Genomic DNA, 98,214 nt, shown 5'->3' on the forward strand with positions numbered 1-98,214 from the left:
GCCATGATCTGGCGCACCTGGTCCAGCACGTCCGGGGTCTGCTCGCCGGACAGGTTCATCAGCAGCGGCGAGCGTTCGTCGGCGAGGGCCGCGACGCGCACCCAGTCGCGCGCATCGGCCGCCGACTGCATGGCACGGGTCAGGTCGAAGGCGCGGGACAGCGTGTCGTTCGTCATGGTTCTGCTCCGAAGGGGGGCGGCCAACGCTTACTTGTTGTTGGCCATCGCGCCGGCGCTGTTCTGGCCGCCGAACAGCTGGGTCAGGTAGCGGGTGTTGTTCGCCATCGTCGCCATCAGCGTGTTCAGCGCGGTGAACTGCGCATTGTATTGCTTGGTCAACTGGTCCGAGTAGCTCTGTAGCTGCGTCGCCTGACCCTGCACACTCTTCAGGTCGGCGTTGATCGCGTTGGTGCGCTGGTCGATCAGGCCGGACGTCTGCGTGTACGAGTTGATGTTCGCATTGAGCGCCTGGGCGATGCCGTTCGTCTGGTTGAAGATCGCCGTCACCGCGGAACTGTTCGACTTGAGCGCGGTGGTCAGCGCGGCGGTGTCGACCGACATCGCGCCGGTCGAGTCCACGTTGATGCCGATGCTGCCGAGCGCATAGGTCGTGCCGCCCGTCGTGACGCCGCTGCTGAGCGTCGTCGCGAGTGTGTTCCTGATCGTGTTCAGCATCGCGTCGCCGAGCAACGGGCCGGCGGTCTTCGCGGTCGAGTCGTAGCTCGACAGCGATTTCGCGGTATTCACGAAGTTGGTATACGCGGTCGCGAAATTGTTGATCGCGGTCGTCGCCGCGGCCGTGTCTTGCGACAGCGTGATGGTTTGCGTCGTGCCGACCGCGGCCTGCGACAGCGCCAGCGTGACACCCGTCAGCGCGCCCGACACGTTGTTCGACGCGCTCGACACCGGCGTGCCGTCGATCGTCAGCTTCGCATCGGCGGCCGGCGTGACGGTCGTGTACCCCGACGTCAGTTTCGAGTTGACGCCTGTGCCCGTGATCGAGATCGTGCTGGCTGCACCGGTGAGGTTCGACTGCATCACGAGATGCTGGCCGTCCGAACCGGTGATGACCGACGCGGTGACGCCGGCATTGCCGGACGCGGAGTTGATCGACGACGCGATGTCGGACAGCGACGCGCCGGCCGCCACGTTGACGTTGAACGCGGGGTTGCTGCCGAAGGTGATGCTCAGCGAGCCGGCCGAGATCGTGTCCGCCGACGTCACGCCGGCCGACGACAGCTTGTTGGCGGTCGCGAGCTGCGTGACATTGACCGAATACGAACCGGCCACCGCGCCGCTGCCGCTCTTGATCGTCGTCGCGATGCCCGTGCCGCTCGCCGTCGCGGCCAGGCTGCCGAGCGCGGTGCCGTCCGAGAGGCCGGTGAGCGCGGTCTGCAGCGCGGACAGCGCGCCCTTCAGCTGGCCGATCGCGGACAGCTGCGTATTGTCGTTCGTCTGCCGGGTCTGCAGGGCCTGCAATTGCCCGGCCGTCTTCGCGTTCACCAGCGTCGTGACGAGCGTATTGACGTCGAGCGTCGAATTGGTCGCGCCGCTGATGATCGATTGACCTGCATTCGCCAGGATGGTGCTGATGTCCGTGCTGCTGACGGGGGTCGTGGTGGCCATGCCGTTGCTCCGGTCGTCCGCGCAATCAACGTGCGCGATGCGGCGGGGCGCCGCGGTTCAATGCAAAGAGGGAGGCGTGCCTCCCTGAAGAATTCCGGCCCGGGCGGTTTCGGCGGCGTCGCGATGCGTCGCATGGCGACGCCGCCGTGCCCGGAGGCGGGCGGGCACGTGGCCCGCCGCGGGTGCTGCTCGATTAGCCGAGGAGCTTCAGGACTTGCTGCGGCAGCGAGTTCGCTTGCGCCAGAACCGAGATACCAGCTTGTTGCAGCACTTGCGCCTTGCTCAGGTTCGCCGTTTCCGTCGCGAAGTCCGCGTCGGTGATCTGCGAGCGAGCGGCGGTCATGTTGGTTGCCTGGGTTTGCGTCGTCGAGATCGCAGCCTGGAACGTGTTCTGTGCTGCGCCCAGCGTTGCCTGGAACGTGTTGACTTGCTTCAGTGCCGCGTCGATCGCCGTGATCGCCGATTGTGCGCCCGACTGGGTGGCGACGCTCAGGCTGTTCACGCTCATGCCCGTGCTGTTCCAGTTCGCCGTGCCGAAGTCGACGGTAACGACCTGGTTTGCTGCTGCGCCGATCTGGAACGTGACGCTGCCGGCGCCGCCCAGGATGGTCTGGCTGTTGAACGTCGTTTGCGATGCGACACGGTCGATTTCGCTGAGACGCGTCGTCACTTCAGCTTGCAGGTTCGCGCGGGCGCTCGAATCCAGCGAGCCGTCGCCCGCTTGTTGTGCCAGCGTACGGATACGCTGCAGGTTGTCGACCGTCGATTGCAGCGCGCCGTTGGCGGTCTGGATCATCGAGATGCCGTTGTTCGCGTTTGCAACACCTTGCGTCAGCGCATTGATTGCCGCCGTTTGCGACGTCGAGATCGCCAGGCCTGCTGCATCGTCAGCAGCGGTGTTGATGCGCTTGCCCGACGACAGGCGGTTGATTGCTTGCGACAGTGCGCTTTGCGAGCCCGACAGATTCGTCTGCGTCGTCAGCGAAAGGATGTTGGTGTTGATGTTCAGCATTTGCTTCCTCGTTTTGGAAAATGCCTGAGATACAGACAGGTTCTGATTTCGGCGTGGCGCTTTTTTGCGTCTGGCGCTGCCCGCCTTTCCTGGTTGACGGCGGCACCCGGCGAAAACTTTAGAGGGATGTTCGAGGAAATTCGGGACGGAAGGACCGGTTTCGCCGGGAAGGCGCACGGGGCATGGCGGGCGGCGTGGCGGCCGTGGCGCGAGAATCGCGCGGTTGGGCGGAACGTTCGCCCGCGATCGACAAAAGGGTGGTTTTGTCTGTGATTCCCTGCTATGATGGCGGGCTGAATTGAGATTTTCTGTCACGCCTTTGCCGGTTTCGGCATGTCTGCTGGCAGTCAAACGCGGCGCTGCACGCGGTTGTGAAGCGTACTCGCGGTGCTTTCCGCCTCTCTTTTCCGGCCTCCGAGGCCGTATTTCCGCTCGTTTCGCCTGTTGTGGGGACGCTCGGATGGCCGGTGCGTGGCGCTTGGCCGCTACGTTTTTGACCGTTTAAGCAATTTAGGAACGACATGACGACGATTCTTCTGAAAGAAAACGAGCCGTTCGAAGTGGCGATTCGCCGCTTTCGTCGCGCTATCGAAAAAAATGGCCTGATCGCTGAACTGCGTGAGCGCCAGTCTTACGAAAAGCCGACCGCAGTCCGCAAGCGCAAGAAGGCAGCAGCCGTCAAGCGCCTGCACAAGCGTCTGCGCAGCCAGATGCTGCCGAAGAAGCTCCACTAAGCGCGTCTGACGGTTCGCCGCGAAACGGCGGAGTGTGCCTCGACAGAGGCCGCTCCGCCGTTTTGCTTTTGCGGGCCGGGAAAGCCCCGATGTCGCGACGGCCGAGGGGCCGCGCGATGGTTTCGGCCCACGTCCGGCGGTTTTCGACCGCCGCACGCGGCGTTCAGAAGTCGATCTTCGCGCTCAGGCTCACCGTGCGCGGGTCGCCCGGCTTCACGTAGTCCGCGTACTGGTATTCCCAGTAACGGCGGTTCAGCACGTTGTCGATCGACGCGCGCAGCGTCACGTCGTGGCGGCCGACCCGCGTCAGGTAGCGCGCGCCTGCGTTGACGACGAGAAAGCCCGGTGCGTCGAGGCCGCCGGCGGCGCGCAGCGGCGTCGCGCCGGTGAATTTCGCGTCGACGCCGAGCGTCAGCCCCGGCACGCCCGGCACCGCATAGCCGACGTCGCCGGCGAGCACGAAGCGCGGCGCGCCGGCAACACGGTTGCCGTTGTTGCCGATCCCGTTCGCGTACCACGCGTCGAGCAGCATCGCGTCGACGCCCGCGCTCCAGCGCGCGCCGAATTTCGCGCGCGCGCCCACCTCGATCCCCTGAATGACCGATTCGCCGTCCTGCACGTAGACGTTCGCGGCATTCGCATATTCGGCGCTGCGCTCGATGCGAAACAGCGCGGCCGTCGCGCTCCAGCGCGCGTGCTCGCTCTTGATCCCGAGCTCGTACTGCCTGCTGCGCAGCGGCTTGAGCACCTGGCCCGCGTTCGCGTAGACGTCGTTCACGCGGCTGCCGGGCTCGAGCGATTCGGCATAGCTCGCGTACGCGGTGGTCGTCGGCGCGAGCTTGAACATCACCGCGAAGGTCGGCGTCACCACGCCGTTCTGACGATAGCCGGGATCCGCGGCGCCGCTCGCCTGGAACGCGCGCTGCGCGTAGTTCATGTAGCGCACGCCGGCCAGCACCGACCAGCGCTCGGTCAACTGCACGGTGTCGCTCGCGAACAGCGATTTCTGCACGATCTCGCTCGTGCGGTACTGGATGAAGCCGTGTGGACTCTCGTAGCGGTACGGATTCGGCGCATAGAGGTTGCCGGCGCCGAGCGGCACGAATACGCTGTTCGCCGAATAGTCGTTCGCCTGCTTCTGCCACGACGCGCCGAGCACGATCTGGTGGCCGAACGGGCCCGTGCGCACCTTGCCCTCGACCATCGCGCGCCACTGGCTGAAGCGGTGATCCTCCATGCCGACGTAGCGGCTGTCGGTGTAGTTGCCGGCCGCGTCCTGCAGGTATAGCGTGCTTTCGTTGCGGCGGCGCGTCGCCTTGCTGTAGCTGTACGCGACGTCGAGCTGCCAGTCGGGGGCGAGCTGGTATTGCAGCCCGGCCGTATAGAGCTGCAGGTTCGTGTTCAGGTACTGGTCCTTGCCGCCCAGGTTCGTCGACCCGCCGCTGATCGTGGCGGGCAGTGCGCCGCCCGGATAGCTGCCGGTGAAGATCGACGGCGTCTGGCCGGTCGTGCGGCGATCCTGGTACAGCGCGCCGAACGACACCGAGAGGTCGCGCGTCAGGTTCGCCTGCAGCGCGACCGACACGCTGTCGCGGCGGATGTTGCCGTCGTTGTACGTCTTGCCTTCCTCGTGCGTCGCGTTCAGCCGCGCGCCGAACATGTTGTCCGGCCCGAAGCGCTGGCCGAGATCGACATGCTCGGTCCACACGCCGGTGCTGCGGTAGCCGATGTCGACGCCGCGTACCGGTTCGGCGCCCGGCTGCTTCGTCACGTAGTTGACGACGCCGCCCGGCGTCACGAAGCCGTACAGGAAGCCGCCGAGCCCCTTCAGCAGCTCGACGCGTTCCAGTTGCTCGTACGGCATCGTGATGCCGTACGTGACGAACGGCAGTCCGTCGATCTTGTAGCCGTTCTGCCAGTCGAGCTGCATGCCGCGCACGGTCATGTAGCTGGCCCACGCGCTGTACGCGCCGCTGTTGTCGGACACCGACGCGTCGTTCGCGAACACGTCGCCGAGCTTGTACGGCTGGCGCGCCTCGAGCTCTTCCGACGTGACGATCGTCGTCGAGAACGGCGTGTCGAGCTGACGGCGTGTGCCGAGCGCACCCGTCGAGATCGTGTCGGTCAAGTGTTGCGGCGAATCGTGCGCGGCCGTGATGTCGAGGGCGGGTAGCACCGCGGCGTCGCCGGGCGAATCGTCCGCATGCGCGAGCGACGCGGCAACGCAGGCGAGGGCGGCGGCCACGCGGCGTGGACGGACAGGAGGGCGGGCGAGGCTGACGGTCATGGCGAGCGAGCAAAAATGCGAGTAAGAATCATTCGCATTGAGTTAAAATGTCGCGCATCGTATCAAAACCTGCTGATCGCGCAACAATTCCACGCCGCGTACAAGGGCATCCGGCCTCGCCTGATCGGGCCGGACGACCGCCGCGCGGCGCCCGGACATCCAATGAACTGCATCCCGTCGAATCGGGGCCGCCGCTCGTGCCGGCCCGCTTTCCGTTCGCTGCGCACGCGATGAATGCGTTCGTGCGACCGTTTCTCGTGCGCCTGCACCGTTGGTTCGGGCTCGCCATCGCGCTGTTCCTGTTCGTCGCGGGGCTCACCGGCGCGCTGATCGCGTGGGACCACGAGCTCGACGCGGCGCTGAACCCGGATTTCTATACCGCGCGCAGCGGCGCGACGCCGCTTGCGCCGCTCGAACTCGCGGCGCGCATCGAGGCCGCCGATCCGCGCGTGCAGGTGACCTATCTGCCGCTCGCGGTCGAACCGGGGCACACGCTGCAGGCGGGCGTGATGCCGCGTCTCGATCCGGCGACCGGCCAGCCGTACGCACTCGGTTTCAGCCAGATCGCCATCGATCCCGCGACCGGCGCGGTGCAGGGCCGCCGCGAATGGGGGGCGCCGTCGCTCGCGCGGCTCGACCTGATGCCGTTCATCTACCGGCTGCACTACTCGCTGTTCCTGCCCGTGTATGGCGGGATCAATTTCGGGTTCTGGGTGATGGGCGTCGTCGGCATCGTGTGGGCGATCGACAGCCTGATCGCGCTCGTGCTTGCGTTTCCGAACCTGAAAAGCTGGCGCAAGTCGTTCGTGTTTCGCGTGCGGCGCGGCGGCTATCCGCTCGTGTTCGACCTGCACCGCTCGGGCGGCGTGTGGGTGTGGGGGCTGCTGCTCGTCGTCGCGGTCACGTCGATCTCGATGAACCTCGCCGTTCCGGTCGTGCGCCCCCTGGTGTCGCTGGTTTCGCCGCTCGCCGAAACGCCGTATACGAATCCCGAACATTTCCCGCCGGCCCGGCCGGGCAGCCAGGTGCTGCCGCGCGAACGGATCGTCGAGATCGCGCGCTCGGCCGGCCGCGACGCGGGGATCGTCGCGCCGCCGGGCGCGCTGCTGTTCGCGCCGGCGATGAACGCCTATGCGGTCGGGTTCTTCACGCCGGGCAACGACCATGGCGACGTCGGGCTCGGCAATGCGTGGCTGTACTGGAATGCGGTGACCGGCAAGCCCGTCGCGGCACAGGTGCCGGGCCGCGGTTCGGCCGGCGACCTGTTCATGCAGGCGCAATTCCCGCTGCACTCGGGGCGCATCGCCGGGGTCGCCGGACGGGTCGCCGTCAGCATGCTCGGCATCGTGATCGCGATGCTGAGCGTGACGGGCGTCTGCATCTGGGTGAAGAAGCGCAGCGCACGCGTGCGGGCCGCGCGGAGCGCGCGGCCGGTCGTGCCGGCGGCGTCGTCGTCGCGCGCCGCGCGGTAAAGGTCAGGCGGCAAGCGGCAAGCGGACGGTGCCACCGCCGCGGGGCAGCGGCGCGGCGCCGATGCCACGTTTGGGCCGGCGCCGTCAGCCCGCCTTGCGCCGGCGTGCCGGCTGCTTGCCGCCGAGCGCCGCGCACTGCGTGTGGCACGGGCAGCCGGCTTCGTGATCGTTGACCATGCCGGTCGCCTGCATCAGCGCATAGCAGATCGTCGAGCCGACGAACTTGCAACCGTACGCTTTCAGCGCCTTGCTGAGCGCGTCGGACTGCTCGGTCGATGCGGGCGCGTCGCGGTACGACTGCCACGCATTCTGGATCGGCGTGTCGCCGACGAACGACCACAGGAACGCGGCGAGCGACCCATGCTCCTCGCGAATGCGCTGCACCGCGCGCGCGTTGGTCACCGCCGATTCGACCTTCGCGCGGTTGCGTACGATGCCCGGGTTCTCCAGCAATTTCTCGATGCGCTTGGGCGTGAAGCGCGCGACGGCATCGACGTCGAAATCGGCGAACGCTTCGCGATAGCCCGCGCGCTTGTTCAGGATCGTCGACCACGACAGCCCGGCCTGCGCGCCTTCCAGGATCAGCATTTCGAACAGGTGGCGATCGTCGTGCGACGGCACGCCCCACTCGGTATCGTGGTAGTGAGCGTCCGCTTCCGTCTTCACCCAGTTGCACCGCTGCGACATCGTCTGCCTCGTTTTCAGTATCGATTCGATCGCGCCAGCATAGCGGAAGCCCTTTTGGCGGAATAGTCGGCCGAACGGCAGATGGGCGCGCGGCGCCGATCCGGTTAAGCTTGGCGCCTGTTCGAATCAGCGGGATGAAGGCATGGCGGCATTACTTTTTGCGATCGGCATCGACGGCGGCGGCACGGGCACGCGCGCGGTGCTGGCTGATCGGCACGGGCGCGAGCTCGCGCAGGGGCGCGGCGGCCCGTCCGGGCTCGGTCTCGGCATCGAGCGCGCATGGGCGTCGATCGGGGCGGCGTGCGCGGACGCGTTCATGCACGCCGGCCTCGCGTTCGACTGGTCGCAGTGCGCGCTCGGCTGCGGGCTCGCGGGCGTCAACAACGCGGCATGGCTCGCCGCATTCCGCGCGCAGGCGCCGCTCGGCGCGCTCGCGATCGAGAGCGACGCGTATACGACCGTCGTCGGCGCGCATGGCGGCGCGCCGGGGCTCATCGTCGCGCTCGGCACCGGCAGCATCGCGGCGGCGCTCGATGCGGACGGCGCGTGCCGGATCGCGGGCGGTTTCGGCTTTCCGTCCGGCGACGAGGCGAGCGGCGCGTGGCTCGGCGTGCGCGCGCTCGCCTATGCGCAACAGGCGCTCGACGGCCGCGTGCCGCGCGACGCGTTCGCCACGGCCCTGCTCGCGGAAACGGGCGCGCAGGATCGCGACGCGCTCGTCCAGTGGTCGTGCGACGCGAACCAGACGATCTACGCGCGTCTCGCGCCGATCGTGTTCGCGCACCGCACGCATCCGGTCGCGAGCGCGCTGATCGCGCAGGCCGGCGACGAGATCGGCAAGATGATCGACGCGCTCGATCCTCAGCAGGCGCTGCCGGTCGCGCTGTGCGGCGGGCTGGCGGACGCGCTTGCGCCCGCCGTGCCGGCGCGGCACGCCGCCCGGCTGCGCGCGCCGCTCGACGATTCGGCACATGGTGCGCTGCGGCTCGCGCTGCGTGCGCTGCGGGCGACGGAGGGTGGCTGAGCTGAGCGCGAGCGGGATGGATGCCGCGCCGCAGCAGCACCTCGGGCTGCGTGTGGCCGGCAACCGTCCGGCGCGCGGCGGGGCACGACGTTAAAATGACGCTTCCTCCGTGCCGCGAGCGCCGCTCTCCCGTCCCATGTACAAAGTCATCGCCACCGATCTCGACGGTACGCTGCTGAACAGCGACCACCAGCTCGACCCGTACACGATCGACACCGTTCGCCGGCTCGACCGCGACGGCGTGCAGTTCGTGATCGCCACGGGGCGCCACTATGCGGACGTCGCCGGCATTCGCGACGTGCTGGGCATCCGGCCGTACCTGATCACGTCGAACGGCGCACGCGTGCATGCGCCGGACGACACGACGATCCATTCGCAGGACGTCGACGCAGCGATCGTTCGCCGCCTCGTGCAGCCGGAAGTCGTCGGCGCGCACGGCCGCGTGATTGTCAACCTGTTCACCAACGACGGCTGGCTGATCGACCGCGAAGCGCCGCACCTGCTCGAATTCCACCAGGATTCGGGCTTCCGGTACGACGTGATCGACATGGCCGCGCACGACGGCGCGAATATCGCGAAGGTGCTGTATATCGGCGAACCGGCCGATCTGGCGGTCGTCGCCGAGCAGATGCGCGTGCGGTTCGGCGATACGCTGTACGTCACGTACTCGCTGCCCGACTGCCTCGAAGTGATGACCGCGAACGTGTCAAAGGGGCGCGCGCTGCGCACCGTGCTCGCGCGGCTCGGCGTCGATACCGGCCACTGCATCGCGTTCGGCGACAACATGAACGACATCGACCTGCTCGAAACCGCCGGTCATGCATTCATGATGAACAACGCGAACCCCGACCTGGTGGCGCGGCTGCCGCACGTCCCGCGGATCGGCAACAACTTCGACGCGGGCGTCGCCCGCCACCTGCGCACGCTGTTCTCGCTCGAAGACGACGTCGTCGCGTCCTGAGCGCCCGCCCCGGCGCTGTTTCCGTGCGCGGAAATGAAAAACGGGCGCCGCAGGGGCGCCCGTCGAAATGACTTGCCTCGTGTTCTTCGACAGCGTGAGGCTCGCTGCTCTGCTCGCTTGACCCCGTAGTGTTTTATTCGCTTGTGCGAGCGGATGCGGGCAGCAGGTCGACGGCGTCGTCACGTCCGGCGACCAGCGGGTAGATGATTCCGGCGAGTACCGCGCCGATCAGCGGCGCGACCCAGAACAGCCAGAGCTGGCCGATCGCGTCGCCGCCGACGAACAGCGCCGGGCCGGTCGAGCGCGCCGGGTTCACCGACGTGTTGGTGACCGGGATCGAGATCAGGTGAATCAGCGTCAGGCACAGCCCGATCGCGATCGGCGCGAAGCCGGCCGGCACGCCGCGCTTGTCGGTCGCGCCGAGGATCACGAACAGGAAGAAGCCCGTCATCACGACCTCGCAGATGAACGATGCGGCGAGCGAGTAGTGGCCGGGCGAGCGATCGCCGAAGCCGTTCGTCGCAAAGCCGCTGCCGACCACGTCGAAACCCGGCTTGCCGGTTGCGATCAGGTACAGCACGAATGCGCCGAGCGTGGCGCCGACGACCTGCGCGACGATGTACGGCGCGAGATCGCGTGCCGGGAAGCGGCCGGCGACCGTCAGGCCGACGCTGACCGCCGGATTCAGGTGGCAACCCGAGATGTGGCCGATTGCGAATGCCATCGTCAGCACGGTCAGGCCGAAGGCGAGTGCGACGCCGGCAAAGCCGATGCCGAGGCCCGGAAAGGCGGCGGCCAGCACGGCGCTTCCGCACCCGCCGAGCACCAGCCAGAACGTGCCGAATACCTCTGCAGCGAGACGCTGAGAAAGATTCATGTAAGGACCTCGTCCAAGTGGATTGAAGACCCGGGGCGACGCACCGAATTTATTGCGCTACCGGGAATTGGTCTGGATTATAGGAAATGAATCGGGCGCGGGAGGGTAAACGATTGTTAAATTTGAATGGCTGACGAATGCCTTTTATTAGAATAAGTCCGCATTCTCGATATAGGCGATTCGGTTAAAGATGGCAGCATTAATTTCGAAGGGCAGGGCGGCAGTGCGGATGACGTAACGGATGTTGGTGTCCCGGCCGGATTCGCCGGGGCCGCATCATCGAAAAGGGGAGTCGAAAAATGTCTCAATACGCGAAACTCAAGGCGCAGATCGCCGATCTGCAAGCGCAGGCGGACGATGTGCGGCGCCAGGAAGTGGCGGCGGTGATCGCCGATGTCCAGCGAATGATTGCCGAATATGGCCTGACGGCCCAGGATCTGGGCTTCGCGGAACGAGCGCGGCGCGGGCGTCCGCCGAAGAAGGCGCCGCTGCCGCCGAAATACCGCGATCCGAAGTCGGGTGCAACCTGGAGCGGGCGCGGCAAGCCGCCGAATTGGATCGTCGGCAAAAACCGCGATCGTTTCCTGATCGAGTGACGGAAAGCCAAATGGAAAGAGCCGCATCGACGATGCGGCTCTTTTGTTTTGCGCGTCGATTTCCGCGCGGATTTACCACCGATTTCCGCGCGGATTTCCGTGTCAGGCGCCCGCGACCCGGCGCAATGCCGGTTGCTTGGTTGCCGCGCAAAGCGATTCGTAGGTCTCGACGTAGCGCTGCGCCATTGCCTTCGAGCTGAACCGCGTGTCGAAACGCGCGCGGATCGCGGGGCGCGACAGGCTGTCGATCCGGTGCAGCGCGCCGACCGCGCCCTGCACGTCCTCGACGATGAAGCCGGTCACGCCGTCCTCGATCACTTCCGGCACCGAGCCGCGGTTGAACGCGACGACCGGCGTGCCGCAGGCCATCGCCTCGATCATCACCAGGCCGAACGGCTCCGGCCAGTCGATCGGGAACAGGAGCGCCTTCGCGCCGGACAGGAACGCGGGCTTTTGCGCTTCGTTGATCTCGCCGATGAATTCGACATGCGCCTGGCCGAGCAGCGGCTCGATCACTTCCTTGAAGTAGTCGGCGTCGGCCTTGTCGACCTTCGCGGCGATCTTCAGCGGCAGCCCGCTTTGCGCGGCGATCCGGATCGCGGTGTCGACACGCTTTTCGGGACAGATCCGGCCGAGGAACGCGAGGTATTCGGGCTTCATGTCCGGCTGCGGCGTGAGCAGGGTGTCGGGCAGCCCGTGGTACACGGTGCCGGCCCACGCGGCCTGCGGGAGCGGTTTGCGCTGGTTGTTCGAGATCGACACGACCGGCGAATCCGGGAACGCGTCGAACACCGGCTGCAGCTCCGGCAGGTCCAGACGGCCGTGCAGCGTCGTCACGTACGGCGTGTCGAGGCGCGACATCAGCGGGAACGGCAGGTAGTCGAGGTGGAAGTGCAGCACGTCGAATTCGTGCGCGACCCGGGCGACCTGCTCGAGCAGCCGCATATGGGGCGCCATCGAATCGCGGACCGACGGGTCGAGCCGCAGTGCGCGCGGCCACGCCGCCTCGAGACGGGCCGACGTGACGGAGTCGCCGCTGGCGAACAGCGTCACGTCATGGCCGAGTTCGACGAGCGCCTCGGTGAGGTAGGACACGACTCGCTCGGTCCCGCCGTAGAGTTTCGGCGGAACGGCTTCGTAAAGCGGCGCGATCTGGGCAATTCGCATGGGTTTCTCCTGTGTCGATCCGAGCGCGCGACGGCGCCGATGCGGATCCCGTACAAGGTTGCGGAACTTGCCGACGCACGCGGTTCGCGCTACGTGGCCGGGCCCTGGGCGGGGTGCGCGGAGCGCCGGACGGCAAGCTGCGGGGCGGGCCGGCACGGCTCGCGCCGCCGCCCATTGGAGTCCATTATCGATATCGCCCTGAGGGGTTCGAGTGTTTTTTCAAACACTTAAGGCTTGTTACACGATGAAATACGCAAAAACCCCGAGAAAAAGGGCACGGAATCGTGAATCGCGACAGCCATAACTATTGTTGCGCTATCGTGAAAAACCACTATAATTTTTACCGATCCGATTGCCGGCGCCTTGCCGGCAAGCCTTCCGCCACCGGCGCGGCGGCGATCGGGCTCCCCTCGCAACCGAATCCGCGTTGCACCCCGTTTTTCCGATGCCCCCTTTCAATTCGCCTTGTCGGAAAAATTCCTACACGGTTTACAGACAAATCCTGCATGGCATACGCCACTTCGCTGATACCGACATAAATCCCGTTTGGCCAAAATTCGCCCTGTAAGACTATAAACGAGCCGACTGAGCGCCCGGTGCGCGCTGATCGAGCAAACGTTTTCATAACATGAATGGCCAAAGCACAGCTTTTTAACGGGGGAATCATGAGCGCTACCAGTGAAATGCTCAGTGAGATCAAAGAGGTCAACCTGTCGTACCTCCTCCTCGCGCAGCGACTGCTGCGGGAAGACAAGGCGATGGGCATGTTTCGCATGGGCATTTCCCAGGAACTCGCCGACGTGCTCGCCAACCTCACGCTCGCGCAGACCGTGAAGCTGGCCGCGTCGAACCAGATGCTGTGCCGCTTCCGCTTCGACGATCACGCGCTGCTCTCGTCGCTCGCCGACAAGGGCCGCAGCGATGTCGTCGCGCACGCCCACTCGGCCATCCTGATGGCCGGGCAGCAGGTCGAAGGCGTCCGCTGATCCATCCCGCCTTGCGTGTGTCCCGGCGTGCCGCGCCGGCCGGCAGCGTATTGGCCATTCATTCGCATAACGTCAAGCGGACGGTTATCACCATGGCAAGCAAAAGCGTCGTGATCGAGGTGAAGGAAATCACCCTCGCCATCGAACTCATCGAACTGGGCGCCCGGCTGCAGCTGCTGGAGGCGGAGACGAGCCTGTCGCGGGACCGTCTGATCAAGCTGTACAAGGAACTGAAGGGCGTGTCGCCGCCGAAGGGGATGCTGCCGTTCTCGACCGACTGGTTCATGACGTGGCAGCCGAACATTCACTCGTCGCTGTTCTACAACATGTACCGGTTCATGCAGGACCACGGCCGCTGCGAGCCGATCCAGTCGATCGTGAAGGCGTACCGGCTGTATCTGGAGCACGTGAACCTGTCCGGCGACGAGGCCGCGCTGAGCCTCACGCGGGCGTGGACGCTGGTGCGCTTCTTCGATTCGGGGATGCTGCAGATGACGCCGTGCACGCGCTGCGGCGGCCACTTCGTCGCCCACGCGCATGATCCGCATCAAGGTTTCGTGTGCGGCCTGTGCCAGCCGCCGTCGCGCGCCGGCAAGACCCGCAAGGCCGCCGCCGCGCGCGCCGAACTGGCCGCCGCCGTGGCCTGAGCGCCGGCCCGGGCAGGGTCGGACGGGCCGCGAGCGGCGCGCGAGCGACGTCCGCGGGCCGCGCGAATCATCCGCGCATTGCTGGTAAACACCGTCGGGCCGCCGCCGGGCGGCCGCGAAAGTTTTCCTGCCGACTGCCGTAAACCTGTTTAACGGCGGTCTTCCCGCCGGTCTTTCGTGAGGGACAGGCAGTGCTGATTATCGTGGGAACACTCGTGACGCTGTTGTCCGTCTTCGGCGGTTATGCGCTGGCAGGCGGGCATCTGGGCGCCCTGATCCAGCCCATCGAGATCCTGATGATCGTGGGTGCCGGCGTCGGCGCGTTCATCCTCGGCAACGGCGGCAAGACCATCAAGGCCACGCTGCGCGTGCTGCCGACGCTCTTCAAGGGCTCGAAATACACGAAGGACGTCTATATGGAGCTGATGGCGCTTCTTTACGTGCTGCTCGCGAAGGCACGCAAGGAAGGCACGCTGACGCTCGAGGCCGACATCGACGATCCGGAAAAGAGCCCGATCTTCACGCAATACCCGAAGATCCTCGCCGATCACCATATCGTCGAATTCCTGACCGACTACCTGCGCCTGATGGTGGGCGGCAACATGAACGCGTTCGAGATCGAAAGCCTGATGGACGAGGAGATCGAGACGCACCACACGGAAGGCGAAGGCCCGGCGCACGCGCTGATGCGCGTCGGCGACGCGATGCCGGCGTTCGGGATCGTCGCGGCCGTGATGGGCGTCGTGCACACGATGGCCTCGGCCGACAAGCCGCCCGCGGTGCTCGGCGCGATGATCGCGCAGGCGCTGGTCGGCACGTTCCTCGGGATCCTGCTGTCGTACGGGCTGATCGGGCCGCTCGCGAGCCTCGCGGAGCAGCGCGTGGCCGAGTCGACCAAGATGTTCCAGTGCATCAAGGTGACGATCCTCGCGACGCTGAACGGCTATGCGCCGGCGATCGCGGTCGAGTTCGGCCGCAAGGTGCTGTTCTCGACCGAGCGTCCGTCGTTCTCCGAGCTCGAAGAGCACGTGCGCCGCGTGAAGGCGAAGTGATGCGGAGCCACCGATGAGCAAGAGCAAGGATCGCGCGATCGTCGTCAAGCGGGTGGCCCCGGCGAAGAAGGGCCACCACGGCGGCGCATGGAAGCTTGCGTACGCGGACTTCATGACCGCGATGATGGCGTTCTTCCTGCTGATGTGGCTGCTGAGCTCGGTCACGCCGGTGCAGCTGAAGGGGATCGCCGAATACTTCAACATGCCGCTGAAGGCCGCGATTCTCGGCAGCGGCGACCGCAGCTCGCAGGATTCCAGCATCATCAACGGCGGCGGCCGCGACCTGTCGAGCACGGATGCCGGCACGCTGCGCCGCACCGACGGCACGACGTCGCTCGCCGAGCGCCTCGCGAAGGCGGGCGACGAGCATTCGCGGTCGCAGGCACAGGGCGCGCAGGACCGGCTCGAGCAGACGCGCCTGCACGACCTGCAGATCAAGCTGATGGCCGCGATCGAGGCCAATCCGACGCTGCGCCAGTTCAAGCAGCAGATCCGCATCGATTCGACGCTGATGGGGCTGCGCATCGAGATCGTCGATTCGCAGAAGCGACCGATGTTCGCGATGTCGAGCGACCACGTCGAGCCGTACATGCGCGACATCCTGCGCGAGATCGGCAAGACGCTGAACGACGTGCCGAACCGGATCATCGTCCAGGGCCACACCGACGCCGTGCCGTACGCGGGCGGCGAGGGCGGCTACAGCAACTGGGAGCTGTCGGCCGATCGCGCGAACGCATCGCGCCGCGAACTGATCTCCGGCGGCATGGACGAGGCGAAAGTGCTGCGCGTGCTGGGCCTCGCGTCGACGCAGAACCTGAACAAGGCCGATCCGCTCGATCCGGAAAACCGCCGGATCAGCGTGATCGTGCTGAATCGCAAATCCGAAGAAGCGCTGATGCGCGACGACGCGACGACGACGACGCTGTCCGCCGACGCGGCCGGTTCGAAGCTGCTCGCGCAGCAGCTCGGCGGCCCGACGCCGGCGGCGCGTCCGGTCGTGGCGAGCGCCGTCGCCGTGGCGCCGAAACCCTGACGTTTCCGAGACAGACATGATCCGAACCATTCTCGCCATCGACGACTCCGCGACCATGCGTGCGCTGCTGCAGGCCACGCTCGCGCAGGCCGGCTACGACGTGACGGTGGCGCCGGACGGCGAAGCCGGCTTCGACATGGCGGCCACGACGCCGTACGACCTGGTCCTGACCGACCAGAACATGCCGCGCAAGAGCGGGCTCGAGGTGATCGCCGCGCTGCGCAAGCTGACCGCGTACGCGGACACGCCGATCCTCATCCTGACGACCGAAGGCAGCGACGCGTTCAAGGACGCCGCACGCGACGCGGGCGCGACCGGCTGGATCGAAAAGCCGATCGACCCGGGCGTGCTGGTCGACCTGGTCGCCACGCTGTCCGAGCCGGCTGCCTCCTGACATGAACGCGACGATTTCAACCGGTGACCGGGCATGACTCTCGACATCACTCAGTTCTACCAGACCTTTTTCGACGAAGCGGACGAGCTGCTCGCGCAGATGGAGCAGCTGCTGCTGAACCTCGACGTCGATTCGCCCGATCCCGAGGATCTGGCGGCGATCTTCCGCGCCGCGCATTCGATCAAGGGCGGCGCGGCGACGTTCGGCTTTTCCGCGCTGACCGATACGACGCACATCCTCGAATCGCTGCTCGACCGTGCGCGCAACCATGAGCTGACGCTGACCAAGGAGATGGTCGACGCGTTCCTGGAAACCAAGGACGTGCTGTCCGACCAGCTCGTCGACTACCGCGCGAGCGCCGAGCCGGACGCGGCCGCCGCCGCGGCGATCTGCGCGAAGCTCGAACGGCTGAAGGCCGAAAGCGGCGCAGGCGCGCCTGCCGCCGCCGCGCCTGCGCCGGCCGCGCCTACGCCGGCCGCGCCGGTTGCCGCCGCCGTCGCGCCGGCTGCCGCGCCCGCCGTCGGCGGCGACCGTGCGCCCGACCATGTGGTCGAGCAGGCCGTCGCGGCCGCGCATCCGGCGGCCGACGCCGATGCCGATGCCGACGGCCCGCATCTGAAGATCACGCTGGTCGGCATCGACGCGAAGGACCAGGCGCTGCTCACCGAAGAACTCGGCAACCTCGGCCGGATCGTCGGCCGCGAGGAAGTGGGCGCGGACCTGACGCTGTGGGTCGAATCGGACGTGCCTTCCGACGACATCGTCGCGGTGTGCTGCTTCGTGATCGACGAAAGCCAGATCCGCGTCGCGCGCGGCACGGCGCCGGCTGCCCAGGCGGCGCCGGCCGTCGCGCCGGCCGCCGCAGCCGTGGCGGCCGAAGCTCCTGAACCGGCCGCCGCCCCGCAGCCCGCGCGCGTCGAGGTATTCGCGCCGCAGGCAGCCGCGCCGCAACCGGCTGCCGCGGCGCCCGCCCCGGCGCCGGCCGCCGCAGCGCAGCCGCAGCCGCAACCACCCGCTCAGCCGCAGCCGCAGCCGGCCGAACACGCGGCGCCGGCCGCCGCCGCGCATCACGACGACAAGCGCGCGCGCCCGGCCGCCGCGGCGGCAGGCGGCGCCGAAGGCAGCTCGATCCGCGTCGGCGTCGAGAAGGTCGACCAGCTGATCAACCTCGTCGGCGAACTGGTGATCACGCAGGCGATGCTGGCCGAGACGGCCAGCGCGTTCGATCCGGCGCTGCACGACCGCCTGTTCAACGGGATGGCGCAGCTCGAGCGCAATGCGCGCGACCTGCAGGAAGCGGTGATGTCGATCCGCATGATGCCGATGGACTACGTGTTCAGCCGCTTCCCGCGGCTCGTGCGCGACCTCGCCGGCAAGCTCGGCAAGCAGGTCGAGCTCGTGACGTTCGGCCAGGCGACCGAGCTCGACAAGAGCCTGATCGAACGGATCATCGATCCGCTCACGCACCTGGTGCGCAACAGCCTCGACCACGGGATCGAAACCGTCGACAAGCGCGTCGCCGCCGGCAAGGACGCGGTCGGCCAGCTCGTGCTGTCGGCCGCGCATCACGGCGGCAACATCGTGATCGAGGTGAGCGACGACGGCGCGGGCCTGAACCGCGAGCGGATTCTCGCGAAGGCCGCGAAGCAGGGCATGCAGATCTCCGAGAACATCAGCGACGACGAAGTGTGGCAACTGATCTTCGCGCCGGGCTTCTCGACCGCCGAGACGGTGACCGACGTGTCGGGCCGCGGCGTCGGGATGGACGTCGTGAAGCGCAACATCCAGTCGATGGGCGGCCACGTCGAGATCTCGTCGCAGGCCGGCCGCGGCACGACCACGCGGATCGTGCTGCCGCTCACGCTCGCGATCCTCGACGGGATGTCGGTCAAGGTCGGCAGCGAGATCTTCATCCTGCCGCTGAACTTCGTGATGGAGTCGCTGCAGCCGTCGAACGACGACATCTACACGGTCGGCAACGGCGAGCGCGTGGTGCGCGTGCGCGGCGAATACCTGCCGCTCGTCGCGCTGCACGAGGTGTTCTCGGTCGACGACGCGCGCACCGACCCGACCCAGGGGATCGTCACGATCATGGAAACCGAGGGGCGCCGCTTCGCGATGCTGATCGACGAGCTGGTCGGCCAGCAGCAGGTGGTCGTGAAGAACCTCGAAACCAACTACCGCAAGGTGCACGGCATCTCGGCGGCGACCATCCTGGGCGACGGCAGCGTCGCGCTGATCGTCGACGTCGCGGCGCTGAACCGCGAAACCCGTGCGACGCACGGCGCCCGTGCGGGCGCCGAGCTCGCCGTCTTCTGACTCTCGCCATTCAACCGATTGGGGGCAAACGTGTCTGCTGAAGTCCAAATGATCAATACGGCCGCGGCGAACGCGGCGGCGACCAGCCGCCGTGACGCCGAACACGGCGATGCGACGGGCCAGGAATTTCTCGTCTTCACGCTTGGCGACGAGGAATACGGAATCGACATCCTGAAAGTGCAGGAAATCCGCGGCTACGACAGCGTCACGCGGATCGCGAACGCGCCCGAGTTCATCAAGGGCGTGATCAACCTGCGCGGGATCATCGTGCCGATCGTCGACATGCGGATCAAGTTCCACCTCGGCCGCGTCGAATACGACCACCAGACGGTCGTGATCATCCTGAACGTGTCGAACCGCGTGGTCGGGATGGTGGTCGACGGCGTGTCGGACGTGCTGACGCTGCAGACCGACCAGATCATGCCGGCGCCGGAATTCGGCGCGACGCTGACGACCGAGTACCTGACGGGCCTCGGCACGGTCGATGGCCGGATGCTGATCCTGATGGACATCGAGAAGCTGATGTCGAGCCGTGAAATGGCGCTGATCGAGACGCTCGGCGGGTAAGCGCGCCGCGCGCGCAGCAATTTCGGGAGAATCTGCAATGTTGCATAACTGGTCGATCCGCACGACGCTCACGGCGGTCGGACTCATCCTCGTGTGCCTGACCGCCGCGGTCGGCGGGCTCGGCCTCTACGCGCTCGATCACGCGAGCCGCTCGCTCGACGAGATCGCGCACGTCGACCTGCCGGCGATCCACACGCTCGACGACACGGCCGCGCAGCTGCTGCGCTCGCGCGTCGCGCTCGATCGCTTTCGCACGCTGACCGAAGGCGGCAATGCGGCCGACGCGACGAAGGTGCTCGACCGCGCGCAGGAGCTGTATGCGAAGTCGAACCAGAACTGGCAGGCGTTCCAGTCGACGCCGAAGCTCGGTGTCGATCAGGCGCTGCTCGACGAACTCGCCGCACGGTACACGACGATCGTGAAGGAAGGCGTCGAGCCCGAGTTCGCCGCGGCGCGCGCGGGCGACATGGCCGCGTACCACGCGGTCGCGGACACGAAGATCAGCCCGATGTTCGTCGCGTTCGACCAGACGGCGGCGGCCGTGATCGCCGCGCTGCAGAAGCGCGCGCAAGACCGTCAGACCGAGACGCAGTCGCAGATCTCGATGATGATCGCGCTGATCGCGGCCGGCATCGCGATCGCGTTCGTCGTCGTGATCGCGATCCGCTTCGTGCTGCGCGGGCTGATCGTCCAGCCGATCGAGGACGCGATCGCGCATTTCGAGCGCATTGCCGGCGGCGACCTCACGCAGCCGGTCAACGTTTCCAGCACGAACGAGATCGGCCGCCTGTTCGGCGGCATCAAGCGGATGCAGGACGCCGTCACGACGATGGTGCAGGCCGTGCATCGCGGCACAGAATCGATCGACGTCGGCGCGCGCGAGATCGCGACCGGCAACATCGACCTGTCGCAGCGCACCGAGGAGCAGGCCGCGTCGCTGCAGGAAACCGCGTCGAGCATGGAGCAGCTGACGGGCACCGTGCGGCAGAACGCGGAGAACGCGCGGCAGGCGAGCCAGCTCGCGGTGAACGCGTCGGACATCGCGACGCAGGGCGGCGACGTGGTCGGCCAGGTCGTGTCGACGATGCAGGACATCGCGGCGAGCTCGGGCAAGGTCGTCGACATCATCGGCACGATCGAAGGCATCGCGTTCCAGACCAACATCCTCGCGCTGAACGCGGCCGTCGAGGCGGCGCGGGCCGGCGAGCAGGGCCGCGGCTTCGCGGTGGTCGCGGGCGAGGTGCGCTCGCTCGCGCAGCGCAGCGCGAGCGCCGCGAAGGAAATCAAGCAGCTGATCGGCGATTCGGCCGAGAAGGTCGACAGCGGGTCGGCGCTCGTCGCGCGCGCCGGCTCGACGATGGAAGAGATCGTGCAGGCCGTGCGCCGCGTGACCGACATCATGGGCGAGATCAGCGCCGCATCCGACGAGCAGTCGACCGGCATCGAACAGGTCAATCGCGCGGTCGGCCAGATGGATGCGGTCACGCAGCAGAACGCGGCGCTCGTCGAGCAGGCGGCGGCCGCGGCCGCGTCGCTCGAGGAGCAGACGCGCCAGATGAAGGCGATCGTGTCGGGCTGGCGTGTCGCGGGCGGCATCGCGCTCGCGCCGGCGCGCAGCGTCGCGCGGCCGGTCGCGCACGAACCGGCGGCGCTGCCGTCGGCGTCGCGCCACGATGCGCCGGTCGCCGCGCTGCCGGCGCCGGCAGCGGCCCAGCCGGCGGCACGGCGCGCCGCGCCGGCGTCGCGTGCGGCTGCCTCGGGCGCCGCGGCCGCCGCGTCCGAACCGACGCGTGCGACCGATGCCGCCGCGCGGACGCAGAAGGATGCACCGGCCGCCCGTGGCGGCACCGCCGCGGGCGGCTACGGCCCGCGTCTCGCGAAGACGGCCGCGCCGGCGGACAAGCCGGCCGCGAAGCCCGCGCTCGTGCGCCCGGCGCTGAACGGCGAGAAGCCGGCGCCGGCGACCGCCGGCGCGTCCGACGACGACTGGGAGACCTTCTAAGCCATGCAGCACGCGCGCGCGCCGTTTCGACCCGATGCACCGGATGCCTCGCCTCGCGCGGGCGAGCCGGGGCGCGACTTCGCGTTCACCGGCGCGGATTTCGCACGCATCCGCGCGCTGATCCATCAACGCGCGGGCATCTCGCTGTCCGAGCACAAGCGCGACATGGCCTACAGCCGGCTCGCGCGGCGGTTGCGGGCGCGCGGCCTCGACACGTTCCGCGACTACCTCGACCTGCTCGAGCAGGAAGACGATCCGCTCGAGTGGGAAGCGTTCACCAATGCGCTGACGACCAACCTGACCGCGTTTTTCCGCGAGTCGCACCATTTCCCGATCCTGGCGGAATTCGTGAAATCGCGGCCGGCGCCGGTCTCGGTCTGGTGCTCCGCGGCGTCGACCGGCGAGGAGCCGTACTCGATCGCGATCACGCTGATCGAGGCGCTCGGCGAAACGGCGGCGCGCAGCGCGACGATCCTCGCGACCGATCTCGACACGCAGGTGCTCGCGAAGGCCGAAGCCGGCATCTACACGTACGACCAGGTCAAGCACCTGTCGCCGGAGCGGCTCAAGCGCTTCTTCCTGAAGGGCACGGGCGCGCAGGCCGGCCGCGTGAAGGTGCGCCCCGAGCTGCGCGCGATGATCCGCTTCGAGCAGCTGAACCTGACCGATGCGGACTACGGGATCGCGAAGCCGTTCGACGCGATCTTCTGCCGCAACGTGATGATCTATTTCGACAAGCCGACGCAGGGGCAGGTGCTGTCGCGCTTCGAGCCGCTCGTGAAGCCGGGCGGGCTGCTGTTCGCCGGCCATTCGGAGAACTTCACGTACGTGACGCAGGCGTTCCGGCTGCGCGGGCAGACGGTGTACGAACTGACGCGCGACGCCGAACAGGGTGCGCGCTCGCGCGGCGCGCAGGCGAGCGCGGCGGCCGCGATGCCGTCGCCCGGCCGCGCGCGGGCCGTGGGCGGCGCGCCCGCCTATGGAGAGCGCGGATGAGCGCACTGCCGATCGCGACCAATCGCTACTTCGACAATCACTTCGAGCGCCCCGGCGTGAAGCTGTTGCCGAACGAGTTCTACACGACCGCCGAGGACATGGTGCTGATGACCGTGCTCGGCTCGTGCGTCGCCGCGTGCCTGCACGACCCGTACGCGGGCATCGGCGGGATGAACCATTTCATGCTGCCGGACGACGGCGCCGACCCGGGCGCGGCCGCGTCGGAATCGATGCGCTATGGCGCGTATGCGATGGAAGTGCTGATCAACGAGTTGATCAAGGCCGGCGGGCGCCGCGAGCGCTTCGAGGCGAAGGTGTTCGGCGGCGCGGCCGTGCTGGCCGGGATGACGACGATCAACATCGGCGATCGCAACGCGGATTTCGTGCGCCGCTACCTCGCGCTCGAGCGCATCCGCATCACCGCGGAAGACCTGCAGGGCGTGCATCCGCGCAAGGTCGCGTTCATGCCGCGCAGCGGGCGCGCGATGGTGAAGAAGCTGCGGCTGCAGGTGCCGGGCGTGACCGAGCGCGAGGCCGCGCTCGCACGCGAGGCCGAGCGCGCCCGCCGCGCGCACGTCGAGCTGTTTGCCGCGAAGCGGCCTGCCGCGCCGCAGCCGGCGCGCCCGCGCATCGAGCTGTTCGGCGGGCGCGGCGCCGCGCCGGCCGGCAGCGGTAGCGCGGCGCTCGCCGGCGCCGCGCGGACGGCGAACCTATCAAGAAAGCAGGAGGCATGACCGCAGTGCAGAAGATCAAAGTGTTGTGCGTCGACGATTCGGCGCTGATCCGCAGCCTGATGACCGAGATCATCAACAGCCAGCCCGACATGACGGTGGTCGCGACCGCGCCCGATCCGCTCGTCGCGCGCGAGCTCATCAAGCAGCACAACCCCGACGTGCTCACGCTCGACGTCGAAATGCCGCGCATGGACGGGCTCGACTTCCTCGAGAAGCTGATGCGCCTGCGGCCGATGCCGGTCGTGATGGTGTCGTCGCTGACCGAGCGCGGCTCGGAAATCACGCTGCGCGCGCTCGAACTCGGCGCGGTGGATTTCGTCACGAAGCCGCGCGTCGGGATTCGCGACGGGATGCTCGACTACGCGGAGAAGCTCGCGGACAAGATCCGCGCGGCGTCGCGCGCGCGCGTGCGCCAGGCGCCGCAGCCGCAGGCCGTTGCCCGCACGGCGGACAGCGCCGCGGCCGCGCCGATGATCAACAACCCGCTCGTCAGTACCGAGAAGCTGATCATCATCGGCGCGTCGACGGGCGGCACCGAGGCGATCCGCGAAGTGCTGACGCCGCTGCCGCCGGACGCGCCGGCCGTGCTGATCGCGCAGCACATGCCGCCGGGCTTCACGAAATCGTTCGCGCAGCGGCTGAACGGCCTGTGCCGGATCGCGGTGAAGGAAGCCGAGCACGGCGAACGCGTGCTGCCGGGCCATGCGTACATCGCGCCGGGTCATGCGCACCTGTTGCTCGCGAGAAGCGGCGCGAACTATATTGCGCAACTGTCGGACGAGCCGCCGGTGAACCGGCACCGCCCGTCGGTCGACGTGCTGTTCCGCTCGGCGGCGACGCACGCGGGCAAGAACGCGATCGGGGTGATCCTCACCGGGATGGGCCGCGACGGTGCGGCCGGCCTGCTGGAAATGAAACGCGCGGGCGCTTACACGTTCGCGCAGGACGAGGCGAGCTGCATCGTGTTCGGAATGCCGCGCGAGGCGATCGCGCTCGGCGGTGCGGACGAGGTCGTGCCGCTCGCCGACATGAGCCGCCGCGTGATGGCGCGCCTGGCGACGATGGGCGACCGCGTGCAGCGCGTGTGAATGGACTGTCACGGGGCGCGTGCCACGATACGCGTCCCGACGGAAACGAATCTGGAAAGGAACGACGATGGACAAGAGCATGAAAATCCTGGTGGTGGACGATTTCCCGACGATGCGCCGGATCGTCCGCAACCTGCTCAAGGAACTGGGCTACACGAACGTCGATGAGGCCGAGGACGGCGCGGCCGGCCTCGCGCGGCTGCGCGGCGGCGGCTTCGACTTCGTGATCTCGGACTGGAACATGCCGAACCTCGACGGTCTCGCGATGCTCAAGGAAATCCGCGCGGACGCGACGCTCACGCACCTGCCGGTGCTGATGGTCACGGCCGAGTCGAAGAAGGAGAACATCATCGCGGCCGCGCAGGCCGGCGCGAGCGGCTACGTCGTGAAACCGTTCACGGCCGCGACGCTCGACGAGAAGCTGAACAAGATCATCGACAAGATGGCCAAGGCCGGGAGCTGAACGTGAACGAGCCGATCCATGCGGCGCTCGCCGGCGCGGCGGTCAATGCCGACGGCCATGCCGAAGGCGCCGATTACGCGAGCGACCGGATCCTCGCGCGCATCGGCCACGTCACGCGCACGCTGCGCGATTCGATGCGCGAACTCGGGCTCGACAAGCATGTCGAGCGCGCGGCGGAAGCCGTGCCCGATGCGCGCGACCGGCTGCGCTACGTCGCGACGATGACCGAACAGGCCGCGGTGCGCGTGCTGAATGCGATCGAGATCGCGAAGCCGATGCAGGAGCGCGTGCAGAACGAGGCCGAGGCGCTTGACGCGCGCTGGGCGCAGTGGTACGCCGCGCCGATCGAGCACGCGGAAGTGCGCGAGCTGATGGACGACACGCGCGCGTTCCTGCGCACGCTGCCCGAATCGACGGCGGCGACCCGTGCGCAACTGCTCGAGATCATGCTCGCGCAGGATTTCCAGGATCTGACCGGGCAGGTGATCAAGAAGATCATGGACATGGTCTACCTGATCGAGCAGCAGCTCCTCACCGTGCTCGTCGAGAACATCGCGCCGGAGCGGCGCGAGCAGTTCGCGGCCACCGCGGCGGCATTCGCGGCCGAAGCGATGAGCGCGACCGGCAGCCCCGAGTCGTTGCTGAACGGCCCGCAGATCGCGCCGGAAGGCAAATCCGACGTCGTTCAGGACCAGGGGCAGGTCGACGACCTGCTCGCGAGCCTCGGCTTCTGATCCTGCCGCCGCGCATCCGCGCGCCCGTTGCCGGGCGCCCCATTGCCGGGCGCCCCGTTCCGCGGGGCAGCCCGATGCGCGCATCCCCGTCGCGGTCTCGTTTCCTCCGCCCGCCGCCGCTGCGCGGCGCAGCGTGATCCTGCGCCGAATTGACACTTCGACACACTCCGCAGGCATACTACGCGTCAGCAGCAATGTAGCGTCATTCGTACGATTCATAAGTGGGCAGGCGGCGCGGGCCGATGGCGGCGCCGTCGGCACCGAAGCCAGTCCCTTGGGGGGGAACGTGAAGCTGAAACGCTTGGGCTGGACCGTCGCGCAGGCGACGGCTGCAATGGGTGTGCTGTGGGCCGTCCACGCACACGCGGAACTGGGCGGCGCGCCGATGTCGCCGCCGGCGGACGATCAGGCCGCCACCGTGCGCGCGCTGCAGCGCGCGATGCGCTCGGCGGACGGCGTGCAGGCGAGCACGGCCGCCTATACCGTGCGCGAGATCACGCTCGGATCGGGCACCGTCATCCACGAATACACGTCGGCCGCCGGCAGCGTGTTCGGCCTCGCGTGGCGCGGGCCGACGATGCCGGATCTCGCGTCGCTGCTCGGCAGCTATTTCCCGCAGTACACCGCCGGGGTCCAGGCGGCGCACCGGGCGCGCGGCTGGCGTGCGCCGGTGGCCGTCGAGACGAGCGGCCTCGTGATCCGGACGGGCGGCCACATGGGCGCCTTCTCCGGCCAGGCATGGCTGCCGTCGGCGCTGCCGGCCGGCGTGGCCGGCACCGATATCCAGTGACAGCGGGAGAGCGATCTTGAGCATGACTCGTACATTCAAGCGCTGGTTCGGCGTGCTGGGCCTCCTGGCCGCGACGGCCGTACTCGTGACGGCCTGCGGCGGCGGCGATGACGGCGGCAGCAGTTCGGGCAACGGCGGCAACAACGGCTCGGGCGGATCCGACGGCAACAGCGGCAACACGGCCGTCGTCACGGTCGCCGCCGGCGCCGCGAACGTGATCAACATCCCGACCATCAGCGTGAAGGTTTGCGTGCCGGGCACGTCGAACTGCCAGATCGTCAACAACGTGCTCGTCGATACCGCGTCCTACGGGCTGCGGCTCGTCGGCAGCGCGGTGGCCGGCGTGCACGACAGCCTGCCGCAGGTGAAGAGCGGCGGCGCGCCGGTCGCCGAATGCGGCAAGTTCGTGTCGAGCTACACGTGGGGATCGGTGCGCACCGTCGACCTGTCGATCGGCACCGAGCAGGCCGCGTCGCTGCCCGTGCAGATCATCGGCGACCTCGGCACGACGAACGTGCCGAGCTCGTGCACGAACGGCGGCGCATCGGCCAACTCGACGAGCGCGCTCGGCGCGAACGGGATCCTCGGCATCGGGCCGGCGCCGTACGACTGCGGCACGACCTGCGCGACGTCGACGTCGACGAGCAACAACTACTACGCGTGCCCGAACGGCGATAACGCGAGCTGCACGGTGGCGCTCGTGCCGCTGGCGCAGCAGGTGGCCAACCCGGTGCACCGGTTCGCGAACAGCGACGGCGTGAGCGTGCAGATGCCGGCCATCTCGAACAACGGGCAGGCAAGCGCGACCGGCACGCTGACGTTCGGCCTGCCGAACCTGAGCGGCAAGACGGTGCTGACGTCGACCACGACCGGCGACGTCAGCGCGACGTTCCAGGGGCGCAACGTGACCGCGTTCTTCGACACGGGCTCGAACGCGTATTTCTTCAACGATTCGGCGCAGACGGTCTGTTCGAGGAATACGGAGTTCTACTGCCCGTCGGCGACGACCACCTACTCGGCCACGCTGAGCGGCCAGAACGGCGCGTCGGGCACCGTGTCGCTGCCGGTCGCGAACGCGGATTCGCTGTTCTCGAACTCGTCGACGTTCGCGTTCAACGACATCGCGGGGCCGTTCGGCTCGTCCAACTGGCTCGACATCGGCATGCCGCACTTCTACGGCAAGACGATCTACTTCGGGATGGACAAGACCGCGAGCGGCGGCGCGCAGCCGTTCGTCGCGTTCTGACGCGGCGTCGCCGGATGCGGGAACGAGGGGGCGAGCGATCGCCCCCTTTTTTATTCCGGCGCGCCGTGCGCGCGCGACGGACCGGATCGCTGCCACGCGCCGGCATAGCGCCTACGATGTAAGACCGGCACCGGTGCCGGCACGACATCGAAGGAGACAGCGCATGAACCCGCGTATCCAGCGCATCACGCCGTTCCTGTGGTTCGACCGCGACGCCGAGGCGGCGGCCGGTTTCTACGTATCGGTGTTCGACAACGCGCGCATCGTGCACGTCGCGCGCTACGGCAAGACCGGCGCGCACGCGTCCGGCAACGCCGAGGGCGCGGTGATGACCGTTGCGTTCGAGCTCGACGGGCAGGCGTTCGTCGCGCTGAACGGCGGCCCCGTGTTCCAGATGACGCCGGCCGTGTCGTTCGTCGTCAACTGCCGCGACCAGGACGAGATCGACCATTACTGGGCGCGCCTGTCCGAAGGCGGCGACGAGCGCGCGCAGCAGTGCGGCTGGCTGCGCGACCGCTTCGGCGTGTCGTGGCAGGTCGTACCCGTGCAGATGGCCGAACTGATGACGGGCGACCCGGCCCGCGCCGAGCGCGTGATGGCGCAGGTGATGACGATGAAGAAGCTCGACCTCGGCGCGTTGCAGCGGGCGGCGGCCGGCTAGGTCGCCGGACGGTCGGGCCATTCGGGCCGACGAGGGTCGGCCGGCCCGTCCCGACGCCGGAGCGTGCGATTCGGACGGAATGGCGATGCCGACAGGCACCGCGGCCGGCGCGCCTGCGTATCGCCGGCCGGTTGGTTAATCGAATGCCGGACACTCGAGTCGATTATCGATTCGTGCGATTTCATTCGGGTGTAATCGAGGCCGGATTATTCGCGGCTGTCGTTTCTGTCAGATCTTCACGATTATTAAAATGACGCGGCATGCAAGTCGGGCGCGCCGAAATCCGTTCTTGCAGCCGCTCCTGCGTCATATGGGCGCGTGATGCGGCCACCTGCGCGTATTGTCCGGTCTGCGAAAAGAGATGGAGTCCGCCGAAATTCAATCATATAATTCCGGCGTTGTTTCCGGGGCGCCAATATAAAACAGGAGGGTAATAAAATGAATTTTTCCGAAGCCGTTCGTACCGCACTGAATAAATACGCGACATTCGAAGGCCGTGCGCGTCGTGCCGAATACTGGTATTTCGCGCTGCTGACCTCCGTGCTGTCGGTCGCCGGTCAGATCGTCGGCGCGGCCGGCCGCGATGCGGGCCTGATCACGCTGCTGCTGCTCGGCGTGATCTTCCTGGTGTCGCTCGCGCTGATCATTCCGGGCATCGCGGTCAGCGTGCGCCGCCTGCACGATACGGGCCGCTCGGGCTGGTTCCTGCTGCTCGCGCTGATTCCGATCGTCGGCGGCATCCTGCTGCTCGTGTGGATGTGCTCGCGCGGCACCGAAGGCCCGAACCGTTTCGGCGCGGACCCGATCCCGGCGGCCTGACCCTCGCCTGCCCCGACCGACGCGCGACGTCGTTGCGTCGGGGCCTGCTTGCCGCGCTTCTCGCGTTTCTCCCGCCGCTCGCGCTTCTCCCGCTTTTCGCGTTTCTCCCGTCTTTCCCGCCCGTCGTTTCACCGTTCCCCGCGCATGCCGCCGCTGCCGTCCCGCTTGCGGCCGCCGTCTCGCCAATGCGCCGGCCGGCCCCGTATTTCGCCACGCCGCGCGTCGTTCCGCCCCCGTTCCAGCCTCGTTCGCGGGCGCTCGCCCGATTCCCCGAAATACCCCCCTTTCCCGGCTTTGCTCGACCGATCGGCGTTTGACGCCTCCATGAATAATCGGTGTCACTGGAAAGCGGCATTCCGCCGTACCCGACTGGAGGCCCCGTGGCAGACGAGAGCGATCTCGACAAGACCGAAGCCGCCACTCCCAGGCGCCGCGAGAAGGCGCGCGAGGAGGGGCAGGTCGCGCGTTCGCGCGAGCTGGCTTCGTTCGCGCTGCTCGCGGCGGGTTTCTACGGCGCGTGGCTGCTCGCGGGCCCGTCCGGCGGGCATCTGCAGGCGATGCTGCGGGGCGCGTTCACGTTCGATCGCGCGACCGCGTTCGACACCCACCGGATGCTGTCGGCGGCCGGCAGCGCGAGCCTCGAAGGCTTCGCCGCGCTGCTGCCGCTCCTCGCGCTCACCGGCGTCGCCGCGCTGCTCGCGCCGATGGCGCTCGGCGGCTGGCTGATTTCGCAGAAGACGTTCGAGCTGAAGTTCGACCGCCTGAACCCGATCTCGGGCCTCGGCCGGATCTTCTCGATCCAGGGGCCGATCCAGCTCGGGATGTCGATCGCGAAGACGCTGGTCGTCGGCGGGATCGGCGGCATCGCGATCTGGCGCAGCAAGGACGAACTGCTCGGCCTCGCGACGCAGCCGCTCGGCGCCGCGCTGCCCGATGCGCTGCATCTGGTCGCCGTGTGCTGCGGCACGACGGTCGCCGGGATGCTGGTGGTCGCCGGGCTCGACGTGCCTTACCAACTCTGGCAGTACAACAAGAAGTTGCGCATGACGAAGGAAGAAGTGAAGCGCGAGCATCGCGAGAACGAAGGCGATCCGCACGTGAAGGGGCGGATCCGCCAGCAGCAGCGCGCGATCGCACGCCGCCGGATGATGGCGGCCGTGCCGAAGGCCGACGTGGTCGTCACGAACCCGACGCACTTCGCGGTCGCGCTGCAATACACGGACGGCGAGATGCGCGCGCCGAAGGTCGTCGCGAAGGGCGTGAACCTCGTCGCCGCGCGCATCCGCGAACTCGCGGCCGAACACAACGTGCCGCTGCTCGAAGCGCCGCCGCTCGCGCGTGCGCTGTATCACAACGTCGAACTCGAGCGCGAGATCCCCGGCTCGCTGTACTCGGCCGTGGCCGAAGTGCTCGCGTGGGTCTACCAGCTCAAGCGCTTCCGCTCGGAAGGCGGCGCGTTCCCGGCGATGCCGGTCGATCTCGACGTGCCGGCCGAACTTGACAAGGGCACGTCGGTCGCTGCCGACGACGAACGTGAAGAAGCCGAGGACGCCCTCGGCCAGCAAGGGAACGCAGCATGAGCACCCCGACCACCGGCCTGTTCGCGAAGCGCCCGAACCTGCTGGCAGGCACGAACCTGCGCGCGCTCGCGGGCCCGATCCTCATCTGCATGATCCTGGGGATGATGATCCTGCCGCTGCCGCCGATGCTGCTGGATCTGCTGTTCACGTTCAACATCGCGCTGTCCGTGATGGTGCTGCTCGTCAGCATGTACACGATGAAGCCGCTCGACTTCGCGGCGTTCCCGAGCGTGCTGCTGTTCTCGACGCTGCTGCGCCTGTCGCTGAACGTCGCGTCGACGCGGGTCGTGCTGCTCGAAGGCCACACCGGGCCCGACGCGGCCGGTCAGGTGATCGAGGCGTTCGGCCACTTCCTCGTCGGCGGCAACTTCGCGGTCGGCATCGTCGTGTTCGTGATCCTGATGATCATCAACTTCATGGTGATCACGAAGGGCGCGGGGCGGATCGCCGAAGTGTCCGCGCGCTTCACGCTCGACGCGATGCCCGGCAAGCAGATGGCGATCGACGCCGACCTGAACGCGGGCCTCATCAACGAGGAACAGGCGCGCAAGCGCCGCCTCGCCGTCTCGCAGGAAGCCGAGTTCTACGGGTCGATGGACGGCGCGTCGAAGTTCGTGCGCGGCGACGCGATCGCCGGCCTGATCATCATGGCGATCAACGTGATCGGCGGGCTGATCGTCGGGATGGTCCAGCACGACATGAGCTTCGCCGCGGCCGGCACCAACTACACGCTGCTGACGATCGGCGACGGCCTCGTCGCGCAGATCCCGTCGCTCGTGATCTCGACCGCGGCCGGCGTGATCGTGTCGCGCGTCGCGACCGACGAGGACATCGGCACGCAGATCACCGGCCAACTGTTCACGAATCCGCGCGTGCTGAACATCACCGGCGCGATCATCGTGCTGATGGGGCTGATCCCGGGCATGCCGCACTTCGCGTTCCTCGCGCTCGGCGGCGGCGCGATCTGGCTCGCGCGCACGCAGACCAAGCGCGCGGCGGCCCGCAAGGCGGCCGGCGACGTGACCGACATCGCGCCGCCCGCCGTGCTGCCGGCCGACAGCCACGAAGCGACCTGGGACGACGTGCAGCTGATCGACCCGCTCGGCCTCGAAGTCGGCTACCGGCTGATCCCGCTCGTCGACAAGAACAGCGACGGCGAGCTGCTCAAGCGCATCAAGAGCATCCGCAAGAAATTCGCGCAGGAAATCGGCTTCCTGCCGCCGGTGATCCATATCCGCGACAACCTCGAACTGCGGCCGAACGCGTACCGGATCGCGCTGAAGGGCGTCGAGGTCGGCTTCGGCGAAGTGTTCCCGGGCCAGTGGCTCGCGATCAACCCGGGCCAGGTGACGGCCGCGCTGCCGGGCGCCGTCACGCAGGATCCGGCGTTCGGGCTGCCGGCCGTGTGGATCGACGTCGCGCTGCGCGAGCAGGCGCAGGTGTACGGCTACACGGTGGTCGACGCGAGCACGGTCGTCGCGACGCACCTGAACCATCTCGTCGTCCAGCATGCGGCCGAGCTGCTCGGCCGCCAGGAAGTGCAGGCGCTCGTCGAGCGTACCGGCAAGGACGCGCCGTCGCTCGTCGAGGACCTGGTGCCGAAGACGATCTCGCTCACCACGCTGCAGAAGGTGCTGCAGAACCTGCTCGAGGAAGGCGTGCCGATCCGCGACATGCGCACGATCCTCGAGGCCGTGTCCGAGCATGCGGGCCGCGGCGACGCATTCGAGATCACGGCCGCGGTGCGGCTCTCGCTCGGCCGCGCGATCACGCAGCAGTGGTATCCGGGCAACGGCGAAATGCAGGTGATGGGCCTCGACGCGAACCTGGAGCGCGTGCTGTCGCAAGCGCTCGCCACCGGCGCGAACCCGGGCCTCGAACCCGGCCTCGCGCACAACCTTCTGACCGGCACGCAGCAAGCGATGCTGCGTCAACAGAATCTCGGGCTGCCGCCCGTGCTGCTCGTGCAGCACGCGCTGCGCGCGATGCTTGCGCGTTTCCTGCGCCGCAGCCTGCCGCAACTGAAAGTGCTGTCGTACGCCGAAGTGCCGGACACACGCACGATCAAAGTCGTTAACGTCATCGGGGGTTCCGCTTGAACATTCGCAAATTCACCGGCGCAACGAGCCGCGACGCACTTCGTCTCGTGCGCGAGGCGCTCGGCGCCGACGCGGTCGTGCTGTCGAACCGCACGCTCGATGACGGCAGCGTCGAAATCGTTGCACTCGCCGATTCGGATCTCGCCGCGGTGGCGCCGCCGGCCGCGCGTTCGCGCCTTGCCACGTCGCGCGTGCCGGAATCCGTGCCGGCCGCCGCCGTGCCGGGCATCATGTCGCGCCCGGGCATCGCTTCGCGCCCGGCCGTCAATCCATATGCGGCGGACGAAGGCGGGCTGCCTGACGTGTTCTCGTCCGTGTTCGGCGCGAGCGCCGACACGCAAGACGCGGATGCGCACGCTGCGTCGATCGATGCGGACGCGCCCGCGGCGGCAGCGCCGTCGAGCGCGGCATCCGTCGCAGTGGGATCGCGTGCCGCCGGTTCGCCGGCCGCCACTTCCGAACCCGCGCCGTGGCTGGTCGAGCACGCGAAGCGCCTGACGCAGCAGCGCGACGCGCTGATCGCCCGTGCGCAGGCACCCGCCGAGCCGCAGGCGGCCGCGCCCGCGCCGCAAGCCGCCGCCCGCGCGACGCCGCCCGAATGGGCGCGCGACATCGTGCGCGACGCCGAACGCCGGATGCCGGCCGCGGCAGCGCCGGCCGCCGGAGCGCCGGCCGCGGCGAAGCGCGCGGCCGACACGGGCGCCGCGTACGGCGCCAGGGCGACCGAACGCACGCGCCTGTCCGCCGACGCGGCCGCCGTGGTGGCCGATGCGGTGAAGTCGCGCATCGAGCGGATCGTCAACGACACGGTGATGCAGGAGCTGGGCGAGCTGCGCGGGATGATGGAAGAGCAGTTCGACAGCCTGATGTGGCACGACCGCCAGCGTCGCAGCCCCGTCCACGGCGCGCTGACGAAACACCTGTTCGCGGCCGGCTTCTCCGCGCAGCTCGTGCGGATGCTGGTCGACAACCTGCCGTCCGGCGACGGCGCGCAGACGTTCGAGCAGGCCGCCGAATGGGCGCAGTCGGTGCTCGCATCGAACCTGCCGGTGCTCGACAGCGAGGACGCGCTGATGGAGCGCGGCGGCGTGTTCGCGCTGATGGGGCCGACTGGCGTCGGCAAGACGACCACCACCGCGAAGCTGGCCGCGCGCTGCGTGATGCGCTTCGGCGCGAGCAAGGTCGCGCTGCTGACCACCGACAGCTACCGGATCGGCGGCCACGAGCAACTGCGCATCTTCGGCAAGATCCTCGGCGTGCCGGTTCACGCGGTGAAGGATGCGGGCGATCTCGCGCTCGCGCTGTCCGAGCTGCGCAACAAGCACATCGTGCTGATCGACACGATCGGCATGAGCCAGCGCGACCGCGCGGTGTCCGACCAGATCGCGATGCTGCACGGCGCGAACGCGCCGGTGCAGCGCCTGCTGCTGCTGAACGCGACGAGCCACGGCGACACGCTGAACGAAGTCGTGCAGGCGTACCGCAGCGCGGGCGAGCACCCTGATCTCGCGGGCTGCATCCTCACGAAGCTCGACGAGGCGACCCACCTTGGCAGCGTGCTCGACACGGTGATCCGCTACAAGCTGCCGGTCCACTACGTGTCGACCGGCCAGAAGGTGCCGGAGAACCTGTACGTCGCGTCGACCAAATTCCTGCTGAAGAGCGCGTTCTGTGTGCCGCGCGACGGCTCGCCCTTCGTGCCGCAAGACGAGGACATGCCGACGCTGCTTTCCGCACTGACCGCACGTTCCACCGCCGAGCTGCACGAGGTGCGATTTGGATAAACGGATCATCGACCAGGCCGAAGGGCTGCGGCGCCTGCTGGCCGGGCGCGCGTCGCGCATCGTCGCGGTGACGGGCGGGCCGGCCGGCGTCGGCTGCACGTCCACCGTGGTGAACCTCGCGGCGGCGCTCGCGTCGCTCGGCAAGGACGTGCTCGTCGTCGACGAGCGCGCCGACGTGCATTCGGCCAGCGCGACGCTCGCCGGCGCGTGGCTGCGCGACGGCGAACGCACGCGGGTGGCGGCCGGCTTCGGGCTGTGCGGCGCCGCGCGGCTCGCGCGCGCCGGCTACAGCGACGCGCAGCTGAGCGACTTCATCGACGGCCCGGCCGACATCGTCCTCGTCGACGCGCAGCTCGGCGCCGACGGATCGTTCTCGGCGCTCGCGCGCGAAGCGCACGACGTGCTGATCGTCACGCGGGTCGCCGTGCAGGCGATCACCGAGGCGTATGCGTGCATGAAGCGGCTGCATTTCGCGCACGCGTTCGCGCAGTTCCGCGTGCTGACCAATCAGGTCGGCAGCCATGCGGACGCGAAGACGGCCTTCGACAACCTCGCGGGCGTCGCGAGCCGCTACCTGACCGTGTCGATCGCCGACGCGGGCTGCGTGAGCGCCGATCCGCTCGTCGAGCACGCCCGCGAACTGATGCATGCGGTGGTCGACGCGTTTCCGTCGTCGGCTGCCGCGCGCGACTACCGGCAGATTGCCGCCGACCTGTTGTACTGGCCGATGCGCCCGGGTTCGGGCGCGGGCCGCGCGGTCCATGCCGGCGGCAAGCCGTCGTATGAGGCGGGCGCGGCACACGCCGCGTGAGCGCCACCCGAAGGAGGGAGCCATGATGTACAACGCTCAAGGAAAGATGTCCCAGGCCGACGTGCTCGCGCAATATGCGCCGCTCGTGCGCCGCCTCGGGCTGCAGCTCGTCGCGAAGATGCCGGCGAGCGTCGATCTCGACGACTTGATCCAGGCCGGCATGATCGGCCTGATGGACGCGGCCGGTCGCTACAAGGAAGACCAGGGCGCGCAGTTCGAGACCTACGCGACGCAGCGCATCCGCGGCGCGATGCTCGACGAGCTGCGCAGCAACGACTGGCTGCCGCGCAGCCTGCGCAAGACGTCGCGCGAGGTCGAGCACGCGGTGCACCAGGTCGAGCAGCACCTCGGCCGCTCGGCGAGCGAGACCGAGATCGCGCAGCACCTGAACATGCCGCTCGACGAATACCAGGGGATGCTGCAGGACCTGCACGGCAGCCAGCTCATCTACTACGAGGATTTCGATCGCGCGGCCGACGACGAGCCGTTCCTCGACCGCTATCGCGTCGATCATGCCGATCCGTTGTCGTCGCTGCTCGACGAGCACCTGCGCGAGGCGCTCGTCGAGGCGATCGAGCGGCTGCCGGAGCGCGAGAAGCTGCTGATGTCGCTGTACTACGAACGGGGTCTGAATCTGCGCGAGATCGGCGCGGTGCTCGAGGTGAGCGAATCGCGTGTGTGCCAGCTCCACAGCCAGGCCGTCGCGCGCCTGCGCGCGCGGCTGCGCGAACAGGCGTGGGTCGGCGCGGAGTCCTGACCCCGACGTCCTGCCCCTTCGGCCACGGCCCGCCCGCGACCGCGCCGCGCGCGTCTCGGGCCGACGTATCGTCGTTGCGCATTTCGCGCGCCGATTTGCTACAATCCCCTCCGTTTTCCGAGGAGCGTTGCGACGGACCGTCTGCGTCCGCCAGGCTCGGAAGGCTTCACCAAGCAGCCGTGCGTCGATCGTTTTTAGCGACCGTCGCGCCGGCCCCGCTTCCTGAACGGCGCTCACGTCACCAATCTAGAAACTTTTTAGAAAGGAGGGCGTGATGAACGCCATTATCGATTCCAAGGCTTCCCGCGATTACGTCGTCGCCGACATGGCGCTGGCCGGCTGGGGCCGCAAGGAACTGAACATCGCCGAGACCGAAATGCCGGGCCTCGTGCAGATCCGCGACGAATACAAGGCGCAGCAGCCGCTGAAGGGCGCGCGCATTGCCGGTTCGCTGCACATGACGATCCAGACGGGCGTGCTGATCGAGACGCTGAAGGCGCTCGGCGCGGACGTCCGCTGGGCGTCGTGCAACATCTTCTCGACGCAGGATCACGCAGCGGCCGCGATCGTCGAAGCCGGCACGCCGGTGTTCGCGTTCAAGGGCGAGTCGCTCGACGAGTACTGGGAGTTCTCGCACCGCATCTTCGAATGGCCGAACGGCGAATTCGCGAACATGATCCTGGACGACGGCGGCGACGCCACGCTGCTGCTGATCCTCGGCTCGAAGGCCGAGAAGGACCGTTCGGTGATCGCGAAGCCGACCAACGAGGAAGAAGTCGCGCTGTACAAGTCGATCGCGGCGCACCTCGACGTCGACGCGAACTGGTACTCGAAGCGCCTCGCGCACATCAAGGGCGTGACCGAAGAAACCACGACCGGCGTGCACCGCCTGTACCAGATGGAAAAGGACGGCCGCCTGCCGTTCCCGGCGTTCAACGTGAACGATTCGGTCACGAAGTCGAAGTTCGACAACCTGTACGGCTGTCGTGAATCGCTCGTCGACGGCATCAAGCGCGCGACCGACGTGATGATCGCGGGCAAGGTCGCGGTCGTCGCGGGCTACGGCGACGTGGGCAAGGGCTGCGCGCAATCGCTGCGCGGCCTGGGCGCGACCGTGTGGGTCACCGAAATCGATCCGATCTGCGCGCTGCAGGCGGCGATGGAAGGCTACCGCGTCGTGACGATGGAATACGCGGCCGACAAGGCCGACATCTTCGTGACGGCGACCGGCAACTACCACGTGATCAACCACGATCACATGAAGGCGATGCGCCACAACGCGATCGTCTGCAACATCGGTCACTTCGACTCGGAAATCGACGTCGCGTCGACGCGCCAGTACCAGTGGGAAAACATCAAGCCGCAGGTCGACCACATCATCTTCCCGGACGGCAAGCGCGTGATCCTGCTGGCCGAAGGCCGCCTCGTGAACCTCGGCTGCGCGACCGGCCACCCGTCGTTCGTGATGTCGAATTCGTTCGCGAACCAGACGCTCGCGCAGATCGAGCTGTTCACGCGCGGCGAGCAGTACGAGAACAAGGTGTACGTGCTGCCGAAGCATCTCGATGAAAAGGTCGCGCGCCTGCACCTCGCGCGCATCGGCGCGAACCTGTCGGTGCTGTCGGACGAGCAGGCTGCGTACATCGGCGTGCAGAAGGACGGCCCGTTCAAGCCGAACCACTACCGCTATTGATGCGCGGCCGCCGCCGCACCGTGCGCGCCCGTTGCGCTCGCACGGCGCGGCGGCGCTCACCGATCGTACCGATCGACAACCGAACCGGAGCCCTCCATGAGCGTCATCCTCACCTGGGTCATCAACGCGCTCGCGCTGCTGATCATCACGTACCTCGTGCCGTCGATCCACATCAAGAGCTTCGGCACCGCGCTGATCGTCGCGGTCGTGCTCGGGCTGATCAACACGGTGATCCGGCCGGTGCTGATCCTGCTGACGCTGCCCGTCACGATCGTCACGCTCGGGGTGTTCATCCTCGTCGTGAACGCGCTGTGCTTCTGGTTCGCGTCGTCGCTGCTGAAGGGCTTCGAGGTGTCGGGGTTCTGGTCCGCGTTCTTCGGTTCGATCCTGTACAGCATCGTGTCGTGGCTGCTGTCCGCCCTGATCTTCGGCCAGCGCGACATCGGCTGAACGCGGGCGGGCGCGGGCCCAACCCCATCGAATCATGAAACCGATCGAACTCTCGTTTGAATTCTTCCCGCCGAAGACGGCGGACGGCGTCGAAAAGCTGCGCGCCACGCGCGCGCAGCTGCTGCCGCTGAAGCCGAAATTCGTCTCCGTGACGTTCGGCGCCGGCGGCTCGACGCAGCAGGGCACGCTCGATACCGTGCTCGACATGCAGAAGGACGGCCTCGAGGCCGCGCCGCACCTGTCGTGCATCGGCTCGTCGCGCGACAGCCTGCGCGCGATCCTCGACCAGTACCGCTCGCACGGCATCCGGCACATCGTCGCGCTGCGCGGCGACCTGCCGTCGGGGATGGGCGAGGTCGGCGAGCTGCGCTATGCGTCCGAGCTCGTCAGCTTCATCCGCGCCGAGCATGGCGACTGGTTCCACATCGAAGTCGCCGGCTACCCGGAGTACCACCCGCAATCGCGCTCGCCGAAGGCCGATCTCGAGAACTTCGCGCGCAAGGTGAAGGCCGGCGCGAATTCCGCGATCACGCAGTACTTCTTCAACGCGGATGCGTATTTCCGCTTCGTCGACGACACGCGCAAGCTGGGCGTGGACGTGCCGATCGTGCCGGGCATCATGCCGATCACGAACTTCTCGCAGCTGATGCGCTTCTCCGAGATGTGCGGCGCCGAAGTGCCGCGCTGGGTCGCGCGTCGGCTCGAGAGCTTCGGCGACGATCGCGAGTCGATCCGCGCGTTCGGCGCGGACGTCGTCACGAGCCTGTGCCAGCGCCTGATCGACGCGGGCGTGCCGGGGCTGCACTTCTACACGCTGAACGCAGCGGTCGCGACGCGGACGATCTGCGAACGGCTCGCGGTGTAACGAGCGCCGTCACGCGGTTGCATGCGTGAAAGCCCCGCCGGTTTGCGCCGGCGGGGCTTTTTTATCGTGAAGCGCCGCGCATGCCGCGTAGCGCAAGCCGCCGAATCAGCGCTGCGCCTGCATCAGCGGCGGGCGGCGGTCGAACCACGGCCGCGCCTGTTCGAGCTGCCGCGCGAGCCTCAGCAGCAACGCGTCGTCGGCGTGGCGCGCGGCGAACTGCACGCCGATCGGCAGCCCGCGCGCATTCCAGTACAGCGGCACCGACATCGCCGGCTGGCCGGTCAGGTTGAACAGCTCGGTGCAGCCGGCCCACGCGAACGCCTTCTCCGACGATTTCGCGAGCATTTCCTTCAGCAGCGGCTTCACCGGCAGCGCGGCGAGCAGCTTCATCTGCGCGGATTCGAACGGCGTCGGCTGCAGTTCGCCGATCTTCACCGGCGGCCCCGCGAGCGATGCGCACAGGATCGCGTCGTAACGCGACACGAGACCGGCGACCTGCACGGTGAGCTGGCGCTGCCATTCGAGCACGTCCGGCAGCCGCGTGCGCGCGAGACGCCGGCCGACCACCGCCATCGCCCACGTCGCCGCCTCGAATTCGCCGCGCCGCGGCGTGCGGCCGGTCAGCGCGCGCGCGCCGAGCACCATGTCCTCGGCGATCGTCGCCCACAGCGTCAGGAAGGTTTCGGCCGCGCGCGCGTAGTCGATCGGCAGCGTCGCCGGCTCGACGTGATGGCCGAGCGATTCGAGCAGCGCGGCCGCGTCGTCGAGCGCCGCGCGCGTGTCGTCGGCGAGCGCAGGCGCGAGCATCGGATCGACGACGAGGCCGATCCGCAGCGGGCCGGGCGGCGTATCGAGCGCGCCGAGGAAGGTGCCGGGCGCGCCGGGCGGCAGTGTCTGGCCGGTCGTCACGTCGAGCAGCAGCGCACTGTCGCGCACGCTGCGCGACACCGCGTGCTGGACGACGAGTTCGCCGTTCGACGGCAGGTCGACGAGCACCGGGTTGCGGCTCGGCTTCAGCCCGAACAGCCCGCAGCACGACGCCGGAATGCGGATCGAGCCGCCGCCGTCGGATGCATGCGCGAGCGGCACGATGCCGGCCGCGACGGCCGCCGCCGCGCCGCCGCTCGACCCGCCGGGCGTGTGGTCGAGATTCCACGGGTTGCGGCACGCGCCGAACAGTTCCGGTTCCGTGTACGGCATCTGGCCGATCTCGGGCGTGTTGGTCTTGCCGAATACGTTCAGGCCAGCCGCGCGGCTGCGCGCGATCACCGGCGAATCGTCGGCCGGCACGAAGTACCGGTAGTGCCGGCTGCCCATCGACAGCGGCAGCCCGGCGACCGCCGCGCCGAGATCCTTGACGAGATACGGCACGCCCGCGAACGGCGCGTCGGCGCCGGGTTGGGGCGCGGCCGCCGCACGCGCGCGCGCGGCTTCGTAGTCCTGCAGCACGATCGCGTTGATCGCGCCGTTCACCGCTTCGGCCTGGCCGATCGCGGCGTCCAGCAGTTCGCGCGGGCTGGCGTGGCGGTCGCGCACGAGCGCGGCGAGGCCGATTGCGTCATGCGCGAGATAGTCCGAGTGCATCGCGGTCACCCCCGTTGTGACTCGTGGCGATGGTGCGAGCATAACGCGGGCCCGGCGTGGCGGGCCCGCTGCAGGGCCTGTTTAGAGATGCTCGGCGAGGAAGGTCAGCGTGCGGCCGTGCGCGAGCGCCGCGGCGCGCTGGTTGTACGAGGCGCGATCCGTGCAGTTGAAGCCGTGCTCGGCGCCCGGGTACACGTGGAACGACGCGTTGCCGCGGCCGGCGAATGCGGCTTTCACCTGGTCGACGGCCGTGAGCGGAATGCCGTGGTCGTTTTCCGCGTAGTGGAACAGGATCGGCTGCGTGACCTGGCCGGCGAGGTCCAGCGCGTTCTGGATGCCGCCGCCGTAATAGGCCACCGCCGCGTCCAGCTTGCCGGTCGCGGCCGCGCGATACGCGAGCTGGCCGCCGAAGCAGTAGCCGATCGCGGCGAGCTTGCCGGCCACTTCGGGGCGCGCGCGCAACGCGTCGGCCGCCGCGACGATGTCCGCGACCGCGAGACCCACGTCGGTCTTCTTCAGCAGCTCGATGCCCTTGTCGCGATCCGCGCCCTCGTAGGTCAGCTCGACGCGCGGCTGCGTGCGCCAGAACACGTCCGGCGCGAGCGCGACGAAGCCGTCGGCCGCGTACTGGTCGGCGACCGCGCGGATGTGCGCATTCACGCCGAAGATCTCCTGGATGATGATGACGGCAGGGCCCTTGCCGCGCTTGGGCAGTGCGAGATAGCCGCCGAAGCTGTCGTTACCGGTCGGGATGTCGATCCATTGGGCAGTCACGTTCTGAACTCCTGGCGTGCGGGGTGCGCGAGGCGCCCCGAGGTGAAAAGAGGCGGCCTAGTGTGCCACCAATCGCCCGCTGCTGCAGCGCACGCGGGCACTTCTCGCGCAGCGATCGTTTCAATCTCGATTTTTCATTTTTCGGCGCCGCGCCGCTTCGATAGAGTCGATGCGTCGGCCTTTACAAAGCGCTTTCGCGCATCGTCATCGAAGGATTCGCCATGTCTGCCCGCTCGTTTTCCACCCCCTTTTCCGAACGCTTCGGCCTGCGCCTGCCGCTCGTGCAGGCGCCGATGGTCGGCGCGACCACGACCGCGATGGTCGCCGCCGCGTCGAATGCCGGTGCGCTCGGCAGCCTCGGCGCCGGCGCGCTCGCGCCCGAACGTATCGAGGCCGAAGTCGCCGCGATCCGCGCGGCGACCGGTCGCCCGTTCGCGATCAACCTGTTCGTGTTGCCCGATGAAGTCGCACCCGACGCGGCGACCGTCGCGCGCGCGCTGGCGGCGATCGACCCGCTGAATGCCACGCTCGGCTTGCCGCCGGGCACGGCGCCCGCGCGCTACGCACCTGATTTCCGCGCGCAACTCGATGCGCTCGTCGCGCTGCGCGTGCCGGTCGCGAGCTTCACGTTCGGCGTGCTCGACGCGGCCGACGTCGCACGCCTGAAAGCCGCCGGCACCTATGTGATCGGCACCGCGACGCACGTGGCCGAAGGGCTCGCGTGGCAGGCGGCCGGCGCCGACGCGATCTCCGCGCAGGGCGCCGAGGCGGGCGGCCATCGCGGCACCTTCATCGGTGCCGCCGACGACGCGCTGATCGGCACGCTCGCGCTCGTTCCGCAGCTCGTCGACGCGACGGGCCTGCCGGTGCTGGCCGCGGGCGGCATCATGGACGGCCGCGGGATCGCGGCCGCGCTCGCGCTCGGCGCGCAGGCCGCGCAACTCGGTACCGCGTTCCTCACGTGCGCGGAAAGCGCGATCGCGGCGGACTGGAAGGCGCGCCTGCTCGCGAGCGCCGATACGTCGACGCAAGTGACGCGCGCGATCACCGGCCGTCACGCACGCGGGCTGCGCAACACGCTGATGGCGCGGCTCGGCGAGCACGCGGCCGACGTCCCACCGTATCCGGTGCAGAATGCACTGACCCAGCCGCTGCGCCAGGCGGCCGCGCGCGCGAACGACGGCGACTACCTGTCGCTGTGGGCCGGCCAGGGCGCGCCGCTCGCGCGGCGGCGCGGCGATGCGCTGACGACGTCGCAACTGGTCGCCGCGCTCGATGCGGAATGGCGCGCATCGGCTGCCTGAACACCATGTCCGCCGCTTGAACCGTCCATGTCGGGCGACGAAACGCGCGGGGTGTCACGCGCGTTTCATTCAATGATCCAGGTCACAAAATACCGAATCGAAATACCCGCGCGAATCGATTGAAACAACCTTTCGACAGTGTGTCGAAATTAGCGGAAACCCTTATCCGCCGGGGCTTACAGCGCGATTCGAGACATCCTTCCAGCGCGCGCATATCGGTAGTGTTACCACTATCCTAAAAAAGTCCCACAAATTAATTTGATCACCTACACTTGCGCGCAAGTACGAGCGGGCGGCTGCTAAAAGCGGCGGTTTTCACGTGCTTGAGGCCAAGTGCATGAAGGATGCAACCGGCGAATCGTCCAGTGATTGCAAACACGGGGATGGCAGCGGGGCACCGGGCGATGGCGTTTTTTGGGACCGAACTGGAGACTTACATGAATATCAAGATGCAAAAGCTGTTGCCGATCACCGCAGCGGCAATGCTGTGCGCTGCAGCTGCAAGCAACGCGTCCGCCGATCAAGTCGTCAAGATCGGCCACGTCGCGCCGTTGACGGGCGGCATTGCACACCTGGGCAAGGACAACGAAAACGGCGCGCGTCTCGCAGTCGAGGAGATCAACGCCAAGGGTCTCACGATCGGCGGCCAGAAGATCACGCTGCAACTCGACCCGCAGGATGACGCCGCCGACCCGCGGCAGGCGACGCAGGTTGCGCAGAAGCTCGTCGACGACAAGGTCGTCGCGGTGGTCGGCCACCTGAACTCGGGCACGTCGATCCCGGCCTCGAAGATCTACAGCGACGCGGGCATCGTGCAGATCTCGCCGTCGGCGACCAACCCGGCCTACACGCAGCAAGGCTTCAAGACCACGTACCGCGTGGTGGCGACCGATGCGCAGCAGGGCCCGGCACTGGCGAACTACGCGCACTCGAAGGGCATCAAGAGCGTGGCGGTGGTCGACGATTCGACCGCGTACGGCCAGGGTCTCGCGAACGAGTTCGAGAAGAAGGCGAAGGCGCTCGGCCTGAAGGTGATGTCGCATGACGCGACGAACGACAAGGCGGTCGACTTCCGCGCGATTCTGACGAAGATCAAGGGCGAAAACCCGGACGCGATCATGTACGGCGGCATGGACGCCACCGGCGGCCCGTTCGCGAAACAGGCGAAGCAGCTCGGCCTGCGCGCGAAGATCTTCGCGGGCGACGGCGTGTGCACGGAAAAGCTGGCCGACCTGGCCGGCGACGCGACCGACAACATCGTGTGCTCGGAAGCCGGTGCCTCGCTCGAGAAGATGCCGGGCGGCGCAGCGTTCAAGGCGAAGTACGAGAAGCGCTTCGGCCAGCCGATCCAGATCTACGCACCGTTCACGTATGACGCCGTGTACATCATCGCCGACGCGATGAAGCGCGCGAACTCGACCGACACGGCGAAGATCCTCGCGGCGATGCCGGCGACGAAGTACACGGGCGTGATCGGCACGACGACCTTCGACTCGAAGGGCGACCTGCAGCACGGCGTGATTTCGCTGTACAACTACAAGAGCGGCAAGAAGTCGCTGCTCGACGAAGTGAAGATGTAACGCACCAGCGGTCGACAGAAGGGGTGAAAGCGCGCATGCGGCAACGCATGCGCGCTTTCTTTTTGGGCCCGGCTTGTGCCGCCGCGCCGTCAGATCTTCAGGTGTGCGAGCACCCGGGGTGCGACGAGCGCGACGAGCGCCGCGCACAGCGCGACGACCGACAGGCCGATCGTCAGGTTCGCGGCCTGTGCGACCGCGCCGATCACGACCGGACCGAACAGCAGTCCGAAATACGCGAGCCCGGCCACGTGCGCGAGCCCTTCGGCCGCGTGGATGCCCTTCACGCGCGCGGCGGCCGCGAACAGTACCGGCATCATGTTGGCCAGCCCGAGGCCCATCAGCGTGAAACCGGTCAGCACCGCGACCGGATTCGGCAGCAGCAGCGCGCCGATCATCCCCGCGCAGGCGAGCGACGCGCTCGCGAACACGAGCTGCGGCGCGCCGAAGCGGGCGCGCACCGCGTCGCCCGCGAAGCGCGCGATGGCCATCCCGCCGGAGAACGCCGCGTACGCGGCGCTCGCGAGCGCGGGGCTCGCCGCGACGACGTCGCGCATGTAGACGGTCGCCCAGTCGTACATCGCGCCTTCGGCGATCAGCGCGATCAGCGCGATGCCGCCGAGCATCCACAACGCGGGCGAGCGCCAGCGGTTGCCGCCGCCGTGCACCTGTTCGTGGTGCGGCACGTGCGGCAGCACGGCCGGGCTCGCGGCCACGAGCACCGCGGCGCTCGCCGCCGCCGCGAGCGCGAGATGCGCGACCGGCGCCATGCCGGCCGACAGCAGCGCGCCGCCGGCCGCCGCGCCGGCCATCCCGCCGATGCTGAACATCCCGTGCAGCGACGACATGATCGGCTTGCCGAGCGCGATCTCGACCGCGCTGGCCTCGGCGTTCATCGCGACGTCGAGCGTCGCCATCGAGAAGCCGAACAGCGCGAGCACCACGAGCAGCATCCAGTAGTCGGGCACGACGAGGATCAGCGCCGCGCACGCGGACATCACGAGCCCGCCGGCGAGGCACGCGGTGCGCGAGCCGACGCGCGCGATCCAGCGCGCGATGGTCAGCATCGCGGCGATCGACCCGCCGGCGACCGCGAACAGCGCGATCGACAGCAACCCGGGGCTCAGCGCGAACTTGTCGCGCACGGTCGGCACGTGCACGCCCCACGACGCGTACATCATGCCGGCGACGAAGAACAGCGCCATCGACGCCGTGCGCGCGCGCTGGCGGGCCGGCAGCGGCAGCACGCGATGCGCGTCGGGCGGCGTGGCGAACGGGGACGGCGATTCGGAGGAAGAGGATTCGGACACGGGAAGGGCTCGTCAGGAAAATGCGCGGGCGCACGCGGCGCCGTCGGATTTGTCCGATTCTATCGAACCGCTTACGATCCTGCCGGCGATGGCCGTTCGGCCGATGCGCGGGCGATCGGGCCGTCCCGCGGCAGCGGCCCCGTGGCGCATTGGCCGTTTGGCCGATGCGCGGCGTGCGGCGCCCGCGGGTAACATCGAAACCCTGGCCGACGCGCCGCCTTTCGACCGCAGGAGTCACCTTGAACATCGATCCCGCCCTCGCCCTGCATCTGCTGCACCGCTGCACGTTCGGCACGCTCGCCACCCATGCGCGCGAACCGCAGGGCTTTCCGTATCCGACGGTCGTGCCGTTTGCACCCGATGCAAGCCATCGGCCGGTGATCCTGGTGAGCGGCCTGGCCGAGCACACGCGCAATCTCGCCGCCGATCCGCGTGCGGGTTTCCTCGTCGTCGACGCCAGCGACGGCGATGTGCTGAACGCCGAGCGCGCAACGCTGCTGGGCCGGTTCGCGCCGCTCGGCGACGATCCGCACGTCACCGCGCGTTACCTGCGCTACGAACCGGACGCCGCGCGCTATCTCGCGCTCGGCGATTTCGCGTTCTGGGCGCTCGAAATCGAGCGGCTGCGTCATATCGTCGGGTTCGGGCGGATGGGCTGGGTCGACGGCGCGCAGCTCGATGCGCTGCCGCCGCTCGCGTTCGACGACGAACGGGCGCTGTGGGCGGCATACGACACGGGCGACGCACGGCGCGACGGGCTCGACCTGCTTGGCGTCGATCGCCATGGCGCGGACTGGCGATGCAACGGCCGCCGCGTGCGAACGCCGTTCGACGCGCCGTCGGCCGACATCGGTGCGCTGCGCGAACAGCTGATCGCCGGCGCAACGGATGTGACGTGACGTCACGGGTCAGTGATTTGTTCGTTTAGCAAACCGCGTCATGCGGTTTTCGCGAAACTCTCGTCCGATGAAAGCTTTGATTTTTTGAATGCAGGGTAATTGCGTATGTTGAAAGACCTAATAGCCAATCGCTAATGTCCTAATCTCTATGGAGGAGCGTAAAAATTTGAGAAAAGGCCGCGGCCGGTCAAAATGACATGTACGAATTTCAATTGACCTCGGGATTTTCATGAATCCCGCTTCTATCAAATCTTTTTTGTGCTAATCTCTGCCTTCAAAAATCCGAGGCACATATATTTCATGAATGGTGAGCTGGCTGCAGACCGGCGCCATTGGTCAGATAGATAGAAAGGGAAACTATGTCTTCTTACAAGGACCTGCTGGCCCAGCGGGAGAAGCTGGAGAAGCAAATCGAAGAAGCGAAGTCGCGTGAATACGCTGAAGTGCTGAATGACGTGAAGCAGAAAATTGCCGACTACGGCTTTTCGCTCGCCGAACTCGGCCTCAGCCGCGCGAAGGCCGGCAAGGTCGGTCGTCCGCGCGCAGGCGTGGCGGCCAAGTACCGCGATCCGGAAACGGGCGCGACGTGGTCGGGGCGTGGCAAGCCGCCGCGCTGGATCGCCGGCAAGAACCGCGACCAGTTTGCGATTTAAACGTTCGTTTAGGTTGCCCGCTCTTCGAAAGAGCCGCGTGTCCGTCGAGGAGCGCGGCTTTTTTGTTTTCCGGACACCGGCGGGCCCGGCCGCGCCGTCATGAAATTGTAAGCATGTCGAGTGAATGAAAATGCGACACGTTCGCATAAGCGATTGATTTAAATGAGAAATTTGTGGGTATTGGAAGGGCTTGCGGGGCGTCTTTGATAGAATTGCGTACCGCACACCGATATCTCATATTTCATGTCCACGTTTTCCGGCGACGCGCAGAGCGCAGATAAGCACGCCGTTGCGCGCAAGAGCACGCTCGTCAGTATTGTCCTCAATGTCGTACTTGCGACATTTCAGATCGTCGTCGGTGTGATTGCGCATTCGCAAGCATTGATTGCGGACGGTGTGCATTCGATTTCCGATTTGATCTCGGATTTTGTCGTGCTGGTTGCGAATCGGCACAGCGGTGCATCGCCGGATGCCGACCACAATTACGGCCATAGCCGCTACGAGACGGTCGCGTCGCTGTTTCTCGGCGCGATCCTGATCGCGGTCGGGATCGGCATGCTCTGGCGTGCCGGCGACCGCCTCGTTAATCTCGAAAACATTCCGGCCGTGCATTTTTCCGCGCTGATCGTTGCGCTGACGGTGCTCGTGTCGAAGGAAGCGCTGTTTCGCTACATGCTGCGCGAAGCGCGGCGCGTGCGCTCCGCGATGCTCGTCGCCAACGCATGGCATGCGCGTTCGGATGCGGCGTCGTCGCTCGTCGTCGCGATCGGCATCGTCGGCAGCCTGGCCGGTGTGCGGCTGCTCGATCCGATCGCGGCGGCGATCGTCGGCTTCATGGTCGCGCGCATGGGCTGGACGTTCGGCTATGACGCGTTGCAGGACCTCTCCGACCGCGCGCTCGACACGGCCGACACGGCCGAGATTCGCGCGTTGCTCGTCGCGACGCCCGGCGTGCGCGACGTGCACGACCTGCGCACGCGCAAGATGGGCGATGCCGCGCTCGTGGACGCGCACATCCTCGTCGATCCGAAGATCTCCGTCTCCGAAGGGCACTACATCGCCGAGACCGCGCGGGCGCGCGTGCTGTCCGACCCGCGCGTGCTCGATGCGCTGATCCATGTCGATCCGGAGAACGATGCGGCGCGCCGTCCGGCGCTCGCGCTGCCGCCGCGCGGGGAGCTCGCGGCACGGCTCGAGGCCGCGCTCGCGCAGCGCGGGCTGCATGCGGCGGCGATCAACCTGCATTACCTGAGTACCGGGCTCGAGGTCGACGTGACGCTCGACGGCGATCCGCGCGACACCGATGCGGCGCTCGCCGGCCGGCTCGACATCGACACGCTGAAGCGCGAGTTCGGCGCGCGCCGGATCGGCTTCACGCGCACGCTGCCCGTGCAGACGTGACGGCCGCGAACGCGGCCCGCCGCAGGGCAGGTCCGCGCGTTACAGCGGCAGTTGCGTGTCGAACTTGATTTCGCGCAGCACGACGCTCGTGCGCACCTGCGACACGGCGGGGATCTTGAAGATGCGTTCGTGCAGGAACACGTCGTAGGCCTTGATGTCCGGCGCGACGATCTTGAGGATGTAATCGGCTTCGCCGGTCGTGCTGTAGCACTCGGTGACTTCCGGGCAGGTCGCGATCTCGCGCTCGAACTGCTCGACGCCGCCTTCGTTGTGCCGCGTCAGGTGCACATGCGCGAGCGCGCAGACGTGCAGGCCGAGTTTCTCTCGATCGAGCAGCGCGGTGTAGCGCTGGATCACGCCCGACTGTTCCATGTCCTTGATGCGGCGCCAGCACGGCGTGCTCGACAGCCCGACCTGGTCGGAGATTTCCTGAACGGAACGGCGCGCGTCGAGCTGCAACAGGCGAAGGATTTTTTGCGAAAAGGAATCGAGCGTCACCTGCGCCTCCATGCGGCAGCTACAACACGCTGAATGTTAGAGGGCCGGGGAAGGAAAGGCAATCTGGCGACGCGCCGTTGAGCGAGATTCGCTAATTTGCTCGCGGATCCGTGGGATTTTGTCCCGCCCCCGCGCTTTCCGACCGATCGGTATCCGACACCGCCAGGCCCGCCAGCGCGGCCTGCTGCCGACGCAGGTCGGCGAGCATGTTGCAGAACAGCGCGCCTTGCTCGATCGCGTCGTCGAGCGCGACGTGCGTGTGCGGATGATCGTCGAACCAGTGCTTCGGAAAGCGCGGCTTGATCGCCTTGCGGTACGGCAGGCCCGTCATCGCGAACGCGAGCGTCTTGATGTCGAGCGCCGACCACGAGAACGGGCAGCGCCCCGCGAACCGCATCATGTACCAGAACATGAACGTGAAATCGAAGCCGGCCGGCATCGCGACGAACACCGGCTTGCCGGGCAGCGCCTCGACCCATTCGACGTAGGCGACCAGCGCCGCGTCGGGCGCCTGCAGGTCGCGCCGGCAGGCGGCCCAGGCTTCCGGCTCGGTCTTCCACCACGCTTCCTGCACCGGGTGCGCGTGCGCGCCCGGCAGCGTCTCGAGGTTCGCGGAGAACGTCGCGATCAGCTGCTTGTCCTCGGTATAGGCGGCCGACGCGAAGCTCAGCATCGAATGCGGGCCGGGAATCGGCCCGTCGGCTTCGACGTCGGTGCTGACGTAAATCTCCGGGATGGCGGTCTGGTTCATCCGAATGCCTTGTCGGACACGAACGGGTTCGTGCGGCGCTCGTCGCCGAACGTCGACACCGGGCCGTGACCGGGCACGAACGTGACGTCGTCGCCGAGCGGCCACAGCTTTTCCTTGATCGAACGGACGAGATCCTCGTGATTGCCGCGCGGGAAATCGGTCCGGCCGATCGAGCCCGCGAACAGCACGTCGCCGACGATCGCGAGGCGATGCGCGCGGCTGAAGAACACGACGTGGCCGGGCGTGTGGCCCGGGCAGTGATAGACCTCGAGCGTCTCGTCGCCGAACCGCACGGTGTCGCCGTCGTTCAGCCAGTGGTCGGGCTCGAACACGTCGGCGGCCGGAAAGCCGAAGCGCTCGCTCTGCGTCGGCAGCTTCTCGATCCAGAAGCGCTCTTCTTCCTGCGGCCCCTCGATCGGCACGCCGTAGCGCGTCGCGAGCGTCTTCGCGCCCGCGCAGTGATCGATGTGCCCGTGCGTGAGCAGCACCTTCTCGACCTGCACGTTCTGCCGCGCGACTTCCTGTTCGATCCGGTCGAGATCGCCGCCCGGATCGACGACGGCGGCGCGGCCCGTCTTCTCGCAGACGAGCAGCGAGCAGTTCTGCTGGAACGGCGTGACCGGAATGAGCGTGACTTTCATGGAGGCACCGGCGGCTAAAAGGAGCGATTGTACCGGTCGCGCGCGCGGCCTGCCGGGCGTGCGATGCATGCCGCGGCACGCGGATCAGGGCATTCCCGGAGCATGCCGATTGTTACAACCATAGCGAGAATCAATGGCCCGCCGGGGGCCCTTTTCGAGACAAGGTTTTGATTTATGTATAATGCGCCCCATTGCGCGTGAATTTCACGCCATTCGCTGGTGTATCGGCCCCGTTAAACGAGGCGTCCGATTCACCGTCAAGCATCAGCCGCCGGGGAGTCCGGCGGTGTATCCAGCACCGAGCAGTCGGTGCTCACGTCTTGTCCGGCCGGGTGCTGCGCGCCCGCCTGCGGCCCTGCTGCCGCGCCGCCGGATGAGGCCTGTGCCGCCGTTCCTGTGCGTTGGTCGTAGCGACGCGCGCGAACGTGGAGCCATGTTCGATGGCGGCATGTGGGGTCTGGTCAGGCTGTTGGGGACAGGTTGCGCCAGACGTGAAAGCTAATCAGGACGGTTGCGGCCTAGACGAACGCCGCGCCCATGCTAGCCGCCTGCTCGCATTCGAGCGGGGCGTGCACGCATTTGCCGTCCGGGCCGCTGTGTCTGCGTTGTGAAGCAGCGTTGTATCGATGCGGCCCGAACCAGAAGGCGACACGTCGATGAATTTACGTTTTCCGAGCCGATTCGGAACCATTGCATTGTTTTTTGCGCTGACGGGCTGTGCGGTGCCATCCAGCCAGACCACCGGCAGCGTGAGCCAGAAGAAGGCGGTCGACAAGACCGCCGCTGCCGCGAAGGCGGACGACGACAAGCAGCCGCTCAATTTCGATTCCGCGCTGGCATCGATGCCGGCTGCCGACAGCAAGGACGCGAAGAAGTCGTCGCTGGCGGACGCCGAGCCGATCGACGGCAAGGATGTGTCCGATTTCCGCCAGAGCGGCCGCGCATCGTGGTACGGGCGGGATTTCCACGGCCGCCGCACCGCGAACGGCGAACGCTTCAACATGAACGCGTTCACCGCCGCGCACCGCACGCTGCCGCTGTCGTCGTACATCAAGGTGACGAACGCATCGACCGGCAAGTGGGTCGTCGTGAAGGTCAACGATCGCGGGCCGTTCAAGCGCGGCCGCGTGCTCGACCTGTCGTATGCGGCGGCCAAGGTGATCGGCCTCGTGCACGCCGGCACGGGCCGCGTGAAGATCGAAGGGCTGTCGCCGCGGGAAGCGCGCGAGGCGCGTGACGAAATGTTCGCGTCGATCTCGGCGAAGTAACGCGGCGCAACAATCCGGCGTAACCACCCGGCGGCTCGTCCGCTCATGCGCAAAGGGCTGCCTTCCGGCAGCCCTTTGTCGTTTCCGCGCGGTGTCGTCGCGTCAGTCTTCCTTGTCTTCCTTCAGCACGAGCGCACGTGCATACAGCATGTTGCGCGATGCGCCCGTCAGCGCGGCCGCGAGCTTGGCCGCGCTCTTCACCGGCACCTCTTCCAGCAACAGCCTGAGCAATGCGTCGTGCGCGGTGTCGTCGGCTTCGCCGCTTGTCGCCGGCGCGCCTTCGACGACCAGCACGAACTCGCCGCGCTGCCGGTTCGCATCGCCGGCGAGCCAGCTCTGTCCTTCGGCCAGGGTGCCCTGGAACAACTGCTCGTGTAGCTTGGTGAGTTCGCGCGCGATCAGCAGCCGGCGCGCGGGGCCGAACGCGTCGGCGAGCGCGTCGACCGTTTCGGCGATCCGGTGCGGCGCTTCGTAGAACACCAGCGCGTACGGGTGCGACGCCAGCGCCTGCAGCGCGGTCGCGCGCTGTTTCGCCTTCGGCGGCAGGAAGCCCGCGAACGTGAACGCGCCGGCCCAGTCGCCGGCCACGCTCAGCGCGGTCACGGCCGCGCTCGCGCCCGGCAGCGGAATCACCGCGAAGCCGGCCGCGCGCACGGCGTCGACGAGCCGCGCGCCGGGGTCCGAGATGCCTGGCGTGCCGGCGTCCGACACGTAGGCCACGCGTTCGCCGCCACGCAGCAGTTCGATCACGCGCTGCGCGGCCTCGCGTTCGTTGTGCTCGTGCACGGCCACGAGCGGTTTCGAGATCCCGTAGCGGGCGAGCAGCTGGCCCGTGTTGCGGGTGTCTTCGGCCGCGATGCGGTCGGCGAGGCCGAGCACGTGCAGCGCGCGCAGCGTGATGTCGGCCGTATTGCCGATCGGCGTGGCGACCACGTAGAGCGCGGCGTCCGGGTAGTGCTGCGTATGCGCGAGTTCGAGGAGGGCAGTCATGGCAGGCAATGCACGCAAGCGCGGCACGAGCGGAACAAGGACGGCATTGTGCCACGCGGCGCCGGCGCGGCCGGAGAGCGCGCGCGATCGGCCGCGTTCGGGCGACAACTTTTCCGGCGCGGCGCGATCCAAACCGGTCGGCGCCGCGTTCGAGCAGCGCGCGCGGCAGTTTCTCGAGCGCCGCGGCCTCGCGTTCGTCGCCGCGAACGTGACGATGCGCGGCGGCGAGCTCGATCTCGTGATGCGCGAGCCCGACGGCATGCTCGTGTTCGTCGAAGTGCGCGCGCGGCGCAGCACCCGGCATGGCGGCGCGGCCGCGAGCGTCGGCTGGCGCAAGCGGCGGCGTCTGGTCGCGGCCGCGCTGCAGTTCTGGTCGCGGCACGGCGGCGGCGCCGCGTGCCGTTTCGACGTCGTCGCGTTCGAGGCCGGACGGCTGGCGTGGCTGCGCGACGCATTTCGTACCGACGATGCATAGCCGCGAGCTGTGACGAGATGTAAAGAGTTCTCGCCGGACCCCCGGAGAGGGTGCCGGAGTACGGTAAACTCGCCGCACCCACGATGTCGCGCGCGTGGTGCCGCGCGCCCAGTTCACCAGGAATCGATGTCAGTCGAACGTATTCAGCAACAATTCCGCGACAGCGCCGCGCTTCACGCCGAAGCGGCCGACGCGTTGTCGCTGCCGATCGCAGCCGCGGTCGATGCGATGTTCGCCGCACTGGCGAACGGCAACAAGATCGTCGCGTGCGGTGACGGCCCGTCGGCCGCCGCCGCGCAGTACCTCGCCGCGTCGCTCGTCGGCGGTTTCGAGCGCGAGCGTCCGGGCCTGCCCGCGATCGCGCTGGCCACCGACGCATCGCAGGCCGGCCTCGCGGGCGCGGCGGCGGCCGAGCAGTTGTTCGCGCAGCAGGTGCGCGTGCTGGGCCAGACGGGCGACATCCTGCTGGTGCTCGACGCGCTCGGCGCATCGCCGCGCGTGCTCGCGGCGATCGACGAGGCGCACGAGCGCGAGATGACCGTCGTCGCATTGACGGGCGGCAACGACCACACGGTCGCGGCCGTGCTGTCCGATACCGATATTCCGATCAGCGTGCCCGCCGTTCGCGCGGCGCGCATCCACGAAGTCCATCTGCTGACCATCCACTGCCTGTGCGACGGCATCGACGCGATGCTGCTGGGTGAGGATTGAACGAAGGAGAGCCGTCGATGAATCAAAGCCGCGTCAAACAGACGCTCGTCAGAACCACGCTGCTCGCCGCGCTGACGGCGGGCCTCGCCGTGTCGCTGCAGGGTTGTGTGCTCGGGGTCGTGGGCGCAGCGGCCGGCGGCGGCGCGCTGATCGCGACCGATCGCCGCACGCTCGGCGCGCAGACCGAGGATCGCGAGATCCAGGTCAAGTCGCTCACGCAGATCAACAACGGGCTGCCGGACCAGTCGCACGTGAACGTGACGGTGTTCAATCGCCGCGTGCTGCTGACGGGCGAAGTGCCGAACGATGCGTCGAAGCAGCGCGCCGAGGAAATCGTGCGCGGCATCAACAACGTGAACGGCATCGTCAACGAGCTGTCGGTCGGGCCGGCGTCGTCGCTGTCGTCGCGCGCGAACGACTCGTACCTCGAAGGGCGCGTGAAGTCGGAGCTGATCGCGACGAAGGGCATCTCGGCGAACTACTACAAGGTCGTCAGCGAACGCGGCAATCTTTACCTGATGGGGCTCGTCACGGTGGACGAAGGCAATCGCGGCGCGGAAGCGGCGAGCCAGGTGCCGGGCGTCGAGAAGGTCGTGAAGGTGTTCCAGTACGTGAAGCCGCAGGACGCGCAGGCGCTGCAGGACGCGTCGCCCGCGAGCGGCGCATCCGGCGCGCAGGCGGCTGCCGCCCCGGCGGACAGCGCGACGGTGGGCGCGGTGCCCGATGCGTCGGTGCAGTCCGCACCGCTGCAGCCGCCCGCGCCGATCTCGAATTCGTCGAGCGTGCATCCGGGCAATCCGAAGGCGAAGGCGCAATGACGGGCAGGCAGATGAAGCAGATCAAACGATGGATCGCGCAGGGCGCGGCGGCCGCGGCGCTCGTGGCCGGCACGCTGGGCGCCGCGCACGCGGACGTCGGCGACGGCCTGAAGGTTGCCCGCAGCAACGCGTGCATGGGCTGCCACGCGGTCGACCGCAAGCTCGTCGGCCCGTCGTTCAAGGATATCGCGGCGCGCTACAAGTCCGATCCGCAGGCGGTCGCGAAGCTGTCGAAGAAGGTGAAGGACGGCGGCTCGGGCGTCTGGGGCGCGATTCCGATGCCCGCGCATCCGCGCATGAGCGACGCCGACGTCCGGTCGGTGGTCGAATGGGTGCTGGCCGGCGCGCCGTCAAAATAACGCGTCGGGGTGACGTAACCCCTATTGCCAAGCGCGGAAATGCGTGTGTATGATGATCGACTGTTGGGGCGGTAGCTCAGCTGGGAGAGCGTCGCGTTCGCAATGCGAAGGTCGGGAGTTCGATCCTCCTCCGCTCCACCAACGGAATTCGAAAGGCCCGATCGCGAGATCGGGCCTTTTTGTTTTTCGCGTGACCTTGACCGACGCGCTAAGTTGCCAGCGCGTGGATCAATCTGAACGTCGGCACCGACAACACGGCGAACCCCACCGTCATGACCGCGAGCACCGCGGTCCTCTTCCGCAGCAGCACGCAGAGAGCGATCGACAGCCCGCAGAACGCGCAGGTCAGAATGAAGATCCACGACAGCGCCGCATAGCCCGCCCCGCCTTCGAAGTTCGATACGTTCTGCGTGATCCGGGTCGCGAGATATCCGGCGACGGTCATGCTCGCGGGCAGGCACAGCACCGAATACAGCACGAAGACGATGATCTGCCGCGGTGTCGGATCGGGTGACGTCATGGCGAGCGCGTTTTTTTGCGGATGGACGAGGGCACCCGACCGTCCGCCGCGCGGGCCGAGCCAGGCAGCCGGCAGGATGCGACCGTTTTCCGCGTTTGGCAACCGCCACCCGTCAGCCCACCCGCCACCCCGCCCTAAACCCGCCCCAGACTCGGCCGCTTCGGATCATAAGTCCACCCCGGCACCAGATAACGCATCGCCACCGTATCGTCGCGCGCCGTACCACCCACCGCGTTGTACAGCGCATGCGCGGCCTCGATCTGCGCCATGTCGAGCTCGATCCCGAGCCCCGGCCGTTCCGGCACGGCCACCTTGCCGCCGACGATCGCGAGCGGCTCGCGTGTGAGCCGCGCGTCGCCTTCCTGCCAGATCCAGTGCGTGTCGATCGCGGTGATCGTGCCGGGCGCGGCCGCCGCCGCATGCGTAAACATCGCGAGCGACACGTCGAAGTGGTTGTTCGAGTGCGAGCCCCACGTGAGCCCCCAGTCGCGGCACAGCTGCGCGAGCCGTACCGAGCCCTGCATCGTCCAGAAATGCGGATCGGCGAGCGGAATGTCGACCGCCTGCAGCCGCACCGCATGATCCATCTGCCGCCAGTCGGTCGCGATCATGTTGGTCGCGGTCGGGATCCCCGTCGCGCGGCGGAATTCGGCCATCACCTCGCGGCCCGAATAGCCGCCTTCCGGCCCGCACGGATCTTCCGCGTACGCGAGCAGATGGCCTTGCCCGCGGCACAGTGCGACGGCCTCGTCGAGCGACCACGCGCCGTTCGGGTCGAGCGTCGTGCGCGCGTCGGGAAAGCGCGCCTTGATCGCCGCGATCGCCTCCATCTCGTCGGCGCCGGCCATCACGCCGCCCTTCAGCTTGAAATCGGCGAAACCGTAGCGTTCGACCGCGGCTTCGGCCTGTCGCGCGATCGCGGCCGGCGTCAGCGCCGTCTCGTTGCGTAGCCGGAACCAGGCATCCGATGCGTGAGCGTCGTCGCGATACGGCAAATCGGTGCGACGTCGGTCGCCGAGATAGAACAGGTACGCGAGCATCGGTACCGCATCGCGCTGCTGGCCTTCGCCGAGCAGCGCCGCGACCGGCACGTCGAGGTGCTGGCCGAGCAGGTCGAGCAGCGCGGCTTCGATCGCCGTGATCACGTTGTCGAGCCGCAGGTTGATTTCATGCGGCTGGCGCAGCACGGCCGCCTCGCCGGCAGACGTCACTTCATGGCGGATCGTGCGGCCGGCACCGGCGCCCGCGCCGGACAGCGCCGCGCGCACCGCGTTGAGCGTCGCCTGGTAGCGCCCGATCGACTGGCCGACCACGAGATCCGTCATGCGTTCGAGCGCCTGGCGGATGCCTTCGCCGCCCGGCACTTCGCCGACGCCCGTGTGCCCGCTGCTGTCGTCGAGGATCACGAGGTTGCGCGTGAAGTACGGCGCGTGCGCGCCGCACAGGTTGAGCAGCATGCTGTCGCGGCCGGCGACGGGAATCACCTGCATGCGCGTGACGCGCGGGGTGCCGGCACGGCTGGGTTCGGACATCGGTTCGCTCCTGGTTCCGGTGGCGTGCGGGCCGCCGGACGCGCCGGCGCGGCCCGCGCCGTTCATTGAAGCTCGACGCGGCGGATCTCGCCGACGACGAACAGGTAGCAGATCACGGCGACGAGCGCATGCGCGACGACATAGACGAGCGCGCCGTTGAACGAGCCGCTGCGGTCGACGATATAGCCGATCGCGATCGGCGTCGTGATGCTGGAAAGATTGCCGCACGTGTTGAGCAGCGCGCCGCTCAGGCCGGCGATCTGGCGCGGCGCGGTGTCGGCGTTGACGGCCCAGCCGAGCGCGCCGAGCCCCTTGCCGAAGAACGACAGCGCCATGAACAGCACGACGAGCACGTGCGAATCCGTGTAGTTGCAGACGATCATCGACATCGACAGCAGCATGCCGATCACGATCGGCACCTTGCGCGCGACCGACAGCGACCGGCCCTGCTTGAGCAGCGCATCGGACACGACGCCGCCGAGAATTCCGCCGAGGAACCCGCACACGGCCGGGATCGACGCGACGAGCCCCGCGTTGAGGATCGACATCCCGCGCGCCTGCACAAGATAGACGGGAAACCACGTGATGAAGAAGTAGGTGAGCGCGTTGATGCAGTACTGCGCGACGTACACGCCGACCAGCATCCGGTTTCTCAGCAGCGCCTTCACGTGACGCATCGACGGGCCGTCGGCGCGTGCGCCCGTCGCCTGGTCGATGTTGACGAGCGCGCCGCCTTCGGCGAGGTAATCGAGTTCAGCGCGGTTGATGGTCGGGTGCGCCTTCGGGTCGTACATCGTGCGGCTCCACACCAGCACGAACGCGAAGCCGAGCACGCCCATCACCGCGAACACCGACTGCCAACCGAACGCGTGCACGAGCCAGCCCATCAGCGGCGCGAACACGACGGTCGCCGCGTACTGCGCGGCGTTGAAGATCGCCGACGCGGTGCCGCGTTCGGCGGCCGGGAACCACGCGGACACGATCCGGCTGTTGGCCGGGAACGACGGTGCCTCGGCCGCGCCGACCAGGAAGCGCAGCCCGAACAGCAGCGCGAACGCCGCCGCGCCGCCGAAGAAGCCGATCCCGCCCTGCAGCAGCGTGAACAGCGACCAGAAGAAGATGCTGAATGCGTAGACGATCCGCGACCCGAAGCGGTCGAGCAGCCAGCCGCCCGGCAATTGCGCGATCACGTACGACCAGCCGAACGCGGAAAAGATGAAGCCCATCTGCACGTGGCTCAGGTGCAGCGCGCGGGCGAGGCTCGGGCCCGCGATCGCGATCGCCGCGCGATCCGCATAGTTGATCGTCGTGACCGCGAACAGCACGGCCAGCACCAGCCAGCGCACGCGGGTGCGCCGGGCCGTTGCCGACGCGGACGCCGGCAATGCGTGAAGCGGATTCATGACCTGTCTCCTCCGAAGGGCGGAAGGCGCCGTCGTGCGGCAGGCGCGTCGGGTGCGCGCGTAATGTATGGATGCCGCCGGCGGAGGCCGGGCACCGGACGCCGAGGCGGGCAGGGCGTCCGGGCCATTCTGTCATGTCGGTATTTGCGCTTTCATGCCAATTGCTGACTTGATCGATTCAGCATTTGAATCGATCAATGAAGGGCGCGGTCACGCGCGCGCGTCATCCGCGCCGCTGCCATGATGGCGCGCCACGTGCTGCGCGAGAAACTCGACGGCGGCGCGTACGCCGGGCAACTGGCCGCGCCGGTGCGGCATCAGCAGCGTCGTCGTGACGGTGCCGGCGCGCCAACCGGGCAGCACGCGCACGAGCGCGCCGGACGCGAGCCCGGTATCGGCGATCCAGTCGGGCAGGCACGCGAGGCCAAGGCCGGCGGCCGCCGCCTGCAGCAACAGCGTCGATTCGTCGGCCTGCAGCCGCAGGCGCGGCGTCACGTCGACGGTCTCGCCGCCGCGCTGCAGCCGCCATGACTGCGTGCCCGGGTGGAGCCCGTCATGCTGCGCGAGATCGGCCGGCGTGTCGGGCGTGCCGGCCCGCGCGAGATAGGCCGGCGCTGCCACGACGACGATCGGCGACGCCGCGAGCGGCCGTTGCACGAGCGCGGAATCGGGCAGCGGCGCGAAATGGCTGCGCACCGCGATGTCGAAGCCTTCCTGCGCGATGTCGACGAGGCGGTCGCTCGCATGGATCTGCAGCAGCAGCTTCGGATGCGCGATCGCCAGCGCCGGCAGGCACGGCGCGAGGATGTGCTGCGCGACCGGCACCGAGCTCGTGATCCGCACGACGCCCGCCGGCTCGGCGGTTTGCCGCAGCACCGCGTCGCGCGCGCTGTCGGCCTCGATCACGGCCGCGCGCGCATGCTCGAAGAATTCGGCGCCGACCGGCGTGAGCCGGAAGCTGCGCGACGTGCGATGCACGAGCCGCGCGCCGAGCGTGCGCTCGAGTTCGGCCACGCGCTTGCTGACCGTCGATTTCGGCAGGTCGAGCCGGCGCGCGGCCGCCGACATGCTGCCGGCATCCACCGCCTGCACGAACAGGTAGAGATCGTTCAGATTCACTTCCAGCGTCCATATGGAGAAACGACGGGTTTCGATTTTAGCGGCTACTGCGCCATCGTTCGCCGTGGGAGCATGACTGCTCGTTCAACTTCCGCGGAATTCCCCGATGTCTCCGATCCTTCTCTACGGTATTCCCGCCGGCTGCTCGTTCGGCTCGATCGTCGCGCTCGAATGGACCGGCCGCCCGTACCGGCTGTCGCGCATCACGATGCCGGGCGCCGTGACGAGCGACGCCTTTGTCGCACTGAACCCCGTCGCCGAGACGCCGGCGTTCGTCACCGCGGCCGGCGACGTGCTGACCGAAAGCATCGCGATCCTCGGCCATATCGGCGCGCAGGCGCTCGACAGCGGCCTCGCGTTTCGCCAGGGCAGCGCGGATTTCGACCGGCTGAACCGGATGCTGGCGTGGCTGAACACGACGTTCTTCAGCGCGTTCGGCGCGCTCTGGTACGTGTACGAACACGGCGCCGAAGGCAGCGAGAAGGCGGCGCTGCAGGCGTACGGCCGCGGCAAGGTGCTGAAGGCGCACCGGCAGCTCGAAGCGCTGCTCGAGCGTGGCGAAGGGCCGTGGCTGCTGGGCGCACGGCGCACGCTGGCCGACGCGTACTTCACGGGAATCGCGCGCTGGGCCGACTATCACGCGGTGTTCGAGCGCGATGCGTTCCCGCGCGTCGCCGCGCTGCGCGCGCGGCTCGCCGACGATGCCGGCGTGCAGTTCGCGCACGCGATCGAGGAGAACCTGCCGCCGCCGGCGTCGTCGGCGTTCGAAGGGCATGTGTCGCTCGACGACGCGCTGGCCAGCGCGCGCGGCATCGTGGCGCCGGCGCGGGCGATCTGATCGGCCACCGCGGTCGCCTCCGCAGGATGGATTTCGATAATGATGATTTTTTACCCGGATAATATTGACATTCAATTAATACCCGGATAAAAATAGCGCCATTCCGATTCCAGCCTGCGGGCGACCACGATGACCTCTTCCACGCTCCTTCCTTCTTACACGGCCTTCGACGGCCATCGGCGGCTCGCGTCGGGCCCGCTTGCGACGGTCGCACTCGCGGTCCGGCAGGCGGCCGGCGACGCGACGCCCGGCACGATCCTGATCTTCGACGACGCGACGGGCCGCTCGATCGACCTCGACCTGCGCGGCACGGCGGACGACATCCGCGCGCGCTATGCGGCGCCGTCGGGCGACGCATCCGGCGGCGCCGGCGAGCCGGCAGGCGCAGGCGCAGGCGCGGGCGAACAGCGCGGCCGAGGCCGGCCGAAGCTGGGCGTGGTGTCGCGCGAGGTCACGCTGCTGCCGCGTCACTGGGAATGGCTCGGCGCGCAGCCGGGCGGCGCGTCGGTCGCGCTGCGCAAGCTCGTCGAGGACGCGCGACGCACGCATGCGGCAGCCGACCGGCACCGCGACGCGCAGGCGCGCGCGTACCACTTCATGTCGGCGATGGCGGGCGACCTGCCCGGTTTCGAGGAAGCCGCGCGGGCGCTGTATGCGAACGATCCGGCGCGGCTGGCCGAGCTGATCGCCGGCTGGCCGGACGACGTGCGCGACCATGCGCTCGCACTGGCGCGCGGCGATTTGCCGCCGGCCGCCGACGACTGCTGACGGAGCGCCGACGCGATGACCGTATTCGACCTGAACCGCGGCGCGATCGCGCCGGTCGCCGACGAAGTCGACCTCGTCGACCTGCGCGTGACGGGCGCCATTCCGCGCGAACTCGACGGCGCGTTGCTGCGCAACGGCCCGAACCCGCCGGGCGGCCGCTTCGAAGGCAACGACGTGCTGTCGTGGTGGCCGGAGGCCGCGATGCTGCATGCGATCGCGTTCGACGGCGGCCGCGCGGCCGGCTACCGGAACCGCTGGGCGCGCACGCGGCGCTGGGCTGCCGTCCACGCACCGGGGCAAGTGCCGCATCTTCCCGACACCAATCCGAACGTGAACGTGCTGCAGCATGCGGGCGAACTGCTCGCGCTGGCCGAGGGCGGCGCGCCGCTCGCGATCACCGCCGCGCTCGATTCGTTCGGCGTGCCGGCGCGGCACGCGGGCTTCGACGGAGCGATGACCGCGCATCCGAAGGTCGACCCGGTAACCGGCGAGCTGATCCTGTTCCGCGCGGACTGGCGCGCGCCGTGGCTGCGCTACGGCGTCGCGGATGCGCACGGCGTGCCGCGCGTCGATCTCGAGATCGCGCTGGGCGCGCCGTCGATGATGCACGACCTCGCGATCACCGAAACCCGCAGCCTGCTGCTCGACCTGAACGTCGGCTACGACTTCTCGCTGCTGAAGCAGGGCCACCGGATGCCGCTGCGCTGGCACGACGACCGGCCCGCGCGCATCGGCGTGCTGCCGCGCCACGGCGGCGACGTGCGCTGGTTCGGCGTCGAGCCGTGCTTCATCCAGCACGTCGTGAACGCGTACGACTGCGACGCGTCGTGCATCGTGCTCGATGCGGTGCGCTATCCGTCGTTCCTGCGGCTCGACGCGCGCACGGGCCGCTTCGCCGACAACCCGGTCGGCGAGCTGTGGCGTTACGTGATCGACACCGCGAACGGCCTGATCGACGAAGGGCCGCTCGCCGAAGGCGGCATCGAGCTGCCGCGCATCAACGAAAGCCGGACCGGGCGCCGCTATCGCTATCTGTATGCGGCCGAGCAGCCGAATAACGCGGAAATGCGCGGCGTGATGCGCTTCGACCATGTGCGCGGCACGACGATGCACTACGCGGTGCCGGCCGGCGACCAGAACGGCGAGCCGGTGTTCGTGCCGCGCCCGGGCGGCGCGGACGAGGACGACGGTTGGCTGCTCGTGATGGTCTACCGCGCGGCGACGGATACGAGCGACGTCGTGATCCTCGATGCGCGCGCGATCGACGCGGGGCCGGTCGCGACCGTGCACTTGCCGCGCCGCGTGCCGGCCGGGTTCCACGGCGCGTGGGTGCCGCGCGAACGTTGAACGTGTGCGGCGCGGCGGTGCGCGTCACTGCGCGCGCAGCGCGTCGACGATTTTCAGCCGCGCGGCGCGCATCGCCGGCAGGAACCCGCCGACGAGCCCCATCACGAGCGAGAACAGGAGCGTCTTCACGACGATCGCGGGCGTCAGCACGAAGCGGAACGACAGGTCCGAGAAGGTCTGGAAGTTGGTCGTCGAGAACGACGCGAACTGCATCAGCGACGCGCACGCGAGCCCCGCGACGCCGCCGACGAAGCCGAGCAGCAGCGCCTCCAGCAGGAATGCGGCGAGCACGTTGGTGCGCTTGAAGCCGAGCGCGCGCAACGTGCCGATCTCGGCCACGCGGTTCGCGACCGACGCATACATCGTGATCATCGCGCCGATCATCGCGGCGATCGAGAAGATCGTCGACAGCGTGATGCCGAGGATGTTGATGAACGTCGACAGCGCCTTCGACTGGTCGCCGTAGAAGGTCTGCTCGCGCTTCGCCTCGTCGGTCAGCCGCGGGTCGACGTCGATGTCGGCCTTGAAGCGCGAGAAGCCGTCGGCGCTCGGGATGCGCAGCACCATCGACGAATAGCTGGTGCGGCGGAACGACTGCATCAGCTGGTCGACGTCGCCCCAGATCTCCGAATCGAAGCCGCTGCCGCCCGCGTCGAAGATGCCGACGATGGTCCAGTCGCGCTGCGCGAAGTGCAGGCTGTCGCCGAGCTGCGTGCCGCTGAAGCCTTTCGCGATCGCGCTGCCGACGACGATCTCCGACGAGCCGGGCGCGAACGGGCGGCCGGCCACGAGCTTCACGTGCGGCCGCAGCGCGAGGCCGGCCGGCGACACGCCGCGGATCACGACGTTCGACGGCTTGCCGGTCGACGTTTTGACGAGCGAGATCAGCACCACGGCCTCCTTCGACACGAGCGGCCGTCCGTCCGGGCCGAGCGCGACGGCCGGGTGCATCTCGAGCGCGTTGGCCTGCTGATGGTCGATCGAACTCTGGATCTCGGTCTCGGCGCCCTTGCGGATCACCACCGCGTTGTCGGGTTCGCCGGTCGACACGAGCGTTTTCGTGAGACCGGCATCGAGCATCTGCACCGTCGCGAACACGAAGATCACGAGCGCCATCCCGCCGGCGGTGAGCGCGGTGGTGAGGCGCCGGGTCCACAGATTGCGTGCGATGTAGGTGAGCGGGATCGCCATGCGCGCCTTACCCGATCGCCCGCAGGCCTTCGACCACGCGCACGCGCGCGGCCTGCCACGCCGGCACGAGCGCGGCCGCGAGGCCGACCGCGACCGAACACGCGGCCTGCAGCACGACGGTTTCGGTCGACACCTTGAATACCGGGAAAATGCCGCCCGCCGCCTGCTTGAACAGGCTCGCGGCGGGCGGCGTCGCGAGAATCCCGAGCCCGCCGCCGATCACCGCGATCACGACCGATTCGCCGAACACGATCAGCGCGAGGAACCCGGGGCCGAAGCCGAGCGCTTTCAGCGTCGCGTATTCGGCCGTGCGTTCGCGCGCGCTCATCGCCATCGCGTTGGCCATCACGGCCATGATGATCAGGATCACCACGTACGACACGAGGCGGATCGCCGCGATGATCTGGTTCGACATCGCGACGAAGCCGAGCTGGAACGCCTGCTCGGTCTCGGTCAGTGTTTCGGCGAGCGAGTTCTTGAATACCGCGTCGACGTGGCGCGCGATCGACGCGCCGTCGTCGGGGTTCGCGACGCCGAGCACGAACACGCCGACCTGGTCGGCCTGCTTCGGCGTGCGTTTGCGCACCGTCTCGTTCAGGTAATCCCAGTGGAACACCAGTTGACGCGTGATCGTCGAATCGTCGCGGCCGTCGAGGATCCCGCGCACGACGAAGTCCCACGTGCCCGGGTAGATCGTGCCCTTCAGCGGAATCACGTCGCCGACCTTGAAGCCGAACTGCGTCGCGAGCTGGCGGCCGACGAGGCAGCCGCGGCGGTCGCGGTCGTAGTCGGCGCGCTGCTGTGCCGGCAGGATGAATTCCGGATACAGGTCGAGATAGTTCTCCGACACCGCGAAGCTCGCGAAGAAGTTCTTCGGGTCGCGGTAGATGCCGCCGAACCAGTTCGAGCGGACCACGGCCGTCACGCCGTCGACGCCGCGAATGCGGTTCTCGTAGCTGACCGGCAGCGGAAACACCAGCGAGATCGCGTTGCGCGTGACGAGCCGCCCGCTGGACGCGGCCGCCGCGCCCGCGTACCACGCGTCGACGACGGTGTGCAGCAACCCGAACGCGAGCACGGCGATCGTGAGCCCGAGCACGGTCAGCAGCGTGCGCAGCCGGTGCCGCAGCGCGTTGCGCGCGATCAGCTTCAGCACGTACACGGCGCGCGCCCCCGCTGCCGGTCAGCCGGCGTGCCCATCGATCAGTTCCCCTTTTTCCAGATGGACGAGCGAGCGCGCGGCGCCGGCCGCGTGCGCGTCGTGCGTCACCATGATGATCGTCTTGCCGAGCTCGGCGTTCATCCGCTGCAGCATCGCGAGCACGTCGGTGGCCGATGCACGGTCGAGGTCGCCGGTCGGCTCGTCGGCGACGATCAGCACCGGATCCGTGATCAGCGCGCGCGCGATCGCGACGCGCTGCTGCTGGCCGCCCGACAGCTCGGACGGGTAATGGCTCGTGCGATCGCCGAGATTCACCATGTCGAGCACGAGCTCGACGCGTTCGCGTCGCTCGCGGCGCGACAGGTGCGTGAGCATCAGCGGCAGCTCGACGTTCTCGAACGCGGTGAGCACGGGCATCAGGTTGTAGAACTGGAAGATGAAGCCGACGTTCGCCGCGCGCCATTCGGCCAGTTGCGCCTCGGCGAGTTGCGAGATGTCGAGGCCGCCGACGCGCAGCTCGCCGCTGTCGGGCCGGTCGATGCCGGCCACGAGGTTCAGCAGCGTGCTCTTGCCGGAGCCCGACGGCCCCATCAGCGCGACGAAGTCGCCTTCGCCGATGTCGAGCGTGATGTCGGTCAGCACGGGCACGACCTGGTTGCCGCGCCGGTACGACTTCGCGACGTGGCTGAGCTCGACGAGGGGCGGCCGGGCGTCGTTCACGCGCGCTACTTCTTCGCGACGGCCACTTTCGCGCCGTCCTTCAGCTTCGCGCCCGGCGCGAGCACGACCGTGTCGCCGGCTTTCACGCCGCGCACCGCGACGAGCTCGCCGATCCGCGCGCCCTTCGTCACGGCCACCGCATGCACGGCGTCGTCCTTCACGACGAACACGACCGGCCGGCCGTCGCGCTCGACCACCGCGCTCGCCTGCACGGCCGTCACCGGCTGCCGGTCCTGCGGCGACGCGGGCTTCGACAGGAACGCGATCTTCGCGCTCATGTCGGGCAGCACGCGCTCGTCGCGGTCGACGAAGCGCACCTTCACGAGCACGGTGGCCTTCGAGCGGTCGACGGTCGGCACGATGCGCGACACGCGGCCCGCGAAGCGCATGTCGGGCAGCGCGTCGAGCTGGATCTCGCACGGCTGCTCGGCGCGGATCTTCGCGATGTTCGATTCGGCGACGTCGGCCTCGACCTCGAGCGTCTCCATGTCGGCGATCGTCACGACCGCGCCCTTGCTGTCCGACGCGGACGAGAACGGCGTGATGTTGTCGCCGACGTTCGCGTGCTTCGCGAGCACGATGCCGTCGAACGGCGCGCGGATCACCGTCTGGTCGACCGCCACCTGCGCGGCCTGCGCGTTCGCTTCCGCCGACGCGATCGCGGCCTGGTCGCTGTTGAGCGTCGCGCGCGCCTTGTTCACGCGCGCCGTGTCGGTGTCGAGCTGCGCGGCCGGTACCGCGCCCTTCGGCGCGAGCGCGGCGGTGCGGCGCAGCGCGATTTCGGCGTCCTTCAGTTCGGCCTGCGCGACGCCGAGGTTCGCGCGGGACACCTGCACCTGCGCGCGCGCCTGGGCGAGCGACGCCTGCACGTCGCTGCTTTCGAGCCGCGCGATGATCTCGTCCTGCTTCACGCGCGTGCCTTCGAGCACGCCGAGCCACTCGACGCGCCCCTGGCCCTTCGACGCGACCGCGGCCTTGCGCTGCGGCACGACATAGCCGGTCGCATTGAGCTGCGTGTCGTTCTGGTACGGGTAGGCGGACGTGACGGACGTGGTGTCGACGGTCGGCCGGCCGGTGAGCGCGAGGCCGGCGACGATCGCGATGACGACGAGCGCGGCGGCGACTGCATAGCGCGCCCAGCGACGCCGGCGTGGCGCCGGGGCGATCGGACGCCGGTCGATTTTCAGTTTGTCCAGATTGTGATCGGGCAATTTGAGCGCCTCGAGACGGCGGCGGTCGTGCGACCGGCCGCGACCCGGTTTCCGGGGAAAGGGACGGATGGACGCCAGTATAAGCGTCGCTCCGGCGCCGCGCGAGCCGGTTTGCGGCGCCGCGCGGGGGCGGCAGACCCGGCTGCCCCCGGGGAAACCCGAGGATGCCGGCAACGTGTCAACTTGCGGCGAACGCGGTGCGTTATGGAACGAGTGCGCCAGGTTTTGTCGCGACGGAACGGCGAAAGCCGGCCTCGCGGCCTGGGGCTCCGGTGCGAATGCCTCGCATCTCTCATTACCGGTACGTTTGATTTTTTCTCCGCTAAAGGAAGAACAATGAAGAAGACGCTCGCTTCGATCATCGCCGCAGCATTCGCTCTCGCATCGGTTTCGGCATTCGCACAGGCGTCCGCGCCGGCAGCCGACACGTCGGCCGCCGCTTCGGCACCGGCCAAGAAGGATCACAGCAAGCCGAAGCACCAGCTGAAGCACCACGGTTCGAAGAAGGGCCAGGCGAAGGCGGCAGCCGCATCGGCAGCCGGCACGAACGACGCAGGCACGCAGAACTAAGCGGCTCGCGGCCACGGCCGGCGTTGCCGGTCATCGGTCGGCCAACCCCGCATGCTCCCGCATGCGGGGTTTTGTTTTTTCTGGCGCCGGTGCGCACCGCGCCCGGCCGGCGGCAGGCGCTGCAGCGCGCCGGCATCTGTGTTTAACTCGCGGCTTCACGGAGCGAAGGAGCGGGACATGGATCTCGGGTTTATCGGGCTGGGCGAAATGGGGCAGGCGATCGCGACGAACCTGCTGAAGGCGGGCCACACGGTGCGGGTCTGGAACCGGTCGCGCGAGCGGGCCGAGCCGCTCGCGGCATTCGGCGCGCGGATCGTCGACACGCCGGCCGACGCGTTTCGCGGCGACGCGGTGTTCTCGATGCTCGGCGACGATGCGGCCGCGCGCGCGGTGTTCGACGACGCGCTGCTGGCCCAGGCGCCGCGCGGGCTGATCCACGTGAACATGGCGACGGTGTCGGTCGCGCTCGCCGAATCGCTCGCGCACGCGCATGCGTCGCGCGGCATCGACTATGTCGCCGCGCCGGTGATGGGGCGGCCCGACGTCGCGGCCGCCGCGCGCCTGACGATCATGGCCGGCGGCCCGGCCGAGGCGATCGACCGCGTGCAGCCGCTGTTCGATGCGATCGGCCAGAAGACCTGGCGGTTCGGCTCGCTGCCGCAGCATGCGAACGTCGCCAAGATCGCCGCGAACTTCACGCTCGCGTCGGCGATCGAGACGCTCGGCGAGGCGTCCGCGCTGCTCGGCGCGCACGGCGTCGCGATGCGCGATTTCCTCGACGTGATCACCAGCAGCGTGTTTCCGGGGCCCGTCTACGAAGGCTACGGCGCGATGATCGCCGAGCGGCGCTACGAGCCCGCGCGCTTCAAGGCGCGGCTCGGGCTGAAGGACGTCCGGCTCGCGCTGGAGGCGGGCGACGCGACGTCGGTGCCGCTGCCGGTGGCGAGCGTCGTGCGCGACAGCCTGCTCGACGCGCTCGCGCACGGCGGCGGCGACCAGGATTTCGCGGTGCTCGGCGAGGCCGCGCTGCGCCGCGCCGGCCGCTGACGCGCCAGAAGCGCGCTGCGCACGGCATAATCGACAGTCCGTTTTCCCTACATTTATTTCAGGCAGAGGCAGTCATGAACTTGCATACGTGGTGGCTTTTCGTGGCGACGGTGTTCGTCGTGTCGGCGATTCCGGGCCCGAACATGCTGCTCGTGATGACGCACGGCGCGCGCCACGGGCTGCGGCGCTCGTCCGCGACGATGGCCGGCTGCCTGAGCGCGCTGGTGCTGATGCTCGCGGTTTCCGCGGCCGGGCTCGGCGCGGTGCTCGAGGCATGGCCGGCGACGTTCGATGCGTTGCGCTTCGCGGGCGCGGCCTACCTGATCTATCTCGGCGTGAAGGCGTGGCGCGCACGCGTGGACGACGCGCCGGCGGCCGACGTCGATGCGGCATCGGCATCGGCATCGGCATCGCGCGTCGCACTGTTCCGCAACGGCTTCCTGGTCGCGGGCAGCAACCCGAAGGCGATCCTGTTCGCGGCCGCGCTGTTGCCGCAGTTCATCAATGCGGCCGAGCCGACGCTGCCGCAGTTCGGCATCCTCGTCGTCACGTTCGCGGTGATCGAGGTGAGCTGGTATCTCGTCTACGCGTCGTTCGGCACGCGCGTCGGCGCCACGCTGAAGAGCCAGAGCGTCGCGAAGGTGTTCAACCGGCTGACGGGCGGGCTGTTCGTCGGCTTCGGCGCGATGATGGCGCTGGTCCGGCACTGATTCCCGGCCGACCGCGGCGTACCGAACGCCCCGTCCCTCGCGAGAGGGCGGGGCGTTCGGCTTTTGGGCGCCGCTTCACCGGTGCGTGCTCACGCACGCGGCCGATCCAGCGCTGCCGCGCCGGCCCCGCGTCCGGTCGCCAGCCCGAACACGGCTGCCGCGCCGGCGAACGCGAGCCCGACACCACACACCGCGCTCCAGCCGCCCCATGCCCACGCGCTGCCCGCGAGCGCCGCGCCGAGCGCGCCGCCGACGAAGAACAGCCCGACGAACAGCCCGTTCAGGCGTCCGCGTGCGGCCGGGTTCAGCAGGTTGATCGCGCGGCGACCGATCGTCTGGTCGACGATCACGCCCGCATCGAGCAGCGCCGCGCCGCCGGCCAGCAGCGCGAGCGCGACGCCGCGATGCGCGTGCGTATCGAAACCGAACCAGCCTGCGCCGGCGACGCCGAGCACGACGAGCGCCGCGAGCATCGTGCCGTGCGCGAGCCGCTGCGCGGCCGGGCCGTGGCCGCGGTCGCCCGCGCGGCCGGCGAGCGGCGTGACGATCGCGCCGCTCGCGCCGGCGAACGCGAACAGCGCGATGCCGTGCAGATCGAGCGCGAACGGCGGCTGTGCGAGCCGCAGCCCGACAGCGGTCCAGAACGCGCTGAACGCGGCCATCGCGAGCGCGGCCGACAGCGCATGCCGGCGCAGCACCGGCTCGTCGGCAAGCAGGCGTCCCATCGACGCGAGCAACGCGCGGTAGCTGGCCGTGATCGACGGCGTGCGCGCCGGCAGGCGCAGCGCGAGCACGACGGCGATCGCCGCGTTCGCGAGCGCGGCCAGCAGATAGAACGCGCGCCAGCCGGCCGACCCCGCGATCAGGCTCGCGAGCGGCCGCGACAGCAGGATCCCGAGCATCAGCCCGCTCATCACGTTGCCCACCGCGCGGCCGCGCTGCGCGTCGGGCGCCATCGACGCGGCCATCGGCACGAGCATCTGGATCACGCTCGACGCCGCGCCGGCCACCAGCGTCGCAAGCAGGAACACGGTACCCGACCGCGTGAAGGCGGGCAGCGCGAGCGCGGCCGCGCAGACGGCGAGCGTCGCGACGATCAGGCGGCGGTTCTCGAGCAGGTCGACCAGCGGCACGAGCAACGCGAGCCCGGCCGCGTAGCCGAACTGCGGCAGCATCGCGACGAGGCCGGCGAGGCCGGGCGGCAGGTGCAGGTCCGCGCTGATCGGGCCGGTCAACGGCTGCGCGGCGAACAGGTCCATCACGATCACACCGACCGTCGCGGCGAAGAACAGCGTCATGCCGGTGCTCAGTGCGGGCGGCGCGGCGACGGACGGAGAAGCAGGTGCGGAGCAACGATGGGCAGGGCAGTTCATTGCAAACCAGTGGGAGGTCGAAGGAACTCCCATCGTAGGTGCCCGATGTTTATGCGACAATTGAAATATGTCTAACATGATTATGCGAGTTTGTTTTGAATACGCGTGATCTCCAGGCGTTCGTCGCGGTCGTCGACAGCGGGTCGATGGTCGCCGCGGCCGCGAAGCTCCACCTGACGCAGCCGGGCCTGACGCGGCGCGTGCAGAACCTCGAAACGCTGCTCGGCGTGCCGTTGCTCGAACGGCAGAGCAAGCCGCTGAAGCCGACCGCCGCCGGGCGCGACGTCTACGCGCTCGCGCGCAACGTGCTTGGCGCGGTCGACGAGCTGTTGGCGGCGGGCACACCGGACAGCGAGCCGTCGGGCGAGCTGCGCATCGGCGTGCCGCCGTTTCTGTCCGAACTGGCGCTGGAGCGGCCGGTCGACCGGCTGCGCGACGCGTTTCCGCGCCTCACGCTGCGCGTGACGGCCGGCTGGTCGCCCGCGCTGGTGCAGGGCATCGAGCGCGGCGCGCTCGACGTCGCCACCGTGATGGTGCCTGCGAGCGCGGCGCTGCCCGACGCGCTGACGGCGACGCTGCTCGCCACGCAGCCGACGGTGCTCGTCGCCGCGCGCGATTTTCCGCTGCCCGACGGCCCGCTGTCGCTCGACACGCTATCGGGCTTTCCGTGGGTGCTGAGCCAGGACGGCTGCGGGATGCGTTCGGCGCTGAGCCGTGCGCTCGGCGCGGCCGGGTTGCCGTTCGACGTTGCGGTCGAGGCATTCGGCTCGGAACTGCAGTTGTCGCTCGTCGCGCGCGGTGCCGGCATCGGCATCGCGCCGCCGAACGCGCTGGCGCGCAGCGCGCATCGCGATGCGCTGAGGGTGGTGGAAACGGCGGGGCTGGAAACGCGGATCAACGTATGGATCGTGCACGGCACGTTGCCGGGCCGCCTGATGCGGCCGGTCGCGCTGCTGCGCGACGCGCTGGGCGAAGTGCTCGACCGGGAGAATAAAAAGGGGTCGGGCGCCGTCACGACGGGCTAGAGGCCGCGTTCGAGGGAAAATCCTTATTTTCTCTACGGAAATGTTGCATTGCGGAAACCGATTCGCTATGATTGCACCTGTCTCCTCCATGTCTCCTCTGATATGGATTCAGCCCGCCGATCAGGCGGGCTTTTTTTTGCCTGCGATTGTGTCGCGGCATGCCATTCGCCGGCGGTCGCCGCGCTCAGAACTTGTACGTCATCCCGACGTAGCTGATGATCGGGTCTGCCTTCAGGTCCGATTTCGACTCGGCGAGCACCGAGCCGTCCGCCGCCTTGATCGTCACCGTCGACGTCGTCTTCAGCGGGATGTAGGTTACCGACGCGACCAGCCCGAAGTGTTCCGTCATGTTGTATTGCAGGCCCGCGTTGAACACCGGCTGCCACGACGACGACGCCTTCGCCTCCACCGAGGTCGTGCCCGGCTTGCCCGCGCCCGCCGCGAGGATCGCGCCGAGGTTGTCCTGCGTCTGCTTGATGAAGTTCGTGTTGAGCTGCAGGTCGCTGAACCAGTTGTACGACACGCCGAGGCCGAGGAACGGCCGGAACTTCGCGGTCGCCTGCCCGAAGTAGTACTGCAGGATCACCGCCGGGCTCCACTGCCGCACGCTCTTCACGATCGGATTGACCGAGGCCAGCCCGATGTTCTGCGTGCCGAGCGCGCCGGCCGGGCCCGGCGGCTTGATCGTGCCCTGGCCCGACACCTTGAACACCGGCGGCACGCCGGCCACCGACGTGACCGCGATGTGGTCGGTCAGGAAGTGGCTGACCGTCAGGCCCACCGTGTCGGCGCCGCTCGTGTGCAGCCCGGTGCCGGCCGACGTGAACGACGGCGGCAGCCGCAGCGGCGTGTTGATCGGCGTCGGCGCGACGTGGGTCGTCATCGGCGTGCTGCTCTGCTGCGGCATGATGTGGAACCAGCCCAGCGTGACGACGTTGCTGCCGGCGCTCTGCGCGTGCGCGGCGAGCGGCGCCACGGCGACGGCGCCGGCCGCCGCGCAGAGAAGGGTTTTCTTCATCACGGCTTTCCCCTCCGCTTACTGGACGAATGCGCCGATTGTGAAATACGGCGTCGATCCCGCGTTGTCGAGGAAACCGAACACGCCACCCGAGAAGATGAACTTGCCGGTCGGCGACGTGCTGCCCGAACCCGTGTGGATCGTCGTGACCGTGCCCGGCACCTTCTGCGTGTAGTCGAGGTCGAGCACTCTCGTGAGCGACGCCTGCGACGGCTGGAACGGATCGAGCAGCGTGGCCTGCTTGTCGATCAGCGCGGTGGTCCGGTAATCGAACTGGCTGTCGACGCCGATGTATTCGCCGTTCTGCGAACCGGCCGCGACGGCCGTCTGCGGCGCGAGGATCGAGATGCTCGATTCGTCGTCGGCGGTGAGGCCCGGCACACCGTTGCTGTCCGGCGTCGGGTTCGGGTTCGCGACCCCCGTGCGCACGAGGATCGGCACGAGCTGGTTGCGCAGCTTGCCGACGACCATGAAGCCCTTGCCCTGCGGCGTGGCCGACAGCGTCGGCTTCAGCTGGCTCGCGTAGTTGTTCGACTGGAACGCGCCGCTGCCGTCCGCCGACTGCACGAAGTTCGTCCCCTGCTGCGTGCACGCGCCGCCGGCGAACTGGCCGGTCGTGTCGCACTTGGTCCACGTGCCGTCCGCGTTGATCGTCACCTTCGCGTCGATCGACGCCGGCCCGAATTTCTGCGACGGCACTTCGCCGAAGCCGATGTGGCTGTACGTGCCCGCGACCTTCGTGATGTCGGTTTCGATCGACGAGAAGCCGATGAACGGGTAGTACGGGAACTTCGTGTCGGGCACCGCGGCCTGGCCGAGCACGCCGTCGAACTGGATCTCCTTGCCGGGAATCGTGCCGCCCGCGACGCCGAAGCCGACGAAGATGCGCGCCGGACGCGACGCATCGAGGCTCGCGCCGTTCAGGCGAAATGCGCACTGGTTCAGCTTGTTGGTCGGCAGCAGCGTTTCCTGCGTGAGCGTGCCGCTGTCGACGGTGCCCGCGCGGGTCGGCGTGACGGTGCCGGTCTTTTGCGGCACGGCCGATTCGACATAGGTGACCTGCCAGGTCATCTTGGTCGTGTCGAGCTGGACTTTCGCGAGTTCGCCGCTGCCCGCGCCGCCCGTAAACACGGTGTTGTAGTCGAGCGTGGCAGGGCAAAGCCGCTCTTCGACGAGCGGCGGCGGGTTGTCGCTGCCGCCGCCGCAAGCGGAAAGAAGGGGGGCGGCAAAGGCCGCCGCCAGAACGAGGTTGCGCTTCATGTTGCTCCTCCAGATTTGTCTTGTGCGGCGGCCAGCTCCCTGTCGGCCGCTTCTGTTGGTCGTGCTCGTCTTGTTTGCGCCGTGCTGGGCGCCTTCGTGCCTTCCCTGCGTCACGCGGCGGCAGGCCGGCCGCCGCGTCCTCGATCGCTACTTGCTGATTTGCGCGCCCACGCCGAAGTACGGGGTCGACGACGTCGTCGCATTCGCCGACGTCGACGTGACGCCGCCATTCACCGTGCCCTGGATCAGCGCCGCGTACAGCCCGCCCGTCGCGATCACCACGCCCGAGGCGGACGGGTAGCTCGCGCCGCTCGGCGGGGCGGTCTTCGCGTTCAGGAGGCCCGGCGTCGTCTGACCGTAGTCGAGCGTGAAGCCGTCTTCCTCGGCCTGCGTGGACGGATTGATGAACGACGCGTTGCCGCCGCGGATCAGCGCGGCCGTGTATTTGAAGTTCGAGTCCGCGCCCGCGTAGCCGCCGTCGATCGCGCCCGACGTGATCGCCGTCGCCGCACCGAGCACCGCGATGCCCGATTCGTCGTCGACCTGCGCATCGACGTGCAGCGGCGGCGTGCCGAGGTTCACGTTGCCCGTGCGCACGATCACCGGAACCGTCGCGCCGTTGAGCTGGCCGATCACCATGTGTGCGCTGGCCGACTTGCCGGTCGCGCCGACGATCGGCAGTTGCGTCTGCGGCAGCGTCTGAGGCGCCTTCGTGCTGTCGAAGTAGCCGCCCTTCGCGCTCGTTTTCCACGGATCGCCGGTCGTCTGGCAGCCGCCCGAGCCGCTCGACGTGCACGCGCCGTTCGCGTCGAACGTCTCGCTCGAGTTCGAGCCCTTCGTCGCGTAGTTGCCCGACGGCACGAGGTGGTAGAGCAGTGCGTTGTACGTGCCCGGCAGCTTGGTGAGGTCGGTCGTCGTGTTCGCGAAGCCGAGGAACGGATAGAAGTCGAAGTGACGGTTCGGCACCTGGCCGACGTTCTGAACGACGCCCGGGATGATCGTCAGCCCGTCGTACTGGATCGTCGCGCCGGGAATGCCGCCGCCCGCGACGCCCATGCCGACCAGCAGCATCGGCGGGTTCGCCTGGTTGAAGTCGGCGGCCGTCGAATAGGTCGAGCCGTCCGGCGCGGGGCCCGTGCCCGGCGTGAGGACGAACGCGCAGCGCGTCTGCTCGGCGGTCGGCAGCGTGCCGGTCGGCGGATGGATGACCTTGCCGGTGATGGTCGTGCCGACGCGGCTCGGCGTGACGGTGCCCGTCTTCAGCGGAATCGGCGATTCGAGCCACTTGAGCGTGTAGGTCATCGCGACCGCGTCGATGTTGACGCTGACGATCTCGCCGCTACCCGCGCCGCCGAGATACGTGCTCTTCACGATATCCGCGTTGGCCGGGCACAGTGCGCCGTTGATCGGCTGCGAAGGCGGCTGCCCTTGCGTGCCGCAGCTCGAGCCGGAACATTGGGGCGCGTTGATCGGCGCGAGCGCGCCGCCTGAGTCCCCCCCACCACATGCAACCAGGAAAGGGGCAATGGCAAAGGCCGTTGCCACCCCCTTCGATAAGGTGTGCGACATGCCGCTGTCTCCAATCGTTTAATTGTGCGAGCTAATGTCGCTGCCTGGGTTTTTGCTGTCAATTGATGAACCCGTCTAAAAAAGGCGATTGAAACGGGATCTGCGAATTGAATGCTTGCCCAATAAGGAAAACGGTAAGAATTTAAACGCGGGACGGGCTGCCGAAAGCTGCCGCAGTGGGGTATGCGCGACGCCCGGCACGCTCTCTCGTAGCGCCTTCCGGCGTATGACAGCGATGTTTAAATCGACGGTATCCGGTTTATCCCTATTCGGGATTGACTGGATCGGGAAGGGGCTGGATTAATCCGCTTGTAATCGCGCAATCGAAAGCTTGTAAATATTTGTAAATACGCTGGGTGGTGTTTTTATATATTGCCTGATACGGGCAAATAAAAAGCCGGCCAATGGCCGGCTTTGCATGGCATGCGATGTTGAATCAGCGTTTGAGGCCCGCGTCCTCGGCCGCGCCGATGTTGAGGTTCATGCACTGGATCGCGGCGCCCGACGCGCCCTTGCCGAGGTTGTCGAGGCGCGCGACCGTGACGAAGCGTTCCGCGTTGCCGAACACGAACAGGTCGACACGGTTCGTATCGTTGTTCGCCTGCACGTCGAAGAAGCCGCCGTCGAGGTTCGCGTCCGCATCGAACGGTGCGACGCGCACGAACGCTTCGTCCGCGTAGTACTCGGCGAACACGCGCTGCACGTCCTGCGGCGTCGCGCGCTTCGCGAGCTGCTCGGGCGTGAAGTAGGTCGTCACCGCGAGGCCCTTCAGGAACGGGCCGACGATCGGCGTGAAGATCGGCGCGTGCGCGAGGCCCGTGTGCGCGGCCATTTCCGGCAGGTGCTTGTGCGCGAGGCCGAGCGCGTAAGGGCGCGGGCTCGCGAGCTTGCCGCCCGGCGCGGCGCTTTCGTATTCGGCGATCATCGACTTGCCGCCGCCGCTGTAGCCGGTGATCGAGTAGCTGTGCGCGGCGAACGTCGGCGCGACGATGCCCGCATCGACGAGCGGACGCATCGCGAGCACGAACGCCGACGCGTGGCAGCCGGGCACCGCGATGCGCTTCGACGTGCGAATCTTCTCGCGCTGCGCGCGGGTCAGCTCGGGCAGGCCGTAGGCCCAGTCGGCGCTGGTGCGGAACGCGGTGCTCGCGTCGATCAGCGTGGTGTCCGGGTTCTCGACGAGCGACGCGGATTCGCGCGACGCGACGTCCGGCAGGCACAGAAACGTGACGTCCGACGCGTTGATCAGGCGGCGGCGCTCGTCGACGTCCTTGCGCTTCGCTTCCTCGATGCGCAGGATCTCGATGTCGCTGCGTGCCGACAGGTATTCGAAGATCTTGAGGCCGGTCGTGCCTTCCTGGCCGTCGACAAAAACTTTGGTGCTCATTTCGCTCTCACTGAATGAAACGGGAGCCGCGGCGCCCTGAAACCGCCATTTTAAGACGTCATCCGGCGGCACTGCAGCGCGCGCGGCGAAAAAAGACGGCCGGCGGGCCGTCTTCATGTCCGTCTTTGTGTCCCTTTGACGCTCGCCGGTACGCGCGCGGGCCGGTGACGAGGCATGCTCAGCGGGCGCCGGCGTCCCAGCGGGCGGTCGCTTCGGCGACGCGCCGGCCGAATGCCTTGCCGGTCTCGAGGTCGCCCGGCAGCGGCCCCTCGTCGGGCGTCGCATCGGCCGGCGATTGCGCGAGCAGGCCCGTGGAGCCGCCGAGGTAGTTGATGTCGTTGCGCGTGGCCGCCTTCGAGTTCGCCGGCATCAGGCTCGTGCCGACCCACACCATCCCATGCTGCATTGCCAGCGTGACGAAATATTGAATCGTCGAGAACTTGTCGCCGTTCATCGTCGCCGAGTTCGTGAAACCCGCGGCGATCTTGTCTTTCCATTTCTGCGTGAACCACGCTTTCGACGTGGCATCGGCGAATTGCTTGAACTGCGCCGACGGGCCGCCCATGTAGGTCGGCGCGCCGAAGACGATCGCGTCCGCCGCGTCGAGCGCGGCCCAGCCTGCGTCGTCGAGATCGCCGACGGCGATCAGGCGCACGTTCGCGCCGGCGTCCTGCGCGCCGGCGTGCACGGCTTCGGCCAGTTTCTGCGTGTGACCGTAGCCGCTGTGATAGACGATGACGATGTTCGACATGAAGCGTTCTCCGGAAAGGGACGGGAACGGCGGGCCGCCGGCTCGCCGCGTCACGCGTCGCCGGCGGGCGGCGCGACGGTCGCGCGGCACGGGATGCCGCGACCGGTGAGAACGAGTCTAGCAAGCCGAAATGACGAGACGACGTGTGCGTGCGGCGCACCGAAATTCGCGGCGGCCGGCAATCGCGGCGCCGCTGCCGGGCGGGACGCAGCGCGGCTACTGGCCGTAAGTGACCGTGAGTTGCGCGGTGCCGATCGCGAGCGTGCCGATCTCGTGCTCGAACATCGGCGCGGGGCGACCCTGCGAAATGCGCAGGTCGGTGCCTTTCAGCGCGTAGACGGTGATCACGTAGCGATGCGGCTTGCCGGGCGGCGGGCACGGGCCGCCGTAGCCGTCGATCCCGTAGTCGTTGCGCGCCTCGCTCGCGCCGATGCGGCGCAGGAAGCCGGATGCGCTCGCGTCGGCCGGCAGGCTCGTGACGGTCGCCGGAATGCCCGCGACGGCCCAGTGCCACCAGCCATGCCCGGGCGCATCGGGATCGAAGATCGTGACCGCGTAGCCGCGCGTGCCGGGCGGCGGGTTGCGCCATGCGAGTTGCGGCGAGCGGTTCGCGCCCTTGCAGTCGCCGCGGTCGAACACGTTCGCGGCCCGCACGCGGGCGCCGGGCGTCAGGTCGTCGCTCGTCACGGTGAACGGGCCTTCCGCATGCGCGGGCAGCGCCGCGAAAACGGCAGCGCACAGGAGGGCGGGGAGGAGGAACGCAGACGGGCGGCCCGATGGCGCAGGCGGAGTGATCCGGCGATCCACACGCATATGGCGCTTCTCCCGTCACGTGGGCCGGGCCGCGGCGCCCGGCATTGTTGGCGTTGTGTGTTGCCCGCGCCGCTGGGGGCGGCGATGGGTCAAGTCTAGCATTAGGGTTCGATGAGGGGTTCGATGAGCGACGCACACCGGCGCCCGCGATTGCGATCGGTCAGCGCGCCCGGTCGGCGGACGAAAAAAAGCCGCCTGCGATGAAGCAGGCGGCTTGTTCAGCCAGCGCGCCGGCACGCGTGCCGGCGTGGCGTCATTCCTTCGGGGCCGTCGCGCCGCCGTGCGCGGCCGACCATTCGGCCGGTGCGTGCAGGAATTTCTCGACTTCGTCGAGCGTCTTCGTCTCGAAGTAGCCCGACGCCTTCGCGACGCGCAGCACGTCCCACCACGTGGCGAGCGCGTGCAGGTCGACGTCGATGTCCTTCAGGACCGACACGCTTTCCTTGAAGATGTCGTAGTGGAACAGCACGAAGCAGTGGTTCACCGTCGCGCCCGCGGTGCGCAGCGCGTTGACGAAGTTGATCTTGCTGCGGCTGTCGGTCGTCAGGTCTTCCACCAGCAGCACGCGCGAGCCTTCCTCGAGATGGCCTTCGATCTGTGCGTTGCGGCCGAAACCCTTCGGCTTTTTGCGCACGTACTGCATCGGCACCATCATCCGGTCCGCGATCCATGCCGCGAACGGGATGCCGGCCGTCTCGCCGCCCGCCACCGCGTCGATCTGCTCGAAGCCGATGTCGCGCGTGATCGTCGTTTCCGCCATTTCCATCAGCGCACGGCGCACGCGCGGATACGAGATCAGCTTGCGGCAGTCGATATAGACGGGGCTTGCCCAGCCGGACGTGAAGATGAACGGTTTTTCGGCATTGAAGTGCACCGCCTGCACTTCGAGCAGGATTTTGGCGGTCGTATCCGAGATCGACTGACGATCGTAGCCTGTCATGGGCATTCCTTGGGTGATGAGCGAGGAGCGGGCGCGGGCCCGATGGCGCAGCAAGGGGAACCTGCCCGGAGGGCCGGGGCGCGATCGGCGGGCCAATCGCATCGCTGCGCGCGTAGCCCGCTATTTTACCCGATCCAGGCCGGTTTTCGGCGGAATTCGTGCGGTTCGGTGCGCGGCTCGCCACCGGCGAAACAAACGGGGCGCGACCAGTCCGACGCAGAGGCCGGGGATGCGGCGGTGCACCAACGGAGGTCATTTAGGGGGTGTACACTAGGCGGCCCTAAGAAATCGTTCAGTACTTTGTACTTTCCTCTTGCCATCCGCCAAGGTTCGATGGCGTGCCGATCCGGCGCGTCGCGGGCCGTCTCTCAGTCGACCATCCCCTCGATTCAAGCAGACGCGGCCGAAGGTGCTGTGTACTGAGTCGTCAATATTTCGCATGTCTCTCGCAGGTCAATCATGGACGAACAACTGAAGCAGGCCGCTCTCGCTTATCACCTGAACCCGAAACCCGGCAAGATTTCGGTCACCCCGACCAAGCCGCTGTCGAACCAGCTCGATCTGTCGCTCGCGTATTCGCCGGGCGTCGCCGCCGCGTGCGAGGCGATCCACGCCGATCCGCTCGACGCGCAGAAATACACGTCGCGCGGCAACCTCGTCGGCGTGATCACGAACGGCACGGCCGTGCTCGGCCTCGGCAACATCGGCCCGCTCGCCGCGAAGCCGGTGATGGAAGGCAAGGGCTGCCTCTTCAAGAAATTCGCGGGTATCGACGTGTTCGACATCGAACTGTCGGAGTCCGACCCCGACAAGCTCGTCGAGGCGATCGCGATGCTCGAGCCGACGCTCGGCGGCATCAACCTCGAGGACATCAAGGCGCCGGAATGCTTCTACATCGAGCAGAAGCTGCGCGAGCGCATGAAGATCCCCGTCTTCCACGACGATCAGCACGGCACCGCGATCATCGCGTCGGCCGCGATCCTGAACGGCCTGAAGGTCGTCGGCAAGAAGCTCGCCGACGTGAAGCTCGTGTGCTCGGGCGCCGGCGCGGCCGCGATCGCGTGTCTGGACCTGCTGGTGAACCTCGGCCTCACGAAGTCGAACATCCTCGTCGCCGATTCGAAGGGCGTGATCTACGAAGGGCGCGGCAACCTCGATCCGTCGAAGCAGCGCTATGCGGCGAACACCGACGCTCGCTCGCTCGCCGACGCGATCGTCGGCGCGGACGTGTTCCTCGGCTGCTCGAGCGCGGGCGTGCTGAAGCAGGACATGGTCAAGACGATGGGCGAGCGCCCGCTGATCCTGGCGCTCGCGAACCCGGAACCGGAAATCCGCCCGGAAGACGCGAAGGCCGTGCGCCCGGACGCGATCGTCGCGACCGGCCGTTCGGACTACCCGAACCAGGTCAACAACGTGCTGTGCTTCCCGTTCATCTTCCGCGGCGCGCTCGACGTCGGCGCGACGACGATCACGGAAGAAATGAAGCTCGCGTGCGTGCGCGCGATCGCCGAGCTGGCCCAGGAAACCGACCAGAGCGAGGAAGTCGCGAAGGCGTATGAAGGCCATTCGCTCGAGTTCGGGCCGGACTACCTGATTCCGAAGCCGTTCGATCCGCGCCTGATCATCAAGATCGCGCCGGCCGTCGCTCAAGCCGCGATGGATTCGGGCGTCGCCACGCGCCCGATCCAGGACATGGACGCGTACCGCGAGCAGCTCGGCGCGACCGTCTACCGCACCGGCATGGTGATGCGCCCGGTGTTCGCGACCGCGAAGCAGAAGGAGGCCCGCATCGTGTTCGCCGAAGGCGAGGACGAGCGCGTGCTGCGTGCCGCGCAGTTCGTGCTGCTGGAAAAGATCGCGAAGCCGATCATCATCGGCCGTCCGTCGGTCGTCGACATGCGCCTCGCGAAGATCGGCTCGAAGCTGAAGGCCGGCACCGATTTCGAAATCGTCGATCCGGAAGACGACGCGCGCTACCACCGCTACTGGCAGGCGTATCAGGAGATCGGCGCGCGCGACGGCGTGACGCCGGAAGTCGCGAAGGCCGCGATGCGCAAGTTCAACACGCTGATCGGCGCGATGCTCGTGCATCTGGGCGATGCGGACGGGATGATCTGCGGGATGATCGACACGTTCCACAGCCACCTGAAGTTCATCGAGCAGGTGCTGGGCCGCGCGAAGGGCGCCGAGCACTTCGCCGCGATGAACCTGCTGATGCTGCCGGGCCGCAACCTGTTCGTGTGCGACACGTACGTGAACGAGCTGCCGAGCGCCGACCAGCTCGCCGACATGACGATCCAGGCCGCGGCCGAGATCGAGCGCTTCGGCATCACGCCGAAGGCCGCGCTGCTGTCGAACTCGAACTTCGGCAGCGCGCCGTCGGCGTCGTCGCGCCGGATGGCCGAGGCCCGCAAGCTGATCGTCGAACGTGCGCCGAACCTCGAAGTCGACGGCGAAATGCACGGCGACGCGGCGCTGTCGGAACTGATCCGCAAGCAGGCGTTCCCGGGCACGACGCTGTCGGGCGAGGCGAACCTGCTGATCATGCCGAACGTCGAAGCGGCGAACATCGCGTACAACCTGCTGAAGATGGTCGGCGGCGAAGGCGTGACGGTCGGCCCGTTCCTGCTCGGCGCGGCCAAGCCGGTCCACATCCTGACGCCGGCCGCGACCGTGCGCCGGATCATCAACATGACGGCCGTTGCCGCCGCGAACGTGAACACGAAGTAAGTCCACGCTCGCGTGTGCCGCGCGTCACGCGCGGCGCAATGAAAAACGCCACGGAACCTGCGTTTCGTGGCGTTTTTTTTGCCTGAACCCGAAGGGGCGACGGCGGCGCGGGCAGCGCGTCCGGGGGAGGGCCGTCCGGACCGCGACCGCCCGCCGCGCCGCGCGCCGTGACTTACGCGACCTGTTGATGCGACTGGCCGCCTGCCGGCGAACGCCACTTCGCGAGCAGCGTGTCCCACTTCTGCCGCACCGCGCGCAGGTTGTTCTCCTTCACGTGGCCGTAGCCGCGAATGCCGTCCGGCAGCGCCGCGAGCTCGAGCGCGAGCGGCCGGTTGGCCGCGTTCAGCTTCGCCAGCACCTCGCCGATCAGCGCTTCGTATTCGCCGATCAGCGCGCGCTCGGTGCGGCGCTCCGCGGTGCGGCCGAACGGATCGAGCCCCGTGCCGCGCAGGAACTTCGCCTTCGCGAGCAGCCGGAACGCCGACATCATCCACGGGCCGTACGCCTTCTTCACGAGATGGCCGTGGGCGTCCGTCTTCGCGAACAGCGGCGGCGCGAGGTGGAATTTCAGCTTCCAGTCGCCTTCGAACTGCGCGGTCAGGCGCGCGAGGAACGCGGGATCGGACTGCAGCCGCGCGACCTCGTATTCGTCCTTGTACGCCATCAACTTGAACAGGTTGCGCGCGACCGCCTCGGTCAGCGGCTCCTGCACCGTGTCGCCGTCCGCCAGCGCGCGCTCGGCGGTGCGCACCTTGTCGACGAATGCCGCATAACGCGACGCGTACGCGGCGTTCTGGTACGCGGTGAGGAATTCCACGCGCTTCGCGATCAGCGCGTCGACCGCCTTCTTCGTATGCAGCGAGATCACCGTGGCGCCTTGCGCGGGGCGGGCGTCGCCGGCCGCGGCCTGCTTCACGCTGGCCAGGTCGTACGCGGCGCGGCGGCCCCAGTCGAACGCCGCGCGGTTCTTGTCGACCGACACCGCGTTCAGCTCGATCGCGCGTTCGAGCGACGCGAGCGTCAGCGGCAGCCAGCCCTTCTGCCACGCGTAGCCGAGCACGAACGGGTTCGTGTAGATCGCGTCGCCGAGCAGCGCGACCGCGAAGCGGTTCGCGTCGATGAAGTCGACCGATTCACCTGCCGCCGCGCGGATGTCGTTCTCGGCGGACAGGCCGGGGAACGCCCAGTTCGGGTTCTTGATGAACTCGGCGGTCGGCGTCTGCGCGCTATTGACGACCACGCGCGTCGTGTCGTGCCGCATCCGCGACGTGCATTCGTCGCCGGCCGTGACGATCGCGTCGCAGCCGATCACGAGATCGGCTTCGCCCATCGCGATCCGCGTCGCATGGATGTCGGTCGGCGCGTGCGAGATCTGCACGTGGCTCATCACCGCGCCGCCTTTCTGCGCGAGGCCGGTGACGTCCAGCACGGTCACGCCCTTGTTTTCCAGGTGCGCGGCCATCCCGAGCAGCGCGCCGATCGTGACGACGCCCGTGCCGCCGACGCCGGTGACGAGCACGCCGTATGCACGGTCGATCGCCGGCAGCGCCGGTTCCGGAATCGGCGGCAGCGCACCGCCGTCGACCGCCACCGCCTTCGGCTTCTTCAACTGGCCGCCCTCGACCGTGACGAAGCTCGGGCAGAAGCCCTTCACGCACGAGAAGTCCTTGTTGCAGCTCGACTGGTTGATCTGGCGCTTCGTGCCGAATTCGGTTTCCAGCGGCTCGACCGACAGGCAGTTCGACTGCACCGAGCAATCGCCGCAGCCTTCGCACACCGCGTCGTTGATCACGACGCGCTTGGCCGGGTCCGGATACGTGCCGCGTTTGCGGCGACGGCGCTTCTCGGTCGCGCAGGTCTGGTCGTAGATCAGGATCGTCGTGCCCTCGATCTCGCGCAGCTCGCGCTGCACGTCGTCGAGCTGGTCGCGGTGATGGATCGTCAAGCCCGGCGCGAGCAGCGCCTTCTGGCTGTCGTACTTTTCCGGCTCGTCGGTGACGATCACGATCTTCTTCGCGCCTTCGGACGCGAGCTGATGCGTGATCTGCGGCACCGTCAGCACGCCGTCGACCGGCTGGCCGCCCGTCATCGCGACCGCGTCGTTGTAGAGGATCTTGTAGGTGATGTTCGCCTTCGACGAGATCGCCGCGCGCACCGCGAGGAGGCCCGAATGGAAATAGGTGCCGTCGCCGAGGTTCGCGAACACGTGCTTCTCGTCCGTGAACGGCGCCTGGCCGATCCACGGCACGCCTTCGCCGCCCATCTGGCTGAAGGTGCTCGTGCTGCGGTCCATCCACACCGTCATGTAGTGGCAGCCGATCCCGGCGATCGCACGCGAGCCTTCGGGCACGTTGGTCGACGTGTTGTGCGGGCAGCCCGAGCAGAACCACGGCTTGCGCTCGGTCTGCACGTGCGGCTTCGCGAGCGCCATTTCCTTTGCGTTGATCACCGCGAGCCGCGCGGCGATGCGCGCGCGCACGTCGGACGGCAGCTCGAACTTATCGAGGCGCGTCGCGATCGCCTTCGCGATGATCGCGGGCGACAGCTCGTAGTGCGCGGGCAGCAGCCAGTTGCCCATCGGCACCGACCATTCGCCGCCGGCGCCGTCCTTCTCGTCGAACTTGCCGAACACGCGCGGGCGCTGCGCGTCGGGCCAGTTGTACAGCTCTTCCTTGATCGCGTATTCGAGGATCTGGCGCTTTTCCTCGACGACCAGGATTTCGTCGAGGCCGCGCGCGAACGCCTGCGCGCCCTGCGCTTCGAGCGGCCACACGCAGCCGACCTTGTACAGGCGGATGCCGATTCGCGCGCAGGTTTCGTCATCGAGGCCGAGGTCGATCAGCGCCTGGCGCACGTCGAGGTACGCCTTGCCGCCGGTCATGATCCCGAAGCGCGCATGCGGCGAGTCGATCTCGATGCGGTCGAGCTTGTTCGCACGCACGTAGGCGAGCGCCGCGTACCACTTGTAGTCGAGCAACCGCGCTTCCTGCACGAGCGGCGGATCGGGCCAGCGGATGTTCAGCCCGCCTTCCGGCAGGATGAAGTCGGTCGGCAGCACGATCTCGGTGCGATGCGGGTCGATGTCGACCGACGCCGACGATTCGACGACGTCCGTCACGCACTTGAGCGCGACCCACAGGCCCGAGTAGCGGCTCATCGCCCAGCCGTGCAGGCCGAAGTCGAGATATTCCTGCACGTTGGACGGGAACAGCACCGGCAGCCCGCAGGCCTTGAAGATGTGCTCGGACTGGTGCGCGAGCGTCGACGATTTCGCCGCGTGGTCGTCGCCGGCCAGCACCAGCACGCCGCCGTGCTGCGACGAGCCGGCCGAGTTCGCGTGCTTGAAGACGTCGCCGGTGCGATCGACGCCCGGGCCCTTGCCGTACCACATGCCGAACACGCCGTCGTACTTCGCGCCGGGGTACAGGTTCACTTGCTGGGAGCCCCACACCGCGGTGGCGGCGAGATCTTCGTTGAGGCCGGGCTGGAAGACGATCTGGTGGGCGGCCAGATGCTGCTTGGCTTTCCACAGTGACAGATCGAGGCCGCCGAGCGGCGAGCCGCGGTAGCCGGAGATGAAACCGGCCGTATTGAGACCGGCGGCGCGGTCGCGTTCCTGCTGGAGCATCGGCAAGCGCACGAGGGCCTGGATGCCGCTCATGTACGCGCGGCCGCGTTCCAGCGTGTATTTGTCGTCAAGCGTGACGGACTTCAGCGCGGCTTCTAGCGACGCGCGTTGGTCTGCGTCTAGCGGGGCATTCATTAACTGTCTCCTCCACCCGGTCTGGGATCACCAAAACTTCGGTTGCGTCGGCATCTTTTGGACGCGTCTGCAGTGGCCGGCATGTTCGCCGGTTTTAAGGGATGGTAGCACTGGGGCAAACCCGCCGCCCATCGGTCGCAACGCGGGGGAAATGGCGGTCACGCACCATGAAACAGGGCGAGATGATGCGTTACATCATGTAAAAGCATGTAAAGCGGCGTTGATCTGCGGGCAAATGCCGTTAATCTTGTCGGCCTGCCGGAGGTGCCCGGCCGCGTGGGTTCGTTCCGACGCAGTCGGGGAGGCGCCGGCAGTTTTACAGGAGGTGCAATGAACACACGTCATATCCAGAGTTTCCTGATCGTGTCCGCCGCGTTTTTCGCGATGACCGGCCCGGTGCACGCGCGCGGCGCGAGTGCACTGGCGGCAGCCGGCGCGCAGATGCGTCAGATCGTGCCGGCCCAGGACGCCGCGGCACAGCCGTCGCTCGAGCGTGCCGCCGAGTCGAAGGCGAACGTGCGTTGATGCGGTCGCGCGGCCCGCGGGCTGCGCCGGCATGTAAAAAGGGCGGGAATCCTCGGATTCCCGCCCTTTTTCTTTGGGCGGCCGGATCGCGCGGCCGCCCCGGGGTGCCCGGAGCCGCCGCCGCGCGGCAGGTGCGTCAGGCCTTGTCCTGCACGACGCCACGGCGGATCTGGTCGAGCTCGATCGATTCGAACAGCGCCTTGAAGTTGCCTTCGCCGAAGCCCTGGTTGCCCTTGCGCTGGATGATCTCGAAGAAGATCGGCCCGATCTGGTTTTCGGTGAAGATCTGCAGCAGCAGGTCGTCGCGTGCGCCGTCGATCAGGATCTTGCGCTTCTTCAGCTCGTCCAGCGATTCGCCGTGGTTCGGCACGCGGCGGTCGACCAGTTCGTAATACGTGTCGATCGTGTCGAGCAGCTTCACTTCCTTGCTGCGCAGCCCGTCGACCGCCTGATAGATGTCGCTCGCGCCGAGCGCGATGTGCTGGATGCCTTCGCCGTGATACGCGTCGAGGTATTCCTGGATCTGGCCGGCCGTGTCCGAGCCTTCCTCGTTGATCGGGATGCGGATCTTGCCGCACGGCGACGTCATCGCCTTCGACTTCACGCCCGTCACCTTGCCTTCGATGTCGAAATAGCGCACTTCGCGGAAGTTGAACAGGCGCTCGTAGAACTCCGCCCATTCCTGCATGCGGCCGCGATGCACGTTGTGCGTCAGGTGGTCGATGTAGGTGAGGCCGTGGCCGACCGGGTTCGGATTCGCACCGGGAATCGGCTCGAAGTCGACGTCGTAGATGCTGATGTCGCCGATCGCGCCCGGCTGCGCGCCGTTCTTGCCGCGCCAGCGGTCGACGAAGTAGATCAGCGAATCGCCGATGCCCTTGATCGCCGGGATGTTCAGCTCCATCGGGCCCGTCTTGTTGTCGAAGCCCCATGCGCCGAGCTCCAGCGCGTGCTTGTAGGCTTTTGCAGCGTCCTGCACGCGGAACGCGATCGCGCAGATCGACGGGCCGTGCAGCCGCGCGAAGCGTTGCGCGAACGAATCGGGTTCGGCGTTGATGATGAAGTTGATGTCGCCCTGGCGGTACACCGTCACGTCCTTATGGCGGTGGCGCGCGATCGCGGTGAAACCCATCCGTTCGAACAGTTGTCCGAGTGCTTTCGGGTCCGGCGCCGTGTATTCGATGAATTCGAAGCCGTCGGTGCCGACGGGGTTGTCCCAGGTGGGGATCTGCATGTCGTGTCTCCTGTGCGGGGCGATCGGCCGGGGCGGCGTGTGCGTGCCCGGCGTGGTTCGAGGTTCGACGGCCGCGCCGGCGGTGAGCGGGCGCGGCAAGCCGAGACATGCGACAGAGTGTAGCGGGCGGCCGCGAGCGGAAACTTGCGAACTTAATCGCTCACGCCTACGATGGCGCAATTTCCAGTCTCGAAATAATCAATGGAGGGCAGAAGATGGCGCAAGCCGAATTGGATGCCATCGACCGGCGAATTCTCGCGATTCTTCAGGAGAACGGCCGCCTGTCGAACCAGGAGATCGCCGAGCGCGTGAACCTGTCGCCGAGCCCGTGCCTGCGGCGGATCCGGCGGCTCGAGGAAATCGGCGTGATCACCGGCTACGTCGCGCTGCTGAATCCGCAGAAGCTCGGGCTCGACCTGCTCGCCTACGTGAGCGTGCGCCTCGAAAAGCGTGGCGGCCTCGCGCCGGTCCGGGCCGACGAGACGTCGGCGCGCGCGGGCGCGACCCACGCGGAGCTGTTCCGCGCGGCCGTGCAGACCTGGCCGGAAGTGGTCGCGTGCCATGCGATGACGGGCGACATGGATTACCTGCTGCGCGTGCAGGTCGAGGACATGGCGCATTTCTCCCGCTTCGTGCAGGAGCATCTGCTGCACCACCCGTCGGTGATCGACGTGAAAACGAGCTTCTCGCTCGATTGCTTCAAGGAAACGACGGCGTTGCCGATTCGTTGATGGGCGACGTGTGACGTCGATGAGGCGTGCGGGCGTCTACGCGGCGCGGCGCGGATCGGGACCGTAGCGGTTACCGGCGTTGCGCGGTGCGAGCCACAGCGACACGAGGATCACGATGGGGGCGGCGAACAGGAAGTAGCCGATGCACAGCAGGCCGGAGCGATTGCTGTCGTGCAGACGCCTGACGTTGTAGGTGAGGGTTGCGCATAGTGACGCGAGCCCCGCGCCGAACAGTGCGAATGACGTCAGTGTTGCGTCGGCGGAAAGTCGGTTGTGTGACCATTTGATCAGCGTGATCAGAAGGTAAAAGAGCGGGTAATGGCCTAGCAGGAAGTACAGGAAATCGCGGCGCCGCTCTCGGCCACGAAATGACAGCATGCGCCGATAGCCGTTCAGCCATGCATGCAGCGCGGTTTTCATCGTCATCTCCAGCAATGGCGGTGGCGTACGAACAGCAGGGTGATACCGATGTCGATGGCGACACAGACGGTTGCTGCTATCGCGGTCCAGAAGGCGGGAATGTGCGGTAAGGGGAGTAACAAGGGGATGCTCAACGGTGCGGCGGCTGCCGTCGCGGCGAGGCGGGCGAGAATAATCGCGTGCGCCCCCCAGGTGCTTGCCGCCGCGACAGCGACAAGCAGCAACGTTGCTACGGTGCGAGCCTTGGCCGATGTGATGTGGGTATGGAAGAAGGAAATTCCGATGCTTACGGCCGCGCCAAGCATACCGAAGGCGATAGTGGTCCGAAGTTGATCGACGAACATCTGCGATGGCGGCCCGGCGACCAGCCATGCGGCATGCGTGTTGGCGAGGTCGCCTATGAACTTATTGTGGACGGTGAAGCCCAGCAGGCCGCCGAGTACGGTAAAGAAGGCCAGCGATATTGGCTTGGCGGGGGTGAGGCGCATGTCGCGACAGACGAAAGTTCAGAAATTCAACGATGGAAATGTCGTGCGCAGATCACGCAGGGCGCTGTCGATTTCGCTGATTGTATTGAGTCGGATAAGCTCGCGGGTTCGGCGATGGTATTTCGCCATTGCAGTGGCCGGAGACTGTCCGCCATGACGCTGCATAAATACGGATTTTGCATGCCGGTAGAGTTGGATGTCCGGTAGGGGATCGGTACCGAAGATATAGGGAGAGCGAACCTTTAGCGTATATTCCTTGGTCATGAATTCGGGCAAGAGATTGCCGATCTTGGGCAATGGAGTGACGTTATTGACGAAGCCAGCATATTCAAGCACCAGTGTGGTTTTATCGTTGGGGCGCGTGACGACATCGATACCAAACGCTCCCTTGAGCATTTGCCACATGGTCATCTCGCCAGCCAGGGCCCGTTGATTGTCGACGTAAATATCGGCAGTCTCATACAATTGGGCAACGGTCCGGTAGATTTGCAGATTGGACGGGCCAATCTGTTGGCCAACGATGGCAGTCCGGTTTTTGCATGCAGTTGCTCGATCAACAGATAGGCCCCGGTGGGCTGGCCGTAATCGATGCGTTGTCCTGTCATACCCCCATCCTCGCAACATGAAATAGACGAAGCGGGCAAATAGATTCGATGGGTGAAGGCGTGACCCGCGTATGGAGAAACCTGGTAGACGGTCCGTCCCCTCCGATCTTTCGCCGACTGAAATAAGTGGCCGATCATCTATCGGCAGGCGGCAAAGATCAATGGGATAGGTACGAAAGTGAGCGCTCTTCTGCGAGAGTACCGTCCAGCGACAGACGAGCTTAGCTGCGCTTTGCCAGCGACCGCTTAACCGGGCGCGCGGCAAACATACCGGGATATCGACTGCCAAGGGGCGGCAGTATCGGCGACGCGATGGCGTGACGGCGATGTCGACATCCATCGGACGCATGGAGCACGAAAGGCGGCGCGTCCCGTTCCCGCACGCTGCAACGACAGCGTGCGAGGTACGTGAGATTGGCGAGTCAGGTCGGCGTCAAGCCGGCATCAGCGATTCGATGAACTTCGTCGTGCGGCGCGCCTGACGCTTCATCGCGTAGTCGAACACCGCGGCCTGTTCCTGCAGCATCTCGGCGATGATCGTCGAGTGGTCGGCCGGCGGCAGCGACAGGTACGCATCGGCTTCGCCGTACGCGTACTCGATCCGCATCCCGGACTTCTTCGCGATGTGCATCATCGTCGCGTTGCGCGACAGGCAATGCATGTACAGCATCGTCACGTGCGTGTTGCGGCTGCGGATCGCCGCGCGCTCGAACAGCTTCGAGCCGACGCCGCGGCCGCGCGCACTTTCGAGCACCGACACGCCGAATTCGGCTGTGCGCGTGTCGCCCTCGGCCGGCAGATAGGCCAGGTGGCCGACGCCGATCAGTTCGAGGTCGTGGTCGAACACGCCGAACACCGTATCGCGCCCGAAGTCGATCGTGCGGACATAGTTCTCGATCACGTGGTCGGGCACCATCTGGCCGAAGCGCAGCAGGCGGTCCTCTTCGTCGAGCGAGAGAAAGTGGGTGAGCATCTGCTCACGATCTTTGGAAGCCAGTTCCCTGACGAGAACCGGCGCAGTACCGACCTTACCGACAGCATCGGCACGGTCGTTGAATTGCGTGTTCATCGTGGGTTCCTCAGTGTGGGTGCACAAGCGGGTTGTGCAATGCAGCAGCATTTTACCCGAGCGAGGTTGGGGAAAACCCGTATTTGACGTTGTTTGTGCTGAGGAGGAATTCTAAATCCGCTTAGTTCATTCAATAACTCATTGATTTTGAACGGATTTAAAATTCATCATATGAAATGTGCGGCATGCGGCCCCCTGTGCCCGTCACGCAACGCATGCTGCTGCGCGGCAATCAGGCCGCCGTCGACAGCCCGTGCTCGATCAGGTCGATCACCTGTTCGGCGAAGTCGCGGTAGCCGAGGCGGCCGCCCGGCTTCAGCCACGTGAAGGTCCAGTTGATCATCCCGAACACCATCATCGTCACCGACGTCTGGTTTTCCTTGGAGATGCGGTCCGGGTACGCGCGCGCGAGTTGCCGCGTGAACGCCGCGACGATGTCGCGCTGGCGGTCGAGCACGATTTCACGCTGCGCGTCCTCGAGATACTTCACGTCGTTGAGCAGCGCGACGTGGCGGCTGTGCGACGTCTCGTATTCGGCGAGGAACGCGCGCACGAGTTCGGCGAACGCGTCGCGCTCGCTGAGACCGCGCCGCTGGCTCGCGCCCTCGACCTCGGCGATGATCAGCATCAGCCGTTTCGTGTAGCGGTCGAGCAGGTCGAACAGGATCGCTTCCTTGCTCTCGTAATAGTGATAGAGCCGCGCCTTCGACGTGCCGCTCGCGGTCGCGAGATCGGACATCGACGTGCTCGGGTAGCTCGTCTGCGCGAATTTCTCGGCGGCCAGGTCGAGGATCTGCTCGCGCTGGGATTCGTGGTCGGGCGCTCGGGTTCGGGCCATGGTCGAATGCGGAAGATTAGCGGCGCGCGGCGGCGCGCACCTGCGTGGAAGAGAGGGCGTCGGGCGCGTCGTCCTGCAGCTCGAGCCGGCCGGCGGTCGCGAGTTCGCGGCAGCGCCACCACGCGATCGAGTCGCTGACGAACAGCCCGCCGCGGTCGGCAGCGGCCATGATGCTGCCGACGAGGCGCCGTGCCGGCTGCCAGTCGGCTTCCGCGCGCGCGACGATCAGTGCGTCGAGATCGGCGTAATGGCCGCTCTTGATCGTGTTGCTGACCCAATAACGCAATTCGGCGTTCAGGTGCTTCGCCTCCTGCCATTCGAGCGCGAGGCGGCCGATACGCAGGACCGAGATCGGCGCGGCCGCCGGCCGCTTGCGCGCCAGTTCCGCGGGCGAGAACATCCCGGTCGCGCAGGCCTGGTCGGTGCGCGACAGCGCTGCGCGCTGCGCGGCATCGAGATCGGCGGCCGACAGCCGCACCTCGTTCAGGCGCTGCGGCACATTGCGCAGGTGATAGGCGACGCGGCGCAGCAGCAGTTTGTCGCCGACGCTCGGCGCGTGCCACACGACGACCTGGCCGGTCTCCGTCGCGAGCTGGTCGAGGCGTGCGAATTCGCTTTCGATTTCCGCGTTCCAGTCGGGAATCTGGTCGCCGAGCACGTGCTGCCAGAAGGTGGCGCGCGTGTCGGGCGTCTCGTCGGCGCCCTTCAGCGGCCCGACGCCGAGATCGTCGAGCAAACCGACGACGCGCTCGTCGCGTCCGGCTTGCGCGAGGGCCTCGCGCAGCGACGCGGCGGCGGTGCCGCCCTGAATCACATGAATGGTACTCATCGGCCTGTCGTCAACAAAAGAAAACCGCCGGCCGGGCGGACGTTGCGATGTCCAGCCGGCCGGCGGCCCCTAGTGTAAGCGAGATGTGTGACGGCGAGAAACCTGTGCGCAGCGCCGGTCCGACGCCGCTCAACGCTCGTCGAAGCTCACGACGACCTTGTCGCTGATCGGGTGGCACTGGCACGTGAGCACGAAACCGTCCTTTACTTCGTGCTCCTCGAGCGTGTAGTTCTTCTCCATCCGCACTTCGCCTTCGACCACCTTCGCGCGGCACGTGCAGCACACGCCGCCCTTGCACGCGTACGGTAGCGCGAGGCCCGCGCGCAGGCCTACGTCGAGCAGGCTTACGCCTTCGTACGGCAAGCGCAGCTTGCGCTTCTTGCCGTCGAGCACGATCTCGAGGTCGGCGGCCGGCGTCTGGTCGGTGATCTCGACGACCGGTGCGCCGGCCTGCGGCAGCGGCGTGCCGAAGCGCTCGACGTGCACCTTCGCCTGCGGCACGCCGGCCGCCTTCAGCGCGGCTTCGGCCGCGTCCATCATCGGCGCCGGGCCGCAGATGAACGCCTCGTCGATCGCGTCGGCCGGCGTCAGCGTCGCGAGGAATTCCGCGCATTTCGCCTGGTCGAGCACGCCGTTGAACAGCTCGACGTCCTGCAGGTCGTCCGACAGCACGTGATAGAGGACGAAGCGGTTCATGTAGCGGTTCTTCAGGTCCTCGAGCTCCTCCGCGAACATGATCGCGTCGACGCTGCGGTTGCCGTAGATCAGCGTGAACGTGCTGCGCGGCTCGAGCTCGAGCGTCGTCTTCACGATCGCGAGCACCGGCGTGATCCCCGAGCCGCCGGAAAACGCGACGTACTGCTTGCCGTGGTCGGCGTTCAGGTGCGTGAAGAAGCGGCCGTCCGGCGTCATCACGTCGATCGTGTGGCCGGGCTTCAGCGTGTCGAACGCGAAGTTCGAGAAGCGGCCGCCGCGCACGCGCTTGATGCCGATGCGCAGTTCGCCGTCGCGATCGTAGTCCGTCGTGCCGACGCAGATCGAATACGAGCGGCGCGTCTCCTCGCCGTCGATGTGGGTCTTCAGCGTGACGAACTGGCCCTGCGTGAAGCGGTATGCGTCGCGCAGCTCGGGCGGTACGTCGAACGAGACGGTCACGGCGTCGGCGGTCTCGGGCCGCACGTCGCGGATACGCAGCGGGTGAAATTGCGGGGTCGCCATATTCAGTAGGGTTTGAAGTAGTCGAAGGGTTCGCGGCAGTCGACGCAGCGATACAGCGCCTTGCACGCCGTGGACGCGAATTGCGCGAGACGTTCGGTGCGCGCGGAGCCGCAGCGCGGGCAGGCAGGCGCGGCGACCGGCCGCGGCACGAAGCGCACGACGTTCTCCCGCGGCGCGGCGCTGCCGCACTGGCTGGCCGGCGGCGCGATGCCGTACGCGCGCAGCTTGTCGCGCGCTTCCTGCGTGATCCAGTCGGTCGTCCACGCGGGGGCGAGCACCGTCTCGATCCGATGCGGCGGCAGGTCGGCGGCCTGCAGCGCGGCGGCGATGTCCTCGGCGATCTGCGACATCGCCGGGCAGCCCGAGTAAGTCGGCGTGATCACGACTTCGAGCCGGCCGTCGTCAGCGCGGCGGACGTCGCGCAGGATGCCGAGCTCGCGGATCGACACGACCGGGATCTCCGGATCGGGCACGGCCTCCAGCACGTCCCACGCGCGAGCAAGCAGCGGATCGTCGCGGTGCGCGGCGGCGTTGTGGGCGGGGGCGGCGGTCTGGGCGGACATCGTCGGGCTCCGTGGCGTGGGCCGGTTACCAGCTCGCGCCGGGGTGCTGACGCGCGAGGCTCTGCATTTCGGCGAGCAGGTAGCCCATGTGTTCCGAATGCTCGCCCTGCTTGCCGGTCGTCACATGCTTCACCGGCGCCGGCAGCGCGAGCGTGGCCTCCGCGAGCGCGTCGTCCACGTCCGCGCGCCACGCGGCCTCGATCGCGGCCGGCGCCGGGCCGATGCCAGCGGCGACGATCGCGTCGTCGATCGCATCGGCGGCGAAGCATTCGCGCGTGTACGGCATCAGGTAGTCGAGCGCGGCCTGCGCACGGCGGTGCGATTCGTCGGTGCCGTCGCCGAGGCGCACGAGCCATTCGCGCGCATGCTGGACGTGATAGCGGGTTTCCTTCACCGATTTCGCGGCGATGGCGGCGAGCTGCGTGTCGGTCGACGTTTCCAGCGCGCTCCACACGTGCAGCATCAGCGCCGCGTACAGGAAGTTGCGCACGATCGTCACCGCGTAGTCCTTGTCGGCGTGCGCGGTGCCGGAGACCGGGCCGTAGTGCGGCAGTTCGGCGAGCGTGAAGTTCGCGAACTCGCGCTCGGTGCGGAAGTACGCGTAATCGTCTTCCGTCTTCGCCGCGCCGGTCAGCTGGCGCTCGAGCTCGGCCGCGTGCGTATAGAGCATGCGCGCCTGGCCGATGAGGTCGAGGCTCATGTTGGTGAGCGCGATGTCTTCCTCGAGGATCGGGCCATGGCCGCACCATTCGGCGTTGCGCTGACCGAGGATCAGCGCGTTGTCCGCGAGGCGCAGCACGTAGGAGAGGTGTTCGGGCGTGGTCGTCATGGCGCGGGCGTTACATGTGGTTGACTTCGTCGGGCAGCGTGTAGAACGTCGGGTGACGGTAGATCTTGTCGCCTGCCGGCTCGAACAGTTCGGCCTTCTCGCTCGGATCCGACGCGGTGATCGCCGACGACGGCACCACCCAGATGCTCACGCCTTCCTGGCGGCGCGTGTAGACGTCGCGCGCCATGCGCAGCGCCATCGTCGCGTCGGCGGCGTGCAGGCTGCCGCAGTGCTTGTGGTCGAGGCCCTGCTTGCTGCGCACGAACACTTCCCAGATCGGCCATTCCTTGTTCATCGCTTTCTCCTGATTCCTGAATTCGGGGGTGCCGCTCAGGCGGCATGCTGTTCGGCGCGGGCGCGGCGTTTCGCTTCGTGCGCGAGCGCGGCTTCGCGCACCCAGGCGCCGTCCTCGTGTGCTTTCACGCGAGTCGCGAGTCGCTCCTTGTTGCACGGGCCGTCGCCATTGACCACGCGCCAGAATTCGTCCCAGTCGATCGCGCCGTAGTCGTAGTGGCCGCGCGCCTCGTTCCATTTCAGGTCGGGGTCGGGCAGCGTCACGCCGAGCACCTTTGCCTGATCGACCGTCGCGTCGACGAATTTCTGGCGCAGGTCGTCGTTCGAGATCCGCTTGATGCCCCATTTCGCGGACTGACTGCTGTGGACCGAATCGGCGTCGCTCGGGCCGAACATCATCAGCACCGGCCACCACCAGCGGTCGACGGCCTGCTGGACCATCGCGCGCTGCGCGTCGCTGCCCTTCATCATCGACAGCAGCGCATCGAAGCCCTGGCGCTGATGGAACGACTCTTCCTTGCACACGCGGATCATCGCGCGCGCATACGGGCCGTACGTGCAGCGGCACAGCGGGATCTGGTTCATGATCGCGGCGCCGTCGACGAGCCAGCCGATCACGCCGACGTCGGCCCAGGTCGGCGTCGGGTAGTTGAAGATGCTCGAGTATTTCGCCTTGCCGGCGTGCAGCGCGTCGATCAGCGAGTCGCGCGATACGCCGAGCGTTTCGACCGCGCTATACAGATAGAGGCCGTGGCCGGCTTCGTCCTGCACCTTCGCGAGCAGGATCGCCTTGCGCTTCAGGCTCGGCGCGCGCGAGATCCAGTTGCCTTCCGGCAGCATGCCGACGACTTCCGAATGCGCATGCTGCGAGATCTGGCGTACCAGCGTCTTGCGATATGCGTCGGGCATCCAGTCCTGCGGTTCGATCTTGCCGTCCGCGGCCATCACCGCATCGAACCGCGCCTGCTCGGGCGACTCGGCTGCGGCGTCGAGCGGCGCGACGTTGCCGGGGATGTCGAGGGATTGCGTGTACATGGCGAAAGCTCTCGTCCGGTTGAATGTGTGCGAATTATAAACCAACCGACCGGTCGGTTAATAAATTTGTTGAGGATTTGCGATGGGGTTCGGGTAAACGAGGCAGGCCGGGGCGCGATCAGGTCGCGCAAGTTGCGCCCTCGCGCGTGGGTCTCGCGTCTTCTGCGGCACAATGCCTGCTTTCCGATGAGGATTTTTGCCGATGTCATTTCGAAGCAGTTTCGCCGCGGCCGTGCTGGGCGCGGCCGTTTTCGCGTCGCCGCTCGCGGCGTCGGCCGCGCCGGGCGGTTGGGTCGCGGCGTGGGCGACCGCGCTGCAGCCGATTCCCGACCTTGCCGCACCGCCGCCGCTCTACCGCGCCCCCGACGTGGCCGGGCGAACCGTTCGGCAGATCGTCTACCCGACCGTGTCCGGGCGAGCCGCGCGGATTCGCGTGAGCAATGCATACGGTCGCACGCCGCTGGTCGTCGAGGCCGTGAGCCTCGCGCGGGCCGGCGAAGGGGCGGCGCTCGCCGGCGGCGCGGTCGTGCCGGTCCGGTTCGGCGGCAGCGCGTCGGTGACGCTCGCGCCGGGCCAGGCGCTCGAAAGCGATCTGGTGTCGATCGACGTGACGGCCGCGCAGCCGTATGCGATCAGTCTCCAGATGGGACCGAACCAGCGGATGACGGTCTGGCATCGGGTGTCGAACCAGTTCAACTATGTGTCCGCGCCGGGTGATCACGTGGGCGATCCGGGCGCCGGCGCGTTCCGCACTCGCTTTACTCAATATGCATGGGTGACGGAGCTCGCCGTCGAAGCCGGCTCCGCGCGCGGCAGCGTCGCCGCAATTGGCGATTCGATCACCGACGGGTTGCGCTCCAGCGTGAACCGGAACCGTCGCTGGCCCGACGCGCTCGCACGCCGGTTGGTGGCGTCGGGCGCCGGTTCGATCGGTGTCGTGAATCTCGGTATCAGCGGTAACCGGTTGCTCAGCGATTCCGCGTGCTACGGCACGTCGCTGGCGTCGCGGTTCGAGCGTGACGCGCTGTCGCGCTCGGGTGTGAAGGCGGCGATCGTGCTGATCGGGATCAACGACATCAACTTCGCGGCGATGCCGCCGCGCGCGGGGCTCGATTGCGATCACCCGCATACGCAGGTGACGGCAGCGTCGCTGATCGACGGCTATCGTCGGCTGATCGAAGCGGCGCATCGCCAGGGCGTGAAGGTCTTCGGCGCGACGCTGACGCCAGCGGCGTTGCCGGCCGGACGCGAAGCGATCCGGCTCGAGGTGAACCGGTGGATTCGGAGCGGCGGCGGGTTCGACGGCGTGGTGGACTTCGACGCTGTGTTGCGCGACCCGGCGCGGCCGAGCGTGCTGCAGCGCCGATACGATAGCGGCGACGGCATCCATCCGAGCGATGCGGGCTACACGGCGATGGCCGACGCGGTGCCGGTCGAGCAACTGCAGGCTGCGGTGGGCGGCAAGTGACGCGCCTCTATATATAGAGGGAAAGGTTGCCGACGGCCTGCGGGCCGGCGGCGCGAGATCGGTCATCGAGCCCAAAACCTCCGTGCGCGTCAGCGCCCGGAGGCTTTTTCAAACTTTCTTCACAAAGAGCTTGCGCGGATGGGGGCAGGTGCTTAGAATCACGCCTCTTTCGCGCTAACGGAAACGCGGCGCGGAGGAAGGGAAGCGGTGCTGTCGGGGTTCGGGATGTAGCGGGCCATGGCGGCGCAGGAAGATGGCCCGGCAGTCGCAACGAAG

The 98,214-nt window shown here is 67.8% G+C and carries 94 protein-coding genes, 1 tRNA gene and 1 riboswitch (1 of these 96 cut by a window edge); of the genes, 52 read left to right on the plus strand and 43 right to left on the minus strand.

Going from position 1 to position 98,214, the window contains the following annotated elements:
- The 3 genes from CFB81_RS00775 to CFB81_RS00785 all read right to left on the minus strand — a co-directional run.
- Positions 1-176 carry the 5' portion of a flagellar protein FliT gene (locus CFB81_RS00775; RefSeq protein WP_069618713.1) on the minus strand. The gene continues 121 nt to the left of window position 1, outside the view, so only the first 176 of its 297 coding nucleotides appear in the window; its start codon is at positions 174-176; its stop codon lies beyond the left edge, outside the window.
- A 30-nt stretch (positions 177-206) separates the two neighbouring features.
- Entirely contained in the window at positions 207-1,625 is a 1,419-nt protein-coding gene (gene fliD, locus CFB81_RS00780; RefSeq protein ID WP_069618712.1) for a flagellar filament capping protein FliD, read from the minus strand.
- Positions 1,626-1,818: 193 nt separating this feature from the next.
- Positions 1,819-2,637, minus strand: a complete 819-nt coding sequence (locus CFB81_RS00785) for a flagellin domain-containing protein (RefSeq protein WP_027783219.1) — start codon at positions 2,635-2,637, stop codon at positions 1,819-1,821.
- A 521-nt stretch (positions 2,638-3,158) separates the two neighbouring features.
- Between CFB81_RS00785 and rpsU the strand changes: the two genes are divergently transcribed.
- The gene (gene rpsU / locus CFB81_RS00790) at positions 3,159-3,371 is read left to right on the plus strand and encodes a 30S ribosomal protein S21 (RefSeq protein ID WP_006401410.1); all 213 of its coding nucleotides are present in this window, start codon (positions 3,159-3,161) and stop codon (positions 3,369-3,371) included.
- Positions 3,372-3,534: 163 nt separating this feature from the next.
- Here rpsU and CFB81_RS00795 read toward each other — a convergent pair whose 3' ends face one another.
- A complete protein-coding gene (locus tag CFB81_RS00795) occupies positions 3,535-5,658 on the minus strand; it encodes a TonB-dependent siderophore receptor (RefSeq protein WP_089434376.1) in 2,124 nt (707 codons plus the stop codon).
- 230 nt (positions 5,659-5,888) lie between these two features.
- Between CFB81_RS00795 and CFB81_RS00805 the strand changes: the two genes are divergently transcribed.
- Positions 5,889-7,130: a PepSY domain-containing protein gene (locus tag CFB81_RS00805; RefSeq protein WP_089434377.1), complete on the plus strand. Its 1,242-nt coding sequence runs from the start codon at positions 5,889-5,891 to the stop codon at positions 7,128-7,130.
- An 84-nt stretch (positions 7,131-7,214) separates the two neighbouring features.
- Here CFB81_RS00805 and CFB81_RS00810 read toward each other — a convergent pair whose 3' ends face one another.
- The gene (locus CFB81_RS00810; RefSeq protein ID WP_089434378.1) at positions 7,215-7,817 is read right to left on the minus strand and encodes a DNA-3-methyladenine glycosylase I; all 603 of its coding nucleotides are present in this window, start codon (positions 7,815-7,817) and stop codon (positions 7,215-7,217) included.
- 142 nt (positions 7,818-7,959) lie between these two features.
- Here CFB81_RS00810 and CFB81_RS00815 point away from each other — a divergent pair, with 142 nt between their 5' ends.
- Both CFB81_RS00815 and CFB81_RS00820 read left to right on the plus strand, forming a co-directional pair.
- Positions 7,960-8,841 (plus strand): BadF/BadG/BcrA/BcrD ATPase family protein, encoded by an 882-nt coding sequence (locus CFB81_RS00815; RefSeq protein ID WP_069618709.1) that lies wholly within the window; start codon positions 7,960-7,962, stop codon positions 8,839-8,841.
- A gap of 136 nt (positions 8,842-8,977) precedes the next feature.
- Positions 8,978-9,802 (plus strand): Cof-type HAD-IIB family hydrolase, encoded by an 825-nt coding sequence (locus CFB81_RS00820; RefSeq protein ID WP_089434379.1) that lies wholly within the window; start codon positions 8,978-8,980, stop codon positions 9,800-9,802.
- Between the two features lie 133 nt (positions 9,803-9,935).
- On the opposite strand, the gene aqpZ is transcribed toward CFB81_RS00820, so the two are convergent.
- The gene (aqpZ, locus tag CFB81_RS00825) at positions 9,936-10,679 is read right to left on the minus strand and encodes an aquaporin Z (protein ID WP_006489324.1); all 744 of its coding nucleotides are present in this window, start codon (positions 10,677-10,679) and stop codon (positions 9,936-9,938) included.
- A 299-nt stretch (positions 10,680-10,978) separates the two neighbouring features.
- Between aqpZ and CFB81_RS00830 the strand changes: the two genes are divergently transcribed.
- Positions 10,979-11,275, plus strand: coding sequence for an H-NS histone family protein (locus tag CFB81_RS00830; protein WP_006489320.1), 297 nt, complete (start codon positions 10,979-10,981; stop codon positions 11,273-11,275).
- Positions 11,276-11,377: 102 nt separating this feature from the next.
- Here the strand turns inward: CFB81_RS00830 and CFB81_RS00835 are convergent, their stop codons facing one another.
- Complete coding sequence (locus tag CFB81_RS00835; protein WP_089434380.1) at positions 11,378-12,442, minus strand: glycosyltransferase family 4 protein; 1,065 nt, start codon at positions 12,440-12,442, stop codon at positions 11,378-11,380.
- A 665-nt stretch (positions 12,443-13,107) separates the two neighbouring features.
- On the opposite strand from CFB81_RS00835, the gene flhD reads away from it, so the two are divergent.
- From flhD to metF, 25 genes are all read left to right on the plus strand, one after another.
- On the plus strand, positions 13,108-13,428 hold the full coding sequence (gene flhD / locus CFB81_RS00845; RefSeq protein WP_011350590.1) for a flagellar transcriptional regulator FlhD: 321 nt from the start codon (positions 13,108-13,110) through the stop codon (positions 13,426-13,428).
- Positions 13,429-13,520: 92 nt separating this feature from the next.
- On the plus strand, positions 13,521-14,075 hold the full coding sequence (gene flhC, locus CFB81_RS00850; protein WP_069618705.1) for a flagellar transcriptional regulator FlhC: 555 nt from the start codon (positions 13,521-13,523) through the stop codon (positions 14,073-14,075).
- 191 nt (positions 14,076-14,266) lie between these two features.
- The gene (gene motA / locus CFB81_RS00855) at positions 14,267-15,127 is read left to right on the plus strand and encodes a flagellar motor stator protein MotA (protein ID WP_050015994.1); all 861 of its coding nucleotides are present in this window, start codon (positions 14,267-14,269) and stop codon (positions 15,125-15,127) included.
- Positions 15,128-15,140: 13 nt separating this feature from the next.
- The gene (motB, locus tag CFB81_RS00860) at positions 15,141-16,160 is read left to right on the plus strand and encodes a flagellar motor protein MotB (RefSeq protein ID WP_069618704.1); all 1,020 of its coding nucleotides are present in this window, start codon (positions 15,141-15,143) and stop codon (positions 16,158-16,160) included.
- A gap of 16 nt (positions 16,161-16,176) precedes the next feature.
- The gene (locus tag CFB81_RS00865; RefSeq protein WP_050016002.1) at positions 16,177-16,554 is read left to right on the plus strand and encodes a response regulator; all 378 of its coding nucleotides are present in this window, start codon (positions 16,177-16,179) and stop codon (positions 16,552-16,554) included.
- A 33-nt stretch (positions 16,555-16,587) separates the two neighbouring features.
- Positions 16,588-18,873 (plus strand): chemotaxis protein CheA, encoded by a 2,286-nt coding sequence (cheA, locus tag CFB81_RS00870; RefSeq protein WP_089434381.1) that lies wholly within the window; start codon positions 16,588-16,590, stop codon positions 18,871-18,873.
- 48 nt (positions 18,874-18,921) lie between these two features.
- Entirely contained in the window at positions 18,922-19,440 is a 519-nt protein-coding gene (gene cheW, locus CFB81_RS00875) for a chemotaxis protein CheW (protein ID WP_050016005.1), read from the plus strand.
- A gap of 37 nt (positions 19,441-19,477) precedes the next feature.
- Positions 19,478-21,442 carry a methyl-accepting chemotaxis protein gene (locus CFB81_RS00880; protein WP_089434382.1) on the plus strand — a complete coding sequence of 655 codons (1,965 nt, stop codon included), beginning with the start codon at positions 19,478-19,480 and terminating at the stop codon, positions 21,440-21,442.
- Positions 21,443-21,445: 3 nt separating this feature from the next.
- Positions 21,446-22,438 carry a CheR family methyltransferase gene (locus CFB81_RS00885; protein WP_089434383.1) on the plus strand — a complete coding sequence of 331 codons (993 nt, stop codon included), beginning with the start codon at positions 21,446-21,448 and terminating at the stop codon, positions 22,436-22,438.
- Entirely contained in the window at positions 22,435-23,172 is a 738-nt protein-coding gene (cheD, locus tag CFB81_RS00890) for a chemoreceptor glutamine deamidase CheD (protein ID WP_069618700.1), read from the plus strand. Before CFB81_RS00885 ends, cheD begins: the two co-directional genes overlap by 4 nt.
- The gene (locus CFB81_RS00895; RefSeq protein ID WP_069618699.1) at positions 23,169-24,260 is read left to right on the plus strand and encodes a chemotaxis response regulator protein-glutamate methylesterase; all 1,092 of its coding nucleotides are present in this window, start codon (positions 23,169-23,171) and stop codon (positions 24,258-24,260) included. The genes cheD and CFB81_RS00895 overlap by 4 nt, the downstream gene beginning before the upstream one ends.
- 67 nt (positions 24,261-24,327) lie before the next feature.
- Positions 24,328-24,723 (plus strand): chemotaxis response regulator CheY, encoded by a 396-nt coding sequence (gene cheY / locus CFB81_RS00900; RefSeq protein ID WP_006754880.1) that lies wholly within the window; start codon positions 24,328-24,330, stop codon positions 24,721-24,723.
- A gap of 2 nt (positions 24,724-24,725) precedes the next feature.
- The gene (cheZ, locus tag CFB81_RS00905; protein ID WP_069618698.1) at positions 24,726-25,457 is read left to right on the plus strand and encodes a protein phosphatase CheZ; all 732 of its coding nucleotides are present in this window, start codon (positions 24,726-24,728) and stop codon (positions 25,455-25,457) included.
- Between the two features lie 286 nt (positions 25,458-25,743).
- A complete protein-coding gene (locus CFB81_RS00910; protein ID WP_069618697.1) occupies positions 25,744-26,247 on the plus strand; it encodes a DUF2844 domain-containing protein in 504 nt (167 codons plus the stop codon).
- A 16-nt stretch (positions 26,248-26,263) separates the two neighbouring features.
- Positions 26,264-27,493 (plus strand): DUF3443 family protein, encoded by a 1,230-nt coding sequence (locus tag CFB81_RS00915; RefSeq protein WP_089434384.1) that lies wholly within the window; start codon positions 26,264-26,266, stop codon positions 27,491-27,493.
- 163 nt (positions 27,494-27,656) lie between these two features.
- Positions 27,657-28,154, plus strand: coding sequence for a VOC family protein (locus CFB81_RS00920; protein ID WP_069618695.1), 498 nt, complete (start codon positions 27,657-27,659; stop codon positions 28,152-28,154).
- A gap of 438 nt (positions 28,155-28,592) precedes the next feature.
- Positions 28,593-28,973, plus strand: coding sequence for a DUF805 domain-containing protein (locus tag CFB81_RS00925; protein WP_069618694.1), 381 nt, complete (start codon positions 28,593-28,595; stop codon positions 28,971-28,973).
- Positions 28,974-29,353: 380 nt separating this feature from the next.
- Entirely contained in the window at positions 29,354-30,553 is a 1,200-nt protein-coding gene (gene flhB / locus CFB81_RS00930; protein WP_089434385.1) for a flagellar biosynthesis protein FlhB, read from the plus strand.
- On the plus strand, positions 30,550-32,652 hold the full coding sequence (gene flhA, locus CFB81_RS00935) for a flagellar biosynthesis protein FlhA (protein ID WP_089434386.1): 2,103 nt from the start codon (positions 30,550-30,552) through the stop codon (positions 32,650-32,652). The genes flhB and flhA overlap by 4 nt, the downstream gene beginning before the upstream one ends.
- Entirely contained in the window at positions 32,649-34,436 is a 1,788-nt protein-coding gene (flhF, locus tag CFB81_RS00940; RefSeq protein ID WP_089434387.1) for a flagellar biosynthesis protein FlhF, read from the plus strand. The genes flhA and flhF overlap by 4 nt, the downstream gene beginning before the upstream one ends.
- Positions 34,429-35,247, plus strand: a complete 819-nt coding sequence (locus CFB81_RS00945) for a flagellar biosynthesis protein FlhG (RefSeq protein WP_069618690.1) — start codon at positions 34,429-34,431, stop codon at positions 35,245-35,247. Before flhF ends, CFB81_RS00945 begins: the two co-directional genes overlap by 8 nt.
- Positions 35,248-35,269: 22 nt before the next feature.
- Positions 35,270-36,004 (plus strand): RNA polymerase sigma factor FliA, encoded by a 735-nt coding sequence (locus tag CFB81_RS00950; protein WP_085041358.1) that lies wholly within the window; start codon positions 35,270-35,272, stop codon positions 36,002-36,004.
- A gap of 113 nt (positions 36,005-36,117) precedes the next feature.
- Positions 36,118-36,246: riboswitch (S-adenosyl-L-homocysteine riboswitch) on the plus strand.
- Positions 36,247-36,278: 32 nt separating this feature from the next.
- A complete protein-coding gene (ahcY, locus tag CFB81_RS00955) occupies positions 36,279-37,697 on the plus strand; it encodes an adenosylhomocysteinase (RefSeq protein ID WP_069618689.1) in 1,419 nt (472 codons plus the stop codon).
- A gap of 96 nt (positions 37,698-37,793) precedes the next feature.
- Entirely contained in the window at positions 37,794-38,147 is a 354-nt protein-coding gene (locus tag CFB81_RS00960) for a phage holin family protein (RefSeq protein ID WP_011882923.1), read from the plus strand.
- Positions 38,148-38,181: 34 nt separating this feature from the next.
- The gene (gene metF / locus CFB81_RS00965; RefSeq protein WP_050011827.1) at positions 38,182-39,012 is read left to right on the plus strand and encodes a methylenetetrahydrofolate reductase [NAD(P)H]; all 831 of its coding nucleotides are present in this window, start codon (positions 38,182-38,184) and stop codon (positions 39,010-39,012) included.
- A gap of 105 nt (positions 39,013-39,117) precedes the next feature.
- On the opposite strand, the gene CFB81_RS00970 is transcribed toward metF, so the two are convergent.
- Both CFB81_RS00970 and CFB81_RS00975 read right to left on the minus strand, forming a co-directional pair.
- Positions 39,118-40,596, minus strand: a complete 1,479-nt coding sequence (locus CFB81_RS00970; RefSeq protein ID WP_069618833.1) for an amidase — start codon at positions 40,594-40,596, stop codon at positions 39,118-39,120.
- 81 nt (positions 40,597-40,677) lie between these two features.
- A complete protein-coding gene (locus CFB81_RS00975) occupies positions 40,678-41,370 on the minus strand; it encodes a dienelactone hydrolase family protein (RefSeq protein WP_050011828.1) in 693 nt (230 codons plus the stop codon).
- A 221-nt stretch (positions 41,371-41,591) separates the two neighbouring features.
- Here CFB81_RS00975 and CFB81_RS00980 point away from each other — a divergent pair, with 221 nt between their 5' ends.
- Positions 41,592-42,674, plus strand: a complete 1,083-nt coding sequence (locus CFB81_RS00980; protein WP_069618688.1) for a nitronate monooxygenase family protein — start codon at positions 41,592-41,594, stop codon at positions 42,672-42,674.
- Positions 42,675-43,111: 437 nt separating this feature from the next.
- A complete protein-coding gene (locus CFB81_RS00985; RefSeq protein ID WP_069618687.1) occupies positions 43,112-44,254 on the plus strand; it encodes a branched-chain amino acid ABC transporter substrate-binding protein in 1,143 nt (380 codons plus the stop codon).
- An 89-nt stretch (positions 44,255-44,343) separates the two neighbouring features.
- Here CFB81_RS00985 and CFB81_RS00990 read toward each other — a convergent pair whose 3' ends face one another.
- Entirely contained in the window at positions 44,344-45,456 is a 1,113-nt protein-coding gene (locus CFB81_RS00990) for an MFS transporter (RefSeq protein WP_306427147.1), read from the minus strand.
- A gap of 344 nt (positions 45,457-45,800) precedes the next feature.
- Between CFB81_RS00990 and CFB81_RS00995 the strand changes: the two genes are divergently transcribed.
- From CFB81_RS00995 to CFB81_RS01005, 3 genes are all read left to right on the plus strand, one after another.
- Complete coding sequence (locus CFB81_RS00995; RefSeq protein ID WP_089434389.1) at positions 45,801-46,460, plus strand: HugZ family protein; 660 nt, start codon at positions 45,801-45,803, stop codon at positions 46,458-46,460.
- A 359-nt stretch (positions 46,461-46,819) separates the two neighbouring features.
- On the plus strand, positions 46,820-47,113 hold the full coding sequence (locus CFB81_RS01000) for an H-NS family nucleoid-associated regulatory protein (protein WP_034209561.1): 294 nt from the start codon (positions 46,820-46,822) through the stop codon (positions 47,111-47,113).
- A 243-nt stretch (positions 47,114-47,356) separates the two neighbouring features.
- Positions 47,357-48,514: a cation diffusion facilitator family transporter gene (locus CFB81_RS01005; protein ID WP_069618684.1), complete on the plus strand. Its 1,158-nt coding sequence runs from the start codon at positions 47,357-47,359 to the stop codon at positions 48,512-48,514.
- Between the two features lie 39 nt (positions 48,515-48,553).
- Here the strand turns inward: CFB81_RS01005 and CFB81_RS01010 are convergent, their stop codons facing one another.
- The 3 genes from CFB81_RS01010 to CFB81_RS01020 all read right to left on the minus strand — a co-directional run bounded on the left by CFB81_RS01010 (position 48,554) and on the right by CFB81_RS01020 (position 50,404).
- Entirely contained in the window at positions 48,554-49,024 is a 471-nt protein-coding gene (locus CFB81_RS01010; RefSeq protein ID WP_006477376.1) for an Lrp/AsnC family transcriptional regulator, read from the minus strand.
- A 79-nt stretch (positions 49,025-49,103) separates the two neighbouring features.
- Positions 49,104-49,763, minus strand: a complete 660-nt coding sequence (locus CFB81_RS01015; RefSeq protein WP_069618683.1) for an exonuclease — start codon at positions 49,761-49,763, stop codon at positions 49,104-49,106.
- Entirely contained in the window at positions 49,760-50,404 is a 645-nt protein-coding gene (locus CFB81_RS01020) for an MBL fold metallo-hydrolase (protein WP_089434390.1), read from the minus strand. The genes CFB81_RS01015 and CFB81_RS01020 overlap by 4 nt, the downstream gene beginning before the upstream one ends.
- Before the next feature lie 656 nt (positions 50,405-51,060).
- Between CFB81_RS01020 and CFB81_RS01025 the strand changes: the two genes are divergently transcribed.
- Positions 51,061-51,672, plus strand: a complete 612-nt coding sequence (locus CFB81_RS01025) for a septal ring lytic transglycosylase RlpA family protein (protein WP_069618681.1) — start codon at positions 51,061-51,063, stop codon at positions 51,670-51,672.
- 102 nt (positions 51,673-51,774) lie between these two features.
- Here the strand turns inward: CFB81_RS01025 and rsmI are convergent, their stop codons facing one another.
- Positions 51,775-52,662, minus strand: coding sequence for a 16S rRNA (cytidine(1402)-2'-O)-methyltransferase (gene rsmI, locus CFB81_RS01030; RefSeq protein ID WP_089434391.1), 888 nt, complete (start codon positions 52,660-52,662; stop codon positions 51,775-51,777).
- A gap of 46 nt (positions 52,663-52,708) precedes the next feature.
- Here rsmI and CFB81_RS01035 point away from each other — a divergent pair, with 46 nt between their 5' ends.
- The 5 genes from CFB81_RS01035 to CFB81_RS01055 all read left to right on the plus strand — a co-directional run bounded on the left by CFB81_RS01035 (position 52,709) and on the right by CFB81_RS01055 (position 55,166).
- Entirely contained in the window at positions 52,709-53,137 is a 429-nt protein-coding gene (locus CFB81_RS01035) for a YraN family protein (RefSeq protein WP_179235896.1), read from the plus strand.
- 126 nt (positions 53,138-53,263) lie between these two features.
- On the plus strand, positions 53,264-53,848 hold the full coding sequence (locus tag CFB81_RS01040) for an SIS domain-containing protein (protein WP_089434393.1): 585 nt from the start codon (positions 53,264-53,266) through the stop codon (positions 53,846-53,848).
- 17 nt (positions 53,849-53,865) lie between these two features.
- Positions 53,866-54,666 carry a BON domain-containing protein gene (locus CFB81_RS01045; RefSeq protein WP_050011839.1) on the plus strand — a complete coding sequence of 267 codons (801 nt, stop codon included), beginning with the start codon at positions 53,866-53,868 and terminating at the stop codon, positions 54,664-54,666.
- Complete coding sequence (locus tag CFB81_RS01050) at positions 54,663-55,025, plus strand: c-type cytochrome (RefSeq protein WP_069618678.1); 363 nt, start codon at positions 54,663-54,665, stop codon at positions 55,023-55,025. Before CFB81_RS01045 ends, CFB81_RS01050 begins: the two co-directional genes overlap by 4 nt.
- 65 nt (positions 55,026-55,090) lie before the next feature.
- A tRNA-Ala gene (locus CFB81_RS01055) sits at positions 55,091-55,166 on the plus strand.
- A gap of 67 nt (positions 55,167-55,233) precedes the next feature.
- Here CFB81_RS01055 and CFB81_RS01060 read toward each other — a convergent pair.
- From CFB81_RS01060 to CFB81_RS01075, 4 genes are all read right to left on the minus strand, one after another.
- Positions 55,234-55,545 (minus strand): hypothetical protein, encoded by a 312-nt coding sequence (locus CFB81_RS01060; RefSeq protein ID WP_089434394.1) that lies wholly within the window; start codon positions 55,543-55,545, stop codon positions 55,234-55,236.
- 134 nt (positions 55,546-55,679) lie between these two features.
- Positions 55,680-57,077 (minus strand): enolase C-terminal domain-like protein, encoded by a 1,398-nt coding sequence (locus tag CFB81_RS01065; protein WP_089434431.1) that lies wholly within the window; start codon positions 57,075-57,077, stop codon positions 55,680-55,682.
- Positions 57,078-57,139: 62 nt separating this feature from the next.
- Positions 57,140-58,480: an MFS transporter gene (locus CFB81_RS01070; RefSeq protein WP_089434395.1), complete on the minus strand. Its 1,341-nt coding sequence runs from the start codon at positions 58,478-58,480 to the stop codon at positions 57,140-57,142.
- Positions 58,481-58,690: 210 nt separating this feature from the next.
- A complete protein-coding gene (locus CFB81_RS01075; RefSeq protein WP_306427148.1) occupies positions 58,691-59,605 on the minus strand; it encodes a LysR substrate-binding domain-containing protein in 915 nt (304 codons plus the stop codon).
- A 100-nt stretch (positions 59,606-59,705) separates the two neighbouring features.
- On the opposite strand from CFB81_RS01075, the gene CFB81_RS01080 reads away from it, so the two are divergent.
- The 3 genes from CFB81_RS01080 to CFB81_RS01090 all read left to right on the plus strand — a co-directional run bounded on the left by CFB81_RS01080 (position 59,706) and on the right by CFB81_RS01090 (position 62,552).
- Positions 59,706-60,437, plus strand: a complete 732-nt coding sequence (locus CFB81_RS01080) for a glutathione S-transferase family protein (RefSeq protein ID WP_069619221.1) — start codon at positions 59,706-59,708, stop codon at positions 60,435-60,437.
- Between the two features lie 129 nt (positions 60,438-60,566).
- A complete protein-coding gene (locus tag CFB81_RS01085) occupies positions 60,567-61,205 on the plus strand; it encodes a DUF2239 family protein (protein ID WP_089434397.1) in 639 nt (212 codons plus the stop codon).
- A gap of 15 nt (positions 61,206-61,220) precedes the next feature.
- Positions 61,221-62,552, plus strand: coding sequence for a carotenoid oxygenase family protein (locus CFB81_RS01090; RefSeq protein WP_089434398.1), 1,332 nt, complete (start codon positions 61,221-61,223; stop codon positions 62,550-62,552).
- Positions 62,553-62,576: 24 nt separating this feature from the next.
- Here CFB81_RS01090 and CFB81_RS01095 read toward each other — a convergent pair whose 3' ends face one another.
- Genes CFB81_RS01095 through CFB81_RS01110 form a run of 4 tightly spaced genes read right to left on the minus strand, consistent with a single transcriptional unit; the run spans position 62,577 to position 66,836 of the window.
- The gene (locus CFB81_RS01095; protein WP_089434399.1) at positions 62,577-63,743 is read right to left on the minus strand and encodes an ABC transporter permease; all 1,167 of its coding nucleotides are present in this window, start codon (positions 63,741-63,743) and stop codon (positions 62,577-62,579) included.
- Between the two features lie 7 nt (positions 63,744-63,750).
- On the minus strand, positions 63,751-64,905 hold the full coding sequence (locus CFB81_RS01100) for an ABC transporter permease (RefSeq protein WP_089434400.1): 1,155 nt from the start codon (positions 64,903-64,905) through the stop codon (positions 63,751-63,753).
- Between the two features lie 21 nt (positions 64,906-64,926).
- Positions 64,927-65,625 carry an ABC transporter ATP-binding protein gene (locus CFB81_RS01105; protein WP_069619226.1) on the minus strand — a complete coding sequence of 233 codons (699 nt, stop codon included), beginning with the start codon at positions 65,623-65,625 and terminating at the stop codon, positions 64,927-64,929.
- Positions 65,626-65,630: 5 nt separating this feature from the next.
- On the minus strand, positions 65,631-66,836 hold the full coding sequence (locus CFB81_RS01110; RefSeq protein ID WP_069619227.1) for an efflux RND transporter periplasmic adaptor subunit: 1,206 nt from the start codon (positions 66,834-66,836) through the stop codon (positions 65,631-65,633).
- A gap of 336 nt (positions 66,837-67,172) precedes the next feature.
- On the opposite strand from CFB81_RS01110, the gene CFB81_RS01115 reads away from it, so the two are divergent.
- From CFB81_RS01115 to CFB81_RS01125, 3 genes are all read left to right on the plus strand, one after another.
- Positions 67,173-67,406 (plus strand): hypothetical protein, encoded by a 234-nt coding sequence (locus CFB81_RS01115; protein ID WP_012327737.1) that lies wholly within the window; start codon positions 67,173-67,175, stop codon positions 67,404-67,406.
- 51 nt (positions 67,407-67,457) lie between these two features.
- Complete coding sequence (locus tag CFB81_RS01120; protein ID WP_256975909.1) at positions 67,458-68,453, plus strand: NAD(P)-dependent oxidoreductase; 996 nt, start codon at positions 67,458-67,460, stop codon at positions 68,451-68,453.
- Between the two features lie 74 nt (positions 68,454-68,527).
- Entirely contained in the window at positions 68,528-69,163 is a 636-nt protein-coding gene (locus CFB81_RS01125; RefSeq protein ID WP_089434401.1) for a LysE family translocator, read from the plus strand.
- An 89-nt stretch (positions 69,164-69,252) separates the two neighbouring features.
- On the opposite strand, the gene CFB81_RS01130 is transcribed toward CFB81_RS01125, so the two are convergent.
- Positions 69,253-70,536 carry an MFS transporter gene (locus tag CFB81_RS01130; RefSeq protein WP_089434402.1) on the minus strand — a complete coding sequence of 428 codons (1,284 nt, stop codon included), beginning with the start codon at positions 70,534-70,536 and terminating at the stop codon, positions 69,253-69,255.
- A gap of 95 nt (positions 70,537-70,631) precedes the next feature.
- On the opposite strand from CFB81_RS01130, the gene CFB81_RS01135 reads away from it, so the two are divergent.
- A complete protein-coding gene (locus CFB81_RS01135) occupies positions 70,632-71,561 on the plus strand; it encodes a LysR family transcriptional regulator (protein WP_089434403.1) in 930 nt (309 codons plus the stop codon).
- A 184-nt stretch (positions 71,562-71,745) separates the two neighbouring features.
- Here the strand turns inward: CFB81_RS01135 and CFB81_RS01140 are convergent, their stop codons facing one another.
- The 7 genes from CFB81_RS01140 to CFB81_RS01170 form a co-directional block, all read right to left on the minus strand.
- The gene (locus CFB81_RS01140) at positions 71,746-72,579 is read right to left on the minus strand and encodes an OmpW family protein (protein WP_089434404.1); all 834 of its coding nucleotides are present in this window, start codon (positions 72,577-72,579) and stop codon (positions 71,746-71,748) included.
- A gap of 18 nt (positions 72,580-72,597) precedes the next feature.
- Positions 72,598-73,839, minus strand: a complete 1,242-nt coding sequence (locus CFB81_RS01145) for a DUF2957 domain-containing protein (RefSeq protein WP_089434405.1) — start codon at positions 73,837-73,839, stop codon at positions 72,598-72,600.
- A gap of 147 nt (positions 73,840-73,986) precedes the next feature.
- Positions 73,987-75,408 carry a DUF2957 domain-containing protein gene (locus CFB81_RS01150; RefSeq protein ID WP_089434406.1) on the minus strand — a complete coding sequence of 474 codons (1,422 nt, stop codon included), beginning with the start codon at positions 75,406-75,408 and terminating at the stop codon, positions 73,987-73,989.
- 436 nt (positions 75,409-75,844) lie between these two features.
- Positions 75,845-76,795 (minus strand): N-acetyl-gamma-glutamyl-phosphate reductase, encoded by a 951-nt coding sequence (argC, locus tag CFB81_RS01155; protein ID WP_069619234.1) that lies wholly within the window; start codon positions 76,793-76,795, stop codon positions 75,845-75,847.
- Between the two features lie 178 nt (positions 76,796-76,973).
- A complete protein-coding gene (locus CFB81_RS01160; RefSeq protein WP_011546661.1) occupies positions 76,974-77,546 on the minus strand; it encodes a flavodoxin family protein in 573 nt (190 codons plus the stop codon).
- Positions 77,547-77,762: 216 nt separating this feature from the next.
- Positions 77,763-78,359 (minus strand): YbhB/YbcL family Raf kinase inhibitor-like protein, encoded by a 597-nt coding sequence (locus CFB81_RS01165; protein WP_089434407.1) that lies wholly within the window; start codon positions 78,357-78,359, stop codon positions 77,763-77,765.
- 253 nt (positions 78,360-78,612) lie between these two features.
- Positions 78,613-79,299 (minus strand): orotate phosphoribosyltransferase, encoded by a 687-nt coding sequence (locus CFB81_RS01170; protein WP_011546659.1) that lies wholly within the window; start codon positions 79,297-79,299, stop codon positions 78,613-78,615.
- A gap of 459 nt (positions 79,300-79,758) precedes the next feature.
- Here CFB81_RS01170 and CFB81_RS01175 point away from each other — a divergent pair, with 459 nt between their 5' ends.
- A complete protein-coding gene (locus CFB81_RS01175; protein WP_069619236.1) occupies positions 79,759-82,029 on the plus strand; it encodes an NADP-dependent malic enzyme in 2,271 nt (756 codons plus the stop codon).
- 172 nt (positions 82,030-82,201) lie between these two features.
- Here the strand turns inward: CFB81_RS01175 and CFB81_RS01185 are convergent, their stop codons facing one another.
- Complete coding sequence (locus CFB81_RS01185) at positions 82,202-85,792, minus strand: indolepyruvate ferredoxin oxidoreductase family protein (protein ID WP_089434408.1); 3,591 nt, start codon at positions 85,790-85,792, stop codon at positions 82,202-82,204.
- 330 nt (positions 85,793-86,122) lie between these two features.
- Here CFB81_RS01185 and CFB81_RS01190 point away from each other — a divergent pair, with 330 nt between their 5' ends.
- Complete coding sequence (locus CFB81_RS01190; protein WP_069619238.1) at positions 86,123-86,317, plus strand: hypothetical protein; 195 nt, start codon at positions 86,123-86,125, stop codon at positions 86,315-86,317.
- A gap of 136 nt (positions 86,318-86,453) precedes the next feature.
- Here CFB81_RS01190 and hppD read toward each other — a convergent pair whose 3' ends face one another.
- A complete protein-coding gene (gene hppD, locus CFB81_RS01195; RefSeq protein WP_069619239.1) occupies positions 86,454-87,551 on the minus strand; it encodes a 4-hydroxyphenylpyruvate dioxygenase in 1,098 nt (365 codons plus the stop codon).
- Between the two features lie 215 nt (positions 87,552-87,766).
- Here hppD and CFB81_RS01200 point away from each other — a divergent pair, with 215 nt between their 5' ends.
- On the plus strand, positions 87,767-88,282 hold the full coding sequence (locus tag CFB81_RS01200) for an Lrp/AsnC family transcriptional regulator (RefSeq protein WP_059578229.1): 516 nt from the start codon (positions 87,767-87,769) through the stop codon (positions 88,280-88,282).
- A 36-nt stretch (positions 88,283-88,318) separates the two neighbouring features.
- On the opposite strand, the gene CFB81_RS35990 is transcribed toward CFB81_RS01200, so the two are convergent.
- From CFB81_RS35990 to paaA, 11 genes are all read right to left on the minus strand, one after another.
- Positions 88,319-88,702 (minus strand): DUF805 domain-containing protein, encoded by a 384-nt coding sequence (locus tag CFB81_RS35990; protein WP_179235894.1) that lies wholly within the window; start codon positions 88,700-88,702, stop codon positions 88,319-88,321.
- 2 nt (positions 88,703-88,704) lie between these two features.
- Complete coding sequence (locus tag CFB81_RS35995; protein ID WP_089434409.1) at positions 88,705-89,190, minus strand: hypothetical protein; 486 nt, start codon at positions 89,188-89,190, stop codon at positions 88,705-88,707.
- An 18-nt stretch (positions 89,191-89,208) separates the two neighbouring features.
- Positions 89,209-90,135, minus strand: coding sequence for a hypothetical protein (locus tag CFB81_RS35210; RefSeq protein ID WP_124504667.1), 927 nt, complete (start codon positions 90,133-90,135; stop codon positions 89,209-89,211).
- Between the two features lie 93 nt (positions 90,136-90,228).
- Positions 90,229-90,864, minus strand: a complete 636-nt coding sequence (locus CFB81_RS01220) for a GNAT family N-acetyltransferase (RefSeq protein WP_069619243.1) — start codon at positions 90,862-90,864, stop codon at positions 90,229-90,231.
- Positions 90,865-91,096: 232 nt separating this feature from the next.
- The gene (locus tag CFB81_RS01225; RefSeq protein WP_069619244.1) at positions 91,097-91,702 is read right to left on the minus strand and encodes a TetR/AcrR family transcriptional regulator; all 606 of its coding nucleotides are present in this window, start codon (positions 91,700-91,702) and stop codon (positions 91,097-91,099) included.
- 16 nt (positions 91,703-91,718) lie between these two features.
- Entirely contained in the window at positions 91,719-92,531 is an 813-nt protein-coding gene (locus CFB81_RS01230; protein WP_089434411.1) for a DUF1835 domain-containing protein, read from the minus strand.
- Between the two features lie 129 nt (positions 92,532-92,660).
- Positions 92,661-93,749 carry a 1,2-phenylacetyl-CoA epoxidase subunit PaaE gene (gene paaE, locus CFB81_RS01235; RefSeq protein WP_069232079.1) on the minus strand — a complete coding sequence of 363 codons (1,089 nt, stop codon included), beginning with the start codon at positions 93,747-93,749 and terminating at the stop codon, positions 92,661-92,663.
- Positions 93,750-93,751: 2 nt separating this feature from the next.
- Positions 93,752-94,312: a 1,2-phenylacetyl-CoA epoxidase subunit PaaD gene (gene paaD / locus CFB81_RS01240; protein ID WP_089434412.1), complete on the minus strand. Its 561-nt coding sequence runs from the start codon at positions 94,310-94,312 to the stop codon at positions 93,752-93,754.
- 25 nt (positions 94,313-94,337) lie between these two features.
- Positions 94,338-95,141 carry a 1,2-phenylacetyl-CoA epoxidase subunit PaaC gene (paaC, locus tag CFB81_RS01245; protein WP_089434413.1) on the minus strand — a complete coding sequence of 268 codons (804 nt, stop codon included), beginning with the start codon at positions 95,139-95,141 and terminating at the stop codon, positions 94,338-94,340.
- A gap of 10 nt (positions 95,142-95,151) precedes the next feature.
- A complete protein-coding gene (gene paaB, locus CFB81_RS01250) occupies positions 95,152-95,436 on the minus strand; it encodes a 1,2-phenylacetyl-CoA epoxidase subunit PaaB (protein WP_006482881.1) in 285 nt (94 codons plus the stop codon).
- Between the two features lie 35 nt (positions 95,437-95,471).
- Positions 95,472-96,470 carry a 1,2-phenylacetyl-CoA epoxidase subunit PaaA gene (gene paaA, locus CFB81_RS01255; protein ID WP_089434414.1) on the minus strand — a complete coding sequence of 333 codons (999 nt, stop codon included), beginning with the start codon at positions 96,468-96,470 and terminating at the stop codon, positions 95,472-95,474.
- A gap of 202 nt (positions 96,471-96,672) precedes the next feature.
- Here paaA and CFB81_RS01260 point away from each other — a divergent pair, with 202 nt between their 5' ends.
- Positions 96,673-97,938: an SGNH/GDSL hydrolase family protein gene (locus CFB81_RS01260; RefSeq protein ID WP_089434415.1), complete on the plus strand. Its 1,266-nt coding sequence runs from the start codon at positions 96,673-96,675 to the stop codon at positions 97,936-97,938.
- Positions 97,939-98,214 lie beyond the last annotated feature (276 nt).

It is taken from the genome of Burkholderia sp. AU28863 (assembly GCF_002223195.1).
Classification (GTDB): Bacteria; Pseudomonadota; Gammaproteobacteria; order Burkholderiales; family Burkholderiaceae; genus Burkholderia; species Burkholderia sola.

Bases quoted from the DNA above. Each gene is read 5' to 3' on its own strand.
- CFB81_RS01200 (WP_059578229.1), top strand. From the start codon at position 87,767: ATGGCGCAAGCCGAATTGGATGCCATCGACCGGCGAATTCTCGCGATT.
- CFB81_RS00820 (WP_089434379.1), top strand. From the start codon at position 8,978: ATGTACAAAGTCATCGCCACCGATCTCGACGGTACGCTGCTGAACAGC.
- CFB81_RS00795 (WP_089434376.1), bottom strand. From the start codon at position 5,658: ATGACCGTCAGCCTCGCCCGCCCTCCTGTCCGTCCACGCCGCGTGGCC.
- CFB81_RS00885 (WP_089434383.1), top strand. From the start codon at position 21,446: ATGCAGCACGCGCGCGCGCCGTTTCGACCCGATGCACCGGATGCCTCG.
- CFB81_RS01060 (WP_089434394.1), bottom strand. From the start codon at position 55,545: ATGACGTCACCCGATCCGACACCGCGGCAGATCATCGTCTTCGTGCTG.
- paaA (WP_089434414.1), bottom strand. From the start codon at position 96,470: ATGTACACGCAATCCCTCGACATCCCCGGCAACGTCGCGCCGCTCGAC.
- CFB81_RS01000 (WP_034209561.1), top strand. From the start codon at position 46,820: ATGTCTTCTTACAAGGACCTGCTGGCCCAGCGGGAGAAGCTGGAGAAG.
- CFB81_RS01080 (WP_069619221.1), top strand. From the start codon at position 59,706: ATGTCTCCGATCCTTCTCTACGGTATTCCCGCCGGCTGCTCGTTCGGC.
- cheA (WP_089434381.1), top strand. From the start codon at position 16,588: ATGACTCTCGACATCACTCAGTTCTACCAGACCTTTTTCGACGAAGCG.
- CFB81_RS00865 (WP_050016002.1), top strand. From the start codon at position 16,177: ATGATCCGAACCATTCTCGCCATCGACGACTCCGCGACCATGCGTGCG.
- CFB81_RS01120 (WP_256975909.1), top strand. From the start codon at position 67,458: ATGCTCCCGCATGCGGGGTTTTGTTTTTTCTGGCGCCGGTGCGCACCG.
- CFB81_RS35210 (WP_124504667.1), bottom strand. From the start codon at position 90,135: ATGGATGTCGACATCGCCGTCACGCCATCGCGTCGCCGATACTGCCGC.
- metF (WP_050011827.1), top strand. From the start codon at position 38,182: ATGAAACCGATCGAACTCTCGTTTGAATTCTTCCCGCCGAAGACGGCG.
- cheW (WP_050016005.1), top strand. From the start codon at position 18,922: ATGATCAATACGGCCGCGGCGAACGCGGCGGCGACCAGCCGCCGTGAC.
- argC (WP_069619234.1), bottom strand. From the start codon at position 76,795: ATGAGCACCAAAGTTTTTGTCGACGGCCAGGAAGGCACGACCGGCCTC.
- CFB81_RS01145 (WP_089434405.1), bottom strand. From the start codon at position 73,839: ATGAAGCGCAACCTCGTTCTGGCGGCGGCCTTTGCCGCCCCCCTTCTT.
- paaB (WP_006482881.1), bottom strand. From the start codon at position 95,436: ATGAACAAGGAATGGCCGATCTGGGAAGTGTTCGTGCGCAGCAAGCAG.
- rpsU (WP_006401410.1), top strand. From the start codon at position 3,159: ATGACGACGATTCTTCTGAAAGAAAACGAGCCGTTCGAAGTGGCGATT.
- motB (WP_069618704.1), top strand. From the start codon at position 15,141: ATGAGCAAGAGCAAGGATCGCGCGATCGTCGTCAAGCGGGTGGCCCCG.
- CFB81_RS01175 (WP_069619236.1), top strand. From the start codon at position 79,759: ATGGACGAACAACTGAAGCAGGCCGCTCTCGCTTATCACCTGAACCCG.
- CFB81_RS01020 (WP_089434390.1), bottom strand. From the start codon at position 50,404: ATGAAAGTCACGCTCATTCCGGTCACGCCGTTCCAGCAGAACTGCTCG.
- CFB81_RS01190 (WP_069619238.1), top strand. From the start codon at position 86,123: ATGAACACACGTCATATCCAGAGTTTCCTGATCGTGTCCGCCGCGTTT.
- CFB81_RS00880 (WP_089434382.1), top strand. From the start codon at position 19,478: ATGTTGCATAACTGGTCGATCCGCACGACGCTCACGGCGGTCGGACTC.
- CFB81_RS01040 (WP_089434393.1), top strand. From the start codon at position 53,264: ATGTCAGTCGAACGTATTCAGCAACAATTCCGCGACAGCGCCGCGCTT.
- hppD (WP_069619239.1), bottom strand. From the start codon at position 87,551: ATGCAGATCCCCACCTGGGACAACCCCGTCGGCACCGACGGCTTCGAA.
- CFB81_RS01070 (WP_089434395.1), bottom strand. From the start codon at position 58,480: ATGAATCCGCTTCACGCATTGCCGGCGTCCGCGTCGGCAACGGCCCGG.
- CFB81_RS01185 (WP_089434408.1), bottom strand. From the start codon at position 85,792: ATGAATGCCCCGCTAGACGCAGACCAACGCGCGTCGCTAGAAGCCGCG.
- CFB81_RS01130 (WP_089434402.1), bottom strand. From the start codon at position 70,536: ATGAACTGCCCTGCCCATCGTTGCTCCGCACCTGCTTCTCCGTCCGTC.
- CFB81_RS00830 (WP_006489320.1), top strand. From the start codon at position 10,979: ATGTCTCAATACGCGAAACTCAAGGCGCAGATCGCCGATCTGCAAGCG.
- CFB81_RS00835 (WP_089434380.1), bottom strand. From the start codon at position 12,442: ATGCGAATTGCCCAGATCGCGCCGCTTTACGAAGCCGTTCCGCCGAAA.
- rsmI (WP_089434391.1), bottom strand. From the start codon at position 52,662: ATGACTGCCCTCCTCGAACTCGCGCATACGCAGCACTACCCGGACGCC.
- CFB81_RS01045 (WP_050011839.1), top strand. From the start codon at position 53,866: ATGAATCAAAGCCGCGTCAAACAGACGCTCGTCAGAACCACGCTGCTC.
- CFB81_RS01090 (WP_089434398.1), top strand. From the start codon at position 61,221: ATGACCGTATTCGACCTGAACCGCGGCGCGATCGCGCCGGTCGCCGAC.
- flhA (WP_089434386.1), top strand. From the start codon at position 30,550: ATGAGCACCCCGACCACCGGCCTGTTCGCGAAGCGCCCGAACCTGCTG.
- CFB81_RS00925 (WP_069618694.1), top strand. From the start codon at position 28,593: ATGAATTTTTCCGAAGCCGTTCGTACCGCACTGAATAAATACGCGACA.
- CFB81_RS01050 (WP_069618678.1), top strand. From the start codon at position 54,663: ATGACGGGCAGGCAGATGAAGCAGATCAAACGATGGATCGCGCAGGGC.
- CFB81_RS01150 (WP_089434406.1), bottom strand. From the start codon at position 75,408: ATGTCGCACACCTTATCGAAGGGGGTGGCAACGGCCTTTGCCATTGCC.
- CFB81_RS01115 (WP_012327737.1), top strand. From the start codon at position 67,173: ATGAAGAAGACGCTCGCTTCGATCATCGCCGCAGCATTCGCTCTCGCA.
- aqpZ (WP_006489324.1), bottom strand. From the start codon at position 10,679: ATGAATCTTTCTCAGCGTCTCGCTGCAGAGGTATTCGGCACGTTCTGG.
- flhC (WP_069618705.1), top strand. From the start codon at position 13,521: ATGGCAAGCAAAAGCGTCGTGATCGAGGTGAAGGAAATCACCCTCGCC.
- CFB81_RS01025 (WP_069618681.1), top strand. From the start codon at position 51,061: ATGAATTTACGTTTTCCGAGCCGATTCGGAACCATTGCATTGTTTTTT.
- CFB81_RS01220 (WP_069619243.1), bottom strand. From the start codon at position 90,864: ATGAACACGCAATTCAACGACCGTGCCGATGCTGTCGGTAAGGTCGGT.
- CFB81_RS01165 (WP_089434407.1), bottom strand. From the start codon at position 78,359: ATGCGTGTGGATCGCCGGATCACTCCGCCTGCGCCATCGGGCCGCCCG.
- CFB81_RS00920 (WP_069618695.1), top strand. From the start codon at position 27,657: ATGAACCCGCGTATCCAGCGCATCACGCCGTTCCTGTGGTTCGACCGC.
- ahcY (WP_069618689.1), top strand. From the start codon at position 36,279: ATGAACGCCATTATCGATTCCAAGGCTTCCCGCGATTACGTCGTCGCC.
- paaD (WP_089434412.1), bottom strand. From the start codon at position 94,312: ATGTCCGCCCAGACCGCCGCCCCCGCCCACAACGCCGCCGCGCACCGC.
- CFB81_RS00815 (WP_069618709.1), top strand. From the start codon at position 7,960: ATGGCGGCATTACTTTTTGCGATCGGCATCGACGGCGGCGGCACGGGC.
- CFB81_RS01225 (WP_069619244.1), bottom strand. From the start codon at position 91,702: ATGGCCCGAACCCGAGCGCCCGACCACGAATCCCAGCGCGAGCAGATC.
- CFB81_RS01085 (WP_089434397.1), top strand. From the start codon at position 60,567: ATGACCTCTTCCACGCTCCTTCCTTCTTACACGGCCTTCGACGGCCAT.
- CFB81_RS00810 (WP_089434378.1), bottom strand. From the start codon at position 7,817: ATGTCGCAGCGGTGCAACTGGGTGAAGACGGAAGCGGACGCTCACTAC.
- CFB81_RS00960 (WP_011882923.1), top strand. From the start codon at position 37,794: ATGAGCGTCATCCTCACCTGGGTCATCAACGCGCTCGCGCTGCTGATC.
- CFB81_RS01230 (WP_089434411.1), bottom strand. From the start codon at position 92,531: ATGAGTACCATTCATGTGATTCAGGGCGGCACCGCCGCCGCGTCGCTG.
- CFB81_RS01015 (WP_069618683.1), bottom strand. From the start codon at position 49,763: ATGAACCAGACCGCCATCCCGGAGATTTACGTCAGCACCGACGTCGAA.
- CFB81_RS01140 (WP_089434404.1), bottom strand. From the start codon at position 72,579: ATGAAGAAAACCCTTCTCTGCGCGGCGGCCGGCGCCGTCGCCGTGGCG.
- CFB81_RS01010 (WP_006477376.1), bottom strand. From the start codon at position 49,024: ATGGAGGCGCAGGTGACGCTCGATTCCTTTTCGCAAAAAATCCTTCGC.
- CFB81_RS01160 (WP_011546661.1), bottom strand. From the start codon at position 77,546: ATGTCGAACATCGTCATCGTCTATCACAGCGGCTACGGTCACACGCAG.
- cheD (WP_069618700.1), top strand. From the start codon at position 22,435: ATGAGCGCACTGCCGATCGCGACCAATCGCTACTTCGACAATCACTTC.
- CFB81_RS35995 (WP_089434409.1), bottom strand. From the start codon at position 89,190: ATGCGCCTCACCCCCGCCAAGCCAATATCGCTGGCCTTCTTTACCGTA.
- CFB81_RS00985 (WP_069618687.1), top strand. From the start codon at position 43,112: ATGAATATCAAGATGCAAAAGCTGTTGCCGATCACCGCAGCGGCAATG.
- CFB81_RS00970 (WP_069618833.1), bottom strand. From the start codon at position 40,596: ATGCACTCGGACTATCTCGCGCATGACGCAATCGGCCTCGCCGCGCTC.
- CFB81_RS01260 (WP_089434415.1), top strand. From the start codon at position 96,673: ATGTCATTTCGAAGCAGTTTCGCCGCGGCCGTGCTGGGCGCGGCCGTT.
- cheY (WP_006754880.1), top strand. From the start codon at position 24,328: ATGGACAAGAGCATGAAAATCCTGGTGGTGGACGATTTCCCGACGATG.
- CFB81_RS35990 (WP_179235894.1), bottom strand. From the start codon at position 88,702: ATGAAAACCGCGCTGCATGCATGGCTGAACGGCTATCGGCGCATGCTG.
- CFB81_RS00950 (WP_085041358.1), top strand. From the start codon at position 35,270: ATGATGTACAACGCTCAAGGAAAGATGTCCCAGGCCGACGTGCTCGCG.
- fliD (WP_069618712.1), bottom strand. From the start codon at position 1,625: ATGGCCACCACGACCCCCGTCAGCAGCACGGACATCAGCACCATCCTG.
- CFB81_RS00895 (WP_069618699.1), top strand. From the start codon at position 23,169: ATGACCGCAGTGCAGAAGATCAAAGTGTTGTGCGTCGACGATTCGGCG.
- paaC (WP_089434413.1), bottom strand. From the start codon at position 95,141: ATGACGACCACGCCCGAACACCTCTCCTACGTGCTGCGCCTCGCGGAC.
- CFB81_RS00805 (WP_089434377.1), top strand. From the start codon at position 5,889: ATGAATGCGTTCGTGCGACCGTTTCTCGTGCGCCTGCACCGTTGGTTC.
- flhD (WP_011350590.1), top strand. From the start codon at position 13,108: ATGAGCGCTACCAGTGAAATGCTCAGTGAGATCAAAGAGGTCAACCTG.
- CFB81_RS01065 (WP_089434431.1), bottom strand. From the start codon at position 57,077: ATGTCCGAACCCAGCCGTGCCGGCACCCCGCGCGTCACGCGCATGCAG.
- CFB81_RS01005 (WP_069618684.1), top strand. From the start codon at position 47,357: ATGTCCACGTTTTCCGGCGACGCGCAGAGCGCAGATAAGCACGCCGTT.
- CFB81_RS00990 (WP_306427147.1), bottom strand. From the start codon at position 45,456: ATGGCGCTGTTCTTCGTCGCCGGCATGATGTACGCGTCGTGGGGCGTG.
- CFB81_RS01125 (WP_089434401.1), top strand. From the start codon at position 68,528: ATGAACTTGCATACGTGGTGGCTTTTCGTGGCGACGGTGTTCGTCGTG.
- CFB81_RS01095 (WP_089434399.1), bottom strand. From the start codon at position 63,743: ATGGCGATCCCGCTCACCTACATCGCACGCAATCTGTGGACCCGGCGC.
- CFB81_RS01170 (WP_011546659.1), bottom strand. From the start codon at position 79,299: ATGACAGGCTACGATCGTCAGTCGATCTCGGATACGACCGCCAAAATC.
- CFB81_RS00785 (WP_027783219.1), bottom strand. From the start codon at position 2,637: ATGCTGAACATCAACACCAACATCCTTTCGCTGACGACGCAGACGAAT.
- paaE (WP_069232079.1), bottom strand. From the start codon at position 93,749: ATGGCGACCCCGCAATTTCACCCGCTGCGTATCCGCGACGTGCGGCCC.
- CFB81_RS00980 (WP_069618688.1), top strand. From the start codon at position 41,592: ATGTCTGCCCGCTCGTTTTCCACCCCCTTTTCCGAACGCTTCGGCCTG.